The 115343-nt window shown below is 40.9% G+C and carries 98 protein-coding genes and 8 pseudogenes (1 of these 106 only partly in view); 51 read left to right on the top strand and 55 right to left on the bottom strand.

The window, feature by feature from the left end:
* The first annotated feature begins 453 nt into the window (after window positions 1-453).
* The 4 genes from drmD to ACX27_RS21895 are packed head-to-tail and all read left to right on the top strand — an operon-like array spanning window position 454 to window position 8409.
* Window positions 454-3675 carry a DISARM system SNF2-like helicase DrmD gene (gene drmD, locus ACX27_RS21910; RefSeq protein WP_062295500.1) on the top strand — a complete coding sequence of 1074 codons (3222 nt, stop codon included), beginning with the start codon at window positions 454-456 and terminating at the stop codon, window positions 3673-3675.
* A 13-nt stretch (window positions 3676-3688) separates the two neighbouring features.
* Window positions 3689-7645, top strand: coding sequence for an Eco57I restriction-modification methylase domain-containing protein (locus ACX27_RS21905; RefSeq protein ID WP_062295498.1), 3957 nt, complete (start codon window positions 3689-3691; stop codon window positions 7643-7645).
* 29 nt (window positions 7646-7674) lie between these two features.
* The gene (locus tag ACX27_RS21900) at window positions 7675-7956 is read left to right on the top strand and encodes a DUF2281 domain-containing protein (RefSeq protein ID WP_062295496.1); all 282 of its coding nucleotides are present in this window, start codon (window positions 7675-7677) and stop codon (window positions 7954-7956) included.
* Window positions 7957-7959: 3 nt separating this feature from the next.
* A complete protein-coding gene (locus ACX27_RS21895; RefSeq protein WP_062295494.1) occupies window positions 7960-8409 on the top strand; it encodes a type II toxin-antitoxin system VapC family toxin in 450 nt (149 codons plus the stop codon).
* A 63-nt stretch (window positions 8410-8472) separates the two neighbouring features.
* Here ACX27_RS21895 and ACX27_RS34185 read toward each other — a convergent pair whose 3' ends face one another.
* The 3 genes from ACX27_RS34185 to ACX27_RS21885 all read right to left on the bottom strand — a co-directional run bounded on the left by ACX27_RS34185 (window position 8473) and on the right by ACX27_RS21885 (window position 9894).
* Entirely contained in the window at window positions 8473-8958 is a 486-nt protein-coding gene (locus ACX27_RS34185; protein WP_235526317.1) for an ImmA/IrrE family metallo-endopeptidase, read from the bottom strand.
* A 239-nt stretch (window positions 8959-9197) separates the two neighbouring features.
* Window positions 9198-9569, bottom strand: a complete 372-nt coding sequence (locus ACX27_RS34180; protein WP_235526316.1) for a HigA family addiction module antitoxin — start codon at window positions 9567-9569, stop codon at window positions 9198-9200.
* A gap of 25 nt (window positions 9570-9594) precedes the next feature.
* Entirely contained in the window at window positions 9595-9894 is a 300-nt protein-coding gene (locus ACX27_RS21885; RefSeq protein ID WP_062298497.1) for a type II toxin-antitoxin system RelE/ParE family toxin, read from the bottom strand.
* Between the two features lie 334 nt (window positions 9895-10228).
* Between ACX27_RS21885 and drmA the strand changes: the two are divergent.
* From drmA to ACX27_RS21870, 3 genes and pseudogenes are all read left to right on the top strand, one after another.
* A pseudogene (drmA, locus tag ACX27_RS21880) lies at window positions 10229-13757 on the top strand (DISARM system helicase DrmA).
* A complete protein-coding gene (gene drmB, locus ACX27_RS21875) occupies window positions 13754-15619 on the top strand; it encodes a DUF1998 domain-containing protein (RefSeq protein ID WP_062295492.1) in 1866 nt (621 codons plus the stop codon). The pseudogene drmA and the gene drmB overlap by 4 nt, the downstream one beginning before the upstream one ends.
* Before the next feature lie 6 nt (window positions 15620-15625).
* On the top strand, window positions 15626-16192 hold the full coding sequence (locus ACX27_RS21870; protein WP_235526313.1) for a hypothetical protein: 567 nt from the start codon (window positions 15626-15628) through the stop codon (window positions 16190-16192).
* Window positions 16193-16278: 86 nt separating this feature from the next.
* On the opposite strand, the gene ACX27_RS21865 is transcribed toward ACX27_RS21870, so the two are convergent.
* Window positions 16279-17103 carry a transposase family protein gene (locus ACX27_RS21865; RefSeq protein ID WP_335337729.1) on the bottom strand — a complete coding sequence of 275 codons (825 nt, stop codon included), beginning with the start codon at window positions 17101-17103 and terminating at the stop codon, window positions 16279-16281.
* A gap of 151 nt (window positions 17104-17254) precedes the next feature.
* Here ACX27_RS21865 and ACX27_RS21860 point away from each other — a divergent pair, with 151 nt between their 5' ends.
* The gene (locus ACX27_RS21860) at window positions 17255-17563 is read left to right on the top strand and encodes a phospholipase D-like domain-containing protein (RefSeq protein WP_235526312.1); all 309 of its coding nucleotides are present in this window, start codon (window positions 17255-17257) and stop codon (window positions 17561-17563) included.
* 43 nt (window positions 17564-17606) lie between these two features.
* Here ACX27_RS21860 and ACX27_RS21855 read toward each other — a convergent pair whose 3' ends face one another.
* Together ACX27_RS21855 and ACX27_RS34965 are read right to left on the bottom strand one after the other, a co-directional pair.
* Window positions 17607-17867, bottom strand: a complete 261-nt coding sequence (locus ACX27_RS21855) for a helix-turn-helix domain-containing protein (protein ID WP_062295487.1) — start codon at window positions 17865-17867, stop codon at window positions 17607-17609.
* 91 nt (window positions 17868-17958) lie between these two features.
* Window positions 17959-18090: a hypothetical protein gene (locus ACX27_RS34965; protein WP_256364354.1), complete on the bottom strand. Its 132-nt coding sequence runs from the start codon at window positions 18088-18090 to the stop codon at window positions 17959-17961.
* Here ACX27_RS34965 and ACX27_RS21850 point away from each other — a divergent pair.
* Window positions 18089-18391 carry a hypothetical protein gene (locus ACX27_RS21850; protein ID WP_062295485.1) on the top strand — a complete coding sequence of 101 codons (303 nt, stop codon included), beginning with the start codon at window positions 18089-18091 and terminating at the stop codon, window positions 18389-18391. The genes ACX27_RS34965 and ACX27_RS21850 overlap by 2 nt on opposite strands.
* Before the next feature lie 146 nt (window positions 18392-18537).
* On the opposite strand, the gene ACX27_RS21845 is transcribed toward ACX27_RS21850, so the two are convergent.
* From ACX27_RS21845 to acsF, 7 genes are all read right to left on the bottom strand, one after another.
* On the bottom strand, window positions 18538-21030 hold the full coding sequence (locus ACX27_RS21845) for a S8 family peptidase (RefSeq protein WP_062295483.1): 2493 nt from the start codon (window positions 21028-21030) through the stop codon (window positions 18538-18540).
* Between the two features lie 48 nt (window positions 21031-21078).
* Entirely contained in the window at window positions 21079-21747 is a 669-nt protein-coding gene (locus ACX27_RS32990; protein ID WP_335337840.1) for an AAA family ATPase, read from the bottom strand.
* 10 nt (window positions 21748-21757) lie between these two features.
* Window positions 21758-21979, bottom strand: coding sequence for a hypothetical protein (locus ACX27_RS32985; RefSeq protein WP_200929837.1), 222 nt, complete (start codon window positions 21977-21979; stop codon window positions 21758-21760).
* A gap of 325 nt (window positions 21980-22304) precedes the next feature.
* Window positions 22305-22817, bottom strand: a complete 513-nt coding sequence (locus ACX27_RS21835; protein ID WP_062295481.1) for a TniQ family protein — start codon at window positions 22815-22817, stop codon at window positions 22305-22307.
* A complete protein-coding gene (locus ACX27_RS21830) occupies window positions 22810-23664 on the bottom strand; it encodes an AAA family ATPase (RefSeq protein WP_062295479.1) in 855 nt (284 codons plus the stop codon). Before ACX27_RS21830 ends, ACX27_RS21835 begins: the two co-directional genes overlap by 8 nt.
* A gap of 173 nt (window positions 23665-23837) precedes the next feature.
* Window positions 23838-25535 (bottom strand): Mu transposase C-terminal domain-containing protein, encoded by a 1698-nt coding sequence (locus ACX27_RS21825; protein WP_235526311.1) that lies wholly within the window; start codon window positions 25533-25535, stop codon window positions 23838-23840.
* A gap of 728 nt (window positions 25536-26263) precedes the next feature.
* Complete coding sequence (acsF, locus tag ACX27_RS21820; protein WP_062295477.1) at window positions 26264-27319, bottom strand: magnesium-protoporphyrin IX monomethyl ester (oxidative) cyclase; 1056 nt, start codon at window positions 27317-27319, stop codon at window positions 26264-26266.
* 265 nt (window positions 27320-27584) lie between these two features.
* On the opposite strand from acsF, the gene hemF reads away from it, so the two are divergent.
* The 4 genes from hemF (at window position 27585) to ACX27_RS21800 (ending at window position 32030) form a co-directional block, all read left to right on the top strand.
* On the top strand, window positions 27585-28628 hold the full coding sequence (hemF, locus tag ACX27_RS21815; RefSeq protein WP_062298495.1) for an oxygen-dependent coproporphyrinogen oxidase: 1044 nt from the start codon (window positions 27585-27587) through the stop codon (window positions 28626-28628).
* Window positions 28629-28745: 117 nt separating this feature from the next.
* Window positions 28746-29495 carry a biliverdin-producing heme oxygenase gene (locus tag ACX27_RS21810; protein WP_062295475.1) on the top strand — a complete coding sequence of 250 codons (750 nt, stop codon included), beginning with the start codon at window positions 28746-28748 and terminating at the stop codon, window positions 29493-29495.
* Window positions 29496-29584: 89 nt separating this feature from the next.
* Window positions 29585-30982, top strand: coding sequence for an oxygen-independent coproporphyrinogen III oxidase (hemN, locus tag ACX27_RS21805; protein ID WP_062295473.1), 1398 nt, complete (start codon window positions 29585-29587; stop codon window positions 30980-30982).
* 223 nt (window positions 30983-31205) lie between these two features.
* Entirely contained in the window at window positions 31206-32030 is an 825-nt protein-coding gene (locus tag ACX27_RS21800) for an acyl-CoA desaturase (protein ID WP_062295471.1), read from the top strand.
* A gap of 234 nt (window positions 32031-32264) precedes the next feature.
* On the opposite strand, the gene ACX27_RS21795 is transcribed toward ACX27_RS21800, so the two are convergent.
* From ACX27_RS21795 to ACX27_RS21780, 4 genes are all read right to left on the bottom strand, one after another.
* Window positions 32265-33215 carry an RpoD/SigA family RNA polymerase sigma factor gene (locus ACX27_RS21795; protein ID WP_062295469.1) on the bottom strand — a complete coding sequence of 317 codons (951 nt, stop codon included), beginning with the start codon at window positions 33213-33215 and terminating at the stop codon, window positions 32265-32267.
* A gap of 361 nt (window positions 33216-33576) precedes the next feature.
* Window positions 33577-33906 (bottom strand): ribulose bisphosphate carboxylase small subunit, encoded by a 330-nt coding sequence (locus tag ACX27_RS21790; protein ID WP_062295467.1) that lies wholly within the window; start codon window positions 33904-33906, stop codon window positions 33577-33579.
* 46 nt (window positions 33907-33952) lie between these two features.
* The gene (rcbX, locus tag ACX27_RS21785) at window positions 33953-34360 is read right to left on the bottom strand and encodes a RuBisCO chaperone RbcX (protein WP_062295465.1); all 408 of its coding nucleotides are present in this window, start codon (window positions 34358-34360) and stop codon (window positions 33953-33955) included.
* Window positions 34361-34452: 92 nt separating this feature from the next.
* On the bottom strand, window positions 34453-35883 hold the full coding sequence (locus ACX27_RS21780) for a form I ribulose bisphosphate carboxylase large subunit (protein ID WP_062295463.1): 1431 nt from the start codon (window positions 35881-35883) through the stop codon (window positions 34453-34455).
* An 845-nt stretch (window positions 35884-36728) separates the two neighbouring features.
* Between ACX27_RS21780 and ACX27_RS21775 the strand changes: the two genes are divergently transcribed.
* Complete coding sequence (locus ACX27_RS21775) at window positions 36729-37829, top strand: ligand-binding sensor domain-containing protein (protein ID WP_062295461.1); 1101 nt, start codon at window positions 36729-36731, stop codon at window positions 37827-37829.
* 85 nt (window positions 37830-37914) lie between these two features.
* The gene (panB, locus tag ACX27_RS21770) at window positions 37915-38685 is read left to right on the top strand and encodes a 3-methyl-2-oxobutanoate hydroxymethyltransferase (protein ID WP_062295460.1); all 771 of its coding nucleotides are present in this window, start codon (window positions 37915-37917) and stop codon (window positions 38683-38685) included.
* A gap of 67 nt (window positions 38686-38752) precedes the next feature.
* On the opposite strand, the gene lepB is transcribed toward panB, so the two are convergent.
* From lepB to metH, 3 genes are all read right to left on the bottom strand, one after another.
* Window positions 38753-39325 (bottom strand): signal peptidase I, encoded by a 573-nt coding sequence (gene lepB / locus ACX27_RS21765; protein WP_062295458.1) that lies wholly within the window; start codon window positions 39323-39325, stop codon window positions 38753-38755.
* A gap of 134 nt (window positions 39326-39459) precedes the next feature.
* Window positions 39460-39888, bottom strand: coding sequence for a hypothetical protein (locus ACX27_RS31920; RefSeq protein ID WP_144427505.1), 429 nt, complete (start codon window positions 39886-39888; stop codon window positions 39460-39462).
* A gap of 302 nt (window positions 39889-40190) precedes the next feature.
* Window positions 40191-43727, bottom strand: a complete 3537-nt coding sequence (metH, locus tag ACX27_RS21755; protein WP_062295454.1) for a methionine synthase — start codon at window positions 43725-43727, stop codon at window positions 40191-40193.
* 338 nt (window positions 43728-44065) lie between these two features.
* On the opposite strand from metH, the gene ACX27_RS21750 reads away from it, so the two are divergent.
* The 4 genes and pseudogenes from ACX27_RS21750 to moaA all read left to right on the top strand — a co-directional run bounded on the left by ACX27_RS21750 (window position 44066) and on the right by moaA (window position 46896).
* Complete coding sequence (locus tag ACX27_RS21750; protein ID WP_200929836.1) at window positions 44066-44713, top strand: hypothetical protein; 648 nt, start codon at window positions 44066-44068, stop codon at window positions 44711-44713.
* A 141-nt stretch (window positions 44714-44854) separates the two neighbouring features.
* Window positions 44855-45151: a DUF488 domain-containing protein gene (locus tag ACX27_RS21745; RefSeq protein WP_235526310.1), complete on the top strand. Its 297-nt coding sequence runs from the start codon at window positions 44855-44857 to the stop codon at window positions 45149-45151.
* A gap of 310 nt (window positions 45152-45461) precedes the next feature.
* Window positions 45462-45805 (top strand): annotated as a pseudogene (locus ACX27_RS21740) (hypothetical protein).
* Window positions 45806-45909: 104 nt separating this feature from the next.
* A complete protein-coding gene (gene moaA / locus ACX27_RS21735) occupies window positions 45910-46896 on the top strand; it encodes a GTP 3',8-cyclase MoaA (protein ID WP_062298494.1) in 987 nt (328 codons plus the stop codon).
* Window positions 46897-46974: 78 nt separating this feature from the next.
* On the opposite strand, the gene rpsD is transcribed toward moaA, so the two are convergent.
* On the bottom strand, window positions 46975-47583 hold the full coding sequence (rpsD, locus tag ACX27_RS21730; RefSeq protein WP_062295452.1) for a 30S ribosomal protein S4: 609 nt from the start codon (window positions 47581-47583) through the stop codon (window positions 46975-46977).
* A 199-nt stretch (window positions 47584-47782) separates the two neighbouring features.
* Here rpsD and ACX27_RS21725 point away from each other — a divergent pair, with 199 nt between their 5' ends.
* On the top strand, window positions 47783-48361 hold the full coding sequence (locus ACX27_RS21725; protein WP_062295450.1) for a hypothetical protein: 579 nt from the start codon (window positions 47783-47785) through the stop codon (window positions 48359-48361).
* Between the two features lie 298 nt (window positions 48362-48659).
* Here ACX27_RS21725 and hetR read toward each other — a convergent pair whose 3' ends face one another.
* The 5 genes from hetR to ACX27_RS32535 all read right to left on the bottom strand — a co-directional run bounded on the left by hetR (window position 48660) and on the right by ACX27_RS32535 (window position 56987).
* A complete protein-coding gene (gene hetR, locus ACX27_RS21720) occupies window positions 48660-49559 on the bottom strand; it encodes a heterocyst differentiation master regulator HetR (protein ID WP_062295448.1) in 900 nt (299 codons plus the stop codon).
* A 1513-nt stretch (window positions 49560-51072) separates the two neighbouring features.
* Entirely contained in the window at window positions 51073-53259 is a 2187-nt protein-coding gene (locus tag ACX27_RS21715; protein WP_062295447.1) for a DMT family transporter, read from the bottom strand.
* A gap of 686 nt (window positions 53260-53945) precedes the next feature.
* Complete coding sequence (locus ACX27_RS21710) at window positions 53946-55286, bottom strand: inorganic phosphate transporter (protein ID WP_062295445.1); 1341 nt, start codon at window positions 55284-55286, stop codon at window positions 53946-53948.
* 263 nt (window positions 55287-55549) lie between these two features.
* Window positions 55550-56596, bottom strand: coding sequence for a zinc-dependent dehydrogenase (locus ACX27_RS21705; protein WP_062298492.1), 1047 nt, complete (start codon window positions 56594-56596; stop codon window positions 55550-55552).
* A 214-nt stretch (window positions 56597-56810) separates the two neighbouring features.
* The gene (locus ACX27_RS32535) at window positions 56811-56987 is read right to left on the bottom strand and encodes a hypothetical protein (RefSeq protein WP_158507410.1); all 177 of its coding nucleotides are present in this window, start codon (window positions 56985-56987) and stop codon (window positions 56811-56813) included.
* Window positions 56988-57281: 294 nt separating this feature from the next.
* On the opposite strand from ACX27_RS32535, the gene ACX27_RS21700 reads away from it, so the two are divergent.
* Window positions 57282-57764: a protein tyrosine phosphatase family protein gene (locus tag ACX27_RS21700; RefSeq protein WP_062298490.1), complete on the top strand. Its 483-nt coding sequence runs from the start codon at window positions 57282-57284 to the stop codon at window positions 57762-57764.
* A 134-nt stretch (window positions 57765-57898) separates the two neighbouring features.
* Here ACX27_RS21700 and ACX27_RS31125 read toward each other — a convergent pair whose 3' ends face one another.
* Window positions 57899-58102: a hypothetical protein gene (locus ACX27_RS31125; RefSeq protein ID WP_083468796.1), complete on the bottom strand. Its 204-nt coding sequence runs from the start codon at window positions 58100-58102 to the stop codon at window positions 57899-57901.
* A 218-nt stretch (window positions 58103-58320) separates the two neighbouring features.
* Between ACX27_RS31125 and ACX27_RS21695 the strand changes: the two genes are divergently transcribed.
* The 4 genes from ACX27_RS21695 to clpB all read left to right on the top strand — a co-directional run bounded on the left by ACX27_RS21695 (window position 58321) and on the right by clpB (window position 63060).
* Window positions 58321-58890 (top strand): HMA2 domain-containing protein, encoded by a 570-nt coding sequence (locus ACX27_RS21695; RefSeq protein WP_144427504.1) that lies wholly within the window; start codon window positions 58321-58323, stop codon window positions 58888-58890.
* A gap of 170 nt (window positions 58891-59060) precedes the next feature.
* On the top strand, window positions 59061-59243 hold the full coding sequence (locus tag ACX27_RS21690) for a hypothetical protein (protein WP_062295442.1): 183 nt from the start codon (window positions 59061-59063) through the stop codon (window positions 59241-59243).
* 279 nt (window positions 59244-59522) lie between these two features.
* On the top strand, window positions 59523-59957 hold the full coding sequence (gloA, locus tag ACX27_RS21685; RefSeq protein WP_062295439.1) for a lactoylglutathione lyase: 435 nt from the start codon (window positions 59523-59525) through the stop codon (window positions 59955-59957).
* A 460-nt stretch (window positions 59958-60417) separates the two neighbouring features.
* The gene (clpB, locus tag ACX27_RS21675) at window positions 60418-63060 is read left to right on the top strand and encodes an ATP-dependent chaperone ClpB (protein ID WP_062295435.1); all 2643 of its coding nucleotides are present in this window, start codon (window positions 60418-60420) and stop codon (window positions 63058-63060) included.
* A gap of 129 nt (window positions 63061-63189) precedes the next feature.
* On the opposite strand, the gene ACX27_RS21670 is transcribed toward clpB, so the two are convergent.
* Complete coding sequence (locus ACX27_RS21670; RefSeq protein WP_062295433.1) at window positions 63190-63378, bottom strand: hypothetical protein; 189 nt, start codon at window positions 63376-63378, stop codon at window positions 63190-63192.
* A 431-nt stretch (window positions 63379-63809) separates the two neighbouring features.
* Window positions 63810-64979 carry a cysteine desulfurase family protein gene (locus ACX27_RS21665; protein ID WP_062295431.1) on the bottom strand — a complete coding sequence of 390 codons (1170 nt, stop codon included), beginning with the start codon at window positions 64977-64979 and terminating at the stop codon, window positions 63810-63812.
* 215 nt (window positions 64980-65194) lie between these two features.
* Here ACX27_RS21665 and ACX27_RS21660 point away from each other — a divergent pair.
* The 4 genes and pseudogenes from ACX27_RS21660 to ACX27_RS21645 all read left to right on the top strand — a co-directional run bounded on the left by ACX27_RS21660 (window position 65195) and on the right by ACX27_RS21645 (window position 69422).
* Window positions 65195-66824: pseudogene (locus tag ACX27_RS21660) on the top strand (DUF655 domain-containing protein).
* A gap of 294 nt (window positions 66825-67118) precedes the next feature.
* Window positions 67119-67364, top strand: coding sequence for a ChaB family protein (locus ACX27_RS21655; protein WP_062295430.1), 246 nt, complete (start codon window positions 67119-67121; stop codon window positions 67362-67364).
* Between the two features lie 171 nt (window positions 67365-67535).
* Window positions 67536-68735, top strand: a complete 1200-nt coding sequence (locus tag ACX27_RS21650; RefSeq protein ID WP_062295428.1) for an NAD(P)/FAD-dependent oxidoreductase — start codon at window positions 67536-67538, stop codon at window positions 68733-68735.
* A gap of 36 nt (window positions 68736-68771) precedes the next feature.
* A complete protein-coding gene (locus ACX27_RS21645; RefSeq protein ID WP_062295426.1) occupies window positions 68772-69422 on the top strand; it encodes an HAD-IA family hydrolase in 651 nt (216 codons plus the stop codon).
* Window positions 69423-69494: 72 nt separating this feature from the next.
* Here ACX27_RS21645 and ACX27_RS21640 read toward each other — a convergent pair whose 3' ends face one another.
* The 4 genes from ACX27_RS21640 to folK all read right to left on the bottom strand — a co-directional run bounded on the left by ACX27_RS21640 (window position 69495) and on the right by folK (window position 71405).
* Window positions 69495-69854, bottom strand: coding sequence for a hypothetical protein (locus ACX27_RS21640; protein ID WP_062295424.1), 360 nt, complete (start codon window positions 69852-69854; stop codon window positions 69495-69497).
* Entirely contained in the window at window positions 69835-70287 is a 453-nt protein-coding gene (locus ACX27_RS21635; protein WP_418006363.1) for a DUF5674 family protein, read from the bottom strand. The genes ACX27_RS21640 and ACX27_RS21635 overlap by 20 nt, the downstream gene beginning before the upstream one ends.
* 6 nt (window positions 70288-70293) lie before the next feature.
* Window positions 70294-70839 (bottom strand): NUDIX hydrolase, encoded by a 546-nt coding sequence (locus ACX27_RS21630; protein ID WP_062295422.1) that lies wholly within the window; start codon window positions 70837-70839, stop codon window positions 70294-70296.
* A gap of 89 nt (window positions 70840-70928) precedes the next feature.
* Window positions 70929-71405 carry a 2-amino-4-hydroxy-6-hydroxymethyldihydropteridine diphosphokinase gene (folK, locus tag ACX27_RS21625; protein ID WP_062298487.1) on the bottom strand — a complete coding sequence of 159 codons (477 nt, stop codon included), beginning with the start codon at window positions 71403-71405 and terminating at the stop codon, window positions 70929-70931.
* A 367-nt stretch (window positions 71406-71772) separates the two neighbouring features.
* Here folK and ACX27_RS21620 point away from each other — a divergent pair, with 367 nt between their 5' ends.
* Both ACX27_RS21620 and ACX27_RS21615 read left to right on the top strand, forming a co-directional pair.
* Window positions 71773-74148: a transglycosylase domain-containing protein gene (locus tag ACX27_RS21620; protein WP_062295420.1), complete on the top strand. Its 2376-nt coding sequence runs from the start codon at window positions 71773-71775 to the stop codon at window positions 74146-74148.
* A 10-nt stretch (window positions 74149-74158) separates the two neighbouring features.
* Window positions 74159-74755 carry a hypothetical protein gene (locus tag ACX27_RS21615; RefSeq protein ID WP_062295417.1) on the top strand — a complete coding sequence of 199 codons (597 nt, stop codon included), beginning with the start codon at window positions 74159-74161 and terminating at the stop codon, window positions 74753-74755.
* A 41-nt stretch (window positions 74756-74796) separates the two neighbouring features.
* Here the strand turns inward: ACX27_RS21615 and ACX27_RS21610 are convergent, their stop codons facing one another.
* The 6 genes and pseudogenes from ACX27_RS21610 to ACX27_RS21585 form a co-directional block, all read right to left on the bottom strand.
* The gene (locus ACX27_RS21610) at window positions 74797-75189 is read right to left on the bottom strand and encodes a hypothetical protein (RefSeq protein WP_062295416.1); all 393 of its coding nucleotides are present in this window, start codon (window positions 75187-75189) and stop codon (window positions 74797-74799) included.
* A gap of 94 nt (window positions 75190-75283) precedes the next feature.
* Window positions 75284-75688: a hypothetical protein gene (locus ACX27_RS21605; protein WP_062295414.1), complete on the bottom strand. Its 405-nt coding sequence runs from the start codon at window positions 75686-75688 to the stop codon at window positions 75284-75286.
* A 19-nt stretch (window positions 75689-75707) separates the two neighbouring features.
* On the bottom strand, window positions 75708-76043 hold the full coding sequence (locus ACX27_RS21600; RefSeq protein WP_144427503.1) for a hypothetical protein: 336 nt from the start codon (window positions 76041-76043) through the stop codon (window positions 75708-75710).
* A 296-nt stretch (window positions 76044-76339) separates the two neighbouring features.
* Complete coding sequence (locus ACX27_RS21595; RefSeq protein WP_062295410.1) at window positions 76340-76699, bottom strand: hypothetical protein; 360 nt, start codon at window positions 76697-76699, stop codon at window positions 76340-76342.
* Window positions 76700-77065: 366 nt separating this feature from the next.
* A pseudogene (locus ACX27_RS21590) lies at window positions 77066-77657 on the bottom strand (Crp/Fnr family transcriptional regulator).
* Window positions 77658-77875: 218 nt separating this feature from the next.
* Entirely contained in the window at window positions 77876-79483 is a 1608-nt protein-coding gene (locus ACX27_RS21585; RefSeq protein ID WP_062295407.1) for a 2-isopropylmalate synthase, read from the bottom strand.
* 85 nt (window positions 79484-79568) lie between these two features.
* Here ACX27_RS21585 and ACX27_RS21580 point away from each other — a divergent pair, with 85 nt between their 5' ends.
* Window positions 79569-80240 carry a GntR family transcriptional regulator gene (locus ACX27_RS21580; protein ID WP_062295405.1) on the top strand — a complete coding sequence of 224 codons (672 nt, stop codon included), beginning with the start codon at window positions 79569-79571 and terminating at the stop codon, window positions 80238-80240.
* A 198-nt stretch (window positions 80241-80438) separates the two neighbouring features.
* On the opposite strand, the gene ACX27_RS21575 is transcribed toward ACX27_RS21580, so the two are convergent.
* Window positions 80439-80639 (bottom strand): hypothetical protein, encoded by a 201-nt coding sequence (locus tag ACX27_RS21575; protein ID WP_062295403.1) that lies wholly within the window; start codon window positions 80637-80639, stop codon window positions 80439-80441.
* Between the two features lie 239 nt (window positions 80640-80878).
* On the opposite strand from ACX27_RS21575, the pseudogene ACX27_RS21570 reads away from it, so the two are divergent.
* Together ACX27_RS21570 and ACX27_RS34170 are read left to right on the top strand one after the other, a co-directional pair.
* Window positions 80879-81286: pseudogene (locus ACX27_RS21570) on the top strand (GNAT family N-acetyltransferase).
* Window positions 81287-81289: 3 nt separating this feature from the next.
* Entirely contained in the window at window positions 81290-81433 is a 144-nt protein-coding gene (locus tag ACX27_RS34170) for a GNAT family N-acetyltransferase (RefSeq protein WP_235526309.1), read from the top strand.
* Between the two features lie 14 nt (window positions 81434-81447).
* On the opposite strand, the gene ACX27_RS21565 is transcribed toward ACX27_RS34170, so the two are convergent.
* Both ACX27_RS21565 and ACX27_RS21560 read right to left on the bottom strand, forming a co-directional pair.
* A complete protein-coding gene (locus tag ACX27_RS21565) occupies window positions 81448-81864 on the bottom strand; it encodes a secondary thiamine-phosphate synthase enzyme YjbQ (RefSeq protein ID WP_062295401.1) in 417 nt (138 codons plus the stop codon).
* 2 nt (window positions 81865-81866) lie between these two features.
* A complete protein-coding gene (locus tag ACX27_RS21560) occupies window positions 81867-82403 on the bottom strand; it encodes a nucleotidyltransferase family protein (RefSeq protein ID WP_062295400.1) in 537 nt (178 codons plus the stop codon).
* A 1045-nt stretch (window positions 82404-83448) separates the two neighbouring features.
* Between ACX27_RS21560 and ACX27_RS21550 the strand changes: the two genes are divergently transcribed.
* The 10 genes and pseudogenes from ACX27_RS21550 (at window position 83449) to ACX27_RS21505 (ending at window position 93246) form a co-directional block, all read left to right on the top strand.
* The gene (locus ACX27_RS21550; protein ID WP_062295396.1) at window positions 83449-84060 is read left to right on the top strand and encodes a hypothetical protein; all 612 of its coding nucleotides are present in this window, start codon (window positions 83449-83451) and stop codon (window positions 84058-84060) included.
* A 4-nt stretch (window positions 84061-84064) separates the two neighbouring features.
* Window positions 84065-84443 (top strand): annotated as a pseudogene (locus tag ACX27_RS21545) (hypothetical protein).
* Entirely contained in the window at window positions 84391-87138 is a 2748-nt protein-coding gene (locus tag ACX27_RS21540) for a hypothetical protein (RefSeq protein ID WP_062295394.1), read from the top strand. The pseudogene ACX27_RS21545 and the gene ACX27_RS21540 overlap by 53 nt, the downstream one beginning before the upstream one ends.
* Window positions 87139-87259: 121 nt before the next feature.
* Window positions 87260-88036, top strand: coding sequence for a hypothetical protein (locus tag ACX27_RS21535; protein ID WP_062298485.1), 777 nt, complete (start codon window positions 87260-87262; stop codon window positions 88034-88036).
* Window positions 88037-88065: 29 nt separating this feature from the next.
* Window positions 88066-89109: a hypothetical protein gene (locus tag ACX27_RS21530; protein ID WP_062295392.1), complete on the top strand. Its 1044-nt coding sequence runs from the start codon at window positions 88066-88068 to the stop codon at window positions 89107-89109.
* A gap of 45 nt (window positions 89110-89154) precedes the next feature.
* Complete coding sequence (locus ACX27_RS21525; RefSeq protein ID WP_062295390.1) at window positions 89155-89520, top strand: four helix bundle protein; 366 nt, start codon at window positions 89155-89157, stop codon at window positions 89518-89520.
* Between the two features lie 26 nt (window positions 89521-89546).
* Window positions 89547-90374, top strand: a complete 828-nt coding sequence (locus ACX27_RS21520; RefSeq protein ID WP_062295388.1) for a hypothetical protein — start codon at window positions 89547-89549, stop codon at window positions 90372-90374.
* A 9-nt stretch (window positions 90375-90383) separates the two neighbouring features.
* The gene (locus tag ACX27_RS21515) at window positions 90384-91064 is read left to right on the top strand and encodes a hypothetical protein (protein ID WP_062295386.1); all 681 of its coding nucleotides are present in this window, start codon (window positions 90384-90386) and stop codon (window positions 91062-91064) included.
* Between the two features lie 24 nt (window positions 91065-91088).
* Window positions 91089-92663: a TrbI/VirB10 family protein gene (locus tag ACX27_RS21510; RefSeq protein ID WP_062295384.1), complete on the top strand. Its 1575-nt coding sequence runs from the start codon at window positions 91089-91091 to the stop codon at window positions 92661-92663.
* 27 nt (window positions 92664-92690) lie between these two features.
* Window positions 92691-93246: pseudogene (locus tag ACX27_RS21505) on the top strand (hypothetical protein).
* A gap of 74 nt (window positions 93247-93320) precedes the next feature.
* On the opposite strand, the gene ACX27_RS21500 reads toward ACX27_RS21505, so the two are convergent.
* From ACX27_RS21500 to ACX27_RS21485, 4 genes are all read right to left on the bottom strand, one after another.
* Complete coding sequence (locus ACX27_RS21500) at window positions 93321-94814, bottom strand: energy transducer TonB (protein WP_062295382.1); 1494 nt, start codon at window positions 94812-94814, stop codon at window positions 93321-93323.
* Between the two features lie 267 nt (window positions 94815-95081).
* Entirely contained in the window at window positions 95082-95774 is a 693-nt protein-coding gene (locus ACX27_RS21495) for an N-acetylmannosamine-6-phosphate 2-epimerase (protein WP_062295380.1), read from the bottom strand.
* A 32-nt stretch (window positions 95775-95806) separates the two neighbouring features.
* On the bottom strand, window positions 95807-96037 hold the full coding sequence (locus tag ACX27_RS21490) for a hypothetical protein (protein ID WP_062295378.1): 231 nt from the start codon (window positions 96035-96037) through the stop codon (window positions 95807-95809).
* 209 nt (window positions 96038-96246) lie between these two features.
* Entirely contained in the window at window positions 96247-98238 is a 1992-nt protein-coding gene (locus tag ACX27_RS21485; RefSeq protein ID WP_062295376.1) for a GAF domain-containing sensor histidine kinase, read from the bottom strand.
* A gap of 136 nt (window positions 98239-98374) precedes the next feature.
* On the opposite strand from ACX27_RS21485, the gene cobN reads away from it, so the two are divergent.
* Window positions 98375-102214, top strand: a complete 3840-nt coding sequence (gene cobN, locus ACX27_RS21480) for a cobaltochelatase subunit CobN (RefSeq protein WP_062295374.1) — start codon at window positions 98375-98377, stop codon at window positions 102212-102214.
* Between the two features lie 9 nt (window positions 102215-102223).
* Window positions 102224-103381 (top strand): peptidoglycan-binding domain-containing protein, encoded by a 1158-nt coding sequence (locus ACX27_RS21475; RefSeq protein WP_062295372.1) that lies wholly within the window; start codon window positions 102224-102226, stop codon window positions 103379-103381.
* Between the two features lie 170 nt (window positions 103382-103551).
* Here the strand turns inward: ACX27_RS21475 and ACX27_RS21470 are convergent, their stop codons facing one another.
* Window positions 103552-104007: a Fur family transcriptional regulator gene (locus ACX27_RS21470; RefSeq protein WP_062295370.1), complete on the bottom strand. Its 456-nt coding sequence runs from the start codon at window positions 104005-104007 to the stop codon at window positions 103552-103554.
* A 362-nt stretch (window positions 104008-104369) separates the two neighbouring features.
* A complete protein-coding gene (gene sigC / locus ACX27_RS21465; RefSeq protein ID WP_062295368.1) occupies window positions 104370-105620 on the bottom strand; it encodes an RNA polymerase sigma factor SigC in 1251 nt (416 codons plus the stop codon).
* Between the two features lie 517 nt (window positions 105621-106137).
* Between sigC and ACX27_RS34960 the strand changes: the two genes are divergently transcribed.
* Window positions 106138-106263: a hypothetical protein gene (locus ACX27_RS34960; protein WP_256364352.1), complete on the top strand. Its 126-nt coding sequence runs from the start codon at window positions 106138-106140 to the stop codon at window positions 106261-106263.
* A gap of 16 nt (window positions 106264-106279) precedes the next feature.
* Here the strand turns inward: ACX27_RS34960 and ACX27_RS21460 are convergent, their stop codons facing one another.
* The 7 genes and pseudogenes from ACX27_RS21460 to ACX27_RS21435 all read right to left on the bottom strand — a co-directional run bounded on the left by ACX27_RS21460 (window position 106280) and on the right by ACX27_RS21435 (window position 110603).
* Window positions 106280-106537, bottom strand: a complete 258-nt coding sequence (locus ACX27_RS21460) for a type II toxin-antitoxin system RelE family toxin (protein WP_062295366.1) — start codon at window positions 106535-106537, stop codon at window positions 106280-106282.
* On the bottom strand, window positions 106515-106736 hold the full coding sequence (locus ACX27_RS21455; protein WP_062295364.1) for a hypothetical protein: 222 nt from the start codon (window positions 106734-106736) through the stop codon (window positions 106515-106517). The genes ACX27_RS21460 and ACX27_RS21455 overlap by 23 nt, the downstream gene beginning before the upstream one ends.
* Window positions 106737-106828: 92 nt before the next feature.
* A complete protein-coding gene (locus ACX27_RS21450; RefSeq protein WP_062295361.1) occupies window positions 106829-107449 on the bottom strand; it encodes a hypothetical protein in 621 nt (206 codons plus the stop codon).
* 23 nt (window positions 107450-107472) lie between these two features.
* Entirely contained in the window at window positions 107473-108429 is a 957-nt protein-coding gene (locus ACX27_RS21445; RefSeq protein ID WP_062298483.1) for an NAD(P)H-dependent glycerol-3-phosphate dehydrogenase, read from the bottom strand.
* 46 nt (window positions 108430-108475) lie between these two features.
* Window positions 108476-109382: pseudogene (gene lipA / locus ACX27_RS21440) on the bottom strand (lipoyl synthase).
* Between the two features lie 402 nt (window positions 109383-109784).
* Complete coding sequence (locus ACX27_RS34955; protein ID WP_256364351.1) at window positions 109785-109916, bottom strand: hypothetical protein; 132 nt, start codon at window positions 109914-109916, stop codon at window positions 109785-109787.
* A gap of 264 nt (window positions 109917-110180) precedes the next feature.
* Window positions 110181-110603: a hypothetical protein gene (locus ACX27_RS21435; RefSeq protein WP_062295359.1), complete on the bottom strand. Its 423-nt coding sequence runs from the start codon at window positions 110601-110603 to the stop codon at window positions 110181-110183.
* Between the two features lie 546 nt (window positions 110604-111149).
* Between ACX27_RS21435 and ACX27_RS21430 the strand changes: the two genes are divergently transcribed.
* The 4 genes from ACX27_RS21430 to ACX27_RS21415 form a co-directional block, all read left to right on the top strand.
* On the top strand, window positions 111150-111362 hold the full coding sequence (locus tag ACX27_RS21430; RefSeq protein ID WP_062295357.1) for a hypothetical protein: 213 nt from the start codon (window positions 111150-111152) through the stop codon (window positions 111360-111362).
* A 719-nt stretch (window positions 111363-112081) separates the two neighbouring features.
* Entirely contained in the window at window positions 112082-112879 is a 798-nt protein-coding gene (locus ACX27_RS21425; RefSeq protein ID WP_062295355.1) for a WecB/TagA/CpsF family glycosyltransferase, read from the top strand.
* Window positions 112880-113208: 329 nt separating this feature from the next.
* Window positions 113209-114720, top strand: a complete 1512-nt coding sequence (locus tag ACX27_RS21420) for a lipopolysaccharide biosynthesis protein (RefSeq protein ID WP_062295353.1) — start codon at window positions 113209-113211, stop codon at window positions 114718-114720.
* A gap of 35 nt (window positions 114721-114755) precedes the next feature.
* Window positions 114756-115343: the beginning of a Coenzyme F420 hydrogenase/dehydrogenase, beta subunit C-terminal domain gene (locus ACX27_RS21415; protein ID WP_062295351.1), read on the top strand. The gene runs 834 nt beyond the window's last position; 588 of the gene's 1422 nt are visible here — the first part of the coding sequence; it begins with the start codon at window positions 114756-114758; its stop codon lies off the right edge, out of view.

Raw genomic sequence — 115343 nt, 5'->3', positions numbered from 1 at the left:
TATATAGACGGTGCAACGCGATCGCATCTTCTCATCAAATCTAACCACCACAATCACATATAAGCTAGACTAACTTAGTTGAAATTAATACCAATTCTCAGTATTCATACTAATGCACTTTTAAACGAGCATTGCTAGATTTTAAACAGGAATATTAGTATATATTTTCACTGAAAAACCATAATTATGTATGTTTTTGATAGGTGGAATATATCAATATTTCGACTAAATAAACTCAAATGACTTAAATAAATCAAAAAATCTGTCCATGAATTAAGTATCAAAAAACAACAGTATTTTTAACAAACGAATTTATAAGTATATTTAAATACCTTTTTCAATACTAAATTCTTATACCCAATTCAAATCTGCGGATTTGCTACTGTAGGCGATCAATCGCTTCACAGGTAATTTCCCATGCAAAAAATAACTTCTCTGTAGTTGGTGTAGGGAATGAATGTTGTAAATGGTCAAATTGTGCGGGTGCGATCGCGGCAGTATCTTGTAGAAGATGTAGTGGCTAAACCTTCTGTAAAGGAAGACACTTTAGTTTGCCTCTCATGTCTAGAAGATGATGCGTTAGGAGAACAGTTAGAAGTTCTCTGGGAAAGGGAAGTCGATGCGAAAGTCATAGGTAAAACTTCCTGGGAATCTATAGTAAACCGAGGTTTTGATAATCCTCGTTTATTCTCCGCTTATCTCCACACTCTGCGCTGGAACTGCGTTACCTCAACTGACCCGAAACTTTTTCAAGCACCCTACAGAGCAGGTATTGAAGTCAAAGCTTACCAACTTGAACCGCTACGTAAGGCTTTATTAATGCCGAGAGTTGGTTTGTTTATTGCTGATGATGTTGGTTTGGGGAAAACCATTGAAGCAGGGCTGATTTTAAGAGAAATGTTGATGCGGCAAAAAGTTCGCCGTGTCGTGATTTCCTGCCCGCCGTCGGTTGTACGGCAATGGCAAGAAGAAATGGAAAGCCGCTTTGGGCTAACTTTTGTGATTTTTGACCGTGAGTTCGTAGCTAGTCGTCGTCAAGAACGGGGTTATGGGATTAATCCTTGGACAACTCACAGCCGTTTCATTATTTCTCATGCTTTGTTACGTGATGAAACCTATGCTGCTCCTTTGCGTGATTGGTTGGGAGATTTTGCAGGCGGCTCAATGCTGATTCTGGATGAAGCACACAACGCAGCCCCAGCTAGTGGTGCAAAGTACGCCGTAGATTCTCAGTTAACACGCACTGTCCGTGACATAGCCCCCAGGTTTGAACATAAGCTGTTCCTTTCTGCTACACCTCATAATGGACATTCCAATAGTTTTGCAGCTTTGTTAGAAATCCTTGACCCGCAAAGGTTTTGTCGAGGTGTACCTGTGCGCGATCGCAAGCTGTTAGATACGGTAATGGTGCGGCGATTAAAGCAAGATTTACGGGAAATTGGCGAAGAGTTTCCTGAACGGCGGGTGATTCCTATCGTTATTGATAACCTTCCAGAAGATGCACCGGAATTGAAGCTGTCGCGGTTGCTGCAAGAATACCGCAGTCTAAGGGAAGAAAGGCTGAAAGAAGCATCAAAGTCAACGCAGAATGCGGCGATGCTAGTAATCACTTCGTTGCAAAAGCGTCTGCTGTCTTCCATTGAAGCTTTTGCACGTACTTTAAAAGTTCATCGGGCGGCTATTGAGAAACAATCTGTTAACCGTTCTGGAAACGCCATCGATAATTTACCATTGCTGTTAGAATCCCCCGGTGCTGACGATGAACGGGCTGAACTAGCAGAAGAAGAAGTACAAGCAGAAGAAGATACTCAGGTAACGGTTGCGACCGGACAGGCTGCAAGCTTTGGGTTAGGCAGTCGGGAATCGGAAATTTTAGAAGAGATGACCGATGTAGCGAACCAAGCTAGATATCAAGCAGACCCACGAGTTGAAAAGTTGGTGGCATGGATTAAACAAAACCTCTGTCCTGAGTTGGGTAAACCTAATGCGGCTTGGTTAGAGAAGCGAGTCATTATATTTACTGAATATACAGATACAAAACGCTACTTACAGCAAAAGCTTCAAGAAGCGATCGCTCTCTCAGATAGAGAACGCGATCGCATTGATGTATTTCATGGCGGTATTGGTGAAGAACGCCGGGAAGCTATCAAAAATGCTTTTAATGCTGACCCATCGCGTCACCCCCTCCGCATTCTCATAGCCACGGATGCAGCAAGGGAAGGGGTAAACCTGCAAAACAATTGTGCTGACCTATTCCATTTTGATGTGCCTTGGAACCCGTCGAGGATGGAACAGCGCAACGGGCGTATTGACAGGAAATTACAGCGATCGCCTATTGTTCACTGCTACTACTTTGTTTTAGCGCAACGGACAGAGGACAAAGTATTGAAAGTGCTGGTGAAGAAGACCGAAACAATTCAAAAAGAATTGGGAGTTCTGTCGCCAGTTGTGCAGAAGAATTTATCGCGGTTGCTGGAAGGTGGTATTCGCCACAATCAGGTAAATAGTATAACTGCATCCATTCAACAAGCTGATTTACCCAACTTATCAGTCATTAACGAGGAACTGGAAGAAAATCGACTACGGAAGGAAGAATTAACCAAAGAATTATCGCAGTTACAGGAGATGCTAAAAACATCGCGGGATTGGTTGGGACTGAGTGATGAACACTTCCGCAATGCTATTTCCGCATCATTGGAAATTCTTGGTGCAACTCCCCTCACCCCAGTTGATAGTCAAGAAGCTTGTGAAGACTCGGCTACTGCACGCTGGACGCTTCCACCCCTTGACCAACGCGCAGACCCCACATGGGCGACTACACTTGATACCTTAAGATTGCCACGCCAGAAAGGACAAAAGCCTTGGGAATGGCGACGAGAAGCAGCAATTCGTCCGGTAGTATTTCGTGACCCTGGTTCATTGGATGGGGATGTAGTTCACCTGCATTTAGAACATCGGGTGGTACAGCGTCTTTTAGGGAGATTTTTAGCCCAAGGGTTTTTACATGATGAGTTAACCCGCGCTTGCGTTTGTCTGACTGATGACCCAATTCCTAAAGTTCTCGCCTTGGGACGGTTATCGGTTTACGGACAGGGTGCGTCACGGCTGCATGACGAAGTAATTGCGATCGCGGCGGAATGGTCAGACCCAGCCGCGAGGGGACGCAAGAAGCTACAACCGTTAAACGAAGGTGAGAAAGACAACGTACTGGCTTTATTGGAAGATTCTTTAGCTTCTCCTCGTTTGCAAAAAGCATCTCAGACGGTTAAGGAACTGCTGAAACAGAATGCTACTCAAGATATTGCTGATTTGATTCCCCATTTAGAACGCCGTGCCAATACTTTGGCGCAAAGGGCTGAGAAAAAGTTAACCGAACGGGGCAAAAAAGAAGCTGTGGAGATGAAAAAAATTCTCGAACAGCAGCAGCAGCGTATTAGCCAACGTAAGCAGGAAATTGAACAAACCAAAACTATCCAGCTATCAATTCCGTTTGCAGAGTTCCCAGTCGAGGAAAAACGGCAGTTAGAAGCAGACCGTCGCCACTGGGAGAAGCGACTGAAAGCACTTGCTGAAGAAATTAATACTGAACCTGCCCGAATTGAGGCTTCCTACGAAGTGAGGGCGGTGCGAGTTGAACCTGTGGGATTGATTTATTTGTGGCCAGTTTCGGGTTGAGGGGGTGAGGAGTATGGTTAAGGATAGAGAAATTCAAGCGCATAAGGAATGGTTGGGCTTTCTTCAGCCAGTGGGGTTGGTAGTATCGCCAACGGCGTTAAATAATGCCCAAATGTCGGTAAATCGCAACGTTGTTGAGTTACAGCAACGGTTAAGCGAAGTAGTAAGCCGAGATTCCGCCGAGGACAGCAGCAACAACACCTGCGTAATTTCCGATTTTCCCACCTTCACAGTTGAAATTCTGGGTTGGCAACCGACAGATTTAGTCGAGAGTCCAGAGGATTTGGCGATATCGCTACCAGAATACGGTGAAACCTTACAAACAACCTATGCCGTACCTGACCCAGATAATGGTGGTTGCTTGATGCTGATACAGGTCATTTCCCTTGGTAGTGAGTTTGATAGGGTCAGAGAAGATATCAAATCTACAGGATGGCACGCCACGCCCCAAGCGAAGTTTGAGCGACTGTTACGGGAGAAGGAAATTCCTGTAGGTATTTTGTGTAATGGTACAGAATTACGTTTGGTATATGCCCCACGCGGTGAATCTTCTGGACACCTGACCTTTCCGGTACAAGCGATGTGCGAGGTATCGGGACGGTTGATTTTGGGTGCAATGCAGATGTTGTTGGAAGAACAGCGAGTGTTCAATGCGCCAACAGACCGCCGTTTAGTAGCCTTGCTGCAAAATAGCCGCAAGTACCAAAACGAAGTTTCTACCAAGTTATCAGAACAGGTACTTGATGCGCTGTGGGAATTACTGCGTGGTTTTCAAGCTGCGAATGACCATGCTAAAGGACTCTTGCTTGATGACATTGCCCAAAACGACCCTCAGCATATTTACGGTGGATTAATTACAGTATTGCTGCGGTTGGTGTTTCTGCTGTATGCAGAAGATGAAGGTTTAATGCCGCAGGGTTCGATTTACACGCGCAACTATTCCGTAACTGGACTTTATGAGAGATTACGTGAGGATGCGGGTAACTATCCTGACACGATGGAACAGCGTTATGGTGCTTGGGCTTGGTTACTCAGTCTTTTTCGCTTAGTTTATGATGGCGGCTGTCATGCTGATTTATATTTGCCAGCGCGTCACGGACAGCTTTTTGACCCGGATGAGTACGCATTTTTAGAAGGTCGTTCTCGCCATACTACCTATAAAGAATGGGAGTTGATTGAACCGCCACGCATTTCTGATGGAGTCATTCACAAAGTATTGCAGGGGTTACTCGTTCTTGATGGTGAACGTTTGTCATACCGTTCTCTAGATGTGGAACAAATCGGTTCTGTATACGAGGCGGTGATGGGTTATGAGGTCAAAAAAGCTACTACATCATCTATTGGCGTATGGAGTAAACCCAAGGGTGCGAAAACCTCTGTCACTGTGGTTGTTAGCGTCGATGAAGTTTTAAGCACCAAAGCCAATGACAGAGCGAAGTATTTAAAAGAAGTAGCAGGTTGTGAAATCTCCGGTAAATCACTGACCGAGTTAAAGCAAGCGAAAACCGCCGAGGATTTAATTGCAGCTTTAGGACGGAAGATATCGCCGCAAACTCCCGCTTTACTGGCTGTTGGTTCATTGTATTTGCAACCAGGGGAAGAACGGCGGCGCAGTGGTTCTCATTATACGCCCCGTGCGTTGACAGAACCGATAGTTAAAGAAACCCTCAGACCTGTTTTGGAAGCGTTGGGTGAACGTCCCACACCAGAGCAAATTTTGGCTTTGAAGGTATGTGATTTAGCAGTAGGGTCAGGCGCGTTCTTGGTGGAAGCTTGTCGTCAGTTAGCAGAAAAATTAGTGGAAGCATGGAATCAACATGGCATGATTTCAGAAGTTCCATCAGATGAAGAACCGTTACTTTATGCGCGGCGTTTGGTGGCGCAGCGTTGTTTGTATGGGGTGGATAAAAACCCGTTTGCGGTGAATTTGGCGAAGTTATCTTTGTGGTTGGTAACTTTAGCCAAGAAGCATCCTTTTACATTTTTAGACCATGCGTTGAAATGTGGTGATTCGTTGGTAGGTTTAACCCGCGACCAACTTGTTAAGTTTAACTGGGAAAAAGACACTACCTATGATGATAAAGAATTGCCTTTATTTAATGAGCAACTAAATAAGGTTAAGTTTAACCGTGATGAAATTCAAAGTTTAGGCGATGAGAATTACGATGCGAAGCGTGATTTTTATCAAGCAACAGAGGAATTATTACATGATGCTCGTCTTAAAGGTGATTTAGTGATTGCTTCTTTCTTTGCTGCGGAAAAAGATAAAGCGAGGAAAGAGGAGCGAGACGGATTATTTCAGAAGTATTTTAAATGGCGGCGAAATCCAGATGAGAGCGCAGAGGTTTTAAGTATTAGTAGAAATTTGCGCCAAGCAGATAAATCTGTGCAACCGTTTAACTGGGAGATTGAATTTCCAGAAGTATTTGATAGAGAAAATCCAGGGTTTGATGCAATTGTTGGTAATCCACCATTTGCGGGTAAGAATACAGCGATAAATGCCCATACAGATAGATATATGGACTGGTTGAAAGTGGTTAACCCAGAATCACATGGTAATTCTGATTTAGTTGCTCACTTTTATCGCAGGGCATTTGCGCTTTTAAGAAAATCAGGTTGTTTTGGTTTGATTGCGACTAATACTATTGCTCAAGGTGACACTCGTAGCACTGGATTGAGATATATATGTGAGAATGGCGGTACTATTTACAATACTCAAAAGCGGTTAAAGTGGCCAGGTTTAGCCGCCGTTGTTGTGAGTGTGGTTAATGTTATTAAAGGCGATTATCAAGGTGTAAAGTTATTAGATGGGCGCAAAGTAGATTTAATTTCTGCATTTTTATTTAAGTCAGGTGGTAATAACAACCCTGCTGTGTTATTAGCGAATGCTGATAAAAGTTTTATTGGTAGCTATGTATTGGGGATGGGTTTTACATTTGATGATTCCAACCCTGAAGCTACATCTATTGCAGAAATGCACCGTTTGATTGAACGAAATTCTAAAAACCAAGAGCGAATTTTTCCTTATATCGGTGGGGAAGATGTTAACTCTAGTCCGAGTCATGAACATCATCGTTATGTGATTAATTTTGGTGAAATGAGTGAGGCCGAGGCTAGAGAATATCCTGATTTGATGCAGATTGTAGAAGAAAAAGTTAAAGAAAAGCGCGGTAAACATTCAACTGCTGCTTGGTGGCAATTTGAACGGCTAAGAAAAGAATTGTTTAAAGCGATCGCACCTCTCGAACGGGTGTTAGTTCTTTCTCTGCACTCGCAATATTTATCATTTGCATTTTTACCAGCAAACAGTGTCTTTTCGCATGGGTTAGGCGTTTTTGCAGATCAAAGATATTCATTCTTCGGCATAGTTCAATCCTGCATCCATGAAATTTGGGTTCGCTTTTTTGGTTCATCATTGGAAGACCGACTACGCTACACTCCCTCCGACTGCTTTGAAACCTTCCCCTTCCCCGAAAACTGGGAAACCAACCCTACCCTAGAAACCATAGGCAAAGAATACTACGAATACCGCGCCGCCTTAATGGTTCGCAACAACCAAGGACTCACCGACACCTACAACCGCTTCCACGACCCCGACGAATACGACCCCGAAATCCTCAAACTCCGCGAACTCCACACCGCAATGGATAAAGCCGTCCTCGACGCTTACGGCTGGTCAGATATCCCCACCGACTGCGATTTTATTCTCGACTATGAGGAAGAGGAGGACACAGAAAACAGCAGTGGACGACAAAAGAAAAAACCCTGGCGTTATCGTTGGCGCGAAGAAATCCACGATGAAGTTTTAGCACGCTTGCTTGATTTAAATCAAAAACGCGCCGAGGCAGAAATTTTAGGCGGTAAAGGTGCTGAGAAAGGGAAGGGTAAAGGTAGGAAATCTACAAAAGAAAGTAAAAATAGTAAAAATAAAAATGATACGGTCATTATTCCAGGAATGAACGTAAATTAGATTCAGTAGGCACAGACCAAGGTGAAAAAATGACTATTAAGGAACAAATTACACAAGAATTAGAAAAATTACCTGAACCAATTTTGCAGGAAATTTTAAATTATGTTCAATTCTTGCAAGCAAAGTATAACAAGCAAAATCAAGTTGAAGCTACTAATAATACTGCCATAAAGTCAACAGGTGCATCTCTTTTAAAGCATTTAGAAACTATTGGTGATTGGCAAGGCGATGATTTACAAGAATGCTTAGAAGAAGTGATTTCAAGTCGTGGAGAAGCTAAATTCAATTACAAATTTAACCCTTTTGACTAATGTATGTACTTACTTGATACTAATCACTGTAGTCTTGCTATTTTAGGCAATACTGAAATTTTGACTCACCTTGCGGAATTAGAAACCAGTTTTATTGCAACCTGTGTAATTGTGCAGGGAGAGTTAATAGATATGGCAGAACGTTCTCAAAAACGTGAGAGTAATTTAATCCTTGTAAAAAACTTTCTACAAGGTATATATATCTATAATATTGACCAAGAAACAGCAAATATTTACGGTCAAATAAAATCTGATTTATTTAAGCAATTTGCGCCAAAAGAAAAAACCAAGCGGAGAAAAACGAAAATTACTGATTTAGGTTTTGGTAAAAACGATTTGTGGATTGCTGCAATTGCTTTACAACATAATTTAACTCTTGTCTCAGCCGATAGTGATTTTAAACGTATCCAAGAAATCAAAACATTATCGCTTGAATCTTGGTTGACAAGTTAACATCAACCCAGAAATGTATGCAATTATAAACTCCTTAAGCTGTCATTTAAAATCCCTGTCGGTCTAACTATCAATACAATTCTGGAAAAAGGGGCTAACTTTTACTAGTAACACTCTTAAATTTTTATGAGGAACTAATTTGTCATATTGCAAGCGACCAAGAATTATGCCTGGATGCCTGCTTTGAGTCTGAGCAAATTCTTCGATACCTTTACGAGAAAAGACTTTTTTGCTCCTGAGAATAAAATCTTGATATGGCTGAGGATGTATTAACCATTCAGCAGCTTTCTGATTCGCTTCTATTTCCTCCTCGTTCTCTTCTAAAGCGTCTAAATTGTCTAAGTAGCTGCCTTTATGCCCTAAAACTATATGTGCTAATTCATGCAGGAGAGTAAACCAAAATGAGTCAATTCGGTCATATCTTAGTGTCAGTGCAATAACTGGGTTACTCTCTAAATAAAAAGCTGCACCATCTAAATAGGTTTTACTCAAATGCGGGACAATTACCAAATGTACACCCAAATCTCCTAGTAATTTAGGAATTAGCACAATATTTTCTACTTTTTCGGCACAAGCAAGAATTTCTGATATGGCATTTTCTAATTTTGTGCGGTCAAAGCTTCTAATTTTCTGTTGTTTAGCTAGATTCTCAACTCGTTTTAGCCAAGCTATGCGAGAAATATCTTCTGGTCTTCTATGTTCTGAACAACGAAAATTAACACTTAACTTAGGTATTTCATCTAAGGAATGTATGGAGAAAAAAATTACATATTTGCTGTTCTAGACTATCAATAGAATCTGTTTTTTTTTATCCACCCATTTTTGATTATTTCAGACATGGGAAGAATTGTATATAATTGACTTTTACGAGTTATACTTTGCTCCTTTTCCTCCTGCTTTTTTTCTTTTACCGCTAGATGAAGCCGATATTTTGCTTCTAAGTTTGTCCAAAACTCAGCAGAAGTACCCAAAGCTTGCGACAATTCAATTGCGGTTTCTGGTGTAATTTGCTTGGTTCCCCGAATAATTTCGTTGATAGTTTGAACTGGACGACCAATAATTTCAGCTAAATCTTTTTGCGTCCAGCCACGCGCTTCTAATTCTCGACTTAAAATTTTTCCAGGTGTTGGTACTCTTGCTGGTGTTAAATTCTGGCTCATATTCTTATCTCCCCTGCTGTATCGGTTAGTGGTAATCCTCAATATCGAGAATGGTCAGGTAATTACCCTGTTCATCTTTATCCACTGTCAAAATCAAGCGCCACTGGTCATTTAAACGTAAGGAACGCTCTCCTGCTTTCCCTCGTTTTCCTTGCAGTTTCTCAAATCGCAATCCCTTTTGAGCATATAAGTCTCGTTCGTCTACAGCAGCATCAATAATTGCCATTACCTCAAAAAAGTCATCAACCACACCTGGGTATTTATGAGCATCTTTTTCTTCTGTATAAAGTGCTTCGAGTTTCTTTTTCTTAAAGATAAAACGCAAAGCTCCCCCCAAGTAAATGCAGTGGATTCTGCATTATATTATGATTCGATTCAGTCTTGGGGTGAATCACTGATATTTAAATTATAAATCTTAATGAGACAAGAGTTTTAAGCTGTTTGTAAAAGTTTGTCAGTTAATGATGAAATTTAATTAAAAGCTGCTCTGTCAAAGGTTTTGGCGTTTTTATTTAATGGAACACTTTGCTTGAGTCTAATTCCTATATAGGACAATTGTACTATTAAGCGTGATTAAGGTCAAGCTTTTGATTTCTTTATGAATATGTACGGACAATAGTTATTTTTATCTGTTATACAAGAGTTAAAAACTATACATGATGATATCAGCCACTCCTAGCGAAGTGCGATCGCGCCTCATCGAAGCCTTACAACTTGACCTTATAGGCCCCACCCCTGATGATATTGACCACGCAGAAGAAATTCTCGACCAAGCACCATCAAAGTGGTATCTTACAGGTTTTCTTGTTCCGCATGGCGCACCCATCGAACAGCGTGGAGATGATACGGCTGATGATGATTTAGACCAATTACAAAGGGGTAGCGCGGGTGAAGATGAAACTGTCCCAGACAAGCCATTCGCCAAGAAAGCTTTTTTCCCTTCATCGATGGGTTTAAGTTTTCTGGTTGCTGAAAACGCCAGTCAACTTAATCTCACAGTGCAATGGGGTGATTACTTCCCAATAAAAGATAATACTGCTGCACAATCTCAAGATGATTCTGGTGCGGAAGAAATTGTCTCACCCCTAGAACTAGAAACTACAAACCCCCAAGAGGAAGCAAATAACAATTTATCTGGATGCTGGAAGCGGATTCCACGCCAAGCCAAAATCACTGTACCTCTAATGGGCGATCGCAATCCCGAACAATTAGAACTGGGTTTAGGTTTAAGTAGTCCTAAACAATTAAAATTACAGCTTCATCAAAACCCAAAAACTATTCTTATAGCTGATAGCAACGGTTTACAACTTGTCGTCTCCATCCGTCCTGTAACATCCAAAGAACTTGTCCCGGCTGGAACTCGTTCTGTTTCTGTATTTCTTGTCAATAATCGCCTCTCCACCTCAGATAAACAGCGCGATATTAGCTATATTTTTCAAACCAGTTTAATCATCCATACCCCAGAACCATTAGTAGCCCGTCCCAACTTACGCGGACGAGATAATCATGATTGGGATGAAAACGTCGCAGATTTACAATACCGCGATGATTATGAATATGCAGTAGGTCATAACGTTAGTGCGATCGCACTTACCAATCCTGATGGTAGCTGTCAGGAAATACGTACAGCATGGATACCTACGGCTGATGTGGAAAAGGTCATCGCCACCCAAGTAAAAGATGTGGAATTGGGAATGGAAGCCTTAGCCAACGCACCCACACCAGCAGCATTACAAAATATGCTGAGTCCAATGGTAGATGCTTACGCTGATTGGATTCAAGAACAACACACAAAATGTCCCACCGAACCCAAGCGGTTAAATGTCGCCCTAGATTTACTCCGCCGTGCGGAAATTTCTAACAAGCGCATCAACGCAGGTATCCAAGCCTTAAATGACCCACAAATATTTGAGGCTTTCTGCATCGCTAATCGCGCCATTGCTACAGCTATTCGCCAACGTAATACTCATGGTAAAAGCACTACTCCTGAAACAGAAGCACCACCAAAATGGCGACCCTTCCAGTTAGCCTTTTTACTGATGAACTTGGTAGGCATAGCTTACCCCGAAAATGGCGATCGCGAATTAGTCGATTTGCTATTCTTCCCCACAGGTGGCGGTAAAACCGAAGCCTACTTAGGACTCGCAGCCTTCACCCTCGTCCTACGGCGACTGCGTTATCCTGGTGTCAAATCGGCTGGTTTAAGCGTCCTCATGCGCTATACCCTGCGTCTTTTGACCCTCGACCAACTCGGAAGGGCGGCGGCGATGATTTGCGCCTTAGAACTGGAACGTCAAAAAAACCCGCAGAAGTTGGGAACTTGGCCGTTTGAAATTGGGCTATGGGTAGGACAAGCCGCAACACCCAACCGTATGGGTAAGAAAGGAGATAACGACGAAAACAGTGCTAGAGAACGTACTCGTGCTTTTGTTGGAGATAACGGGCGTAACCCATCCCCTATTCCTTTAGAAAATTGTCCTTGGTGTGGGACAAAATTTGATCGCAACTCATTCCAATTATGGCCGACTACTGATCAACCAATTAATTTACAAGTATTTTGCGCTAACCGTCGTTGTAATTTCCGTGGTGATAATCCTTTACCAATAGTCGCAGTAGACGAGCCAATATACCGCCGCTTACCTTGTTTTATTATCTCTACAGTAGATAAATTCGCCAGCCTGCCTTGGGTGGGAGAAACAGGCGCATTATTTGGACGAGTAGACCGCTACGACAATGATGGTTTTTACGGCCCCACTCAACCAAATCGAGGTAGACCCCTTGGCGGTTATTTACCACCACCAGATTTGATTATCCAAGACGAATTACATTTAATTTCCGGCCCCTTAGGAACAATGGTAGGTCTATACGAAACCGCTATTGATGCTTTGTGTAGCCAAGAAATAGAGGGTAAAAAAAATTCGTCCAAAAATCGTGGCTTCCACTGCGACAGTCCGCCGCGCCAGCAAACAAATTCAAGCTTTATTTGGGCGCAGTGAAGTTGATATATTTCCGCCACCAGGGCCAGATAGACGCGATTCATTCTTTGCTAAAACCGTCCCTGCTACAGTAAAGAACGCCCGTACCTATGTAGGAATTGCTGCTCAAGGACGCAGCTTAAAAGTAGTACTATTGCGTAGCTATTTAGCATTATTAGGCGCAGCCCAAAAGCAATGGCTAGAACAAGGGGGTAAGAAAAACTCTGAGAACCCAGCCGACCCTTACATGACGCTGTTAGGTTACTTTAACTCCCTACGTGAACTAGGTGGTAGTCGGCGCATTGTTGAGGATGAAGTTAAATCTCGTCTATTGCGTTACAGCCAGCGTCAGCGAGTTGGTGAAACTTCAGGGTTATTTGCTGACCGGAAAATTGATGATGAACCAGAAGAATTAACCTCCCGTGTCAGCACTAGCGAAGTTGCAGATACTAAGCGGCGAATGGAATTAACCTTTGAGCAAGACGACAAGGTTGATGTAGTTTTAGCAACAAATATGATTTCCGTAGGTTTGGATATAACTCGCTTGGGTTTAATGGTAGTTCTCGGTCAACCCAAAACAGCCGCCGAATATATCCAAGCTACCAGCCGTGTAGGACGGAATGAGGAAAGACCGGGTTTAGTAGTGACGTTATTGAACATTCATCGTCCACGCGATCGCTCTCATTATGAACGCTTTTTTGCTTGGCATTCAACATTTTACCGAGCAGTAGAAGCTACCAGCGTTACACCCTTTTCTCCCCGCGCTATTGACCGAGGTATTGCCGCCATTACTGTTGCTTTGGCACGTCTAGGACATCCAGGGATGACAGCGCCAACTCGCGCTTTCGATATTACTCAACATCGCCAAGAATTAGAGTTTGTTGTTGAAACCATTGCACAACGCGCAGAGGTTTGTAAAAACGACGAGGATGATGCAGAAGAAACACGTCACAAAGTCAAAGGACGAGTAAAAAACTTACTAGATACATGGGAAAGCATTGCTAATAGCGATGGAAAAATTAGCCTCCAATATCAGCGTGAAGTAGGCGAAGCACCACCACTAATATTTGATCCCCTCGACCCCGAATTAGAGAATCAACCACTAGAAGCACGAAGCTTTAAAGCCCAGCGAAGTTTGCGCGATGTCGAACCAACAGTCAATCTGTGGGTGATTAACCCTTACGGAAATGAGGTAGAAGAGAAAGGAAAATGAACAAATCTCACAAAAAAATTCCCCCAGCCGGACAAGTGCGCCAAAGCCAAATTCTTTCTACCTTTGGGCCTGGGGCGATGGTAGACTTACCTGAACATTCCATATTAGTTGCTGGGTTGAATCATTGGCGTGGTGACAGAAGGTGCATCTTTGAAGACCGATTAGCAACTAGAGTTGCTGAAATTTTAGAAGTCTCCAATATTAAGCTGTATGCACCACCAGTTGACGAACAAGACCCTAAAGCCCCCCGCACCGGAATTAATGCTTTTATGTTTCCCATTTGGTTTTTAGCCCAAGTTAAAGAAACTTGGTACGATACCAAAACTAAAAAAACATTCCGCACTCGCCCTCTGTTACCGTGGGGTAATTTGGTTAGTGGTAAATATCTGAGTGCCGAGAAAAAACCTGTACCAGTAGTACCTGTACGCTTTGTACAAGCCTGCGTTAAAGGTCATATTAGCGATATTGACTGGTATCGTTTTGCCCATAATGACCCTGAAAATAAGTGTCGAGGTCAGCTATGGTTAGACGAAGGTGGTTCTGGTAACGACTTCGCTGAGATTTATGTGCGTTGCGAAGCCTGTAAAAAACGCCGTCCCCTTGCTGATGCAACAGTTCGCAACGGTAAAGTCTTAGGCCCATGTCAGGGACATCGCCCTTGGCTTGGTTCTTTTGCCCAAGAACCTTACTGTATTCGTGAATCCACAGGTCTACCAGAATACAATCGTTTATTAGTTAGGTCTGCCAGTAACGCCTATTTTTCGCAAACTCTCAGTGTTATTTCCCTCCCTGATTCAGACGCAGCTTTACAAAAAGCAGTAAATTCAGTCTACGAAGATTTCCTTAAAAACATAACAACACTTGAACAACTTACTCTTGTTAAGAGTCTAATGTCCAAGGTAGCCACAAATTTAGAAGGATATAGCAATGAAGTTGTTTGGCAAGAAATTCAAAGGCGACAAAGTGGACAAGGTAAACCAAATAAAGGTATTAAGCAAGTAGAAATAGAGACATTGCTTTCCAGCCCCGTCGAAGTTGGGGAAGATGTACCAGACGGTGATTTTTATGCTAGGTCACGTAGTTTGGGTAATTTACAGCCTGTTTTTTCTTCCTGTATTGAACGAATTGTTTTAGTCCATCGTTTACGTGAAGTAATTGCCCAGGTAGGTTTTACTCGCTTTGAAGCGGAAATGCCAGATATTGATGGAGACCTTGATATTAGCGTCAGGCGTGCTGCACTAGATATTGAAACTACTTGGGTTCCTGCAATTGAGAATAAAGGCGAGGGTGTATTTATTGCTTTCCGTAAGGAAGCTATTGAAAATTGGTTAAAGCGAGAAGCGGTTAAAAAGCGGGGGAGAGAATTATCAAGAGGATTCGATATTTGGTGTGCGCGTAAAGGTATCGACCAGGAAAAAGAAAAAGTTAAGTTTCCTGCCTTGCCGTATATTATGCTGCATTCTCTATCACACTTATTAATTATGGCTGTATCGTTAGAATGCGGTTATGCGGCTAGTTCCATCCGCGAACGCATATATGCTGGTGAATCTGGTTATGGCATTCTTTTATACACTGGTTCAACTGGTTCAGAAGGGACTTTAGGCGGACTGGTAGAAGTTGGCAAACGCATTGAACACCATTTGGAAGTAGCACTAGAGCAAGGGAGATTATGCTCCAATGACCCAGTATGCGCTCAACATCGCCCAGATAATGAGCAAGAGGAGCGTTTTCTGCACGGTTCTGCTTGTCACGGATGCTTGCTAATTGCAGAGACATCCTGTGAACGCCGCAATGAGTTTCTTGACCGTGCCTTGGTTGTTTCTACAGTTGAAGGTTTAGGAGCAGAGTTCTTCCCTGAATAAAAACCAATGGCTTTTTTGCAACTGAGCCGCCCAACTTTACTAAAACTAGCCGCAGCACTAGAAAACGGCAGACTATACCCTCCTTTTCTAGTATCGGCAATCATTAACTACGTACCTGCGACCTTAAGCCAAACAGTAGTTGATGAACTTAATCACCTTACTTGTGAAGGCGTAAAATGTAGTCACATTGCTTATACTCTACGCTTATTGGCAGCAGAAAGGAGTGCATCTCAACAAATACGCGATCGCATTGAGTTAGTATGGACAGGCCCAGAGGTGACTGGTTCTCAAAGCCGTGATACTAGCGTCGTTGTCCGCGAACTATTTAGTAAAGCGAAAAAAAGTGTTCTCATCTCCAGCTTTGCCATTGATAAAGGTGAGAAAGCAAAAAAATTATTCCAGGTACTTGCGGAACGCATGGATGCTAACCCAGAACTATATGTACAAATGTTTCTTAACATCCAACGTCCACATTACAGTGAAGTAGCAGAGTCAGTAGACTTGTCCGGAAACTCCAAAGCCAGACTGTTCAAAGCTTTGGGGCAAAACTTTGATATTTGCGTAAAAACGTAATAATCAGGATTTGAGATAGTTACTGTTAGTTTAGAGGCATAAAAGTTAACTTCTCCTTTTTTAAATTTTCTGATTATTAGTAGTAGCTAATTTGGCAGGATTAAGCTACCAATTCTCAGCCTGACTAACCTGCAAACTGTTAAAATAATCTGCTCATACGTCTCAAGCTTTAAGCGAAATCTTTGTGAGGCTATCCGGAATATTTTAAGCAATCGAATCAAATGTTCAATGAATATACGATTGCTAGACAAAGCCTTATTTTCATCTCTTTGCTGTTGAGTTAATTCTTGTTTTGGCTTTCTTTTGTGAGGAGTAGTAATGTTTTCGCCACCTTGAAAAGCCTTGTCACCTGAAAAAGGTTGAGACTTATCAAACTTTTTCTGAGATTTACGAAACAAATTTATATCTGCTGTTGGCCCAGGAACGCCGACTTCTAATTCCACAATATCCTTACCTTCTGGTATACCAATCATTAAACTTTTTAATGTATGTTGCCTTTTCTTACCAGAAAAATATTTTTGTTGTTCTTTTTGGTCGGAATCCCTATATATTTGCTGTTCTAAGCTATCCACTAATAGCCGAAAATTGGTTAATACTTCCTGAACCAAGAGTAATTCGCTTTCATTATTTGAGACTTGTTCTAATAAACTAGCTGGTAAAACATCTCGCAGTATTGGTATCCAATAATGAAAAGTATCGTTGGCTTCCGTTTTGGAAACCCCAAACAACATTCCTAATACTTGAAATGTCGGCATCTGCCTTAAATAAAATAAGCATAAACAAACTTGTTCTTGGATTGATAACAATTCTTTACGACCTCCACCAGCTGCATTAATTCTTATTTTTTGGCTTTGGAGTTTTGTTTTAATTTCTTGCTGACGCTTTATCGCGCAATTAAACAGTTTTTGCAACTGTTCATAACTAATCCCTAAAATTTGTTTTGTTCGGCGGGGATATTTCTGGATATAATCAAAAACCATAACTAATATCGAAAAATGGTAGACGCTCAATTTAACGTTTTACCATTTTTCTTTTCCTAAGTTAATATTTCGGACAAGTCTAGTGTTATTGAGAGAATTTGCACACACATTTCGCCGCGATATCTGGACAGGGGAGAGATTACCAGAAGTTTTTTATGATTCGCGATCGCTAGCAGTGGATGTTAAGCAAAAATCATCTCTGCACGCCAAGTGCATTGTTGTAGATGAGGAATCTGTGCTAATTACATCAGCTAATTTTACAGAAGCCGCCCAGGAACGCAATATTGAAGCAGGTGTTTTGCTCACTGACTCAGCTACAGCCCAAGCGTTGCGCTTGCAGTTTGACAGTTTGGTGTCTCACAAAATCCTGCGTCCTATTCCTGGGATTTGATTGTTTATGCGCTCGCCTACAATGAAGCGTAAGCCCATCCCACTTAAACTAGATCAGCCTGAGAAACAACATTCCCTTCACCTTCATCTGGCAGATATTCCAATAGTTCCCCTGGTTGACAATTCAACGCCTTGCAAATGCCATTCAATCGTTCCGGTGCTAATCTTGGCATTTCATCAACCTTACGCAATCTATAAATTGAGTTTTCAGTTATACCAAGTATCATAGCTAAATCCTTATTTTTAACCCGCTTTCGCGCCATCACTTCATTTAATTTCCAGCGAATCACTTGATTCTCAGACATAGACTACATCACCAGTTTAGTCGCTGCTAGATGTAGATTTATCTACTCGTCAGTATTCTATTTAACAAGTAGATATATAAAACTTACAGTGTTATATATCTACACTTGACGCAAATCTACGTGTCGCGTAGATTAAATTATAGACAAAAACAAATGCGATCGCCCTCCGGGAAGAGACTGCGATCGCATTTTGTACAACCCCATTCACGAGGTTATTCATCATGATTGTACAAGATGGATTTGATAACCACACCTTGACTCAACTAGAGTTTGAGGATTACATTGAGCAGCTAGGTGAGGTAATAGCAGCAGAAATCGAAATCGATTCAGTAGCAGATGTGTTTGGACTGTTGTATCGAGTTTGGAATGGTTCTAAGCTACTTGGTACTTTTTACCAAAATCTGCAAGAAAAATGGATAGCACAACCCTGTAATAGCGATATCAGAACCAGTTGTGACACTCCAGAAGCAGCACAGCAAATCATTGTTGCTGTGAATGGCTTACCTATAGCAGACGTAGCGTAAAACCTATTATTTTTTCTATCATCAACTAGAGACGTGATCAACTCTGTAAACACGTCTCTTTTGTACTATCATAACAAAAAATACGTATTTATATGTTAGTTAAATGTTTTAAATTATATTAGGATTATCACTTACTAAATGAAATATCAAGTAATTATAGGTATAGCTCCAACTTTTGTTGCAATAGGGGTATAAATATCTACTTCAGCTTTATTTATTACTCGGATAGAGACAATAAGAGTATATCTAGCAATGTTATTCCATCCTTCTATTCTTGAATTGTGTTTCCACCAGCCACCAACAGGATATATGGCTATAGCATCCCTTTCGGCTAAGGCTGCCGCAGTACCCCTCCAAATATCGGAATGGATTGAACCACTGCGATCCCAGCTTTTAGCCCCTAGAAACCATCCATCATCCTTATCATCCGTGCTGTTTTGAACTAAATTTTCTGCCTTCTCTTTTTCTATCTGATTAATGCGTTGCTTAAATTCAGCCAGAGTTTCTAATGAACGCTTTATCTTAAATCTTAAGCCATGTGAGGCGTAAGAGTGCCTCTGTCGCTGTCCTCGTTCCCCAGGATTAGGTTCTATAAAATACGATAGTGTTAATCGTAACTCTACTTCCGCTCCACCCAACTCTTTTAGCTTTTCCATTGGTAAAGGAAGTGCATGAAAGTTCATTTTGTTTGTTTTTGCTGGTTTATTGCCAACTTTCCAAAAAGGCTGTAACTGATCTTCAAAAATCATTGTTAAGTCGCTTTTGCTGCTGAAAAGAGCCTTTTCTAGATTTGGAACACCATAACCATATCGACGCAATAATATATGTATTTTTTTGCTTTGCGAAGCATTTTCTGGTAAGTTACTGAGCATCGTGGGAGTCCACTCCGCAGAATGAACTATTAAAGCACGAACCGTTTCAGCCCAATATTCGGGATGTTCAGCCCAAATACGCGCCGACATATAGCTACAGAAAGCGGCGGCGGCACTTGTATCCCCGAAAAGGGTAAATTGCCGTACATTCGACTTATAATAAGTCGTTAGAAGTCGTAATTCATCCGGATCAGCCGCAGGAGAATGAGCATTTTCAGTTGCTAGATTGCCTCCTTCAAATGTTACATCTGGTCGAGTAGGCCAAGTGTTGTCCCATAAAAGAGAAGTCCTACTATTAGGAGAAATATCACCAGATGGAGCAATAGCTTCCCACCCAGCATACTTTGTGTCAACTATGTTGACTTTATCGGTGTAAGCCCCAACAATAAGTGCATTCCAGGCTTGAGAAGGATCTTCTGCTGGGCTGACATCATTAGTATCAGGATAATCGCCACGCATAATAGGCTTACGGATATTGCCAACGGGAATAACCATAAGTCGCTTAAATTCAAAACATATTTGATCTACTGCTGCTGACCAAGTAGAAGGAATCCCTGTGTTGTCAAATCCTTCACTCGTAACTGGCATACAAAATACACGCTGACGTGTAGGATTTTTAATTTCTACCTGAGAAACAGCATCTATAGTTATTGCTCCATAAAGTCTAGGATCGTTTTGTCCTGTGTTTGGAAGTATTTTGACAGATTCTAATTTGTAAGTGAGATCAATTCTCTGTCGCGTTTTTAAAGTTTTGTAAAGGTCGCCATATAAAATGATACCTGCCATAGCAGTACCATGCCCACATTTCTCTCCCTGATTATCTTCAAATCCCCAGCTTGGATTGTATGTAAACAAATCTTCACGAGCAAGAACTAGCTCAATCAAACGATGAGAGCGAGTAACACCTTGATCTAACAAACAAACAGCAAGATTTATATCTGACGACAAATTAGTGCGTTCTGAGAGATCCTCCACCCAACTTACCTGTTCTTGCATATCCATATCGGGATCGAAGAACATACTTGGTGAATCTTTAGCAAGACGCAGTTCGGCAATTAGACCATTATTTCTGATGATTCGTGATAAGGTTTCTACGTTTGTTAATGCTAGAACTACTTCTCTTTCAAGAAACCTAAGAACTTCTCTCGTTGTACGAATCTGAAGCACTTTGGTGATCTCGGAGAAAAAATCTGCACAACCGTGCCGTAGCCAAACTTCCCACCAAACTTTTTGATGTTCGTTAGCTGGAAATAATATAGGGTTATCCGTAAACAGGTCACGTGCTGTACCTAAGCTAATACTATCAAGGCTTGCTATTAAAGATTCATTTTGTGGTTTACCTGATTTGGTATCCTTATCTCGGTAAGCTTTTATTTTTGAAGAAAAAAACTCTGATGCCTTGTCTGGTACAAATACTGCTGCTAAAGCGGTTTCTTTGGCCTGATCAGACGAGTGGACAGTAAGTAGCTCAATACCCTTGCTTTTATGTTCCAAGCTCTCAACAACTCTCAGTTCACTTTTTGGTAGCTGGAAATCCAAATAAAAGCCAGGTTCTCCTGCGGCAAGCTCTGGCTCTCGTAATTCTTTCTGTAGCCTGTATTCTTCCATAGCCTGCCCAAAAGCTTCTAGTAGCTGTTGTGCATGATCTTCTCGATTTCGTTGTGGTGCAGGTCTTTCTGTTATCTTCCGCTTAGGTCGTCTGTAATATTCACTAACTCCTTGTTTTGTAAAATAAAAATTCGGAAGATTTCTTTCGTTGTCAGGCATTTGGTTTAGAAGTTAATTTATACACATATTTACCCAAATATAGCCCAACTATTTAAAAACAATGTTTTTACGTTCTAAAATAGCTGAAATTAGATTTTCTTCAGATATTGATTTCTGATCAGAAATTACGGCTGCTTTAGCAGCGTCATCCGCTGCTTTCACCAATTCTGCTTGGCTCAGTCCATCTGCGACTTTAAGAATATGCTGCCAATCTTGCCATTTAATATTAAAAGAGCATAAGCGTGTCGTCAACAACTTGCGAACCATTTCTGGATTTGGTAGCTCATATTCAATAAGGTCATCAAACCGTCGAAAAAGAGCCTTATCTAATAATTTGGGATGATTAGTCGCAGCAACGATGAGACTTTGGCTATCATCGTTCTCCAAAAACTGCAAACATGAGTTTAAAACCCGACGAATCTCTCCAACGTCATTAGCTGTAGCTCGTTGTGAGCCAATTGCATCAAACTCGTCGAAAAAATAAACTCCCCGTGTTATTGCCATCGCATCAAATACAAGCTTAAGTTGATTAGCTGTGTCTCCCATGTATTTCGTAATTAGTCCAGTGTAAGCAACAGTAAACAGAGGAAGCTTGAGTTCTCCAGCAAGAGCAATAGCAGTCATCGACTTACCTGAACCTGGTGGGCCAACCAGAAGTATTTTGCGCCGAGGTTTAAGATTATACTCAGCCAAACGATGTCGCTGAGTTTGTTCTATAATGATGCGTTCAAGTCTTTTTTTTTAAAGCTATGGGAAGAACCATATCAATCAACCTTGTATCTGAATATTGAACTGATACAAGGTTGACTAATTCTCCCTTGGGTTGAACGAGCGGTATGGGCGAGGTTTTATGCTCAGTCAAGAATTTACGCTCTTTTGCTTTGTCAACGAGGTTTTGAATGTCCTGAGCGACTTTGGTGTGTCCTTGCCTTGCTTCATGTGCAGCCATTTGAAGAGCAACAGAAAAAAAAAATGCTGCTCCTCACCTTCTAGATAACTCTTCAAAAGCGCAATAACATGACGGGCTGTTGACATAAGGTTTTGAGTCTGGACAAGTCTCCCAGGTTTTAGTGAAGCTCGACATCTAAAGTTTATTATTTTACAGGCTAACTATGGTAGACAATAAATATTTATTATAGGATATTCTCTAATACTTATGTACTATCAATAAACACAAAAGATTTGTCTCCCTTCTTTCAAAGTGGGAAAGCACAATACCTATAAGAAAATTGCGATCGCAAAGCACTTTGTAGAAATCGCTTCACTCCCAGTATCTAATTACGCCTTTGCCTTTTAGCCATCTTTGCAAAGGACAGCGAACAATGAGGACATTCACCTTCTACCCAGTCTGCGGGAATAGGGAAAGGAGTTTCACAGTTAATACACTTTGTTAGCAAACGTAAATTGTGGCGAACACATTTTTGTTGCTCCTTATATTGCCACTCAATTCGATGATAAGGCTCTTCTGCATAGCAAGCAGCACATAATTTAATTGGTCGAGGCTTCAACGTCATCCCCGTGGGTGGTAACATCTCAGTTAATCTATCGGCATTAACTGCCACCACAGATGCCAAAGCTTCCAACTCCTGTTGAGTAGGACGTGGGTTAAAGTACAGTTTTTCCCATCGCCCTGTAACAGCACCAAGATCAGCAATTTTTCCTAAAGAATATGCTGAAGGTAGGCTATTAGCTTTAAATCTACGCAAACGCCCCAAATAATGGCTAATGCTCTCTCCTTCGTATGGCTCAACATAGCCTAATTTTGGGCGAATTTCATCTTCATTCATTCCTATTTCTGTTTTCGAGAGGAATATATTTTGTACCATAACGACTAGCAATTTTTTCTAGTATGCTTTCATCAACCTTGCTAAAACCATTTTTGAGAGAATGTAAAACTGCCTTAGTCAGTATCTTGACTAAAATTCCCATTCGCCCACCTGTACTACCCGCTAAAATTTCAAAAATATTCCCCTCAGATAAATTAGATGATTCTGGAAGAGATATAATATCCAATTCAATTGTACTTAATGTCTTTTTAAAATCATCATATTCCAAGCGTTCAAACTCATACAGTGTTGGAAAATTAGTTAGCAAATCACAATCTTGCAAAATATCATCTAACTCCTTGCCTCCAACTAAAACAATAGGAACATGACATTCTTCAAAAAGTTGCTTTAAGTCTAAAAGTGCTTCTTTTTGAAGATTATCAGCATTATCTATAATTACCAGTTCCAGTCCAAATAGTTCAAGACTACCAGCTAATCTTGGACGTAAATCCTGCCTTTTACCTGTCGGCGCAGCATGGTTAATATCCTTCAGAATTTGTGAAAATAGACGCTTAGAACTTGATGCTGACCAAGCTTTTACATAGGAAACTCGTTTTTTATCCTCATCACGATAATGCAGTGCTGCTCTGCTTTTTCCCACGTTTCTTGGCCCAATAATTCGACCACATTGCTTTAAAATCCGCAGTTCATCTAACCATCTGAAGCATTCAGATGCCCGATCAGTGGTGATAAAACAAGTCCTGAAAATCTCTTCAATATCAATAGTTTTAGCAATTTGAGCCTTGAGGCTTAAATGTGGGGCTAGAGCTTCAACAATAGGTTGGGTTGCAAGTTGCGATCGCGCCATAATTTACCAAATATTTTTCAAATTTTTTTTGCCGGTTAGAGACAACTAACTTATGTCTCTGCTCTTGTTGAGTGTCAGTAGTTTGTGATGAAATATTTTCCTGCGGTTGTAGCTCAATCTTCTCAAGCTTGATTTCTTCCCTAGAAACTCTTTCTGGTAAAACTTCCTGACGGTCATCTTTTTTTAGAAGAACTTGCAGCTCTACTTTTGCGTAGTTCAACAACATTCGAGTTTTTCTTAGATGTAGAACGGAGGCGCTTTTGTTCTGAGCGTCTTTTTTCCTTCTTGTCTTCTTTCCGTTTCCCTACAAGTTCATTGCGTTTACCTAATGCTAATAAAGCGTCATAGTTAAAGTGTTCTTTTCGCGCTTTACTTCGCTCTTTATTCAGGGCTTTTAATTCTTCTAAACTCAAATCATGGGTGTCCATGTTTATGGCATGAGCATAACCCAAAAATTCTTCTAAATTATCATCACTTTCGCAACTGTAGACATATACAGTCAGAATATGGTCGGGGTCATACCTCAGTGTTACATATTCACCTTTATATGCCTTGAGTGATTCTCCTCGATAAATTAAGTTTTCAAACTGTATAGATCCATGTGCTTGAACAACCCGTTGCGCTTCTTTCATCAAACAGATGTCTAATTCTCGCTCATCCAAAGGTTCAGGTAGTTTTCTTCCCATTCCCTTGACCCATCTTTCAAATCTTGTGTCGCGGGGATCTTTGGGATAAGGTTCATGGTTATAAATATCACAAAAGAAACCAGCCAAAACCTTGTCTATATCCTGTATAGTCAAACAAGCTTCTTTTTCTGCATTTTCAGGACGTTCCTGAACATTAGATCCTGTGTAACCGGGTAAATCTTTCAGGACTTGAGTATTAATTGTTTTAAAAATTCGTTCTACAATACCACCTTGGTTTGGGCGATCGCGCAATTCGCATTGAAATCCGAGTTTCTTGCCAATGGCTTTGAGATGTTTAGAGCGAAAATCTTTGCCGCCATCCGTGAAAAAGTATTGAAAAGGAGGGCCATAACCCCAAGGTTTACTCAGTTCATAGTCATTGGGATACTGCTTGGGTAATATAGAATGTCTTAAAGCAAGAGCCACCTCAGCAGAACCAGGTTGTTTTATCCATAAGTGGAAGCCTAAAACATAACTGGAGAAAGTATCAACAACAGTAGTTAACCAAGGTCGTTCCGGTAACAACACACCGTTATTATCAACTATCCGAATATCCAGTTCTGTATGGTCACATTGAATAATTTGGTTGCTAAACTCTGCTTTTAGTTGCTTGCCGTCTCGTGTTTCCACTGTCAGCCAAGATCCTGAACCTGGATTTCTAATTTTTTTCTTCCGTTGTTGTTGTTCAATTAACGGATTTAAAATTCGATAAACAGTAGCTGGATGAGGATAGTCTCCTTGTTCAAGCCCAAGGTCAACAATCGCGTGCCGCTTTACTTCACGAACTACAGATGCTGGCGATATTGGATGTTTTTCTTTCAGGCTATTTTCGTAAATTGTTTTTATATATTGTTGCCAGTATTCGCTAACTCGATGTTTTCCCTTGTCGGAGCGTTGTACTCCGGCTGTCTCATTTAATCTGTCTTCGTTGTATTCTTTGAGAAGACGCTCCACCTGGCGAGTAGAAATACTAAGAGTTTCTGCAACTGCCTGTTTTCTCTGAGACTTAATCTGTCGATTCGGTGATTCAGCAAGCCATTGGATGAGATTAAATTTGAGTTTCTGGCTATCTGAGGATTCCAGAATAATGTGTAATGGATCGACCACAAAATTACTTTCACCAAGCAAAATAGCTTCCGTAACTTGTGTCAATTCTCCAGTTAATCCAAATTCTTTGTCTGGCATTTAAGTGAGGAGAATGTAGTTATTGATAGTATCAATGTACCATTGAATTAAGAAAATGCGACATTGAATTTGCAAGGTAACAAAATTTAGACCAACGGCGTTAATTTGCGAACATTAGTGTTTGCGACATTCAATATGCGAATTTAGGAATGTTATATTTTTAGTGAAAAATGTTCTGAAAGCTTTATAAAATAAGCGTTTTAGATGATAAAAACGCTCATGTCGTTATTTGCAAATTGCGACATATAACGTGCGAATGTACAAATTATTTGTCCGTGGCGACACATTATTTGTCAATCTCTTTCTAGAGATGATTTTTTTAATTGGCGTTGCTGATTAAGGGAATGAATTTTGTTTCGCGCAAAGGCTCGAAAAGTCAATCTTTAATTTTGCTTCAACATCTCAATTCATCCCGCATTTATTCAACGCCTTTGAATTGAAGTCGCATTGATCTGACCATACAAAGTGTCGGAATTCTCCCGAACGAAGTGCGCCTTTTAACCCTCTTAATGGAAATCAAATAAGTAGGTTGTCGTGAATATTTATCGTCAGGATAAGGCAGGAGGCAGGAGGGAAGAGGTTGTTAGCTTAGTTAATCTTTTGTAACATAGTTAGGTTTTTTCTCACCGACTTACTTATTAAGTTGGGTGACAATCGCCGCAGAAGCCCGCAAATTTAACTAACCAGAAATATGCAAGCAAGCGATCGCCCCCAATACTAATGCAAGACTAACGCACGGTTTCTCGCAAAGCCTCAGCATCAATGGGTTTGATGAGATAAAGCAAGAGTAAATTCCAAATAATCGACGCTATTAAAGGTAGTTTACGCATCAGCTTGATAAGTTTGGGCTGAGAACTACGTTCAATTTCTGCAATTTGTAAGTTGTAACCTGCACAGTTTTGTAAGCGGGGGAAAAATTGGGGATGTTCAGTATTTAACATTACAGGAAAAGCCCGTCCAGCCGTTTCATTGGTGTTGTAAACCACTTGGCGGTCAAACTCTGTCGCATCTAGTCCTAAAGTTTTGTAAAAACCAGACCGTTCATGAACTGTCATTGTATGGGTAGCAAATACCGACAGCAAGAAAAAGCGACTCCAAAGTTGAGCTTTCCAGTTGTTCCACAGTTGGGGTTGAGAACGTAACAGCGCCTTAAATATATCTCCGTGGCGATTTTCGTCCTGACACCAACTTTCAAAATAGCGGAAGATTGGGTAAAACTGGTTTTCCGGGTGCTGTTGTAGATGTCTGTAAATGATGATGTAACGCCAATAGCCGATTTTTTCTGATAGGTAGACGGTGTAGAGTACCCACTCAATGGGGAAAAACGTATAGGTGCGGGTTTTCGTCACCATTGCTAAATCTAGGGAGAGTTTAAAATCCCCCATTGCTTTGTTGAGAAAACCAGCGTGGCGGGCTTCATCTCGCGCCATGAGTTGAAACATCTCTGCTAGTAAGGGACTGCGATTTTTCAGCTGGCGCGACAACTCCTTGAACAGCAAAAAGCCGGAAAATTCGGAAATACACGAGCGTTCTAAATAATCGATAAACGCCTGTCTCGCTTCACCTTCAATATGTTCCCAAGACTGTTCAAATGCTTCATCCCGAACAAAGTGGTGGCGGTTATAGTCGGCTCGCATCTCGGCTAACATCGCCTGCAATTCTGTATCTTGACCAGACAAATCTAAATTGGCAGCTTTTTCAAAATCTGTTGTATAAAAGCGGGGAGTGAGGACGGTTTCTTTGTTGGGGGTTTTAATTCCTGGCTTGGGCAGAGTATTAACCATAAGTAATGCGGTAATCAAGTAAATAATTTCATAACTATCAAGTTATGATAAGTGAGATTCTTTGGCTAGACCTCTTTACAATCCTTCAGTAAAGTCGGAAATCACCAGACTCTAGATACTGTAGATTACTAGACAAAAGCCTTATAGGGCAGGGGTTGGGATAGTTTATTAAGTTTTGAAACTTCTGGGTTGCAAATTTAATTTATAGCTATAGAGTTATTAAGTAATGATAATTTTACCGACCCGAAATTTGAGAGGTTTTACCATGCGCCGTCATTCCGATCATTCTCTGCAAGAATCTTCAAATCACACAACATTGCTCGCATCACCGAATAACACCATACCCAAGGATTCACGGCAGCGGGTGTTGCGATTCATGCAAAACATCCAGGATGAGATTTGCACAGGTTTAGAGCAAATTGACGGAGAAGCACGCTTTCAACAAGATTACTGGGAGCGAGAAGAAGGTGGGGAAGGACGTACCCGCGTGATTCGAGAAGGACAGGTGTTTGAGCAGGGTGGTGTGAATTTTTCCGCAGTTTGGGGAAAAAGCTTACCAGCTTCAATTCTGGCGCAACGTCCAGAAGCAGCAGGGCATGAATTTTTTGCCACAGGAACTTCAATGGTGTTGCATCCTCGTAATCCCTTTGTGCCAACAGTACATCTTAACTATCGCTACTTTGAAGCTGGCCCAATTTGGTGGTTTGGTGGTGGCGCAGATTTAACGCCATATTATGCTTTTGCTGAGGATGCTGTTCACTTTCATCAGACATTTAAAAATGCCTGTGATTCCCACCATCCAGAATATTACCCAACTTTTAAGCGTTGGTGCGATGAATACTTTTATTTACGCCATCGTCAAGAACAGCGCGGGATTGGGGGGATTTTCTTTGATTATCAAGATGCTAGTGGTAAGCTTTACGTCGGTTCTCAAACAGATACTCCAGCCGCTATTTACAGCCAAAAAGTCGGAAATGTCGAGCGGAATTGGGAAGATATCTTTGCGTTTGTGCAGTCTTGTGGTGAAGCTTTTTTACCTGCTTACTTGCCTATTGTCAAACGGCGACAAGGAATAGAGTATAGCGATCGCCAGCGTAATTTTCAACTGTACCGTCGGGGTCGTTATGTCGAGTTTAATTTAGTTTACGACCGAGGCACAGTGTTTGGACTACAAACCAAGGGCAGAACCGAATCTATCCTTATGTCATTACCACCGTTAGCACGCTGGGAATATTGCTATGAACCGGAAGCAGGAACCCCAGAAGCGGAACTGACGGAAATTTTTCTTCAGCCTAGAGATTGGGTGTAAGAAAGGCAAAAGTAAAAAGATTCTTTTCTTTTGCCTTTTAACTTTTACCTTTTTACTTCTCTTCCCAATACCAAAAAGATAATTAAAACTTTTTAATAATTGAATGAGGTATTCGCTATGAGTAGCCATTTAGATGCACGTTTACGGGAAGGAACAAAACATTCCCATACCTTGGCGGAAAATACTGCGTTTATGAAATGTTTCCTGAAAGGGATTGTCGAAAAGAGCTTTTTTAGGAAATTATTGGCGGATCTTTACTTTGTCTATTCTGTTTTAGAGGCAGAATTACAACGATATCAAAATCATCCAATTGTGGGGTTGATTTATTTTCCGGAATTAAATCGCCAAGCCAATTTAGAGAAAGATTTAGCATATTATTACGGTGAAAACTGGCAAAAGGAAATTAAACCTTCTCCGTCTGGACAAGTTTATGTAAATCGGCTGAGAGAAATTGCCAACACACAACCTGAGTTATTAATTGCTCATGCTTACACTCGCTATATGGGAGATTTGTCTGGTGGACAAGCACTGCGAAATATTGCTCGTTCTGCAATGAATTTACCACCAGATCAAGGAACTGCAATGCACGAATTTGAGCAAATTCCAACTGCAGAAGCCAAACGAGCATTTAAAGAACAATACCGTCAAGCATTGAATTCTTTGGCAATAGATGAAGTCATGATTCAGAAAATTGTAGACGAGGCTAACTATGCTTTTGCACTTAATCGGGATGTCGTTCATGAACTAGAAGCAGATGTGAAAGCTGTTGTTGGTGAGCATGTTTTTGATTTGATGACTCGCCAAGATAAACCAGGTAGCACAGAAAATCGCGCTGAACAAAATAAGGTACTTAATTACAGTATTTGAAGTGCTGCAAAATGTACAGATCCCCGACTTCTTGAAGAAGTTAGGGAACTAACAACCTGTAAACAGATGATTTGAAATTGCGAATTTTTATGAACGTCTTATCGCAAAATGTGAAATTCGATGCTGACTTGCTGAGAAAATATGATCAGCCTTTACCGCGCTACACTAGTTATCCTCCCGCTACAGAGTTAACAGAGGATTTTGAACAAGCTGATTTTAAAGCAGCGATCGCAGTTGGCAATTACAAGAAAACACCTCTATCTTTGTACTGTCATATTCCTTTTTGTGAAAGTGCTTGTTATTTCTGCGGTTGTAATACTGTTATTACTCCCAATAAAATACTTGCTGAACCTTATTTGAATTATTTGATTCGGGATATTCAGCGAGTAGCTTCTTTAATTCATCATGAACGGAATGTTCAACAATTGCATTGGGGTGGCGGTACTCCTAACTATTTATCGCTACGTCAAGTTGAGGCTTTATGGTATGCGCTCAATCATTGTTTTGATTTTGATGATGATGCAGAAATTTCTATTGAAGTTAATCCGCGATTTTTAGATAGAGATTACCTGTTTGCTTTAAAAGATTTAGGTTTTAATCGCATTAGTTTTGGCATTCAAGATTTTAATTTGCAAGTACAACAAGCTGTTAACCGCATTCAGCCGGAAGAAATGCTGTTTCAGGTAATGGATTGGGTGCGCGATGCTGGCTTTAAGAGTGTGAATGTTGATTTAATTTATGGCTTACCTTATCAAACTTTAGAGACTTTTAAAAGCACAGTTAACAAGACAATTCAACTCAACCCAGACCGAATTGCAGTGTTTAACTTTGCTTATGTACCTTGGTTAAAACCAATTCAACGCTTAATTCCGCAAGAAGCTTTGCCATTAGCTGAAGAAAAATTGCGAATTTTGCAGATGTCGATTGAAGAATTAAGCAACAATGGCTATGTTTTTATTGGGATGGATCATTTTGCTAAACCGAATGATGAATTAGCGATCGCTCAACAAAAAGGGCAACTACATCGAAACTTCCAAGGCTATACCACCAAACCGGAATCTGATTTATTAGCATTTGGGATGAGTTCAATTAGTATGCTGCATGATGTGTATGTGCAGAATCATAAACGACTCAAAAATTACTATCAAGCAATTAATAGTGATGAATTGCCCATTGAAAAAGGAGTGAAACTTAATCAAGATGATATTGTGCGGCGCACAATCATTATGGAATTAATGTGTCAATTCCAGCTTTCACCAGACAGAATAGAAGAAAAATATCATCTACACTTTGATAGTGATTTTGCTGAGTATTTCCAAAGAGAGCAATTACAACTGCGGTTATTAGAAGCAGATGGTTTGATTAAACTTTCTCCTAATCAAATTGAAGTGACACCAAGCGGCAGATTACTTATTCGCAATATTGCGGCTGTCTTTGATGTCTATCTGCGGGAACGAGCAAACCTTGTTTATTCTAAAGCGATTTGAAGAATGAGAAATTGGGTGTGAAAAAGTCAAAAGTCAAAAACATATTTAATTTCTAATTTTGACTTTTAAATTGTAAGCTAATCGTCATTTAAATTGCACCATGTTTATGGTAACAAAACCTTCAAATCCTCTCCCTTGCACCCCGCCTCCTGCCTCTTTGCGGCCTCAATGTGCAAATTAAATGTTTAACAGCTTATGAGGAGTGTTTGTGAAATTTAATTCCATGAGAACTTGGTCAGATAATCCCCAATCGTTGCGTCTTGATTGGCTAACTGTGGCATTTTTTGCGATAATTCATGCTCTGGCACTGTTAGCACCGTGGTTTTTTTCTTGGTCGGCGTTGGGTGTGATGTTGTTGCTGCATTGGCTATTTGGTAGTATTGGAGTTTGCCTTGGCTATCACCGAATGTTGAGCCATCGTAGCTTGCGTGTGCCTAAGTGGTTAGAATATGCGATCGCAATTTTGGGGGCGCTATCTTTGCAAGGCGGGCCAATATTCTGGGTAGCGGGACACCGGCTACATCATGCTCACACAGAAGACGAATACAAAGATCCCTACTCTGCCCGCAGAGGTTTTTGGTGGAGTCATATTTTATGGATTTTCTACCCCAACAAAGAGTTCTTTGATTATGACTGCTACCAAAGATATGCAACTGATTTAGCGCGAGATGCTTTTTACCGTTGGCTCAATCGCTACTTTTTACTATTACAAATTCCAGTCGCTTTGTTGTTGTATGCCCTTGGCGGATGGTCATTTGTCATTTATGGTGTGTTTTTGAGATGTGTAATTCTTTGGCATACAACTTGGTTTATCAACTCAGTAACCCATTTATGGGGATATCGCACATTTGAGTGTAATGATAATTCGCGTAATCTCTGGTGGGCGGCGATTCTCACCTATGGCGAGGGATGGCACAACAATCACCATGCCTATCCTCATGTAGCGAGATGTGGTTGGCGCTGGTGGGAAATTGATATGACTTGGTGGGCAATTAAATTATTGAAAAACCTGCGTTTGGCACAAGATGTTAACTTGCCACCAAAATAGAGCTTTATCGATACAAATACAACTGTAGGGGTGAACGGCCGTTCACCCCTACAATTTTGTTTTCTTGATTTTCAAGATAGTTACTAAGCCAAAATTGGTTTTGAGTCTTAACTGAACCTTATAAAGCCAAAATGGGTAACATTCTCAAAAACTGAGTATCCTTTTTCTTACTTAGCAACGCTACTTGCTTCAAGTCGGCAAAGCCGCCCAACGCAGTGGCTCCTCAGCACGCGATCAAGAAGATAGATATTGTCCCATTTCTGGTTGTTGACGACGCAGAACATTCATGGCTTGCTGCTGAATTTGACGAACACGTTCGCGGCTGACATTGAGCTTTTCGCCAATCTGTGCCAAACTCCGTTCTTGATTATCTAGCAGTCCAAAACGCAGAATTAATACTTCACGTTGTACAGGTTTCAGCGATGATAACCAGTTATCCAAGTCTTGACGCAGCATTTCTTGGGTAATTTGGTCGTTGGGGGAGACACCATCATCACTTAAAAGTTCACTGAGTTCTGTGTCTTGGTTATCGCCAACTTTTAAATCTAAAGAAATTGTCGAACTAGCAGCACTGAGATATTCTCGAATTTGGCTGGGTTCGATGTCCAATTTTTGAGCAATTTCTGCGACTGAAGGACGACGACCGAGAGTTTGAAACAGTTCACGCTGGACTTTTTTGATTTGATTGAGTTTTTCGTTAACGTGAATTGGTAGCCTAACAGTACGGGATTTTTCAGCGATCGCTCTGGTGATAGCTTGGCTAATCCACCAGTAAGCGTAGGTTGACAATTTATAACCACGATTGGGGTCGAATTTTTCTATCCCTCGCTGTAAACCAATTGCACCTTCTTGAATCAAATCCAATAACTCTAGGTTGCGACGCTGATATTTTTTGGCGATAGAAACCACTAGTCGGAGGTTTGCTGTCACCATTTTTTGCTTTGCTCGTTGACCAATCTGGAGGATTTGAGTGATTTCAGATTCGTTTTTATTGACAAAATTAGCTAATTCTGCTAATGTTGGTTCCCTATCTAATTGTTCACTCAGCTTTTGTTTCTGCTCCTCAATGGCAATCATTTGCTGTACTTGCCTGCCATAAGTGATTTCTTGGTCTGAGGTGAGTAGAGGAAACTGGCCAATCTCTCGTAAATAAACGCGTACCATGTCAGGACTTAGGCTGGACATACAACTTTCAAACTGTGCTTATTTGATAATTTCAGACGAATCTAAAAGTATAAATCAAATAGGCTCAGAAAAAATGCCAATTCGCACGAGCCATTTTGTGCTGCGATCGCTCCTGTGGTACTCCAAAAACCCAAAATTCTCGTCGTGTAAGGGTTTCAAATACATACAACCCAAGACTCCTACACCCTGACACTCTTCTCCAAACCCTTGATTTTGCGTATTACTGCGTAAGTCTTATCTACTTCTACTGCACTCAACCGAGACACGCTGTATAAAAAAAAGAGAGGCTGTTATTTCACCTCTCTTTTTTAAATTTCATCAACTCAGGTATCAGGACTTTTATCCTTTACCTGTAACTTTTTCAATATCTGTTGGGTTTGTGAACAATGAAGCTGAGGATTTGGCACTGCTTGATGTTGTCGAAACCTACAACACGAATGTAGTGGGTAGGATATTGAGAACGGCAAGCTTGAACTTCGCCTAATACTTCGCGGGTGGATTTAGCGCCGAACAAAGGCAACTTCCACATTGTCCAGTAAAATTCTGTGGGTTCAGAGGTTTCGTTGAACTCGATCGCGGGGATGTAACCTTGATTCAGAATGTACTGAATTTGCTTCTCAATTTGAGCATCGCTCAGAGGGGGAAGATAAGACAGGGTTTCGTAGCGGCGCTCTTTTGGTAGGGTTTGCATAGCTAAATAATAAAGGTTTGCTATTGAGTGACTACTTGCATATTTCCTAACTGGCTAAGTTATCCCAGTCAGGATCGGAAAATTGCTGTTGTTCTGATTCAGGACTGGGGTTAGTTAAACTCAGCTGCGTGATGCGTTCTAAGTGCTGGCGACGCTGTTCCATATTGGCTTGCTTAATACCAGTGCGAACCATTTCTGGTAAGAACTCTGCCACTTCTTCGGCTATATGTTCTCTCACTGTCATAATTCGCTGTGCTAAGTCAGGTTTGTGTTGGAAAAGTTGTTCAATATAAGCTTCTCCATCCTGAACTTTTCCGGCGGAAAAGTTATGCAGCCAAACAGCTAACGGTGGATTCGTTTCGCCTAGCTGTGCCAGTACAATCCTTAGCGCCTGATAAGTTAGGTAGCTTTGGAGAGTTTTGGCTGTATCTTTCGCAATTTGCTTGAGATTCATGCTTGACCCAGCCCAAATTTAAGTTAAAAGTAAAAAGTAATAAGTAAAAAGATTTTCTTTTACCTTTTAACTTTTTACCTTTTACTTGATGATCAGACGGTATCCATTGCCTCAAACTCGAACTTGATTTCTTTCCACAGTTCGCAAGCAGCAGCTAGTTCAGGAGACCACTTAGCAGCTTCACGAATAACATCGTTACCTTCACGCGCCAAGTTGCGGCCTTCGTTACGAGCTTGGATACACGCTTCCAAAGCTACACGGTTAGCGGTTGCACCAGGAGCATTACCCCAGGGGTGTCCGAGTGTACCACCACCGAATTGTAGTACGGAGTCATCACCAAAGATTTCTACCAATGCGGGCATGTGCCATACGTGGATACCACCGGAAGCAACTGCCATTACACCAGGCAGAGAAGCCCAATCTTGGGTAAAGTAGATACCGCGAGATTTGTCTTGTTCAACGTAGTTTTCCCGCAACAGGTCAACGAAGCCCATTGTGATACCACGTTCACCTTCTAATTTACCTACTACGGTACCGGTGTGGATGTGATCACCACCAGATAAACGTAGGGCTTTAGCCAATACACGGAAGTGAATACCGTGGTTCTTTTGACGGTCGATTACAGCGTGCATCGCGCGGTGGATGTGCAGCAATAGACCGTTGTCACGACACCAACGCGCCAAGGTGGTGTTAGCTGTGAAACCTGCTGTGAGGTAGTCGTGCATGATGATGGGCATATTGAGTTCTTTAGCGTACTCAGCCCGTTTCAACATTTCTTCGCAGGTAGGCGCGGTAACGTTGAGGTAGTGACCTTTAATTTCGCCTGTTTCGGCTTGAGACTTGTGGATAGCATCAGCTACGAACAAGAAGCGATCGCGCCATCTTTGGAATGGTGCAGAGTTGATGTTTTCGTCGTCTTTTGTAAAGTCCAAACCGCCGCGCAAACACTCGTATACTGCACGACCGTAGTTCTTAGCAGACAAACCTAATTTGGGTTTGATTGTACATCCCAACAGAGGACGACCGTATTTGTTTAACTTGTCGCGCTCAACTTGGATACCGTGGGGAGGGCCTTGGAAGGTCTTGATGTAAGCTACAGGGAAGCGAATGTCTTCTAAACGCAATGCCCGCAACGCTTTAAAACCAAATACGTTACCTACAATAGAGGTTAAAACGTTGGTGATGGAGCCTTCTTCAAAGAGATCCAGAGGATAGGCAATGTAGGCAATAAACTGGTTGTCTTCGCCAGGAACTGGTTCGATATCGTAGCAACGACCTTTGTAACGATCTAGATCGGTTAATAAGTCTGTCCATACGGTTGTCCAAGTACCAGTAGAAGACTCAGCCGCTACAGCCGCAGCTGCTTCTTCAAAGGGAACTCCAGGCTGGGGTGTAACACGGAACGCCGCCAGAAGATCCGTATCTTTAGGTGTGTAATCAGGTGTGTAATAAGTTAGTCTGTAATCTTGAACCCCGGCTTTATACCCAGCTTTTGACTGAGTCTTCGTTTGAGCGTAAGACATATCTATCCTTCCAAGATGTCACTCTTTTTACTTATCAAATCACGTTTTGTACAACTTCCTCTCACCATTTTTTTCACCCTCATCAGTAGAGGAGAAAGTTAGGCACAGTTGGTTGTTAGAGGTCGTCTTTGCCAAAGGGTAGCAGTTTTTCTTTAATTAACACTTGGTTTCTCACCAGTGCTGTTCACGCTCAGAAGTGCATATCCTGGCGCTTGCGCCCTTGTTGGATGAAAAAAATTTCTTTTATCTATTCTTCTTGACTCGCTAAACCTTTGTAGCCTCCGTAAAAACTCTCTACTTTGCAGAAAGCATGAGGTTATTCTCTTTTACATCCGTTGAATTATGGAAATGCGCGTTCTCGCTTACATTTCCGCATCCGCACTCCTGCTGTGTTTCCAACTTGTAGAAAGCAAACCAGAAGAGATTTTGCGGGATGCTGATTTAGTCGAGTAGTCAGCGAAAGACAAAATTGCACACAACGTAATTTGTAACTTGTCTCACAATATATCAATAAATTGCATAAGTTATTCTTTGAAAATTTTTAACTTATATATTTAAATTTGTTATTACATAAAGATTTAAACATTTTGTTAAAACTAATTTACAAACGTAGCTTCTAACTGTATGGAAATGTGAAAGCTATAGTCGGGAGTGGTGAGTTGCAAAAAGGTACAACTGACTATTGACCCTTGACGATTACTCAGTAATTTCTGGGAAAAATGTTGGAAGACGATTTAAACAATATCAACAACGGGAACACTGAGTTTAACCGCCTGCCAATTTAGGTAATGGCTAAACTTACTGTCTTTTGAGGAAATGTCACCGTGGTATTGTTTCGCAAGCGTATGAGTTTTTTGACGACTTCGATTTTGCTGGGGTTGATGACTTTGCCAAACATTGGCCTGGTACTGATGACAAATCCAGTCAAGGCGCAAACCAATAGTGAAAATCCATCAACTCTCACTCCAGATGTTCCGCGATCGCAAGTGACTCCTTCTTACCCAGCTTCAGCACCTCCGCCACAAGTCCAACCTTTACCAGACGAGAGAAATCTGGAAGAAAGGTCAATAGAAACAGATTACCGTGTCAGTAACTTACTGAAAGACTTTAAAGGAAATTTGTGGGTGGGTTATTGGCGGGGATTATCGCGGATTGACCCCAAGACAGGTAAGATATTAGCGCGGGTAAATTTACCGAATGTGGCGATCGGTGCTTTAGCTCAAGACAAAGTGGGGCGTTTATGGGTGGGAACTTATGAAGGACTGATGCGAGTTGACCCCCGGACGAATGAAATTACAGCACAGAATTTATTTTTACCTTCCAAGCGGGTTTTGTCGATGTTAGTTGACAAGCGCGGCTACTTGTGGGTGGGAACTGATAGCGGTTTAGCTTTAATTAGTCCCGACCAAGGCTTAATTATGACGACAGTGAAAAATTTACCTGGAGTCAGTGCCAACACCTTAACTTTAGATGCAGAAGGTCAACTGTGGGTGGGGACTTTGGATGGTTTGGTCAGGGTAAACACTACCAACGCTTATATTATGAAGCGAATTGATAGTTTACCCGGTACAACAGTGCAAACCTTAGCTATTAGTCCAGAAGGGTTAATTTGGGCGGGAATGGCTAACAATTTGTTAGTAATTGACCCAAAAACAGATAAAGTATTGCGGTCTGTAACGCCATTGCGGGGACGGAATGTGACAGCAATCAAATTTGCCCAAGATGGTAGTGTTTGGGTGGGGACGAACAATGGTTTGTTACGATTAAATCCACATACAGGCGCACTTTTAGATCAAGTTGCAGGTCTTCCTTCTAGTCGAGTGCTTGCGCTTGTACCAGATATTAGTAATAAATTATGGATCGGCACTAGTGAAGGTTTAGCTTGGTTAATGCCCAAAATGAATGGAGCAAAACCCCATCTTGCTTTCAGCCGTGCAGTTAAGTAATAGGTACTATGAGTTATGAGTTAAAAATTTCTTTACTCATAACTCAGCACTCAGCACTCAGCACTCAGCACTCAGCACTTAAAAAATGCCAGTTACTAGCCAGCAATTAATTCAATGGAAACAACAGGGACGTATTATCGCAGCGTTAACTGCTTGGGATTATGCGATCGCCCAACTGATCGACGCGGCTGGTGTAGACTTAATTTTGGTCGGAGACTCGATGGCGGTGGTGTTAGGTTATGAAACTACACTCCCCATTACCCTAGAGGAAATGCTATTTCATGCTAAGGCGGTGCGTCGGGGTGTCAAACGCGCTTTAGTGGTGGTTGATTTGCCATTCTTGACTTATCAAGAAAGTATTACTCAAGCTATGCACTCAGCCGGCAGAATTTTAAAAGAAACTGGGGCGCAAGCAGTCAAGCTAGAAGGTGGCTACCCAGCGATGGTAGAAACAATTGCGCGTTTAGTCCAAGCGGGAATCCCGGTGATGGGTCATGTTGGGTTGACACCGCAATCAGTTCATCAACTAGGTTTGCGCCAACAAGGCAAGACGGAAGAACAGGCAGAAAGAATTTTAAATGAAGCGATCGCTTTAGAACAAGCGGGTGTATTCTCGATTGTGTTAGAGCATATTCCCGCAGATTTGGCAAGGCAGATCACAGAAAAACTTAGCATTCCCACAATTGGGATTGGTGCTGGTTCCTACTGCGATGGTCAAGTGTTAGTTACTTCAGACGTTCTTGGTCTTTCAGCCAAGCAACCACCATTTGCCAAAACTTACACCAACCTGCGGGAAACAATTACTCAAGCTGTACAGAATTACGCTGTCGAGGTGCGGGAACGGAAATTTCCGTAATTTTTGTAAAGTGCTGAGTGCTGAGTATAAATTCAGTGTTTTTAAAGGCTTGAGGAATCAGCCAGCCCTAAATAAATCCAATGCGGTGTAAAGGCCAAAAGCGAAATACGGCGCGACCGATGATATTTTGTCTGGGGAGAAAGCCCCAATAACGGGAGTCATTACTGTCGTTGCGGTTGTCTCCCATAACAAACAATTCATCTGGTGGAACTTGAACAGGTGGGAATGGCTGATTTGCTGGTTCAGCGATGTAATCTTCTGGCAAAGCTTGACCATTAAGATAAACTTTACCACCAGCGACTTTAATAATTTCCCCTGGTGTGGCAATTACCCGTTTAATAAAAGCTTGGTCTTTGGGATAGCCGCGTTTTTGTAATTCTTCGGGGGCTTGAAAAACTACGATATCCCCAGTGGCGGGAGGTTGAAAATGGTAGGAAATTTTTTCTACCACCAAGCGATCGCCTTCATATAAAGTTGGCACCATAGAATCAGAAGGGATGTAGCGAGGTTCCGCCACAAAAGTTCTGATTAATACTGCCAATAATAAAGCGATCGCTACTAAAGTTAAATTTTCTCGCCAACCACGCCATGTTTTTGATGAGGTATTAGCTGCTTTTGTATCAGTTTCCTGGGGAATCATAGAATTTTTTAGCCAGTGCAAACAGTAGAATAAATGCCTTCTGCTATATTATTTACCAGATAAACAAGAATACCCATCACAACTACCTCATCTCCTCAAACAAATTCAATGATGGCTAATGATGGGCAGAAAAACTATTGCCACGGTGAAGAAGGTAGTTGGGCAATTGACTGCACAGCACAGCCTTCTAAAAATATAGGGATACGTCCACAATTAGGACATTTCATCACATCATCTTGTTGAGTATCAGGTTTATTTTTTGGTTTTGGTTTAGAATTTTGTGGTGTGAGAAAAATCACATCAATAGATAACGGGGTCGAACAATTACGACATTCACAAATTATTAATTGTCCTGCATCACTCGTTTGATAGACTTTTAGGTGTTGTGTGGGATAAAATTTTTCTGGTTTTTCTTCTCTTTCTGAGCTATCGTATCTTTCTGATCTTTCGTACCTTTCTGACCTGTCGGATCTTTCGTATCTTTCTGACCTTTCGGATCTTTCGTACCTTTCTGATCTTTCAGGTTTTTCTGGTTTTGATTGTTCTTCAAGCTTTTCAGACATCGGTTTGACCATGTTTCCTTACAGAGCATTCAGTTGAATTGTGAGGTACTGTTAGTGCAGCATTAACATTTAAGAGACACTGCTGTGACTTCCGATTCAGAATGCAACTACACACTTTTAGCACGCCATACTAAATACTACAACCCCAGATTCTACTCATCAGCAGAATAAAGATGTCAGAGAAAAAAGGTCAGAACTGATGTACAAAGCTTGTCTGTGGAAAATGGGTGTAAGGGTTTAGGGGTGTAGGGTTGAAAGGGTTGTGAACCCCTACACCCTCATATCCCTACACCCTTAATTACTTATGCACTAAAGTACTTCGCTACTGGGTGGTAGGTAATAATTGCCGTTGTGGACTGTTCGGGATAAAGCTGTTCACTTTCATCCATATACAGATTAATTCTGCCAGTCTCTAACAACTCCAATTGCTTGTACTGATCCTGAATGTTAGGACAAGCTGGATAGCCGAAACTATAGCGCGAACCGCGATAGCGTTGGGCTAAAACATCCCGAATATTATCAGGTTCCTCAGCAGCAAAACCTAACTCCTGGCGAATTCTGGCGTGTGTCCACTCCGCTAAAGCCTCAGCCATCTGCACTGCAAAACCGTGGAAGTAGAGATAATCGGTGTATTGATTATCTGCAAACAGCTTTTGGGCGTATTCTGTGGCAATGTCACCCACAGTCACCGCCTGCATCGGGAAAACATCAATAATTTCCGACTCCTTGGGTGCAAAGAAATCTGCAATACACAACCGTCTTAAAGACTTTTGCCGGGGAAACTCAAAACTCGTTCTTACCTCTGCGCCTCCGTGGTTTGTTTCATACACATACAACGTATTCCCCTCAGCCTGACAAGGAAAATACCCGTAAATTACTTGAGGATGTAACAAATTCTCCTCAATAATGCGCTGCTTCCAACTTTCTAAAATTGGGTAAACTTTTGCATCTAAGAAAGTCTGATACTCTTCTTTTGATTGTTCCTTTGGCTTACGGAATTGCCATTGTCCCGCAATTAAAGCTTGCAAATCCAAATACCAGAATAATTCTTCTAAAGGAATATCCGTAGGTTGTAGTAACTTGCTTCCCCAGAATGGCGGCGTGGGACGTTCAATATCTACCGCGACGGCTTCAGAACGGCGGGTGTCGACTTCAGTGCTGAGTGCTAAGTTTTGAGTTCTGAGTTTTGAGTTCTGAGTTTTGAGTTCTGAGTTTTGAGTAGTTTCTGGTTCATCAATGACTTCATCCAGAAATCCTTGCAAGTCATTCCAATTACCAGTAGCTTTGGCTGGCATTAATTTATCCATGAAATGCAAGTCAGAGAAAGCATCTTTGCCATAAACTACTTTACCTTTGTAAGCGTTTTGGCAATCATTATGCACAAACTTGGGAGTTAACGCCGCGCCACCTAAAATTACCGGGACAGTAATTCCCTTTTCATTGAATACTTCCAAGTTTTCTTTCATAAAGGCGGTGGACTTAACCAGCAAGCCACTCATAGCAATACAATCAGCTTTGTGTTGATTGTAAGCCTCGATGATGTTTTCTACTGGCTGCTTAATTCCCAGGTTAATTACCTTGTAGCCGTTGTTAGAAAGAATAATGTCTACTAGGTTTTTACCAATGTCGTGGACATCACCTTTAACTGTGGCAATAATTACCTTGCCTTTGGCATTATTCCCCGCCTCGGATTTTTCCATGAAGGGTTCTAAGTAAGCTACCGCCGCTTTCATGGTTTCGGCTGACTGTAAGACAAAGGGTAGCTGCATCTGCCCGGAACCAAACAATTCACCAACTACTTTCATGCCATCTAACAAGAAAGTATTGATAATATCCAGTGGTTTGTAAGTTTCTAAGGCTTTGCTTAGGTGCTTTTCTAAACCGATGCGTTCGCCGTCGATGATGTGGCGTTTGAGAATTTCTTCAATGGGGAGGGTTTCATCAACGCCTTTGTCGCGTTTGGCGCTGACTCCGGTAAATAATGTGGTAAGCTCTCCTAGAGGGTCATAAACGCAGACATCACCCTCAAATTTCCGTTCGTCGTAAATCAACTGACGACAAACTTCTTGATGCCGTGGGTCTATTTTAGACAGTGGTAAAATTTTGCTGGCACTAACAATTGCAGCATCCATACCCACCGCCATTGCTTCATGTAGAAACACGGAGTTAAGAACAATACGCGCGGCGGCGGAAAGTCCAAAGGAAATATTAGACACACCTAAAATTACATGACATCCCGGTAATTCTTGGCGAATACGGCGAATGGCTGCAATGGTGGCTTTACCGTTTTCTCTATCTTCTTCAATTCCAGTAGAAATTGGTAGGGCTAAGGTATCAAAGAAAATTTCTGTGGGTGGGATGCCATATTCTACAGCTTGGCGGTAGGCACGTTGAGCAATTTGGAATTTTTTCTCCGCAGTCCGCGCCATGCCTTCTTCATCAATGGTACCAATGACTACACCCGCACCGTACTTTTTCGCTAATTCCAGCACTTTGATAAAGCGCGGTTCTCCGTCTTCGTAGTTGGTGGAGTTCAGCAAACACTTACCACCAGCTACCTTTAATCCCGCCTCCATTTTTTCCCATTCGGTGGAGTCGAGCATTAAGGGTAAGGTAACATTATTCACGATACGCGACACGAGTTCGTGCATATCTCGCACGCCGTCACGCCCCACATAATCGACGTTGACATCTAAAATATGTGCGCCTTCTTTGACTTGCGCCCTCGCCATTGAAACTAGTCCATCCCAGTCTTCGGCGTTGAGTAAATCGCGGCATTTTTTAGAACCACTGGCGTTGAGACGTTCACCGACAATTAAGAACGAATTGTCTTGGGTATAAGGCTGAGTTGTATATATTGATGCTGCCGCTGGTTCGAGGCTGGGCTGTCGCACTTTTGGCTTTAATTCTTTGGCGATTTCTGCCAATTGTTGAATGTGTTCTGGACGTGTCCCACAGCAACCCCCAATCACTTGGACACCCAAATCTTCAACAAAGTGCATCAACGCCATACGTAATTCTGTCGGTGTCAAGCGGTAGTGTGCTTGACCGCCTATGTTCTCCGGTAAACCCGCGTTAGGAATACAAGAAACCACAAACGGCGAATGTTCTGCCAAATACTTAATGTGTGGTTTCATCAAGTCTGGGCCTGTGGCACAGTTTAAACCGAGAACATCGATATTATATGGTTCCAAAATGGTCAGGACAGCACTGATTTCTGTACCTACCAGCATTGTCCCCATGCTTTCCATTGTCACTGATACCATTAACGGGATGCGATCGCCTCTCTTCACAAAGGTTTCTTCTATCCCGTTCAGCGCAGCTTTGATTTGCAACACATCTTGGCAAGTCTCAACCAACAATAAATCTACTCCACCATCCATTAGGGCTTCCGCTTGTTCTGCAAAAGCCGCCTTCATAGTGTCAAAGTCAATATGTCCCAAGGTGGGGAGTTTGGTTGTGGGGCCGATGGAACCTGCAACGAAGCGGGGTTTTTCGGGCGTGGAAAACTCCGCCGCCACACGCTTGGCGAGTTCGGCGGCGGTTTTACTAAGGTAGTAAGCTTGATCTGCCAAGTCATACTCTGCCAGTACAATCGAGGTACTGCCAAAACTATCGGTTTCAATCACATCAGCACCCGCTACGAGAAAGTCACGATGCACTTTGGCGACAGCTTCGGGTTTGGTGTGGACTAGATATTCGTTACAACCTTCATATTGTGCGCCGCCGAAATCTTCAGCAGTCAGGTTTTGGGTTTGCAAGTTAGTCCCCATCGCTCCGTCAAAAACAATCACCGGGCTATCAGGACTACGCAAGCGTTCAAGGAAAGGATGAGTCATATTTTCCCAGAAGAAATGAGGAAATGTAGTGAGTATTGTAATACTCGACTTAATTTATTATTTTCCATAATTGGCTGTGTTGTGACATGATGTCATGGAAAAAGTTTGATATATACTAAAGCTGCAAATGTATCTGTATTGTGGCTGTATATAATTCACTAGTTTTTATAAAGCTTGTTATATGGAAAGAAGAAAAATTTTGATTGCCACCAAGACATACCCTTCAATCAGCACAAAATATCAAGAAACGGTCTGTACAGCAGGAGTGTTATTAGATGATGAAGAAAAGCCTCTTCAATGGATTCGCATTTATCCTATTCGTTTTCGTCAATTAGATTTTGATAAACGTTATCCAAGATGGTCTATATATCAGTGCTAAAATAGAAAGGAATGATAAAGATTATCGAGAAGAAAGTTTTCGTATAGATGATTCTTCCATAGAAATAATACGCAAAATTGATACTCGTAAAAATTGGGAAGAGCGAAAAGAGTTTGTTTTACCACTGCAATTTAAGTCTATTCGACATATTAAAGACCAAGAAAAATCTCTTGGTCTTATTAAACCACAAACTATAAAAAAATACTTTTGCAAGGAGACAGAAAGAGAATGGAACCCAAAACAGCAATCAATATTGTATCAACTAGATTTATTTGAACCTTCAGTACAATTAGAGAAGATTCCTTATAACTTTGGTTACGAATTTATTTCTCAAGATGGAGATAAGCACCGTTTGACTATCAGTGATTGGGAAATTATGGAGCTTTATAGAAAATGTAGAGATCAATCAAAAGCAACAAGTGTGGAAAATAAAGAAAAGGATGCTTTAGAAAAAGTCCGTCAAAAATTAGAATATGATTTCTTAAAGAAAAAAGATTTATACTTTATTGTCGGTAACTTAAAAAACCATAAAAATAGCTTTATGATTATTGGGATATTTTATCCACCATTAATAAATAATTTAAATATTCAAACTGAATTATTCTAATAAGTAAGTAAAAAATGATGATTAAAGACTTGGAAAGCATAAAGTGTATTTTTACCTTTGGATATGGTAATCGCAAAGATTATGCTGAATTCTTGGAATATTTAAAAAAAATTTAATGTTGAATATGTTGTTGATGTGAGAATGGTTCCTCGTGCTTGGAGTCGAAAATGGTACAGCGAACAAATTAAAATATTATGTGAATCAAATAATATTGAATATATTTCTAAAACTGCTTTAGGTAATACTTCTGGTAAGGAAAATTGGATTCCTGTTAATCAGGAAGAAGCTGACCAAGCTTTACATGAAATTGCACAACTGGCTCAAAAAGGTAATATTCTACTGTTGTGTGCTGAAATGAACCCCAATTGCTGTCACCGAAAAGAAGTCGCTCATTGTTTGGAAAACTTGGCATCATTACCTGTGAAGCATTTGGAGTAGGATTTAGGCACAAAAGAGACAAGGATGGCATGGGAAACACAGGAGAGAAATGTTTGCAAGTCATTTAGGATTGCGATATTGTTTGCGATCGCTCATAATCTCGACTTACACGCCAACGCTTATATCCCCGACTTCTCAAAAAAGTCGGGGATCTGATTAATCATGAAGGATGTATGACAAGACGTTATTCCCAGTTGTTAGGAAAACCCAATAAACGTTATGTTGGTGAGGTTGCGAGATTAAAATAGCTGTAGCAAGCAATCAACAACACTTGTATGAGTTCTCACGCCTTGTTTAAGGATTACAGATAATGCGACCGATCAAAAGACCCATCAAACCAGCGACTTACATATCCTTTCTCTACATCTACCAAACGACTTGGGGACCGCTGGTGATATCTGTTTAATCCGGGAATCTATAGCAAATGAAAGTACAACCAAGTTTATTGGTCATAAAGTCCGGCTGGTAGTACCGAAAAGATTAGAACGCGATCGCGTGGCGAATTTTCCGGTAATCAAGGTTGCTGGTAACGTTGGTGAAGGACACCCCAAAGAACACCCTTATGAATGGGAAGTTTATGAAGGTATTGATCCAGAAATTGCGATCGCCGCTTTAAAACCTTGGGGCTTCAAGTTAATTGATCAACCAGAGTAACTCTCATTGCTTCAAGGGATGTCTTAAGGACTACTGCTTTTCATCCTCAAGTGCTACTGCGTTACACTTGGGGTCTAATCGGCAAAGTTGGTAAATTTCTGACAATGAACCAGGTAGACTATCTCCGCATTAGTTTAATTGATCGCTGTAATTTTCGCTGTCAATACTGTATGCCGGAGGGTGCAGAACTAGAATATGCCCTCAAGCAACAACTACTCTCTGACGCGGAACTACTGACTTTGATTCAAGAGGTGTTTATCCCTGTTGGTTTTACACGATTTCGTTTAACTGGAGGGGAACCTCTACTGCGTCCTGGTGTAGTAGATTTAGTCAAGGCGATCGCATCATTCAGCGAAACCCAAGACTTATCAATGACAACCAACGGGTTTTTACTTTCACCCATCGCCAAAAATCTTTATGAAGCAGGTTTACGCCGAATAAATATTAGTTTAGATTCCCTTGATCCCGATATCTTTGATCAAATTATCGGCAATCATGGGCGTTCTCGCTGGCAACAAGTCTGGGATGGTATTCAAGCCGCCTACAAAGTGGGATTCAACCCTCTGAAGCTGAATGTAGTGGTGATCCCCGGTGTCAACGACCACGAAATTCTCGATTTAGCTGCCCTCACCATTGACAAACAGTGGCACGTCCGATTTATTGAATTTATGCCGATTGGTAATTGGCAATTATTTGGCGATCGCGGTTGGGTTTCTTCTACGGATTTACGCCAACGCATTCGTAAACAATGGGGATTGACAGAATCACAAATTCGTGGTAATGGGCCTGCTGATGTTTTTCAAATTCCGGGCGCAAAAGGCACACTGGGATTTATTAGCCAGATGTCAGAATGTTTTTGCGATCGTTGTAACCGGATGCGATTCAGCGCCGATGGTTGGTTAAGACCCTGCTTATTAAATGAAACTGGTCAATTAGATTTAAAAACTGCTCTGCGTTCTGGTGTCAGCATCCACCAGTTACGAGAACAGGTAAGACACTTATTAGCTATCAAGCCAGAAATTAACTTTAAAGGCCGCGACTCCGGTACTACTGGCACATACAGCCGTACTATGTCACAAATTGGAGGATAAAACTTTGTTGAGTAATGAGTTCTGAGATTTGAGGCTGTTTAATTACTCAGCACTCAGCACTCAGCACTCAGCACTTCCTTACGCTTGTCGTGAATAGTATTCCACAACCAGCAGTTCGTTAACTTGTAAAGCCACCCACTCGCGTTCAATGACACCGTTAACTTTACCAGTCAGCTTGTTTTTGTCAAATTCCAAATGGCTGGGAAGGTTAGCCAAACCGGGATATTGTAAGTTAGTTTCTACCAACTTCCGTGATTGTGCTTTATCCCGAACAGCAATTACCTCACCAGGGCGGCACTGATAGCTGGGAATATTAACTACACGACCATTGACTGTGACATGACCGTGATTTACCAGCTGACGCGCTGCTGGAATTGTGGGAGCCATACCCAAGCGGAAAACGGTATTATCTAAGCGCATTTCTAGCAATTGCAATAACACCTGTCCGGTAGAACCAGTAACACGTCTGGCTTTACGGACATAGCGGAGCAGTTGCTTTTCTGTCAGACCGTAGTTACAACGGAGTTTTTGCTTTTCTTCGAGACGGACAGCATATTCAGAACGCTTTTTGCGGTTCTGACCATGTTGACCGGGCGGATAGGCGCGTCTTGCGCTTTTACGAGTTAATCCTGGTAATTCGCCTAAGCGACGTACAATTCTGAGGCGTGGCCCTCTGTATCGGGACATGAGTTTCCTTAATTTAATCCTGTTTAAACTTTACCCAGACATACTATTATAAATATCTGTAAATGAAAAATGCCAAAAATCCAAAATTTAATCATCAAAAATTTATAAATATCAGAATTTAAGAGCCAAGCACCAGAATTGAGAATGTCAAGCAGAGTTGGCTTACATTTGAGTTAGCATAACTGAGGGTTTTGGAACAATGGCAATGGAAACACAAAAAGTGAGTAAAGCAAGAAAGCCTCAAGGTCAGTCTATTTCTGGGATACTCAACACCCAAAACATTCGCTGGGCGACACCCGTTTTGGCTATAGCAGGAATGTTGATATCTAGTCTTCCCAGCCCAGCACTGATATTATTTGCTGATGACCACGAGAGTTACCGTGCTTGTGCGGCGCAACTTCTAAAAGCAGGTGTTACACAAGCAGCCGCAGCCCAAGGTTGTGCTACAGCAATACGTCCCAGAGATTTATCTGCTTGTGTGGCGACTATTAAACAAAGAACAAAAATTAGCCCAACCGATGCTTTAGCTTACTGTTCGAGGGCGCGTCGTCCTAAAGAATTAGCTAGTTGTGTTGTTGGAGTCAGTCTCAATACCAAAGAAGAAATTAACTCTGCCGTTTTAAATTATTGTGGTCGTAGTTTATTACCTATCACTTTTGCGGACTGTGTGGTTGGTTTGCGTAGGGAAATTCCTTTGACACCAATGCAGGCGTTAGATACTTGTATTGACGCTAGTGAAACTGCTAATGGGCTAACTCTTTCACCCACAACGCCCTAAACTTAATATTACTTACTTAATTATTTGGTCAACTGTCTCTAGTGACTCACCTTTTAACTTTAACTACAGACCGTTGACTAAAAAATAACCCTGTCTATTTATAGAAGCTAATAAAATACTGAATCATCCAATTTATAAGTGTGGATGGCAACGGAAGCATCCTGCCATTCGAGACAAAAAGCTAACAATGTCTCTAAATTTTGCAGCAGGAGCCTACCCGTCGTAATGATTGTACATGTAATTTGAGATTTCCCGGTTGTTGAGTGTTAGGATGCTTACTTTTTATGAGCCGGAAGTGTTAATCTTCTTTTCTACCAAAAACCATCTGTAAAATCATGGGAATACCACCACTTTGGTGATATTTATCTGCCCAAGCGCGGATAACTTCATCAAGTTCCTCCATTGCTTGATCCCACTTTTCTGGAGGAATATCCAGTTCTTCTAAAGCACGCATGGAATTTGGTCGTTTTTCCGCCCAGTTTCTCATCATCCGAAAATACCGAGCTGTATCTTCTAGCATGATATAGGTACGTTCTTGATCATCTGCTGGTGCGTAAAAAGGACGAGTTAGTGCATAGAAGGGCATTCCCCAAGGTGAATCAATTCTTGTCACTGTACCTGAATAAAGTAGGCGGCGCTTGATGTGTTCTGCCAAGGCTTCACTCAAGGGCATTTGATGTTCAGGCGGGAGGACTTCTTGCGATCGCTTATGCAAAAATTCAATTAGTTCGAGAAATTCAAACGAACTAACTAATTGCGCGTCTGGCAAGTTACCAGGCAATTTTTGCTCAATTTGTTTTTTCTCTTCACTTGTCAGACTAGTTCCTGGCACGCGGGATCGCCCTGGTTGCCAAGGGTATTTTTCCATCCAGACGTAGGGCAGTTGAATTAAATAGCGCGGTTCTTGAGAACCCAGCATTTTTAGCAACTTGCCTTCTGTCAGAGCTTGTCTGACTTCTTCAACAATAATTTTGACCCTTTTTGGCTCCAGGTGGTGCAAATGACCTGTCATTCTCAGGTTTTGTCCCTGTTCAAGATAGGTCATATAAATTGCACACTTAGCTGCCGTAGCTGCTGCATCTAAGAATGCTCCATGCCTGTGCCCACTCGTCCGCATAGCACTAAAAGCCAGATAAAGCATGATCTGATCCATTGCACTAGGGCCAAGTTGTTTGATCAGATCTATGTCGTTACTCATATTTACAGACAGTTAAATAGCACGTTTACAGATTTATAGTCAGAGGGAAGTAAGTAGTATACACCCAAACTTTAGGCGATATTGTTACTTGAGACTTTCTAGGATGCTGTGACTTTCAGGTTACTAGCAGTCGAAATTGCCAATGGCTCCGAATTATATAGCAAATCACTACTAAAAAGAAGTTTAGTTGACTTGGCTATTGTCATCCTTTCCTGACAGACTCACAAATAACCATAAAATTCCTCTACTTGTCATACCAATTACAAAACCATCTATTTTTCCGATTTAATCTATAAAGATTGTCTTCGTTAGCCAGAATGTTGCATCCTAATATTAGTTCACAAACAGAGAAATGCTTCCTGATTGTGGCAACACCTAACTAGCCGATGGACTTGATGGTATGCACCTTTCCCAAGAATGAGTGCTTTCTTTGGGATTGTAGAGAATTCTGGTTACTCGTCGATTTCCTATTAGTGATGAGTAATCTGAGAGTCAATCATCTACTGAACTTGAATCAAATTACAGGTTTAGTAGATAGTAGTAGACTACCATAATGCTCACAGCTTTCGGCGAATTTCTGGCATCTTTAGGTAGTTAGTACTTAGAGAAATCTAATTCCTCAAATCAGGTAGATAATTCCCAGTCCGAAATACCGTTTATTGCCTTTAATCATGATATTCGATTCTGTCAGCTTTTGTATCAAGTTTATGTAAATTAATTCAATCTTAATATTATATTAAGACTCTCTAGTTTCTAGTTTACATACTAGTAATTATTAAGGATTCCTGATATTTCAATCAATATAAAAAAGCCGCTTTTACTGCCTGTAGTATCTGATAATTTTGTTGCTTATTTTGACGCTAAAACCTATGTTTTGAGGTAGGGAGCAGCAACGAATATGTTTCAATATTCTCAGTATTAGAATTGCAAATTACGTACAGGAATAGCAGCTTTATTATTTCTTTTGTACTAAATATTTGGGTGTTAACCAGGAGAAAAGTTAGTCAAAATGCTGTTGGACGTTGATATTCATAAAATATACAGGTATCTGATGTCGTAATGCAATTACCAGATTTTATATTGTTTGACTTTTAGACTGATACCAAGGGTAATGTTGCTGTTGGTGAAAGACTGACCATTAATATCATGTCCGATCAAAGACTTATCATGAAGGAACCGCAGGGGGCAGGGGACAGGGGGAGAAAGACTTTTCAGGTTTTTGCACAGATGAGGAAATTATTACTAATTAGGCGGACATGATATGAGATTACAATTTCCCAAATCATTATTGATTAACCGGACATGAGCTAAAAAAGTGTTGGTATGCAGAATTTTTGGGAATTGGATAAGACTATTGGTATTAGATTGATTACTAAGTTTGTTGTGGTGCATTGACAATTATTAAAACAAAATAAAAAATTGAAAAGTTAAAAATCAAAGTTGAGATAATCAAAAGTTTATTTAACATTCGACTTTTAACTTTCCTCACTGCCACACAGCTACTTTGCGGCATTTAAGTTTCAGCACTTGACGATTTAACTTGATGACGCATTTTCTCAAAGCTAAAAGCCGCTGCACCAAAAGTGACAAATAACACGCCAAAAATCTGAATTATTTCTAAATTTTCTTGAATCAACAACCCGGCAAACACTACGGTTAATATCGGTACGCCTGCGCCAATAATTGCCGATCGCAAGGCTCCGAGTTTACCAATACCAACATTGTTAAGAACGTAGCTTAACAGTGTCAGCACGCCCAAAATAAAAGCACTTAAAATAATCTCCAATAACTTAGAACCATCAATTGCTAGGCTCCAATCTGTTGGTAGAGGTAACATCAAACCAATAAAGCTCAAAACAAACATGGTGGTGAAACTTATTAAAGTAAAAGACACAGGATGCAGTTTAGCGGCGCAGACGCGGGTGAGAATGACATAGCAGGCAAAAGCGATGCCACCAAAAATTGCCGCACCACTACCCATAGAAAAATCGCTGATCCCAGCAATTGCTGCACCACCTAAAACTAATAATTCACCCAAGAAAATTGCACTAATCGCAGCCCCACGCACGCCACTGGGTTTATCGCGGAATAACAGCCAAGACAACAAACCGCTAATACCGGGATAGATAAAGAATAGTGCGATCGCCATACCCGTTGTTACTTGACCAATAGCCAGGTAAATCAGCACCTGAGATAAAAACAAAAAGCAACCACTAGCAATTGATAGTTGCAACACTCTCTGGGCTTTCACCTTAGTTGCTGAAGGTTTACCTTGAAATGATTCCATTAAGTTTTTGATATCTTGCCAAACTTGGGGGTGCATCATCGGGGCTAACAGCAACGTGAGCGGTACCACAATCGCCAAGCGCAGCAATAAAATTAAGAAAATATTCCCCAAAGTCGGTAATAACAACCGTTCTATAGCCAAGCTTCCCACCACCGCAGAACTTTGGTGGAACATCATTTTCACAGCGACGTTATACAGTGAAGACACCACTGTAGACAAGACAACTAGCAAAAACCCAATCTGCACTGGCGATAAACTTTGAGGTTTGCTAGGTCTTCGGGATCTACGTGCTGGTGCAGGCGGTGGAGAGATTGGCTCATTTTCCACTAAATCTGCACTGAGAACAGAAACTGGCTCACTAGCTTTGCTAGAAGGAGGTTGTATTTGCGTTTCTGGCAGATCAAAACGGAGTACAGCGTTTTGTTCACTGGCTTCAACATTGCTAGATGCAGATTCCGCAACATCTTTGTTCGGTAAAACAATTGGTTCCGGTGGTTTTTCTTTGGGGGGAAAGTCTTTGGGAGCGATGGAAATTGGCTGAGTGAAGCTTTCTTTAACTGGCGGAACAATTACGGCTGGAGATGTTTCTGATGAGGTAGCAGTCGTTTGGTTGTCATTCGATTTATTGGTGACTTCTGATAACAGAGGGTAATTTACCGACTGCGGCTCCTCTGGTTGTAAAACTGTGGCTGAAGATACCGTAAAAGAACTGGCAGGCGATCGCTCGTTTGATTGTAAAACTGTAGGTGGCGATGCTTTCACAGCACTCTCCAGCTTTGGCTCATCTGGTTGTAAAACCGTTGGTGGAGATGGCTTTGTGGGTTGGGTAGTTTCTTTAATAGCTTTAGTTAATTCCCCGCGCAGGTGATTAACTAATTCCTCCACAATCGTTTCGCCTTGCTGTTGTTGGCTTTGCATCCGCGCCAACTGCTGAGACAAATTACCTTGATAATTTTTCAGTTCTTGTTGCAGCGAATTAAAAGTAATAGTCAGAGTATCATCCAAACTGCCTAGCATTTGTTTAATCTGCTCATTACTTTCTGCCGATTTTAGTACTGCTTGTTCATCAGCACCACTCATTTTCAGTTCGTTAGCTAAATTCTTCAGCGATGATTGCAGTTGAGAAGAAATGTGTTTGGCTAAAACTTCTGCTAACTGCCGAATTAACACCTGCTGTTCGGTAATTTGTCGCACTTGCTGTAAGTGTTCTTTTTCCTCTAGCAGTTTTTGAATGTCATCGTACAGTCGTTCTTTGTCCGCTTGTAACCGTTTTATTTCATCTTGCAATGATCTCAGCACATTTTGTTGGAGATTTTCTAAATCCTCCACAACAGCCCAGAGTGCTGTTTCTGCTGATCTCGATAGTTCGCCTCTAACTCGCGGGCTGTCTGGCCGTTTTTCAATTCGCCCCATTAGCTTCTAACCTCTAACACCTTGAAGATAAAGCTGCTTCCCGTAAATTTGCTTGGCGCTCATACTAAATTTCAGTATTTTGTCAGATAGACCAAAAAATTTAACAAGATTTGCACGTATCAAAGTAATTTTGTCACGCTGAACACAGCTTGGCAAAGTATCTAGTCGTGGGCTGTACAGCTTCACATAGTTTGTGCCACGTATCAGCCAGAAAATTCAATCCTTTAAAAGTGAGATTTTAAAATATAAAATCTATCACTCAATATAAGTACTTGTTATTTTGATAGCAACAGTAAATTTTAAATACTTGCAAATAAATGCTTGGAAATGATTCAGGTGGTAACTTTGTAAAAGTTAGATGTAAATCATTCTAAAATGTAACTTTAGCAACAGTTTACATTTATCTGAGAGCTTAATTTGTTTTCCTTGGGAATTTTTAAGTATTATTCTTTCCTCAAATATATTTGAGCTACTTCTAGTATTTCAAATCAGTTGGTAATCGGCATCAGGATAATTTAAATATTTATTTTGCAATTTTTACTCCTAGTCTTTTTTGAATTAATCATTCATCAACAACTTGCCTCAGTAAATCCAAAACAGTTGGGCAGCTTTTCTTGAGCGTAGCCGTTAGCGCAGCATCTCCGATAAGAGAAGGGCGAAGCCAAACCACCACTCCTTACTGTGAGTTAGTGCCAAACTAACCGCGCAATACTAAAGATACTTGCACTGAGAACCGCACTCAAAGGCACTGTAATTAACCATGCAGCAGCGATCCCTTGCAGAGTTTGAAATTTAATCGAGTTTAGGCTTTGCACCATACCGATCCCCACTACACCCCCAACCAGTGCGTGAGATGTCGAAACAGGTAAACCCAAGCGAGATGCTAAAAGAATGGTAGTGGCGGTAGCCAGTTCGGCACAAAATCCACTACTAGGTTGCAAAGCAATAATGTTTTCTCCAATGGTAGCAATGACGTTTTTCCCCCAAATCGCTAAACCTGTAACGATCCCTGCACCACCGACAACCAAAATCCACAAGGGGATATCAATACCATTTATTGGTACTTTACCAGTTGCGTTGATATAAACGATCGCCGCTAAAGGTGCGATCGCATTTCCCACATCGTTAGAACCATGTGCAAAAGCAACAAAGCAAGCACTGAGTAGTTGGTAACGACCAAATAAGCGTTCGGTAGGAGTGCTGAGTGCTGAGTGCTGAGTGCTGAGTGCTGAGTGTTGAGTTATGGATTCTTCTGGGTTTTCCCTTACACCCTTACACCCTTTCACCCCTACACCCTTGCATTCCTCAGCTTCTAGTTGTCGCCAACTAATTACAGTCAACCCCACTGCTGCTAATGCACCTGTGAATAAGGGAATGTCGTATGCAGGGATGTTAATTCCTACTTGTGCAGTTAAGAAATTAGTTAAAGGTTGCGTTAGCGAAGGTAGGACAATTACGCCAAACACGCCCAACAAAGCCGAACTCAGCCAAGGAATCCATTCTCTTAGCTGTGCAACTTGATTTGGTTGATTTAAAATCCAGCGTTGAATTTGGCTGTAAAACAAAGCTGCAATACTACCGCTAATTATCGGTGTGACTAGCCAACCAATGGTAATCATCCCAATTGATGACCAATCAATTGCACCTATACCCATAGCCACAGCACTAAAGCCTGCGATCGCACCAACGACCGCGTGAGAAGATGATACAGGTAAACCTTTGGCAGTAGCAATTTGCAACCATACACCGCAAGATATTAATACAGTCATCATCCCTGTTACTAATAATTGGGGTGTGGCAGCAAATAAACTAGGATTGGCAACCTTTGTTGCCAAAGTTTCTGATACTTCATGCCCAAACAAAACAGCGCCAGTAAACTCTAAAACTCCAGCAATGATGATGGCTTGTTTGAGAGTCACAGCTTTGGAACCAACAGAAGTCCCCATTGCATTGGCAACATCGTTAGCACCCAGATTAAAGGCGACATAAAAAGCGAGGATGGCAACTATCACTAAGGTCATGGGCATAAGTTGGGGTAGATGGAGATTGGTGGAAAGTAAGAAGTAGGAAAGTAGAGAATAAATTTTCATACTTCACGCAATGTGCAACTTATTTTTGAAACCCCTCTCCAAACCTCTCCCCGAAGCGGAGAGAGGATTTGAGTCTTGCTTCCCTTTCCTCGTAGAGAAGGGGTTGGGGGTTAAAGTTGCACACGTCCTTACTTCATACTTCACACTTCAATTGACAATTAGCTATAAGTATTTTCTACGAGTTAGCTTCTTTGCCCGGATCAAGGATAGATTAATATTTTGTATGTATCAGGAGAAGGGGCGATCGCTTGTTCTACGGCTGCTGATAAATCTTTGAGAGGGTAGCGATCGCTAATTAAGGCTGGAATATCAATCCGCCGATTAAATACAATATCAGCCGAAAGCGACTGAAGACGGTAAGAAGAACTGTAACTTCCCATCAAATCAATTTCTCGGCGGTAAAGAATATTCGGATTGATAGGAATTTCTAATTCATCGGGAAATTCAGCGAAAAACAGTATTTTCCCCCCTTTACGGGTGCAGTCTAGTGCTTGAAAGAATGCTTTTTCACTAGGTACAGCCAGCAAGGTCACATCCACACCTAGTCCATTTGTGAGGGCGTGAATTTTCGTGGGTAAATCGGGATCACGGGCATCAAAAGCTGCTTCTGCACCCACATTTAAGGCTTTTTCGATTCTAGATGGTAGTAAATCAGTAGCGATCGCTTTTGCGCCAAAATACTTCACCAACATCACAAACATCAAACCAATTGGCCCGGCTCCGGTGACTAATACAGTTTGTCCAGGTGCAATTTGGGCTTTTTTCACAGCTTTGAGACAGCAATTCGTTGGTTCAACAAAACTTGCTTCTTCAAAACTAATATCATCGGGTATGGAAATTAACCCACCATTCTGCACAATGTGTCCTGGTACTTTTACATATTCTGCAAAACCACCACCACTAGCGTTAAACCCTGCTGTGGTAGAAATATTTTTGTAGACATTGCACATCGAGAAATTATCATTTAAACAATAAGCGCAACGCATACATGGGATGTGGTGCATCACCGCTACCCTTTGTCCCACTTGCCAACCTCTAACTTCCGAACCCACGGCGGCAATTTTTCCCGCAGTTTCATGTCCAAATATGCGTGGCGGTTCATAAAGAGGATAACGAATTTTTTTAATATCTGACTGACACAGCCCCACAACTTGCACCTGCACCAGCACCTCATCTGGTTCTAGGGTTGGAACTGGGATTTCTTCGTAAGAAAGTTGATTTACGCCTCTAAATACCTGTGCTTTCACCTTGATTTTTTCACCGCTCAACAATCTTAGATGTAACATTTGCGGTCAACGTTGAGCTATAAACTTTCGGAATTACCGAATTCATGTTTAATTACAAAATCCGGCGTTGCATAAATGCGGGATGAAATCATAAAATTCCACTTTTAAAACTCTTGCTCTTTGCGTCTTTGCGTGAGACAAAAATCATCCCCGTAATCAGTAACGCCCAAAATCTCTATTCGTAAAAGCCTAGTTCTTCGCTTTCTGCAATTAATTCGTCTAATAACTGCCACCGCTTGCGATCTCGCTGAAGAGTTAAAGGAGGCAGGAGGCAGAAGGCAAGAGGTTTTGCATCCTGCGAGAAAGCTAACACAACAGAAAGGTATTCCGACTGCTCCTGAACAATAGCCACTTTTCGTTGGGGGTCTTCAACCCTTCCTCCGAGTCACAGCAGAGTTAGGGGTCGGTTTTCCTTCTGCTTCAAAGATAAAAACAACTAAACCTAACAGGAATATCAATTATTTGTTTTAAACACCAGTAAATCGATAGACTAACCGTATATTATGAGAAGAGCAATAAAATTATCAAAACAAAAAGACAAATTTAGCGTTAATCAGCCGATTAATGGCATTTTTGTCAGATTTCGCTGTGCATTTTTGAATAGCTGCTCACAGCATCTTTGCGATTCAAGTTAGAAGGAGTGAATGTGAATAACGCCATATTAATCAACGACAGCTTAACAACAACAGGACAAATCTCAGTAAAACAGCTAGAGCAAGCTATCCCAGAAGGTTATAAGTCCGTGTTAAATTTGCGATCGCCTGATGAATTAGGATTTTTTCAGGATGAGCAAAAACTTGCTGAAAAATTGGGACTATATTATGTCAACTTACCCGTGAAGCTAGAAGCACTGAATGAAGAATTGATTACCCAAACCCTAAAAACGCTAGAACAGCTACCTAAACCAGTTCTCATCCACTGTGCTGCCGGGATGCGTTCAACAGGAATTGCGCTGTTAAGTATAGCCATTAAAGAGGGACTAAACGCAGAGCAAACCTTAGCTAAAGCCAAAAGTTTAGGCTTTGGCTTTTTAGAAGACTTTAATGGTTTTAGTGTGAGTCCGAGGCTGAAGCAATTATTTGTTAACTATGTAAATAAACACGCCAAGATAGCGGTACTTGCTCGCTAAATTTTATTACTCCGAAAACATTGAAACTTATAAGTCTCAATGTTGTTGAGATCCCCGACTTCTTGGAGAAGTCGGGGATCTTTTGGTTCACGCATAATTTAGGAATACTCTAGAATAACAATTTTTAAATAATTTTAGTCATCAGGAAACTGCCAACAAGATATATATTCAACATCTTGGCTCCCACATTTTTGGCATACAGCATTGTACAAAGAATCAATCCATTCATACTGACAACTGCGACAATGACAGAAGATGTTATTGCGGTTAGCCATTGTAATACCTTGATGCCATTCATTGAATTCAGCAGAATTGGAAAATGGGAAAGCTTCTGACATTGATTTATACCTTTAACTTAAATTGTTTCATTTTAGCTAAGTAAACTGAGCCGTAAGTCTAGATTTATTTCATACCTTTGATAGTTGCTGATACTCTTCTGTAGATAGAGTTGTTGTCAACATGACACACTTATGATATTTGATGTTATGTCTAATTGATTGAAATAATTACAAAAGATATAAATAAAAATATTTTTTTGTTAAGCCCCCATTTGGATATGAATTATAAAAAATTATTTAGTTTACGCCAAAATAAGCAAGGTAAAAATCTAGCTAATCAGAAAACTTCATCTCAACAAATTGCATATAGCATTGCTCACGCAATTTCTGGAAGAATCCGCTTTCGGGTGCCTCGACTTTCTAAAGATGCAGAATATGCCAATAAATTAAAGGTAGCTATAGAATCCCAAATTAAGAATGCAAAAGTGAGAATTAACCCTACAGCTTCATCTATTGTAATTAATTATCCATCAGGGTTAATGCCAGATGAACAAATGCAATCGCAGCTAGTTCATCTAATACAAACTGCCCCAAATATCGTATTACCAACCAAAGTCAGCACTAAAGTAATTGTTACAACTATTTTTGAGGCTTTAACTAACTTAATCGATAGTTTACGTAACGCCAACAAAGCACGTAACGCTATTCAGCATCAAGAAATTAGAAAAGACCGTTGGGAACGATTACTTTCGACTGGAGAAAGAATAATTAAAGGACTTAAATCTGCTATAATGTTTATTCTACCTGGCAATCAGTGGCGATCGCAGTCAGTATTAAATTCTGCTTAATTCTCTACGCTTGATAATTTAACATACATCAAAAACAATTCCCTGATATTTTTCCCAACACGTAATGTCTTGGTCGGTTTTTACTCTACCAGCCGGATTGTTTTTAGTCAGAATGTAAGTTAGTAGTGCAGTATATAGCACTTTTATCTAGCTAAATTAAGAGGCAAAATATGTTTCCTTTTTGGGGTTACGGCTGTTATAGTGGCGAACCAGTTTCGCACAAAGCTCATTTAGAACGTAAACTCAAGTTCCTAACTTGGATGCGAGATGATTTAGAATCTAAGCTATCTGGTATTAATGCTGCCATTGATACCATTCGCCAACAAATAGAACGCGAAGATAGAGCAGCTTAAAGTTCTATTTTTGAGTAGTCAAGAGTTATAGCTAAATCTTAAAACTCTTTGTTCTGTTTGTTTTTGCATAACGCACCACCTTTTGGGACGGTGCGTTAAGTATTTCAAACAATATTTGGAAAAAAAGCAAATAATCACTAAATATCGCAAAAATTTGCATAAAATAATTGCTGTAGAGTCTCTCTCAAAATGTATCTACAGAATTGAGGCTTCATCCTCATTTATCAGTCCCTTGTAGAATGTTGGCAGACATCAATAACCTGAGAGTCAAAATTCATTATGCGCTTACTACATACAATGCTGCGGGTAGGAAACCTAGAAGAATCATTAAAATTCTACTGTGATCTCCTAGGTATGAAATTACTACGACAAAAAGATTATCCAGGCGGAGAATTTACCTTGGCTTTTGTTGGCTATGGTGATGAAAGTGACAATGCAGTTATTGAATTAACCTATAACTGGGGAGTAGAAAAGTACGAATTAGGTAATGCTTACGGTCACATCGCTTTGGGAGTGGATGACATTTATGCTACTTGTGAAGCCATTAAAAATCGTGGTGGGAAGGTAGTGCGGGAACCAGGGCCAATGAAACATGGTTCGACAGTCATTGCTTTTGTGGAAGATCCCGACGGATACAAAATTGAACTAATTCAATTGGTTACTCAAGGATCAGCCGCCAAGCAAACATCACAAGAACAACTCGTATCGCAATAATTTTTGATTAGGATTAGGGTGTAAGGTGCAAAATCAAGTCAAAAGTCAGATAACTTTTGACTTCTCCGTAGGGATGCAGGTATTAAAAACCCTTACACCCCTTTTTCACAGAAAACCTGTGTGCGGAAGCCCTGACCTGTATACCCCCAAACCCTTCCCGAAAATAAATTACGCCAAACTTGCAACCACAGATACACGCGGATTTCAACTCAATAGTGCTTGGATAATGATTTGGGGAGAGAATACTGTAAAAGTATGAAGTGTGAATGTTTATTCTTGTTGGTAGCAAGTCTCTCTGGTTCTAAATCTTTTAATATTGATTATTCCTCTCCCCTAGCCTCTAGCTCTATTTCATCCTACGCTACTAACAGGGGATGCAGCGATCGCATCTCATAATAAGTCCTCTACCTTTTCCCAACTCCAATTTCTTAAATAAAATCCGCAATTCAACTTCGTAACGATGCAGCCTACAGATCCCAATAAATTTACAGATAAAGCCTGGGAAGCGATTGTTAAATCTCAGGATATAGTTCGTGCTTATAAACAACAACAATTAGACGTTGAACATTTAATTATTGCCCTTTTAGAAGAACCCACTAGTTTAGCGATTCGCATTTTAGCACGGGCGGAAATCGACCCCATCCGTTTGCAACAGCAACTCGAAGCTTATACTCAACGTCAGCCCAAAGTTGCCAATAATGACCAACTTTACCTCGGTCGCACTTTAGATGTGCTGCTTGACCGCGCCGAGGAAGCCAGAGTCAAAATGAAAGATACCTACATTTCTGTAGAACATATTCTCTTGGGTTTTGCAGAAGATGAACGTATTGGGCGGCGGATACTCAAAGGTTTTAATGCGGATAGTAGTACTTTAGAAACGGCAATTAAAGCGGTGCGTGGTAGCCAAAAAGTGACAGACCAAAATCCAGAGTCTCGCTACGAAGCACTGCAAAAATTTGGTCGGGACTTAACAGAACAAGCCAAAGCGGGAAAACTCGACCCCGTTATTGGGCGGGATGATGAAATTCGCCGTGTGATTCAAGTCTTATCTCGCCGGAGTAAAAATAACCCAGTTTTAATTGGTGAACCAGGTGTAGGGAAAACTGCGATCGCAGAAGCTTTGGCGCAGCGTATCATTAATGGTGATGTCCCAGAATCGCTGAAAAATCGGCAATTAATTTCTTTAGATATCGGTAGTTTAATCGCTGGGGCAAAATATCGGGGTGAATTTGAAGACCGCCTGAAAGCCGTCCTCAAGGAAGTTATCGAGTCTAACGGACAAATTGTCCTGTTTATTGATGAACTGCACACCGTTGTTGGTACTGGTTCCAACCAACAAGGGGCGATGGATGCAGGGAATTTACTCAAACCGATGCTGGCGCGGGGTGAACTGCGGTGTATTGGCGCAACAACTTTAGATGAATATCGCAAATACATTGAAAAAGACGCAGCCTTAGAACGCCGTTTTCAACAAGTATTTGTTGACCAACCCAGCGTAGAAAATACTATCTCGATTTTGCGGGGTTTGAAAGAACGTTACGAAGTTCACCACAACGTCAAAATTTCCGACTCAGCCCTAGTGGCGGCGGCTACTTTGTCAGCGCGTTATATTTCTGACCGCTTCTTACCTGACAAAGCCATTGACTTAGTAGATGAAGCCGCAGCACAGTTAAAAATGGAGATTACCTCCAAGCCTTCAGAATTGGAAGCCATTGACCGCCGCTTGATGCAGCTAGAAATGGAAAAACTCTCACTCGCTGGTGAAGAAAAGGTTCCTACCCAAACGCGGGAACGTTTGCAGCGCATTGAACAGGAAATTGACACCTTAAAGTTCAAACAGCAAGAATTTAACGAACAATGGCAAGGTGAAAAGCAACTGTTAGAAGCCATCAGTGCTTTAAAGAAAGAAGAAGAATCTTTGCGGTTACAAATTGATCAAGCTGAACGGGCTTACGATTTGAATAAAGCTGCCCAATTGAAGTATGGCAAATTGGAGGGTGTGCAGCGCGATCGCGAAGCTAAAGAAACCAAACTTTTAGAATTACAAAGCCAAGGTTCGACTTTGTTGCGCGAACAAGTCACTGAGGCCGATATCGCTGAAATCGTCGCCAAGTGGACAGGTATCCCCGTCAACCGTCTGCTAGAGTCAGAACGGCAAAAACTACTGCAACTCGAAAGCCATTTACACGAACGGGTCATTGGTCAACATGAAGCCGTCGAAGCCGTCGCCGCCGCCATTCGTCTCGCCCGCGCCGGGATGAAAGACCCCAGTCGTCCCATCGGTTCATTTTTATTTATGGGGCCGACTGGCGTAGGTAAAACAGAACTTGCCCGTGCTTTAGCGCAGTTTCTCTTTGATTCTGAAGATGCTTTGGTACGCCTTGATATGTCCGAGTATATGGAAAAACACTCGGTAGCGCGGTTAGTTGGTGCGCCTCCTGGGTATGTGGGTTACGAAGAAGGTGGTCAACTTTCCGAGGCTGTGCGCCGCCATCCTTACTCAGTTGTGCTGCTGGATGAAGTAGAAAAAGCCCATCCTGATGTATTTAATATTCTGTTGCAGGTACTTGATGATGGTAGAATTACTGATTCTCAAGGCAGAACAGTAGATTTTCGTAATACCGTGATTGTCATGACCAGTAACATTGGTAGCGAACACATTTTAGATGTGTCTGGCGATGATACTAAATATGACATGATGCGGGAACGAGTCACAGATGCACTGCGATCGCACTTCCGCCCCGAATTTCTCAACCGTGTAGATGATATCATTCTCTTCCATACCCTCAGCCGTTCCGAAATGCGCCACATCATCCGCATTCAACTCAAGCGCGTTGAGAACTTGTTGAAAGAACAGAAAATATCCTTTGAAATCACTCAAGAAGCTTGTGATTACTTAGTAGAAATGGGCTATGATCCAGTTTATGGTGCACGTCCCTTAAAACGAGCCATTCGTAGAGAAGTTGAAAACCCCATCGCTACAAAGATATTAGAAAATACCTTCATTGGCGGTGATACTATCCTCATTGATAAAGCCGAAGAAAAATTGATTTTTCGTAAAAAATCTACTGTGAAAGTATCAGTCCCACAGGCAATTACATAACACCTGCTATATATTCTTCTAATTAAAAGGAGCCAGAAAATTATTCTGACTCCTTCGTTTTTCGTATTTCGTGAGTATATTGAATATGTTTAGCATTTCCAGTTTTACCTGATGCCGATGTGAATTAATTTATTCTCTACTTGGCATTTCAGCTTCCTGAATTGCCTGCTCTAGAAAAATTTTGGCATCCTCAATTTGCCCAGCTTCGATGCAACCATGAATAATTTTGCACCATTCAATTAAAACTGCCAGCTTTTTTGTGTGAGTTTCAGGAATCAATGATTTTGAAATCGTGGAGTAAAGGCGCAAGTTCTGCATTTGAATACCTCCTTAAAAATTTACCCATATCTCCATATTTCCCAAATCCTTCTCTTTATTTACTTACACTTAAGATAGATATATTAAAATACTTAAGGCTTTTTTAAGTATTGCAATGATCCCATTCCGCAGTGCGATCGCTTGTCATTTTATTTTAATGAATGTATAAATATATACAGTATCACTTGTAAACCGACTGTAAAACACCAGCATTCCACCTCAGAACAAGAACATTCTCATTTCAAATCACATCCCTGCGTCTGTGCGTGAGATAAAATCATGAAATTTAATTGTCATTTTCTAATCTTCGAGTAATCGCTTCAATTCATTTAGATTCTGAGCAATGAGGATAGAATGTTAAATTGCCTGTTGACGTGAATGAGAGAATCTATCTGCGATCGCTCTGTGTTGAACAAGAAGTTTAATTAATATCAGCGTGTGGCTAATGTAAAATCTGCGGTGAGTCGTTGTAAAATTTGCTTCAACACAATCGCTGTCCAATCAATATCGGCTTCTGTGGTATCTCGTCCTAATGTCATCCGAATACCTCCCAGGGCAGCTTTTTGGGAATAACCCATTGCTAAAAGTATTGGGCTGGGGCTGAGTTTACCGCTATGACAAGCAGCACCAGCACTAATACCAATACCCGCTAAGTTTAATTGTCGTACCAAGGTTTTACCGCTAAGTTTTTCACCGTCGGCGTATTCCAGACAGAAACTAACATGATGGGGTAAACGATGGATGCGATCGCCTGTGGGAATTAAACCGGGGACATCTGCTAATAACGCAAACAAGCGATCGCGCAAATTAATTAACCTTGGTGTTTCGGTTGCTAGTTCTTTGGCGGCTAATTCGGCGGCGACACCAAACCCAGCAATTATCGGTACAGCTTGCGTCCCAGAACGCATTCCCATTTCTTGCCCACCACCAGTTAACAGAGGCATAATTTTTACCCCAGGACGAATATACAATGCCCCGACACCTTGCGGCCCGTAGATTTTATGGCTGGAAATGCTAAGTAAATCAACTGGTATTGTCTGCACATCCAGGGGTAAACGTCCCGCAACTTGCACTGCATCTGTATGGAAAATTGCACCATGCGATCGCGCTATTTTACCCAACTCGCTAATTGGCTGAACTGTCCCGACTTCACTTTGTCCGTAAATTATTGACACCAAAACAGTGTTATGTCGCAATGCAGCTTGTAAATCTAAGGGATTAACTCTTCCTAGCTTATCCACGCTCAAGCGTGTAACTTCCCAACCCCACATTTCTAGCATTCGCACCGTTTCGGAAATGGCGGAATGTTCCACACTAGAAATAATGAGATGTTGCGGTACAGCATACAACCTCGCTACACCCAAAATTGCCAAATTATCAGCTTCTGTACCGCCAGCCGTAAAAATAATTGATTCTGAATCAATAGCGTTAATTAAATCTGCAACTTGAACTCTAGCTTGTTCCAGAACTATCGCCGCCCTTTGTCCCCACTCATGCAAGCTAGAAGGATTACCCCACTGTTGAGTGAGGATTGCTTGCATCGCTGCGATCGCTTCTGGGCGAGTAGGAGTAGTAGCACTGTAATCTAAGTATATTTGCATATCACAACATTTGAGCAGAAAGACAAGGGCAATGGGCTACTCACTATTTTCACCATACAAAGCTGTCTGGTTAAATCTTGAGAAAATGTGAATTAATGTGCATCAATAGGAAGATTTTTTAACTGCCGATCAAGCTATTTACCTCTTTAAATTGGCGTACTGCATTTTGGGAACAATAACTATGTTCACTACCAATTTACTTTTAGCAGATTACCGTGCCAATTTTTCGTAGATCAAGGTATTTTTGGCTATTTACCTTAATATTTCTTACCACAGCTTGTCAACAGGCTAAAACATCTCATCAGGGTTTATCACCTTTACCACAAGATCCATTGATTCAAGTTTATTTAAATCAGTCTGAATCTTCAGAATATCGTGAATCTTACCGTCAGCAAACACGACTAGGTGATGACTTAGAAAAAATCATTGTTGATACTATTTCTCAAGCGAAATCTACAGTAGATGTAGCAGTCCAAGAATTACGTTTACCCAAAGTTTCCCAAGCATTAGTAGACAGGCAAAAAGCCGGGGTGAAAGTGAGAGTAATTTTAGAAAATACTTATAGCCGCCCTTGGAGTAGCTTTACAGCAGCAGAAGTTAAAAAACTAACCACTAGAGAACGAGAAAGATATAACGAATTTCATAAATTTATTGATTTAAATCAAGATAACAAACTTAGCCCAGAAGAAATTAATCAAAGAGACGCTATAGTAATTTTACAAAATGCCAAAGCTCCTGTAATCGATGATCAAGCTGATGGTTCCGCAGGTAGTAATTTAATGCACCACAAATTTTTGATTGTGGATAATCGCATTGTAATTGTAACTTCGGCTAACCTCACTCTCAGTGACACTTCAGGCGATTTCAGCAATCCTAGCAGTTTAGGTAATGCTAATAATTTACTCAAAATTGATAGTCCAGAATTAGCAAATGTGTTTACCCAAGAGTTTAATATTATGTGGGGTGATGGCCCTGGAGGTAAAACAGACAGCAGATTTGGCATTAAAAAACCACTGCGTCCTCCCCAACAAATAACTGTGGGTGATAGTAAAATTACAGTCCAATTTTCTCCGGCTTCTCCTACTCAACCTTGGAGTCAAACTAGTAATGGGTTAATTGGGGAAAATTTGAATGCTGCTAGTAAATCAATATATTTGGCATTATTTGTCTTTTCTGAACAGCAACTTGCGAATGTTTTAGAACAACGTCATCAGCAAAATGTAGATGTTCGCGCTTTAATTGATGCTCAATTTGCTTTTCGTTATTACAGCGAAGCCTTAGATATGCTGGGAGTGGCTTTGAGTAATAAATGTAAGTATGAAACTGACAATAAACCTTGGTCAAAACCAATTAATAGTGTGGGTGTACCTGTATTAGCCAAAGGTGATTTACTTCATCATAAATTCTCAATTATTGATAATCAAATAGTCATCACAGGTTCGCATAATTGGTCAGACGCAGCTAACAATGGCAACGATGAAACATTGATAGTGATTGATAATCCTACAGTTGCGGCTCATTATGTGCGAGAATTTGCCCGTCTTTATGCCAAAGCGCAAATTAGTTTACCATCAGAAATTCAAGCAAAAATTCAAGCAGAAACAAAAAAAATGTCCGACAATATCTGTGCCAACTTCCAGTCAAAATTACATCACCCAAAAAATCAATCTCAACACAGCTAGTCTAGAAGAATTAACTACTCTTCCTGGTGTGGGTAAAAAGTTAGCCCAAAAGATAATCATTGCGCGTCAACAACAAAAATTTACATCACTCCAAGATTTAGAGCGTATTCCAGGTATAAGTGCCAAGATGCTAGATAAATGGCGCGATTATGTGAGCCTGTAATGTATATAAATCTGGTTTGATATGTGAATAAAAGAGACAAGGTAGACAAGGGATAAATATTTGTAATTCATTTAAAACTGCTATGGGAATCTACTTGTGTAGATAGGGGGTGGAGAGTAGGAAAGAAGCCTTTACAACACAAAAAAGTCATAGTGTAGCGATCGCTTGTTGATGCAAAATAAATATTTCTGTTGACCTATTTATATTTGTTATCTATTTCTACTGAAAGTCAGAGGAAGTTTCATAACTAAATTTTCTAGGATTGACCTAGGTTAAAGTTACTGGAGTTAGTGTATGCCTTACAACAAAATAGAAGAATTACCCCAAGATATTCAAGATAAACTTCCTCAACACGCTCAACAAATTTTCTTTGCTGCTTTCAACGCTTCCCAACGTGATGGATTAAGTGAAGAAGGTGCTACTAACGTTGCTTGGAATAGTGTACGAAACGAATACGAACAAAGTCAAAATGGCGAATGGCACAGAAAAGCTGAAGATACCGCCGTACACAATAAAGCAGTGACTTCTGGTGGTAATTAACTCAGAAGAATGGGTGTGAGGGTATGAGGGTATAGGGGTGTATGTATCTAAAACCCTGACAACCCCTACACCCTTTCATCCAATCTCCAGAGGAAATCTTTGTGAGTAAGTCCTAAAATCATTACACTGAGAGGTAGATGGACGACTGGGATTAACCATCCCATACAAATGATGACTCAACCAACTCAGAGAATTTTAATCCTTGGTGGAGGCTTTGGTGGTCTCTACACAGCGTTGCGCTTAAGCCAGTTACCTTGGGAATCGCAGCAAAAACCCGAAATTGTACTGGTAGATCAAAGCGATCGCTTTCTATTTTCCCCCTTACTCTACGAATTGCTTACAGGTGAATTGCAAACTTGGGAAATTGCGCCTCCCTTTGCCGAACTTCTCCAAGGTACAGGTGTACGTTTTTACCAAGCAGTAGTCTCAGGCATTGACACCGACCAGCAACGAGTACAATTACAAGACGGGCCAGAAATTGCGTATGATCGCTTAGTGCTGGCTTTAGGCGGAGAAACACCACTTGATATGGTTCCCGGTGCTACATCCTACGCCTTACCTTTCCGTACCATTAATGATGCTTACCGCCTAGAACAACGGCTACAAATTTTAGAAGAATCCGAGGCTGATAAAATCCGCATTGCCATTGTGGGTGCTGGTTATAGTGGTGTTGAATTAGCTTGTAAATTAGCCGACAGACTGGGTGAAAAAGCACGTTTACGGTTAATTGAAATCACTGACCAAATTTTACGCACCTCCCCAGAGTTTAACCGCGAAGCCGCCAAGAAAGCATTAGAAGCAAGGGGTGTATTTACTGATTTAGAAACCAAAGTCGAATCAATTGGTGCAGATACCATTTCACTGGAATATAAAAATCAGATTGATACCATTCCTGTAGATTTAGTGATTTGGACTGTAGGTACACAAGTCGCACCTGTGGTGAAAAACTTACCTTTTAAACAAAACCAACGTCATCAAATTACTACCACACCCACCCTACAAGTGCTTGACCACCCAGAAATTTTCGCCTTGGGAGATTTAGCCGACTGTCGAGATGCGGAAGAACAACAAATTCCCGCCACAGCCCAAGCAGCTTTTCAACAAGCTGATTATACTGCGTGGAATATTTGGGCTTCTTTGAGCGATCGCCCATTGTTACCCTTCCGTTATCAAAAACTCGGCGAAATGCTGGCACTTGGTACAGATAACGCCACTCTCACGGGTTTAGGCGTGAAACTCGACGGTTCTTTAGGCTATGTGGCGCGTCGTCTTGCTTATTTATATCGAATGCCGACTTTAGAACATCAACTCAAAGTTGGCTTTAACTGGCTAGTCCGTCCTATTATAGAGACACTTTCTCAGTCAATCTAAATTTCAACTTCTAAATACATAATCACAAACAATTTGATGGAAAGACCGAAAGTTATTTTTCTAGATGCTGTCGGCACAATATTTGGTGTCAAAGGCAGTGTAGGCGAAGTATATAGTCAGATAGCCAAAGAATTTGGTGTGGAAGTTTCTGCACCCAGATTAAATCAAGCATTTATCCAAAGTTTTAAAGCTGCACCACCACCGATATTTTTAGATGCAGAACCAGCCGACATACCCCAACGCGAGTTTGACTGGTGGCGAGTAATTGCCCTCAACACCTTTGAGACGGCTGGTGTTCTCCAGCAATTTTCTGACTTTTCGGCTTTTTTTAGCGAACTTTACATTCATTTCGGCACGGCTGAACCTTGGTTTATCTATGCTGATGTAGTGCCATCTTTAATGAATTGGCGACGTTTGGGAATTGAACTGGGGATTATTTCTAACTTTGATTCTCGAATTTATTCTGTGTTGCAAAGTCTGGGAATTAGTGACTACTTTACTTCGGTGACAATTTCCACTCAAGCATGTGCGGCTAAACCCGATCCCCAAATTTTTACCGTTGCTTTAGAAAAACATGATTGTTCGCCGTCAGCAGCATGGCACATTGGCGACAGCATTGTGGAAGATTATCAAGGGGCGAAGGCTGTTGGGATGCGGGGGATTTGGATAAATCGGGATAAAAAATAGAATGTCTGCTAGAGAGAGATGGATTTTTTCTGATTTAATCAGGAAGAACTTCAAGTTTTTCTCAATTAATTATTATGTTCTGGATTCAGACAACAATCCTGACATATCTAATACTCGCGCTGACCAAGTGTGAGATTGTTCGCCAATTTTTCTAAGTTCGCTATCATCCGACCAAATACAATCAAAAGCTAATTGCCATCGCGCTAGTTGCACTTGAATGTTAACTATTTCTTCCGCATATTCTGGTTCAATTTCTGCTGCTGTCCATTCAATAAACCACATAGTTTCATCAACTACACTTTCAACAGCTTCTCGATAAAAAGTGTGACAAAATGTTCCAATCCTAGCTAAATTTGCAGCTATGTGTCCCAAGCGAGTAGAGGTATTTTCACTTTGAAATCTGGCTTTCTTTTCATCTAAATTCTGGTTCATATCCCCCAATCAATTCCTGAATAATTGTTTGCACACGTTCTCGAATTACTGGGTCTTGAATTAACATTGAGCGATTATTTTGACTGGGGCGAATGTTGATAATTGACTCAAAAGCTATTGTTTGGTTAAAGGGAATCCAATCAGCACCCCAAATATCTCGCTGTCTGCTACCATCTTCCAGCAATGCTGCTTCACAGTAAGCGTGTTGTTCTTCTCCTCCTGCCAAAATCCCTTTTTCAATATCTACTGCAACTTTAATGTAAACTTGTAAAGTTTGCAGCATTTGTTCAACTTGCTCTCTTGTTGCTCTTTCCCGAATGATCAATACCAACTGTCTACTCTCACCCTTATAACTTATAGTAATGAATCTCAAAGCAAAAGCGATCGCTCTGAGTCTGGTAGAATCAGCGAGCGATCGCTTTTGATTATCCAACAACAACTACAAAAAAGGACGTGCTAAGAAAAAGCTGGCGATTGATTTTGCATCGACTGGTTCGCCTTGTAAAATTGCGGCTTCCAGTTCTTCTGGTGTCATCAGGACTGTTTCAATGTCTTCATCTTCGTCTTGGGTTGGCGGCTTTTCTAGCTTTTCTAAATCTTGGGCGAGAAAAGCATAAATAATTTCATCGGAATATCCAGGTGCAAGGAAAAATTCACCAAGTTTGCGCCATTTTTGGGCGCTATAGCCTGTTTCTTCTTCGATTTCCCGCCTGATTGTTGCTTGGGGATCTTCGTTGTATTCTAAAGTGCCTGCGGGAAATTCTAAGATTCTGCCTTGAATGGCAAAGCGATACTGACGCACAAGTACCAGTTTTCCTTCATTGGTGACAGGTACAGCCAACGCCCCGCCGGGATGACGAATGCACTCCCATTCCCCTTCTGATTTGTTGGGTAAACGCAAACGATTCACTTCAAAATCAAATTTGCGTCCTTTGTGAAATAGGCGTTGCTTTAATAATTGTGGTAATTCTCTACCTAATGGCATAGTGATGTTTTTATCTTTTCAAAATCAACGAACAAACAATGTTTGTCGTTTGTGGGATCAGGATTTTGCTTAATTTATGGGTAGTGACTTTAATTGCTCTTCAGTAAATGTACATCAGAACAGTCTACATCTTTTACCAACTGTTTGATCTTGTATCCGGAAACTGGCTCAATCCAATCTGGCGCAATTTCGGCTAAGGGAACTAAAACAAATGCTCGTTCTCGCATTCGCGGATGGGGGATTTGCAAATTTGGCGTGTCTAGAATTACTTGAGCGTACAACAATAAGTCTAAATCGAGCGATCGCGGCCCCCAACGTTCTTGCCTGACTCGCCCAAATTGCTGTTCTGTGGCTAACAAAGTTTCTAGTAATACCTGCGGTGTCATGCCTACTTGCATGATCATACAGCCATTAATGTAATCTGGCTGCGGCGGCCCTACTGCTTTAGTTCTATACCAACTGGATGTTGCTATTAATTGCATTTTTGGTACTGTACTTAACTGGGCGATCGCTGCTGCTAATATTTGCTGAGAATCACCTAGATTACTTCCTAGTGCTACCGCTATCCTTACACCTTGCTTACTACTAGGAAATTCTTGCCCATGATCATCAGGATGATTTGCTATCTTTTGCTCCCCGTTGAGACCGGATACTTTTAACAATTTTTCTTTTAAGAATTAAATAAAATTACAGATTGAATCTTGACAAAATTCGACTATTAAACACCAGAATAATATTTTATGTAGCAATGAATTCAGTTAATTATTTATAGGATAATATACTAACACGAACACAGTTAATTAAACCCTAAAATCTCTTTTAGGCGGTTAACCTGTGTTTACTTGGAACAAGGAACTAACGTGGGGAATCTCACCTCCTGGTTCAAGCAACAACCAACAAAGTTTGAGTGACTCTGACAAGGAGGAACCGCGATTGTCGCCTGGGAATCAATATAAAAATGAGGAATCCACCGACGAGAGCTTAAGCCCAACCAAGGTGGGAAAAGCCAGCCAACTATTTGGCCGGGTGGCTCATATTTCCTCTGGGATAGTAACCATATTTACCAGTAAGGAAAAGCCATTTTATCGTCGTTTATGGTTTTGGGCAGTACTCACTGTCGGTAGTGGTGTGGTGGGTGCGAAATATATCGTTACCTCCATAGATAAAACTCTGCCAGATAAAGCCGAATTGCAAGCTGTGGTTCGGGAGCAAACCTTAACCATCAAAGCTGCTGATGGAGCTATTCTCCAACAACAAGGAGAAGCTACCAGAGAACAACTTAAAATCGAACAAATTCCCGATATTTTAAAAAAAGCTTTTATTGCCTCAGAAGATCGCAGATTTACAGAACACAATGGTGTTGATCCCCAAGGTATCGCCAGAGCAGGTTTAAATAACTTGCGATCGCAAAATGTGGTAGAAGGTGGTAGTACCATCACCCAACAATTAGCCCGGATTTTATTCTTAAAACAAGAAAAAACCATCTGGCGGAAACTCAAAGAAGTTCGCCTCGCCCAGAAAATTGAGGAAGAATTGACGAAAGACCAAATTTTAGAGCGTTACTTGAATTTGGTTTACTTAGGTTCCGGGGCTTATGGTGTAGCTGATGCTGCTTGGGTATACTTCAGCAAACCAGTAGACCAACTAACTTTAGCCGAAGCAGCCACCATTGCTGGTTTAGCCCCCGCACCGAGTTTATATTCTCCAGCCCAAAATCCAGAAGCAGCTAAACAAAGACGCAATCTGGTATTACAACGGATGCGGGAAGATGGCGTTATTACCACCGCCGAAAGTCAAGCAGCTACTCAAGAACCGTTAGTGGTCAAAACTAGCTTGCCCAAACGGCTAGAAGTAGAGTCACCATATTTTACCAGTTACGTCCAGCAAGAATTACCCAAATATGTTTCAGCAGATGTGCTGGCGGCTGGAGGTTTAACCGTAGAAACCAGCTTAGAACCAAAATGGCAACAAGCTGCTGAAGCCGCAGTTACAAAAGTATTAAAAAATCAAGGGCGCTGGGAAAACTTCAAGCAAGCCGCTTTAGTGGCCGTTGACCCCCGCAGTGGCGAAATTAAAGCAATGGTAGGCGGTAAAGACTTTGGTACAAACCAATTTAATCGCGTTACCCAAGCCAAACGTCAACCAGGCTCAACATTTAAGGGATTTGTCTACGCTGCGGCGATCGCTACCGGCAAAAGCCCTTACGATACTTATTTAGATGCGCCCTTTGTCGTCGATGGCTACGAACCCAAAAACTATAGCGAAAAATTCCGGGGCATGATGAACATGAGAGATGCTCTCACGCGCTCCGTGAATATAGTTGCATTGAAAGTGTTACTAGATGTGGGATTTGAGCCAACCATTAAATTAGCCCACAATATGGGCATCAAATCAAAACTGAATCCCCATTATTCTTTAGCCCTTGGTTCTAATGAAGTCAACCTTCTAGAATTGACCAGTGCCTACGGTAGCTTTGCCACCCAGGGCTTACACGTAGAACCCCACGGTATTCGGCGCATTCTGAACCGCCAAGGCCAAGTTATCTGGTCAGCCGACTTTAAATCACAGCGGGCTTTGGATGCTGACAGTGCTGCCATCATGACTTGGATGCTGCGTAACGTGGTTGTTGAAGGTACAGGTGCAGCAGCCCAACTCGATAATCGACCTGTCGCTGGCAAAACTGGTACTTCTGACGAAGCAAGAGATTTGTGGTTTATTGGCTACATTCCGCAAATTGTGACAGGAGTTTGGCTAGGTAACGATAATAACCGTCCTACCTATGGCGCAAGTAGTAGTGCTGCCTACACTTGGCATGAATTTATGGAAAAAGTGACAGAGGGAATGCCAGTCGAAAAATTCCCCGAAAGACCAAAATTAGAAGGTCGCAAAGGCACAATTAAAGCCGAACCAATTAAACCAAAGAAAGTCCGCAACAGTTCCAGTAAAAATAATGAAGAGGTAAATTCCAGCGACTCTGATGATAGCAGTTCATCTCGCAGAAGACGCAGACGTAGTTACCAGCAGCAAGAAGATAATACAGAAACACCCAGAAGACGGCGGCGATATCAAGCCCAAGAAGACAGCAGTGATACACCCAGAAGACGGCGACGCTCTGGTAGTGTCGAAAATGAGTCTAGGGCCACAGCCACAGAACCATCTGGTTCTGGCAGAAGATCCAGGCAAACAGAATCAGGTTCTGCTGCACCGCGTAGGTCTCAACCTGCTTCAACTAGTAATAGTTCTGGTTCTGGTGGAACATCAACACCAAATTGGCGCGATAGACTAAGACCAAAGTCTTCTTCACAATAGTTAACTGTTCATGACTGCTGAGTTACCATCAATTGCGGCATCAGAGTTTGTCGCCACGTTAGCACAAGCTGGTCAAAATAGCGATCGCCCATCAGCTAAAGTAGTAGTTGATGCTTTATTGCAAGCTGAAAAAACCGCTAAACAGCAACGCATTAGCTATAATTTTGATTCTCTTGTCGGCACATGGCGACTTTGTTTTGCCACTGGAACACGCAAAGTTAGACAGCGTGGCGGCATTATTTTAGGCAGAGGTTTTTATTGGCCTAAATTTACGCCAACTGATATTTCTTTTAGTAAAACAACACCAATCACAGGAGAAATTAGCAATCAGGTAAAACTAGGGTCTGCGTTGTTAAAGCTCACAGGCCCAGTTAAATATTTAGGCAAAAAAAACCTTTTGGCATTTGATTTTACTCATATCCAAATTAGTTTATTTGGTCGTATTGTCTATAACAAACCTCTAGGCAAAAACAAATCACAAAAAACAGATTTTGACAATCAACCCATAGCTAAATTGCCATTTTTTGCCTTTTTTTTAGTCACAGATAATTTTATCGCTGCCCGTGGTCGCGGAGGTGGATTAGCATTGTGGGTCAAAGAAAAATAAGTTTATAATTTTCAATTTCCCTCGTCTCCCTTGTCCCCCTATCAATAACAGCTACCTATTCCAGCGATTGTCATAGCGATATTTTTGTCATGTCCGTAATGATTACCACGGTCATGACGATCATTGTCGCGCCTGCGATAATTATCATTGTTGCGTCTGCGATAATTGTCATTGTCGCGTCTGCCATACTCTTGATTTCTGTTAAAATCACGTCGCTGATTAGGTAATTGACGACGATTTAATACTCGTCCTCGATTATTTTGTTGACGACTAGTTTGATTGATAATTTGAATAATTGTATTGTTATTTCCATTAATAGCAGCAGTTTGGCTGGCTCCTTGATCACTGTTAACCTCTGCTAGTGTAGGTGAGGAAACCAGCCCAAAAGTTGCTACTGCTGTTAAAAAACCAAAAACAAATTTTTGCTTCCTCATCGTTGCCACACCTTAAATACAATAATTAAAATCAAAACTTATATAAATTTCTCTCAAACCCCTTCTCCATAGGAGAAGGGGAGAATTAAAGATTTCAACGACGGTAATTGCGATTTCTCAGGAAAGATGGATCATAAGCTGGGTTGTAAACATCCACCTGTACACCAACGGGAACCTTAATAGTCGGCCCATTTATCCCAGTACCGTTACCTCTACCGCCATTGATGCGTTGTCTGCTAGTACGTTGTTGGTTTGCGCGTCCACTCCCGGTGTAGACTTGAGTACCAACTTGTGTAATTGCATTTCCTGAACATCGACCTTGATTTTGCAAATCAACATTATTACTTTGTCGGGAAGGCTGTCGAGAACCACGAACAGCAACTTGAACAGAAACATCTGTCATGACACATTGAGCAGCCGCAGGATGAGTCATAGCAGGTAATATCGGTAGTAAAGCACTGCTCGATAACCATCCAAGTAATACAAGTTTGGATTTCATAGTCAACATTTGGTAATTACTATCGACATACAGTTGTAGAAGTAGTGGTTTGAGAAACGCTTCTACCTGAGTAACTTGTTTGGCGCTTGGTATAGCTAGAAGTGTAGCGACGACAGGGTGCTTGGCGATAATACCGACGTAGACGACGACGAGCAGAAGACTCTGATTGAGTATAGTAACTATCTGTAATTTGATCCCTGTCTTCGTCAGAAGTGATTTTGACCCCTTCATCAGAATCAACGATTGTTGTACCGTCATCAGTACGAATCTCAATTCTGGATGCGCTGGCTGCACCTGGTAAAACGATTAGTGCTAAAAAAACCGCTAAGGGTAAAGATTGTTTGGCTATCATCATGAAATTTCTCCATAAATGATGGAGTCAAAAGCTTTTTGACATTGAGAATTGATTCAAAAAGCTAATATATTGCTGATTGCTAATTGCTTGCGATCGCAGATGCAAAAAAAATTGAATAATTAGTCTATAACTCCCAAGTCTATTTAGGAATTGGGAGTTTCAGAGATCATTGATAAAGTAAATATTGTGTATTAGCGTGTCAAGACTCATAGTTTTACATTATGAACTACTAGTAGTTCGCCACATCAACTTGACACACCCCACAAAGATTTGATTTTTACTTTATAAATAACCGCTTAGTAATCAGAATATCTCCGGTTGCGGTCACGACGAATGGAGTTTCTTTGTGTGTTAATTATTCTAGAGCGTTGCTCTATGCTGTTGCGGTAATTCACAGCGCCCGCAGATTGACCAGTAAATTGGGCATTGTCTTGATTTACACGTCCACCAGAACGTCTTCCTCTAATACGTTGACGGCTGTTTTGGATGTTTATTTGATCAGCTCTTTGATAAATATAGTTTTCATCACCTACAGCCGCGGCATTTTGATTAATTACCTGAGTGCTGGTTTGATTAGTATCAGCATAAGCTGGTAAAGAAGCTAATCCTAAAGCTGCAATCGAGAAGATGCTGACCAGATAACGTTTTTGTAACATCACGCTTACCTCAATTTGTTAATTTTGAGTGCTTTGCTAGAAACAATTCCTGCACAAAAACTGTGCAGAACTGCGCTTAAGTTTCTTAGCTTATGATTTTATATCTTACATGAAGAGTTCCTTGCAAATTTAGAATAATTTCGCTTTTTTTTATTCCTATATACTTATATAAGTCATGAAGAATTATCGGGGGAATCAATCTAGCAGTGTATAAAAATCTCTGTTACCCAGTCTTACACTTAAAAGCTTAAGTATATCAAAAGACTAAAAACTAAAGTAATTACAGATGCTATACACAAGGCTCTAGGTTTCTTTATCCCCCAAAATTATCAGCTAATAAATAAATATTTTTGCGTGTTACTACCATTAAATTTCATAGTACCAAATGTCTTCTTCTTTTATGACAATGCGATGGAGAGAGAGACGATCAATCAAACCTTCATCCTCAAATTGTCCTAAAATTCGAGTGATAGTTACACGGGTAGAACCAAGCATTTCTGCTAGGTCTTCGTGAGTTAAGCGCATATCTATTAAACGCCCTTGTTCAACCTGTGAACCAAATTTTTTAGATAACCATGCTAATAATTTAATCAGCATAGTATCAACTTTTTTTATAGCTACGAATGACCATCAATTCTTCAGCTTGCTGGATATGTGCTAATAGTGTTTCTTGGGCTTGATACCAATCTTCTATAGGCAAGATTTTAACTTCTACCTTGGTTAAGCACTCCATCTGATAAGGTTCCATTTTTGACAAGGCTCTCCCAACGGTATCTCCAGGCCCCCATAACCCTAAAGCAACTGTTGTACCATCTTCTAAATAAGTATGAGTACGTACAAAACCTTTTTCAATTTGCCAAACTACATTTTGATGATCTGGCAAAAATGAGCGCCTAGTAAAATGCTGCTTGGCGTTTTTAGCAGGTGTGGTAGATAAGCTTGAGTGTAAAGACACCATGACCTATAGTACTAATATTCGATATATTAACCGTAGTATACATAATAGATCAAGCTAAATGAATACAAAAATTTTCTTTCAAGATTGGGTGTGGGGGTGAAAAAGTATAGGGCTTTAAGGCAGGGAGCAGGAGCGGAGGGGAAAGATTCTTGCCCTTGCTCCCTGCCCCCTGCTCCCCTGCTAGTTCTACACGGCAATTTTGTACTATATAGACATTGCTACTCGCTTACCTGAGCGGGAATTTTTTGAGTTTGCAAATAACGATAAAGGCGGTTTAAAGCATTTAGATGGGCATAAGCTGCGGCTACGACAATATCTGTGTCGGATGCTTGTCCGGAAAAGATTCTATCTTGATATGCCAAGCGGATTGTGACTGTTCCCAAGGCATCAATTCCGCCAGTGACTGACTGTACAGAAAACTCAATTAATTGATTGGGAATTTGGACTAAGTGGTTTATTGCTTGGTAAACTGCATCTACTGGCCCTGTGCCGACACTAGCATCTGTAAGGATTTTGCCATCGGGGGTGACAACTGTAATGGTTGCGGTTGGACAAGTACAGTCACCGCAAATTACTTGGACGTGTTCGAGTTGAAAACCGCTTTCTACTTGATTTTGGGTTTCATCCCGCACAAGTGCTTCTATATCCCAATCAGAGATTTCTTTTTTCTTGTCTGCAACTTCTTTAAAACGGTTAAAGGCTTTGTTTAAGTCGGCTTCACTCAGTTCAAATCCCAATTCTTTCAGCCTTGTACGGAAAGCATTTCGTCCTGAGTGTTTGCCTAAAACTATGCGATTTTCTGGTAAGCCAATGGATGCTGCTTCCATAATTTCGTAGGTTTGGCGATGCTTGATAATGCCATCTTGATGAATGCCTGATTCATGGGCGAAAGCATTTGCACCCACGATCGCCTTATTCGGCTGAATCAGCATTCCAGTTAATTGGGAAACTAAGGTAGAAGTTTTGTAAATCTTCTGGGTTTTGATGTTGGTAAGGGGTGCATCAGAATTCACAGAACGGCCAAAGTAAGGATTGAAGTAGTGTTTCCGCACTTGCAAGGCCATGACAATTTCTTCTAATGCAGCATTTCCAGCACGTTCACCAATACCGTTAATTGTGCATTCTACTTGACGTACGCCATGTTCTATAGCCGCTAAGGCATTGGCAGTTGCCAAACCCAAATCATTTTGAGTGTGGATAGAGAGAATTACTCTGTCAATATGCGGCACATTTTCCCGAATTCCCTGAATCAAAATTCCGATTTCTTTGGGTGTGCAGTAACCAACGGTATCAGGAATATTGATTGTGGTTGCACCTGCGGCGATCGCAGTTTCTAAGACCTGATACAAAAATTCTGGATCTGTGCGACTAGCATCCATTGGCGAAAATTCAACATCATCAACAAAGGATTTGGCATAAGCCACCATTTCTTGAGCGATCGCCAACACTTCATTACGGGACTTTTTCAACTGATATTGCAGATGAATATCCGATGTTGAAATCATAGTGTGAATGCGTGGATGGGCGGCAGGTTTTAAAGCTTCGGCGGCGGCTTGAATATCTTTGCGGGTGGCTCTGGCTAAACTGCAAATGATTGGCCCTTCTGCTTTTCCGACTTGTTCAGCAATGGTTTTGACGGCTTGAAAATCTCCCGGACTAGAGACAGCAAAACCAGCTTCTATGACATCTACTCCCAGGAGAGCTAGTTGATGAGCGATCGCTAATTTCTCTTCTGCATTGAGGGTTGCACCAGGGGATTGTTCGCCATCCCGCAAGGTGGTGTCGAAGATAATAACTCGGTCTGTTGCTTGAGATGCAATGCTCATAACTAGTCTCCCGTTTGGTTAAGGGAATTATTTGTAACTTTGGATATTGTATACAATCTTTCTAAAATTGTATACAATATAAAATATGAATTTAAATGATTTAGCTGCCAATGTGCTGCAACAACAACGCAGCACCCCCGATTTAATTGCCGATGCTTTGCGGGAAGCAATTTTACGCGGCATTTTTCAAGAAGGACAATCTCTCCGACAAGATGAAATCGCCACACAATTTGGCGTGAGTCGCATTCCTGTGCGGGAAGCCTTGCGTCAATTAGAAGCAGAAGGTTTGGTAACACTGCATCTTAATCGTGGTGCGATGGTATCGGTACTCACAGCCAATGAAGCGCAAGAAATTTGTGAGATTCGCAGTGCGTTGGAAGTCCAAGCCATACAGTTAGCGATACCAAAATTCAGCACAGCAGATTTAGAAAAAGCAGCGTTAATTCTCGAAACCACTAATCAAACTACCGATGCAGGTTTGTTGGCGCAACTTAACTGGGAATTCCACGCCGCACTTTACACCAGCGCAGAACGTCCGCGACTATTAGCAATGATCAAAAATCTGCATATAAATTGCGATCGCTATGTGCGTATGCAAATGGCACAAATGGACTACCAAGAACGTTCTCAAAAAGAACACTATCAACTTTTAGATGCTTGCAAACAACGAGATACAAAAACTGCCGTGCGGCTACTAAAACGCCATATCGATACCGCTGGTGAACAGTTAGTTATGTATTTGTTGCAAAAATCGTGAAAGTGATAGTGTCTCTTAATAAAGTTATGCAATATTCCAGTAATAATGCAGATATTAATTTGTTGTAACTTTCTTCATAGCAACAAGTATCTGCACGAAGTATAGATTTTTTTAGGAAAACTGCACAACTAATGATTGTTTATTATTACTAGCAAACGAGAACAATTAATAAATTTATTGTGGAATCCAGACTGTTATTTATTTCAAGAGTCTGGTTACTCTAACATCATATTCAGTACCTTTTGGATGTTCAGTTCTGGCCTGAACTCTTGCCATACCATCCGCTTTTTCTATTGACTCAGCACTAATCTCGTATCTTGACGTTCCGCATTGATAGGCACTGTTGGCTTGATCGGCATATTCCTTAATATCAACCAACACCTCAAAAGTATGAACCATTGGAACCCCCTAGTGCAAATCGCACAGTGTGGAAATTAATATCCAGTATAGGAATATCAATAAGTATATGCTTGTTCAACAATACAATTCTTTATCAAAACTATTAGGCAAGTTATCCTGAGAGTTAATACTGATAACAAACTAATAGCTGTTCTGCTCAAAATTGGTTAGCAAAGTAATATTAATATGATTGGTTAACAAATGTTTCAAAAATAATATATAGTTAACAAATAATAAAAATGAATTACGAATTTACCTCATTCCCAAATCTAGAAACAGAACGTCTAGTTCTACGCCAGGAAACCTCTGAAGATGCCTTAGCAGTCTTGAGGGTGTTTTCTGACCCAGCAGTGACTAAATTTCATGATCTAGATACTTTCACAAAAATTGAGGAAGCGATAGCCCTCATTGAACGACGAATAGAACGCTTTCACAGTGGGCGTGTTATCCGTTGGGGAATTACTATAAAGCCAGATAATAACTTGATTGGTTCTTGTGGCTTTATGTAGAACCAACTATCAGATAGTGCTGAAGTTGGATATGAACTTGCCAGTACTTTTTGGAGGCAAGGGATTATGACTGAGGCATTAAAATCAATTTTAAAATTTGGTTTTCACGAGATAAAGGTAAAGTTTGTAGTTGCCTAAGTCATGCTAGAAAATGTCGCTTCTAAAAAACTGTTAGAGAAATTGGGTTTTCAAAGTCAAGGGGTGATGAAACAGCATGACTTTTGGAATGGTCAGTATCATGATTTAGAAAAATTCATCCTGACACATTCCGGCAAATCTGTTTAAAAATCGGTACAAAATTACTCGCCGTAGACTGTCACCATAATTTGACGTTGGCGGGGTTTGATATCACATTCCAAATGAAAAATTTGCTGCCAAGTACCCAAAACTAACCTACCATTCTGCACAGGAACGGTGAAGGAAGGGCCTAGCCAAGTCGCTTGTAGGTGCGAATGTCCATTACCATCGTGCCAGGTTTTTTCATGTCCATAATCACGGCTGGGGGGAATGAGTTTGTTGAGGATGGCTGGTAAATCTTGTTGTAGTCCTGGTTCAAATTCAATCGCACCAATAGCAGCCGTACTGCCAATATTAAATACATTCACCATCCCAGCCCGAATACCAGATTTTTTAACGATTTGATGGACTTTCTCAGTCAAATCGTGCATTTCGCCATGACCTTTGGTGGCGATCGCAATTTGTTCTTGATAAACCATAATTATGCCAATCTCAGATGGGGACACTTAGAGAGAAACGTTGCTGCTTTGTTATCAGCATCTGGGTTGTGAATATGGGCTGGTGTTGGTCGAATAATGCCAGAAAACAAGTCATCTAGTCCGTAAGGTGTCAAAAACTCCCATTCACCTTGGCTATTTAACCTCACACCAACAGCAGTGGCGGTGTGTAACCAATCTTGTATCCCATCCTCCGTACTAGTATAAGTACGCTTACCAGTCCGCCACCGCGCAAAACTAGCCTGATTTTTAACATCAAACTTATAGTTAGGGAATTTCTCTGTAAGACTGGTTTTGGCTGCTAATTCCTGAGAACGATCGCCGATTTCATCAAAAAAGGCAATATCAAAGTCATTGATGACTAAGGCACAGTTTTCGCCAAATACTACCCGCCAAACGCTGTTGCGGACTGCGCCTCCAGCTAACCACCAGTTAGGTAAGTTGACTTGGGCGATCGCTGGTAATACAGTCCCGATCGGTGTGTCAGTTAAAATTGCTTGTAAACGAGCATTCGTAGTCATCGGAAACTTATAGAATTCTTCGCTAGAATGTGAAGATATTATGAGTTATCTTCGACACCAAGAAAACTCTTATCTAGATTTTTTGATAATTTTCATAATTACTCAACTAAACCTACTGTTATTTGCGGAAAAGTAACGTTTACTTCAGTAGTTTACTGGGTGAAATTAAAACCCTATCTTGCCCATTCACCGTACATTTCCCGATTACAACTGTGCTAGGCATCAGTGTAGGCTTGAGTTGCCCAATGCAGCTAATTGGCTGTTTAGTTCCATTTATAGCAAATTGTTTATTCTTTTTATGTAAAAAAAATATTACTGATTGTGCTAGACTTGACAAAATTACTGATAAATTACAGTTCTTTCACAAAAACGTGCCAATGCTCCAGATCAACCTCAAGAAAATTGCGGGTAATCACGTAGAGCAAAGCTCATTTACTGCTAATTATCACCAGTATTATAAGCGATCGCTCGTTGATGAAAAAGCTCTAAAATCACGTTTCAGTCCTAAGCATAATCACAGATTAACGCTACAGTGGTTATCTGCCTGTAGGAATACAAGCTGAGGCGATCGCTGTGTAAAAAATATCCCTGATTTCAGCAAACAACATCTATTATCCTGATTGACAACTGTTGCACAATTACACTAGCTTTCTATTTCAGTACACATAGTGAGTTACAAACTGCAATCAATAGAGTATCAATCATAAATTGTTTAACTGTATAGCATTTATCCAGGCGAAAATATCACATTTAAGTAAATTTTTCAGGAGTAAAAAGTTTTGATGAAATCAACGAACTCTGCAATAAATAAAATTAAAGAAGAGAATTATCTGCCAAAACAAAAACTTAAAAAAATCTAAAGTATTTTAGCTTTTACTCAATGTTAAGAACTGGTTAACTGGTTCTTAATAATTAATAAGAGCCTGGATATATATCATAATTTTGGTACATAATTTTTCTTAGATGAATCATCATTTGTGATAAATTAACATGGTTTTCCATCAACAACAACTAACTTTTTTTAAATAACTAAGGAAATTCACAAATGTTTAGACAGGGTTATCGAGCAGACAACATTCGCAAAATTGGCAATCAGAATACTGGAAATAAATTGCCTAATATCAAAGAAAAATTGAAATTTTGGCGGATTACCTTTTTAGAGTCAATGCCATTTTTGCTGGCTTGCACTGTATTTTTGAGTGTGATCAGCTTACACAGCCCTGTACTGCTTTTTTGTTTATTAATTGGTAGTTTAATTGTTATATCGATACAACAAATTGGGCAATTGGTCAATTTACCCAGCCGTTGGCGGATTGCATTACAAATCTTGGTACCAATAGTAATTTTAAGCTTATTTTGGTTAGATTACTTGGCTGCCCCAGCCCAAGCCCAATTTTTTGGCAAAGCCGAAAGATTTTTCAAAACTAATCTTACACAAGGTGCTAATACTAATAGTGCTGGTACAGAAACAGCCGTTAGTTTAATATTCAACGTCCTGAGAGGAATTTACCTGCTTTATATTGCAGTTTCGTTAATTGGGGTAATTAATGCGGTGCGGAAAGATGAAGACTGGCAAAGTATTGCTAGAACCCCATTGTTAGTTGTTTTGGCTGTCACAATTGCCGATGTCATGACAGGCTTCGTGATTGGTAATTAATGGTATGTCTGAAGAACGAGAGCAAGATTTTCGACCAGTCAACCAGATTTTAGGCGCACAACCATCATTAGGGCCAATTCCTGCCGATCAAATTTTTCCTTGGTTAGTAATTGCCCTAACTTCCTACTTTATTATCAATGGCGTTTTTGGTGGCTTATTCACCGATGAATTTCAAAAATGGTTGTGGACATTTTTAATTGCTGGTTGGGGAATCGCAACTTGGTGGATCTTATCTGGTGGTAGGAGTTGGCGTTTTTTTAAGCAAATTTATCGGAGTTCCCACTTGGACTAGAGGCTTTGCTCGTTATCAAAGCTTGCTGGAAATTAATCATGAAGCAAAAAATCGGAAAAAAGAGCATCGGCACCCCAGGAAACGAAAGTAGATTAACGCCATTTGAAGACGCTTTACACCTAGCAACAATGCTCCGCATTGCAGTGGATGGACGTGATCTTGGCGCTTATATTTTAGCGAAAGGCACGCAAAGAGATAGATTTTGCTTTGTCTTTGGCTTTGAATGTAAAGGCATCCATACTACATTAAGAAGTGAACAAATAAATACTATATTTAATAATATTGAATCTGGTCTAAAAGATATCCCGGAAGGTGAAAGAATGACCTTACATATAGGGTCTTTTAGTTCCGATAAACAGCGTCAACAAGAACTAGCAGATTTAATTAAAAGTACGCCATCAAATGATATTAAATATTTAATTATGGCAGAAAGAGCCAGAATTAGAGAGTTGACTAACTCTGGCATTCGCAAACCGAAATTTTTACGTATTTACGTCACTTATACCGTAGAACCAAATTCTACTAATGCCGATGATTGGATTGAAAAACTCTTGGCTAGAGCAGAATCTTGGTGGCTGAAATTTAAAGGCGAACTGGAAGAAATCGAAAATCAACGCATTGAAACTGTGATTACCGAGGCTTATAAACAAGGTTTTTGCCGTTGGGAACAGTTGTTATCTAACAAAATGGGATTAGATATTAAGCCTTTAAGTGCAGAAGAACTTTGGGAAGAAGTTTGGTTGAGATTTAACGATACAACCCCCATAGAAATTCCGCAATTACTTACATTAGATGAAACAGGATTACACGAACAAGTTAACTCTGAGTTAGCAAGTAGCAAATTGTTGGTCGAGAATATCCACAGTACAACTTTACTGATGGAATCGACTGTACCTCGTGCCGATCGCCGTTGGGTATATATCAACAATCACTATGTCGGCGCAATGACCTTTTTAGAAAAGCCCGGTGGTTGGCCGAATAAATTTTCGCAACTACGGTACTTATGGGAATTATTAGCGAGAGAAAGCGTAGTTGATACAGAAATCTTTTGCCAATTAACCGCCGCCAATCCCGCTATAGTCAAGACCACATTACAACGAGTGTTGAAACAGTCAAATGTTTCAGCACTTTTGGCACAGGAAAAAAGTAAAACAATTGATGTCAATGCCCAATTAAAATTAAAAAAATCGGTCGCAGCCCAAGAACAATTGTATGAAGGAGCCGTACCGATTCATACAGGAATTGCCATTTTTGTGCATCGTCCCACCCAAGTAAAATTAGATGAAGCCGTCAGATATATTGAAAACTGTTTTCAACGGCCAGCGCAGGTAATTCGAGAAACAGAATATGCTTGGAAAGTTTGGTTACAATCTCTGCCGATAGTTTGGGAAGGTTTGTTAGTTAAACCCTTTAACCGTAGACAGTTGTATTTAACCAGTGAAGTACCGGGATTAATGCCGTTAGTCATGACCAAAGCCGGCGATAAATATGGCTTTGAGTTAATTGCTGAAGAAGGTGGCACACCCATACATTTAGATATGTTTCACCAACACAAAAACCTGGCGTTGTTTGCTACTACCCGCGCCGGAAAATCGGTGTTGGTATCGGGAATTTTAACTCAGGCTTTAGCTCATAATATTCCCGTCGTCGCCCTAGATTTCCCCAAACCAGATGGCTCATCGACCTTTACCGACTACACCGAGTTTATGGAAGGGAATGGGGCATACTTTGATATTTCCAAACAATCGAATAACTTATTTGAACAACCGGATTTGCGATCGCTTTCTCCCGAAGAACAACGCGATCGCCTCCTGGATTATGTCGCCTTTCTCGAATCAGCCTTAATGACAATGGTCTTAGGCTCATCAAGCGAAAATCAACTCCTCTCGCAAACTGTACGTTCTCTCCTTAACCTCGCATTAGGAGCCTTTTTTGCCGATGAAGGTATTCAAGAACGCTATCGCCTCGCCATCAATGGCGGATTTGGTAGCCCAGAATGGCAAAAAACTCCGACTTTACAAGATTTTCTTTATTTCTGTTCACCAGAACATCTGCGTCTCGATTCTGTGAGTGGTCGAGTCGAAGATGCACTTAGTCAAATTCAACTGCGCTTGCGGTTTTGGCTATCTAGCCGCGTCGGACAAGCCATTTCTGCGCCATCCAGCTTTCCCACCGATGCCCAATTATTGGTTTTTGCCTTGCGAAACCTAGCTGATAACGAAGATGCAGCCGTCCTTTCCCTAAGCGCCTATTCCGCCGCCTTGCGCCGTGCTTTAAGCAGTCCAGCTTCTATCTTCTTTATTGATGAAGCGCCAATTTTGTTTGAATTTGACCAAATCGCTGACTTAGTAGGCAGAATTTGCGCCAACGGTGCCAAAGCCGGGATTCGCGTTATCTTATCAGCCCAAGACCCCGATACAATTGCTAAATCTAAAGCCTCATCCAAAATTCTGCAAAACTTATCCACCAGACTCATCGGACGGATTCAACCAGTTGCTGTTGATAGTTTCATCAATATTTTGAAATATCCCCGCGATATTATTGCCCGTAATGCTTCTGAAAGCTTTTTCCCGCGCAAAGAAGGAGTTTACAGCCAATGGTTATTAGATGATAACGGCATTTATACATTTTGCCGCTACTATCCAGGTTACGAACAATTAGCGGTAGTTGCTAATAACCCCCATGAGCAAACTGCTCGTAGAAAAGCCATGCAGCAACACAGTGATAAATACGAAGCAGTTTCTATCTTTGCCCGTCAATTATTAGCGTCTTTACGAGGTGGATAAGCTGTTAAGCATATAAGAAAACATATTGAGATAGCAGGGGCAGAGAGCAGAAAGTAAGGGAGAAAATTTGCCAATTTTAATTATCTTAAATTCAATTCCTCACACAATTTCAGGTAAATTTATGCGGAAAACAACTTTATTTACATTAGTCTTTTCTAGCTTATTAATTTTGCCAGCGATGGCACAGCTCGGCAAAGTTTGGACTGATTTTCAATATTATTCTGTAGATTTACAAAACTATCTCAGAAGCAATGTCAATGAAACTTTTAGACCATTAGATATTAGAACTCAAGGTGCGCTGAGTAATTATAGTGGTGAATTGAATCTACCTGATCCAGTATCAGCCGGGAGACAAGTACGCAACGATATTATTATTAACTCCATTTCAGGAAGATATGAAAATAATTCCGCAGTTAATGGCGCAGGCGTGAGTAATGAAGTTAATCGCATAGTTACTCGCGGGGCTGTAGTTGGGGTTCTGGGTCGAGAGGGACAAATACGCGTAAAAACTAAATTAGAAGATACCGAAAGAAGTATTGAAACTATTGCCCAGACTATTGAAGATGCTGATAGTTTTCTTGACAAAATTAAAGACCAGGTATGTCAGATAGCAAATACAGGTGGTATGGCAAATGTTGCTAACCAAACTTTATGTCAATCGAGTATACAACAAGAGACAACTGTTAAAATCCTCCAAGAACAATCCAAAATCGTTGCCGAAAATCTTGCTCAAACCATTCAAACAAATCAGTCAATACAATACTCAAATTTAAATTTAGCAAATATTTCTCAGCAAATTGAAGAAGCAAACCGCGCTCGGCGAGTTGATTCAGCTACAGAAGCAGCAAGACTTTTACGGACTGCTTCGCAAACAGACTTATTTGGACGCGAACCGTAATTATTAATCATCAAACAATGTGATTTAAAATGCAGCTTTATCTTGCACAAGTTTTTCCCGGCATTACAGATACTCTAGAAAATGGAGCAACAACAGCTAAAAGTATCGCTGAAAGCTGGGATAATCAATGGGTGAATTTATTACAAAATGACACTAGTAATAACTTATATGGAGCTATCACCAATTTAGGTGTATTTTTTGCTGTTGGGACATTGTTATTTTTCATGGTGCAATGGCTGAAAGATGTCATTTACAGTGAATATTCCCGCCCGATATCTGGGTTAATTTGGCCGTTTGTGGTGGTAGTTTTATTAAGTAACCCTGGCAATGGTAGTGTACTTTCTAACCTAACTTTGGGTGTGAGGAATTTTATTAATACGGTAAATCAACAAGTAGTCACCACCGCCGATGCTGAACAAACTTATCAGCAAGCCATCAGCATGAGTGTGGCGGAAGAAGTTGCAGGTTCGTTACTGCGTCCTTGTCAAGCACTCACTGGTCAACAACAAACTGACTGTTTAAATAAAGCCACTGAACAAATTGATGACCTCTGGCAAGAATATAGAAATAGATATGGTAATAGAACTTGGATAGATAGATTAGAAAATCAAGTTAATCAAATTAAATTCGGTACAGGAATTATCACTGATGCAGCATTTAACGCGCTGTTAGGTAATACGGGACAAACAACTATTAAAAACTTTTTAATTTCATTACAATATGCTTTTCAAAATTTGCTAGAAGCTACGATGTTGCTGATAGCAGCTTTAGGCCCCATAGCAGTCGGGGCTTCATTATTACCTGTTGCTGGTAAGCCAATCTTTGCGTGGATTACAGGCTTTTTAGCAGCGGGAATTGCCAAAATTTCTTTTAATATTGTGGCTGCATTAACATCCGCAGTGATTATTAATGGCCCCGGACAAGATATTAACGCCAGTCCGGATTTAATGTGGTTTATTATCTTTTTGGGAATTTTAGCGCCGTTGTTATCTTTATTTTTAGCTGCGGCTGGAGGGTTTGCAGTTTTCAGCGCGATTAATAATACTGAAACTTTAGTGAGGAATAGAATTTAGCCTTGTGTTTAGAATTCAGAAGTCATAAGTCAGGAGTCAGAATAAATGAGACAACCAGCTAAAACATTTCAAGATTTATTAGTTTGGCAGAAAGCACATCAATTTGTTTTATCAATATATAAGTTAACGAGAGATTTTCCGAAATCAGAAATGTATGTACTTACTTCTCAGTTTAAACGAGCAGCCATTTCTATTGCTGCAAATATAGCTGAAGGTTTTAAGAAGAAGAGCAAAGTTGATAAAGTAAGATTTATGAATATTGCTCAAGGTTCTTTAGAAGAATGCCGCTACTATTTAATTCTGACAAATGATTTGGAATATGCTAGTACTTCAGCATTAACGCTACAACTTGAAGAAGTTAGTAGACTGCTAACAAGTTATGCTAACTCTATTCTGAATTCTGACTCCTGACTTCTGACTCCTTAGAAGGTGATCGTATGGTCAATCTACTTAAAAAAAGACAATCCAAACAAACAGGAAGTGTATTGACAACTTTTGCGATCGCCACTTTCAGTTTGCAAATTTTAGTGTTAATTTTATTTATTATTCAAGGTTTAAACATCCGGCAACTGAGTCTGAGAAAACCACCCAACTTTGTACAGATGATTGATGGTAAGACACCCACGGTCACTGATGAGTTAGCACGAGACACGGAAAGCATCAGCCTGTTTGTCAGTAAAACCATGACCGCGATGTTTAACTGGTCAGGAAACTTACCACCCCAAAATATTGAAGAAGTCGCCAAACCTAAACCAGACCCAGGAATTCAAGTGCGAACGCTCAAAGGTGGGAACAGAAACGTCACCACTAGTACTTGGATAGCGAGTTTTGCAATTTCCGAAGACTTTCGTAAAGGTTTGTTAAGTGCGATCGCTGAACTTACACCCCCAGAAGTTTTTGCTAACAACTCCAGCCAAAACATCACCGCCCAATTAGTCATCAAGCGCCTTTATCCGCCCCAAAAAATTGCGCCTGGTAAATGGCGAGTCGGAATGGTAGCGGACTTAGTACAAACCAAACGTTCCGATAATCGCCGCAAAGTTACAGCATTTAATAAAGATTTATTAGTCCGTGCAGTTGATTATTTTCCCTACCCCTTGAGTGAAAACAGCACAGATTTACAAAAAGCTATATACAGTACGCGCACAGATAAATTAGAAATTTATGAAATTCGGAACTTATGTTTAATAGATGAATATAATTCCCCAGATGACCAAACCAAGCAATGTCTCAATAATAAATCAAACAGTAATTTTCTCAGATAAATATTATTCATGCAAATACTCAAAACCGAAAATAAAAAAAGCAACATTCTCCCTTTATTTGCCGTCGCTACTTTTGGGTTAAATATATTTGCCTTACTACTATTAATGTTTCATGGGTCAATGTTACAAGCTCTGAAACAACAATTAACACCACAAAGTTTAGTACAACTGATAGATGGTCAAGCCATCACAGTAGATCCTAAACCCAGCTTTGAAAGATATCCCGAAACCATTCGGCGGTTTGTGGGTGAAACCATGAGTTTAATGCTCACTTGGTCAGATCAACAACCACCGCAAACAGCTTGGGATATTAGTTCTCAGATGGTATCCAATAACATTAAACAAAAATTACTCTTAGAAATAACAAGTTTAAAATCTGGCTCACAATTTCAAACTATTAATAAAGGTAGTGAATATGTATTAGTGATTGATAGTATTTCCCAACCTACCAAAATCACAGAAGGAACCTGGAAAGTAGAAATGTATGCTCACCAATTAAGCTTTACTAATTATGACAAATTAGGAGTATCCAGTTCTTTTAATAAACAAATTTTCGTCCAGGTTGTTGATGAATCCTTAACATCATTACCAGACAAACCGCTATCTTGGCATTTAGCTGCTTACCGTCTTGGCGAAGCACGGCTACAAATTTACAATATATGTGACATAAAAGACAAAAATTGTTCTTAAACATTATCACCAAAGCCATATACTATGACTTCTTATTCCATTTCTTCAGAAATTCACCCCCAAGGGCTAACAAATCGCACTCATTCCGATTCGCAAAAACACGCAGAATCTTCCGATTGGGAATCAAAAATTGCCAGATTGGTAGGTTTTGAAGAAGAATCAAAAACTGTGAATGTCGAAGCCACCGAAGAGCTAGACATTCCCGAAGCTTTAATCGAAGAACCACAAGAAGTTAAAACCACCCAACCCCTATCATCAAATCCTTTTGCTAAATTAACTTTAGTCGGCTCTGCCACCTTAGTAGTAGTTTTGTTAGCTGGTGGCTTTTTATCCCAAATTATGAGCGGTGGTGGTCAAAAATCAGCGACTCGGCCTGTTTCCGTTCCCACTCCAGCCGCAACCAATACAGCACCCCGCCAGCAAGACTTAGAACAACAAATCGAAGATTTAAAAACCAAATTAGCCCTAGCCGAACAAGCCGATGATGTCGCCGCATCCCAACAAAGCCTGAGAAATCCAGTTAGGTTGGTTTCATCAGTAGATAGTAGACCTAACCGTACAGCCATCAGAAATGTCCGGCCAGCAGTCCAAGCACCAGCCCAGGTAGTGTATGTTCCACGTCAAGTTAATCCACCACTAGCAAGACCTGCTGTTGTGCCACCCGTTATCCCGGAAACTCGCTCAGTACCAGACTTACCACCACCACAAGCAGTTGTGACAACTCCACCTGCGCCACCAGATCCGCTGCAAGAATGGTCAAAGTTGGCTAAATTAGGCAGTTATGGTCAAGTTTCCACAACTGGAACATCGGGAGTGAATATCAGTCAAGTTCCCCCAGTTGATAATAATAGAGTGACATCACCAGAAGTAACACCACCCGAAACCCAACCACAACCTCAAACAAATCCTGGACTTGGTACAACTCAAACTCAAGGGCCGAAGACAGTAGCAGTTGGTACTAGTACTAAAGCCGTAGTTGCTACAGCGATTTTTGGCGAAACTACCAGAACCAGAGGTAATGACAAAGATGATGATGAAGATAAAAATGTCTTTGTCATTCAATTAAAACAACCTTTAAAATCTATCGATGGTCAAGTTGCAATTCCGGCAAAAACTGAGTTATTAGCTGAAATTAAATCTCTGTCTGAGCAAGGTTTGTTGCAGTTGAACGTAACCAAAATTGTCTCCCAAAAGGACGGTGTTTTGACAGAAACAACCTTGCCTAAAAATGCGATTATTATTCGTGGTGTGAAAGGCAGACCTTTAATCGCAAATAAATTTCCTAATGCTAGTGGCTCGATTGCAAGTATGGATTTAGGGTTATTTGTATTGGGCGGTATTGGTAAAGCCGCAGAGTTATTTAACCGTACAGAGGCTCAAGTAGTCACAACAACTGCTACAGGTACGATTGTGAGTAACACTAATCCCAGACGTAACATTTTAGCTGGGGTATTAGAAGGTGGTTTTAACTCTGTAATTCCCCAAATTTCTCAACGTAATCAGCAAGCAATTGCCCAATTAACTCAACAAACTAACGTGTGGTTTATCGCGGCGGGTAAAGAAGTGGAAGTCTATGTCAATCAGCAGTTACAGTTTTAATTTTGACTTAGTTTAGCGATCGCAGTCATGAAAAATGCCAAATTTCCTCCTTTCTTCTCTCTGGCCTCCTTAATTGTTTCCATCGGGGTAATATTATTAGCTGGCCGAGCCATAGCCCAGAATAGCGTTTTGCGTTCTATGCTTTCTTGTCAAGCACAAGGTTTAAGTGGTGTAGAACCAACTATTACCGTATCCTATGTGCAAGGTACAAATTTAAGCTTTTTACCGGCTGGTGAAACAATTAAAAAAGTCTGGTTAAATGATCCATCACAAGTAACCATAGACTTTGATGGGCCAGTTTGTACCCAGTTCGGACAAAATCAAAATTTTAATTCTGGAGATTGTAAAAACTCCGCCGCCAACGTCATTCAACTGCGACGCATTCCCAAATTAAAAAATTCCCGGACTTCCCAACACAGATAAAACACTGTTAACCATCATTACTGAAGCACAAGGCAAAAGTAAGCTTTATACATTTCGAGTGCTGTACACAGATTCTGACCCTGGGTATCATACCTTGGCAATTTATGGTGATGAAGCCACCACCGATAATAAATCGCCTTGTCTCAGATATCCACGCTAAAACAGCAAGTTAATGATATGGAGGCCAGACACTGGTCAAAATCTAGCCTCTAGCCCCTAACCTCTTTCTTCCTACTATGGTTTAGGCTCCGCAGGCGCAGACTCAGATGATGGTCGAGAACGGCGCAGCGCATTTCTCAACCTACTAGCACTATCGGATGTAGTTGCAGAATCTGGACGACGGCGGCGACGCAATCTTGGGGCGTTATTTTCACCACTGGATGTTGTTGCTTGACTCGGACGTGATGCTGGTGCAGCAGTGTTGGTACGTGGGCGTAATCGACGGCGTAACGGAGTACTTTCAGATGTAGCTGCTGCTTCTGTGATTGTTCTTCTTTCTGGAGGAACATCAACAATAGTTCCAGAAGTTAAACGTCGCCTACGTCTGGGAGTTTCGCTAGTTGTACTTTGATTAGCAGTGGCTGTTGGTTGATTTCTTTGTTCGGCTTCTCTAGCTTGTCTTTGTCGCTTACGTTCTTGGGCTTCTCGATATCTCCGGGAGCCACGAATCGCATAGTCGGTAGAAATTGATACGCCTTGTCTACCACTTTCACTTGGCTTCAATTTCCAATCACGGGCTTGTCTTAGATGGGCTTCATCTAACTCCCTATTACCACTAGAACGAGTTAATCTAACGTTAGTTACATTCCCTTTGGCATCAGTATCAACGGCAACTTCTACCTTGCCTTCAATACCTCTGCGTCTGGCTTGTTCGGGATACTTATTATCGCACTGACGACAGGCGGCACGGCCATTACCGCTACTACGATTAGCTGGTGCTGCAATTTTAGCTGGCCTTGGTGCTACCGCTACAGGATCACTAGTACCAGTGCCAGTACCAGTACCGATGCCAGTGCCAGTACCTGTGCCTGTGCCACTACCATTACCGTTACCAATTCCAGTGCCTGTACCAGTGCCACTTCCAGTACCTGTGCCTGTGCCTGTGCCACTACCATTACCGTTACCGATGCCAGTACCTGTACCACTGCCACTACCAACACCTACACCTATACCACTACCACTCCCAGTTAAAATTCCCGTACCACCACTCGATCCTGAACTGCCACCGTTATTAGTACTGGTTGATTCAGACGTAGCACTAGAACCAGAACCACCACCAGTGCCTGGAGATGTCTGATTAGTTTTGACAGTGGTTGAAGGTTTACCTGATTGGATAGTTTGTCTGGGTTGCTGTTGAACAGGCTGAATTTGAGGCTTTTCAACAAATTTTTGGACTGGAGCAATTGCTACTGACTGTTGTTGAGGAATAACAGGCGACCTTTCAGGAATTCGAGTTTCAGGCTGAGATACAACTTGCTGAGGTGGTTCCTTTTTTTCTTCTATCAGAGCTTTTTCTATTTCTGGTTCTGGAGTAGCTGGAGCATCTACGATCGCTAATTCTATCGGTTCTTTATCATCAGCGGGTAATCTTGTCAAAAAGTTGCCTATCCCAGAACCCAGCAATGCAACATGCAACGCCAGAGAACCCACCAAACTGTAACCCAGAACAAACTTCAGAGCTTGAGCTTCTTTAGAACGTTGCTCAATAGCAATGCTGGAAAAGCTCATAGTTATTGCCACCTATTATCACTAAACTCTGTCATCTTATAACGACCCTTTACAAATATCAAGCTGGAAATTAGACTTTTCTAGAGAATAAGGGAATAAAACAGGAATCTGTTTCCTGCTCCCAATTCTCTGTTATCCGTTAATTAAGATTAAGATACTTTTGAGAAAAAGTTTCATTTGAATCAGAAAAATAAACCTGCCCTAAAGTGTTAAGAGCAGGCCAAGGAATTTGTATCAGGAATTCCGTGGGATAGTATTCTTCAACAATTATTCTCCGTTTTGCATGATCCGTTGATAATTCTTTACTTGCAAATCTATGCCGGTGATTGCAGTACCAACGACAACAGCATAAGCACCTAAATTTAAAGCGTGACGTGCCATTTGCGGTGAAGAAATTCCACCTTCACAAATTACCGGAATCTTTAACTCCTCTAGCATTTGCGTTAGCAGTTCCCAACTAGGCGGAGAATCATTATTAGTCTTGGGAGTATAGCCATAAAGAGTTGTCGCCACTATATCTGCACCAGCACCAGCAGCAGCTTTGGCGGCTTCAATTGTATCAACATCAGCAATCACTGGTTTGTCTAATTCCTGATGTATGTGGCTGATGATCTCTGCGACTGTCTCACCACCAGGACGATGCCTAGTTGTAGCATCGATCGCAATTATATCGGCTCCAGCCACAGCTACAGCCACAGCATGATGAAACTGGGGTGTAATGTATACATCATATTTAGGAATGACTTGTTTCCATAACCCAATAATCGGTACTTGCACTCGCTCTCTTACCGCACGGATATGAGTTGGAGTATCTATGCGTACCCCAACAGCACCATTATTAACCGCAGCCTGCGCCATTGCAGCAATAATAGTTGGTTCATATAGCGGTGAATCAACAGGCGCTTGGCAAGATACAATCAGTCCGTTTTTTAAGGTATGAATTAAGTGGTCATTGGTCATTAGAGATAGAACTACTGTATATACAATCTCAATTATTCAAGTTGCTGTCTGAGAGATGGAGACATAATCATTAGCCCTCTGACAACTTCTTCAGGCGTAGCTGTGCCATCAACTACTTTTGGCATAATTTTCATCAATTCTAAAGCTAAATGGGTAGGAATCCCCCTAGCTTCTAATCGCCTCAATTCTAAAATATCAATGCCTGCGGCCAATCCATCTAAATATTCTTCTACACTTACACCTAAGTCTTCAATTTCTGCCATAGTATGATTTTTATTTGTGTTTGACTTTTATATTCACATTGATTACATATAGCAACCCTAAATAATTCCAAATCTATCTCTCTCTTGTCTCCCTTATAACAGAAGGCAGGAGGCAGGAGGAAAAAAAGTCTTACTATTCCTGGCATTCAAGCTTTTAAATTGTCTCTGTGGTTGATCTCGAATAGGATTACTATAGTTATCTCACGATGCTATGACTCAGCACTGAGAACTTTCGTGGACTGTGGAGGTATCCAGACAGTAAAGATAGAGCCGATACCCACAGTCGATTCTACTTCAATTCGACCACGATGCAGTTCGACAAGTTGTTTAGTTAAAGCTAAACCAAGTCCGGTACCTTCATAACGGCGACGATAAGGTGTATCTAGCTGCTGAAATTTCTCAAACATTAATGGTAATTGCTCTTCTGAAATCCCAATTCCTGTATCTTCAACTTGAAAAACAGCAGTATTATCTTCTACCCAAATTCTGAGGGTGACACTACCACCTTCTGGTGTAAATTTAATGGCATTGGTTAACAAATTCCATAAAATCTGTTCGATACGCTCGGCATCAGCACTAAAGATATCGCGTCGGGGATCAATTTGTAAATCGAGTTTGAGCGTAACTTGTTGGTTATTAGCTTTATCAATTAAGGCGGAAATAGCACTTTCTGCTATCTTTGCTAAAGAGAACTCATTAATATTTAAAACTGTTTTCCCAGCCTCGATTTGTGATAAATCCAGGATGTCATTAATCATTTCTAATAAATGTTCGCCACTGTCGTGGATGGTTTGCAAATAATCGCGCTGTCGTTGACTCAATTCCCCTATCGGCCAACGTAACAAAGTAGAAGACATCCCAATTACATAAGTTAACGGTGTTAGTAATTCATGGCTAATGGTGGCAAGAAATTCGTTACGTAAACGGCTTGCAGCTTCAGCGGCTAATAAAGCATCTCGTAAAGCCATTGTGCGCTCTAATACCCGTTGTTCGAGAGTTTGTTTTTCTTGAGTGAGCGATCGCATTAACTCTGATTGATGAATAGCGATCGCTAATTGTTCAGCAATGGAAGAAAGTAAATTGCGCTCATTTTCATTCCACTGGCGCGGAATATCACACTGATGAGCAATTAACAGTCCCCAAAGTTTTTCCTCAAACATAATTGGGGCTGCTAACTTTGCCCTAACACGATTAGCGCGGAGAAAATTCAACAAACACTCTTCCAACGCATAAGTTTTTTCCACATCTTCTACTACTAAGGTAAAACCTTGGCGATACTTATCCCAACAAGGAGAATGGCGAGTAAAGCAATTTGTCTCTTGGGAATGTAACACTGAAGGAATCTCATCCGTCGCCTTGACTTCATAAACGATACAACCACCATACTTTTGCCAGTCTGGGATGAGGGTTGGAGCAGGACTTTGCCCATTGTCTGTGGAGTTTTGGGTATTGACCCTTGACCCTGCAAATTTATATATTACTAACCTGTCTAACTTCAAAAACTCGCGCACTTGGGCGATCGCAGTTGCCATAATCACTGGCAAATCTAAACTTTTGCGAATCTGAGTCGTAACTTGATTTAACAATCGCTCTTGGGAAATTTGTTTTTGTAAAGCAATTTCAATCGCTTGACAAAAATTTCCAGACGGACTTGTATTCAGAGATTCTGCTACCGCCTGATTCTTTTGAGGTAGCAGATATTCTAATAACAACAGCGTGAATTGACTTTGGAGGGTAGCATCATTAGGACGGAGAATTTGACTGTAGTAGTCAAGATTTTGATAAGTCTCGGAATCATTAGCAAACAAACCCTTCAAGTTGCTAACAAAGGAGGCGATCGCCTCTGAATTAAACGTCAGCCGAGTGCTGAGGAGCCACTGCGTTGCGGAGGTTCCCTCCGTTGTAGCAAGTGGCGTTGCTGAGTGCTGAGTGCTGAGTGAGGAGTGGGGATTTTCTTGTGCTTGCTGCTCCTCCTGCGTCAAAATGCCTAGTAATAGCGCACTAAACTGCTCTGAAACCACCAAAGTGAATCTTTGACTTTGCCATTCTTCAGATATGACAATTCTTGCCAGCACAGCTTCTGTTAGCACTAGCATAGAAGTCTCCACAGATTGAGCCATTTGCTGTAATAATTCCCCAAGTTGATTAAATACAACTAAAGGCAAATTTTGAGAAAAGCTCAAATCAGGTGAACTAAGCATTTTCAAAGTCTAGTGAGAAGGGTTGAAGAACCAGTTTATGGGAGAGCGTAAGCTCTGGTTTAGCAACTGGCTGTGCTAGGCTGAAATGTTCTTTAATCGTGTTCTAACCAACAGTTTAAGACGGTAAGGCGGGATCATGCACCGAATAAATGCTAAATCAGTCGGATGGAATCAGTCAGAAAGTTTAATGTTTTTAGAACAAACTCCCGCACCGTTTGTATTTATTACGGCTGCGGATACTGACATTCAAACTTTGGCAGCAGCAGTTACCAAATTACCGACAAATTTTCCTGCATTAAGAGTCGCTAACTTATTGCAGTTACAACAACAAATCACTATTGATACATACAGCGAGCAAGTTTTGGAACTCGCCAAGGTAATTATTTTACGTCTTTTAGGCGGACGTGCATATTGGGGTTACGGTTTAGAAGTGGTGCAGGAAATTGTACAACGTAACGGTACAACCTTAATTGTAATGCCAGGGGATGACGCGCTTGACCCAGAATTAGTTGCTCAATCTACTGTACCTGTAGAGATTGTTAACCAAGTATGGCAATACTTCAATGAAGGCGGTGTTAATAATTTTGCTAATGCTTTGCAATTTATTGCTGACACTTGTTTAGAAACATCCTTTCAACCCCTACCGCCGCAGATTGTTCCTCGTGTGGGTTTGTATGAGTGGGGAGATGAGGGGGATAAGGAAGATGAGGGAGACAGGGGGGACAAGGGGGACAAGGGGGAAGAAAATCAATTATTCTCGATTCCCGATTCCCCCAAAGTGGGTATTTTGTTCTACCGCGCTCATTATTTGGCGGGAAATACTCAGGTGATTGATGCTTTGTGTGCAGCTTTAGCGCACACAAACTTACAACCAGTGCCAGTGTTTGTTTCTTCGTTACGTGACCCCAGTGTACAAGATGAATTGAGTGAAATTTTTCAACCAAAAGATGCTGAACAAATTGCCATCTTGTTGAATACTACTAGTTTTTCTCTGGCGCGTTTAGACACAGAAGCACCCGAAACAGAGATTTGGCAAAAATTAGATGTGCCAGTTTTACAAGTAATTCTCAGTGGTGGTTCGGTGGAGCAGTGGGAGTCGCTGTCCCAAGGTTTGTCTCCCCGTGATATTGCGATGAATGTGGCACTACCAGAGGTAGACGGCAGAATTATTAGCCGTGCGGTATCTTTTAAAGCTTTGCAAACACGCAATTCCGACTTAGAAACAGATGTCATCGTTTATGAACCAGTGAGCGATCGCATTGATTTTGTCGCTCAACTCGCTGCTAACTGGGTACGCCTCAGAGCTAAACCACCCCAAGAACGGCGCATTGCCCTAATTTTGGCTAACTACCCGAATCGTGATGGTCGCCTTGCCAATGGTGTTGGCTTAGATACCCCAGCTAGTTGCGTAGAAATTCTCAATGCCCTACAAATTGATGGGTATGCAGTAGATAATTTACCCAAAGATGGTAACGAATTAATCCAACGCCTTACAGATGGCGTAACCAATGACCCCGAAGCCAGAGAATTGCGCCCAATTCAGCAAAGCCTCTCAATTGAAGCATATCAGGAATATTTCGCCTCATTACCAGAATCAGTTAAACAAGGTATTAATGAACGTTGGGGAGTCGGAAGTGGGGAAAATATACCGATTCCCGGAATTCAACTCGGCAACATTTTCGTAGGTATTCAACCAGCGCGGGGTTATGATATTGACCCTAGTTTGAATTATCACGCCCCAGATTTAGAACCAACCCACACTTATTTAGCTTTTTATTACTGGGTAAGGGAATGCTTTGGTGCGGATGCTGTGGTACATCTGGGCAAACATGGCAACCTCGAATGGCTACCAGGGAAAAGCTTGGCTTTATCCAGCGATTGTTATCCCGAAGTTGCTCTTGGTGCTATGCCTCACCTCTACCCGTTTATTGTCAACGATCCGGGTGAAGGTTCCCAAGCCAAACGCCGCGCCCAAGCTGTAATTATCGACCACCTCACACCACCAATGACTCGTGCAGAATTGTATGGAGCATTGCAACAGTTAGAAAACTTAATTGATGAATTTTACGAAGCCGAAAGTCTCGACCCCTCAAGATTACCAGCCATCCGCGATCGCATCCGCGAATTAGTAATCAAAGAAAACCTCCACCTCGACTTAGGACTAGAAAACAAAGAAGCCATCTTCAACTTTGAACTATCAATATTAAACTCATTAGATGGCTATCTATGCGAACTCAAAGAAGCCCAAATCCGTGACGGCTTGCATATATTTGGGCAATGTCCCCAAGATAAACAACTACGCGACTTAATAGTTGCGATCGCCCGTATTCCCAACCGCCATTCCATCGGCATCACCCGCGCCCTGTCCCAAGCCTGGGGATTAGATATAGACCCCCTCACCGACGAATTTAGCGCCTTATTCACCCTCCCTTTATCTCACTCCGCGCCTCCACACCTCTGCGCGAAACTTAACTCCTGTCGCACCATCGGCGATGTAGTCGAACTCCTAGAACAACAAGCAGCCGAACTAGTAGAACAACTTCCCAGCCTCCCCCCTTCCCCCCTCTCCACAACCCTAGATTGGATAAAAGCAAAACTCCTCCCCGCCCTTCAACAAACCCCCGCAGAAATCACCAACTTACTACATGGACTTGATGGCGGATACGTCCCCAGTGGTGCTTCCGGCGCACCCACACGCGGCAGACCGGAAGTTTTACCTACGGGGAAAAACTTTTACTCAGTAGATATCCGCGCCTTACCCACCGAAACAGCCTGGGATGTCGGCAGAAAAGCCGCAGAAAACTTAATCGAAACTTATACACAAGAGCATGGTGAGTATCCTAAAACACTGGGCTTATCTTTGTGGGGAACAGCAACCATGCGGACTGGTGGTGATGACATTGCCGAAGCTTTAGCCTTGTTGGGTGTGCGTCCTGTGTGGGACGGTGCAGCGCGGCGAGTCATCGATTTTGAAATTTTACCCTTGTCAATTTTGGGTCGTCCGCGTGTCGATGTTACCTTAAGAATTTCTGGATTTTTCCGTGATGCGTTCCCCAATCTGATTGACTTATTTGAACAAGCAGTCACAGCAGTTGCCGCTTTAGATGAATCTCCAGAAGAAAATCCCTTAGCAGTGCAAGTGCAGCAAGATACAGAGTATTGGATGACACAAGGATTACCAGAATCAGAGGCAAACTTGCGATCGCGCTATCGCATTTTCGGTTCTCAACCCGGTGCTTACGGTGCAGGACTCCAAGGTTTAATTGAATCGCAAAATTGGACTGATGACCAAGATTTAGCCCGCGCCTACATCAACTGGAGTTGTTACGCTTACAGCAGCATTACTACCAATCAAGAAAAGGGCAAACTCACCGGAATTGCAGCACCTGAAGTATTTCAGCAACGTTTACAACAAATGCAAATTGTCCTGCACAACCAAGACAACCGCGAACATGATTTGCTCGATTCTGATGATTACTATCAATTTCAAGGTGGTTTAACGGTTGCTGCCCGTTCTTTGCAAGGCAAGAGTCCGCAAATTTATTTCGGTGATCATTCTATTCCCGCTAATCCCCGCATCCGCAAACTTCAAGCAGAAATTGCGCGGGTATATCGTTCTCGTGTCATTAATCCTAAGTGGATTGCCGGAGTCATGCGCCACGGTTATAAAGGTGCTTTTGAAATGTCAGCAACTGTTGATTTTTTATTCGCCTATGATGCCACGACCAAATGCGTAGAAGACTATATGTATCAAGGGATAGCGGAGTCTTATTTATTTGATACTACCGTTTCCGAATTTATTCAGTACAATAATCCTCATGCGTTGCGTGATATTGCTGAAAGATTACTTGAAGCACACCAGCGTGGTTTATGGGAAAATATCGACATACTGACACTAGAAAATTTAAGAAATTTAGTACATCAAGCAGAAGCAGCAATCGAAGAAAAATATATTCCAGACAAATCAACGGTGTAGGAATCTACTATGGACAACCTTGCATATTTGCACCTCGCTTTCGCCTATGAAGACTGTGAATCCAGTGATTTGGTGTTGCTGAGTGATTTATTAAACAAAGCTTCAGCCCCAGACTGGAGTAAACTTTCTGGTAAGGCTTGGAAGTATATGTTACCTCTGGCACTTACCTTGTCTATTCTCGGTAGTATCAATGGTGTCTTGGCTCTAGAAAGAGGAGATCAAGGCCCTTCTGTGAGAAGTCTGCAACAAAAACTCCAACAAGCAGGCTTTTATCAAGCGCCCATAACGCAAGTTTACGATTTCCCTACAGAAGAAGCTGTTCGACGCTTCCAAAAAGCTGCGGGTTTACCTGTTGATGGCGTGATGGGAGCAAGTGCGATACAAAAACTAGACAACTGGCGTAAGTCATCTGCAACTAACCAAGCTAAAAAACCAACGGTTGTGCGTACAACTCAAACCACAAAAGTTGCGGCTGCTAGTACATCTAGTACATCAGTAAACAAAACCACCACCCAAGCTACCAAACGTAGCAATTCTCAATATCTCATGAGAGGTGATGAAGGGGAACAAGTGAGAGTTCTGCAAGAAAAATTGCGGGTAGCAGGTTACTACTACGGCAATGCTACAGGTATATTTGGCCCAATTACCGAAGAATCGGTGAAGAGGTTCCAAGAAGCCTATAAACTAAATGTTGATGGGATTGTTGGCCCAGCAACCCTCAGCAAACTGCCAGGGAGCGGTGTAGGTTATGGTGAAGATGCTCCCCCAAGAAGAGTCGCTGATAAAGATAATCTTCGCATGGGCGATCGCGGTGAAGCCGTGAGAATGCTGCAAGAACAATTAATTAAAGCAGGATATTTACAGGGAGAACCAAACGGTTACTTTGGTTCTTACACTTCCGAGGCTGTACGCCGCTTCCAAGCTGATAATTACTTAGCCGCAAGTGGAATTGCTGGCCCTACCACCAGAGCTAGGTTATACAGTAAGGTGAGTAATGCACCCAAGAGTGACTTTAGTGTTTTAGAAATTCAACGACGGCTACGAGATAAGGGCTTTTATAAAGGAAAGCTAAATGGTGTTATGGCAGAAGACACAAGAAAAGCCATTAAACAAGCCCAAGAATTTTACGGTGTCAGTCTCAGTGATATTAGAAGCGGACGTTTTTAACATCCGCTTTGGCTTGTCGATGTGAATCCCCAATAGGTTGCTTCCCTCCGATAACTCTGCCAATTTCAGATTTTTTTGGTCTATCACCCATTGAGTCTTAGATTGGCTAATTTATCAATCCAAAATCCAAAATTTAAAATCCAAAATTCTTTGGTTATCCTGCCCCAATGCTACAGCGGCATTAATGCTCTTTGGCACTTGGGGCATACTGCATGAATGGTCATTTGACAGTCGAGTAAATGAAACCCTTCTTTTTGAGCAGTTTTCGCACCAATTTTTAAAATCGAATCGTTTTTAAACTCAATTGTACTGTTGCACCGGACACAAATTAAATGATGGTGATGGTGAGGGTAAGGTTGGTTGATTTCGTAATGTTTATGACCTTCACCTAATTCTAATTCCCGCAAAATTCCCATCCGTGCCATCAGTTTCAACGTCCGGTAGATAGTTGAAAGGCTGATGCCTTCGCCATCGGTTTCTAATCGATGGTAAAGATCCTCGGCACTGAGGTGTTCACCTTGTGGTAACTCTTGAAAAATGTGTAAAATTGTTTCGCGTTGGGGAGTTAAACGCCAGCCTCTTTCATTTAACTCTGCTTTGAGTGAAGTAGTTGTGTAGACAGTCATACTAATTTTTCTCAACAAAGCCTATTAGTTGAGAATATAACAAATGTTCGGAGCAATTTGCAACAAACAATGCTTATTGACAATATTTGTTAAGTTCCCATAAATAATCCGTAAAGTTCTCAAATCCCCAATTGAGCAGCGAGCCCATTCTCTAGGACAATTCGGCAGCAATGTATGGCAGCATAGCCAAGACTAGCTGCAAAAGTTTTTCATAAACTAGCGAATTTTCAGCACTAAAACCCAAATCAACTGTGCTAAAACGGAAGAATCCAACGTCAACAATCTATGGAAGTGTAAAGGATGAAGGATAAAACTTCATCTTCATACCTTACACTTCACACACTTTACACTTCATACATCAATTAGCTCAGAGACTCTAAATAGTCGCGGATCAGGTTACGGCGTTTGGGTTGGCGCAGTTTTTGCAAGGCTTTCGATTCAATTTGGCGTACTCGTTCCCGTGATAAATCCAGGGCGCGGCCAATTTCGGCTAAAGAATAAGGATGACCATCAGCTAAACCAAACCGCATCAGAATTACATCTCGTTCGCGGCTAGTTAAATCAGCTAAGAGATTTTGCAAGTCTCTTTGTAAAGATTCTCGCATTAACATTTCTTCAGGAGTCACGCTATCTGTTTCTAGCAGTTCTCCTAACTCAGTATCTTTATCTTTACCAACTTTGGTTTCTAAAGAAACAGAACGCGGCACTCTTAACAATACTTCTCTAACTTGAGATGGTGTCATTTCTAATTCAATTGCCAAATCTTCTAAAGTCGGAGTCCGACCTTTTTCTTGAGCAATTTTACGTTGCGCTTTTTTAATTTTGTTTAATTTTTCTGTAATATGAACTGGGAGGCGAATTGTGCGACTAGAAGTTGCGATCGCTCTTGTAATCCCTTGCCGAATCCACCAGTAAGCATAAGTACTAAAGCGATAACCTTTAGTGGGGTCAAATTTTTCTACGGCTCTTTCTAAACCAAGAGTTCCTTCTTGGACTAAATCTAATAATTCCAAACCACGATTTTGGTATTTCTTGGCAACAGAAACCACAAGACGCAAGTTGGCCTTGATCATGTGTTCTTTAGATTGCAGTCCTTGAGATTGAATTTGCTCCAATTCTTCGACTGTGATTTTGGCAATTTCAGCCCAACGGCGTTTACCTTCTGACAAAATCGGCTTGAGATCCGACACTTGCACACCAGCAGTATTAGCCCATCTTTCTAAAGAAGGACGGTGGCCAAGTTCCGATGCTAAACGCTCTTGAACTTCAATTAATCGCAAATAAGGCTCAACTAAAGCATCACCTTGCTTGACAGCATTGGCAAGTACTGTCCGCATCCGTAGATAACGTTGAACTTTTTGAGCTTCTGAAACTTCTTCATCACGCCCCAACAACCGGACTCGTCCAATTTCCTGAAGATATAGACGTACCAGGTCTGTACTGCGGCGATTAGTATTTGCGCCAAAACTAGCAGGATCAACAGAAACTATCTCCAAATCGTGAAGCTCTTCGACCGATAAATCACCGTCGTCAACCGTGATATCTGGGTCTAAAACCTGGCGGGACTTTTGGGAATTGTAGGCGGCATCCGGGTAAAAAGATGTTGCTGGCATATCGTCTCAATGGCTCCAGGTAACAATAGATTACGGTGAGTCAGCGCGGCAGGAGGAAGTATCTCCGTAGGCGACTGCGTTCCCCGAAGGGTCAGCTAATCAAAATCAACTGTTGCTATTGTTCCCGTGATTCACGATGAAATAACACGGTAGAGGATTCCAATACAATTTTTTTTCAAAAACTGCACTAGTGTTTCCAACATTAATGCCGAAATCCTTCGGCCGTTGAACATTTGATTGAACCAATAGCTATTCAAATCTACAGATAAGCTTTAAATTCTGAGCTACCTAATCAGCATTTAACGTAATAAGTATTAAATGTTACTTTTTTAACTGGTATAAACATCTGTCAGTAAATTTATGTTTAACATTGGGTTAGTCATATCTACATGGTTATCAAAGTAATTTCCTGACGATTTAGTATTTTCTGTCTAAGGATTTTTCGGGAAATTGTGAAGTAAAACAAAGGCAGAGTTTAGACAGGCAAAGTAGGCAACCGAGGAAAAAGTAATGATGAATGGCCTTTTATACCATTCAAGTTGCTACACCAATTTTGGGCGATCGCACCCTGGACATTATTCTTATATTTAATGTAGCCGCCTCAACTCGCTACCAAACTCGGTTGAGTATTATCTGTAATTGATAGCTGAAACCATCGTCTAATTCAGCAGAGCTTCATACTCGTCATGATTACCAATCCAGAACCAATAATAATCGTCACCCTTCTTCAAAGCTAATGCGCGATAACCACCACTAATACGCGCAGACCACAGATTCTTGTCTACTTTTTTGAAGTGTAAAGAAGGATGCACAGGATTTTCTTGCCAAAGTTGATATGCTTTTCTTGCTTGTTCCTTCACTTCTGGAGCTAATTTTGCATACGCTTGCCAAAAGTCAGGGGTTGTGAAGGACTTCATCAAGATCCCTCACTCTGTTAGCCATAATATCCTCCTCTGCTTTAGCAATCAGCTTGTCCAACTTTCCTGACACTACATCTGTTTCAATTTGCTGATCCCACATCTCATCCAAATACTCTTGTAGCCACACAGAGAGTTGACGGATATCACTTTCAGGTAATTGTTTGATGGCTGCTTCAATGTCTCGCAAGGTAGCCATAAGAAAAACTCATACTTTAGGTTGAATTTATGGTATCATAGTTATACAGAATTTTTAGGTAGAGTTTTTACTGCCCATTGCGCTGTGGTTTATCAACGTGAACCTGGCTCCACGAACTTTGAAATTGATTTGAAGTTACTTTTAAAAAAATTTCTTTCAGCAATCTTTACTTCTTGTCCACGATCAGTAACTAATTCCTCGCAAGTAAGAAAGTTAACTATCCTAGCAGCAAGTATTTTGAAGGAAGAATAATCACCTTCAGGATAAGCAAACCAACTAATTCCTTGTCTTTCCCACATTGTTCGGCGAAGCACTTGAAACCCTTCACGAAACCTTTCAATGGTTTCGGTAATCGAATTATTAAGTGTATACTGACATGACAATTTTAGAAGCAAAGCTTCCAGATCCCCTTCAAGCTTGAGTAATTCACCAAGAAGTTCCTGTTCGTGCTGCAACCAAGCTTGATATGCTTCATTATTGCTTTCATCTGGCTTTCTTGATAGATGAAGATTCCAAGTTTTTGCAATTGCAAACCATTTTCCATAAATTAATTGGAAAGTATGCACCGCCTCAAGTACACTCTCGCGGCGCTTCTGGCGAAGATTCCATGCTACGCTGATACGTGTACCAAACTGCCATGCAAGCAAAAGACCTATAAGTGTAGGAATAAAACCAATAAGAGCCTTAATCAGCTCTTGATTTACAGTATCCATAAAGCGAAGACAAGAGAATACGTTCAAATATTTCCATCATCTGAGATTTTTAGATTAAAGTGAAACTCTGGCTTAATATCCCGTAGCATCAATTCATCAAGTGCTTGTTGGGGAGTCACTTCACCCTGTAGTAAGCGATAAACTTGCTCAGTAATTGGCATATAAATATTTTGCTGCTTGGCTAATTGCATTAGAACTTGGCAAGTGTTAACTCCCTCGGCGGTTCCTGGCAAATTAGCAAGGATATTTGTCAGGGTTTGACCAATAGCCATTTGATAGCCTACTTGGTAGTTACGGCTCAAAGGACTATTGCAGGTGGCTAACAAATCTCCCAGACCTGACAAACCATAAAAAGTTTCCGTTTTCGCACCTAAAAAATTGCCGATGCGAACCATTTCTGTGAGTCCACGGGTGACTAAAGCCGCTTTGGCATTGGTTCCTAATTGTAAGCCATCGCAGACACCAGCTGCGATCGCCATCACATTCTTGAGTGTTCCCCCTAATTCCACACCCAGGGGGTCGGGATTTGTATAAACTCGGAAACGCGGTGCAGAAAATATTAACTGCACTTTTTCCGCCGCAGTGGTGATGTTGCTGGCCACTACCGTTGCAGCTGGTAATGATTTTTGAATTTCTGCTGATAAATTTGGGCCAGATAATACAACTACTGGATGATTAGGAAATGCAGCTTGCCAAATTTGCGTCGGCGTAGCAGTCGTTTGTGGTTCTAAGCCTTTGGTTGCTGTGACAAAAATTGTTTCTGGTGAAAGGGGACAAGATTGTACTTGCAAAGCAACATCTCTTACCCCTTTCATCGAGATAGCAGATAGCACTATGTGAACATCTTGGAGAACAGCTTCTAGTGTTTCTGTGCCATGACGCGACCATAGTTTAACTTTGTGACCATTGGCCGCTGCTAGATTTGCTAAAGCTGTACCCCAAGCGCCTGCACCTAAAATTGCAATGGTAGTTTCTTGCACCACTTTTATCAGTTATCAGTTATCAGTTATCAAGTCTACTCCGTGTTTACTGATGACTGATAACTGAGTTATCAGCACTCAGCATTCGTCGAGGATAACGTTCCATTAATTCCCGGACTTGTTCTGCATGGTATGAGCTTCTGGTTAAGGGAGAAGAAACGACTTGTAAAAATCCGAGTTCTTCTCCAAAAGCTTGCCATGCGGCGAATTGTTCTGGAGTAATGAACGCATTGACTTGCAAATGTTTTTGACTAGGTTGGAGATATTGCCCAATTGTCAAAATATCACAATCCACTGCGCGTAAGTCTTGCATAACTTGGCGAATTTCGCTATCGGTTTCGCCAAGTCCTACCATGATTCCAGATTTAGTGTAGACCCAAGGTGCTATTTGCCGCGATCGCTGCAATAATTCCAGTGTGCGATCGTAATTTCCTTGGGGGCGCACCCGACGATACAGGCGAGGCACAGTTTCTGTATTATGGTTAACTACTTCTGGATTAGCTTGTAAAATTATTGCCAAAGCATTCCAGTTACCACATAAATCAGGAATTAATACCTCAATTGTGGTGTGAGGTGATACATTCCGCACCGCCGTAATACACTCCACAAACTGCGAAGCACCACCATCAGGTAAATCATCTCGGTTAACAGAAGTAATCACCACATGATTCAGCCTCATACGGCGGACGGCTTCGGCTAATCTGGCTGGTTCTGTAGGGTCTAAAGGTTTTGGTTTTTTCTCAAAATCAATGTCACAGTAAGGACAAGCACGGGTACAAGCTGGCCCCATAATTAAAAAAAGTTGCAGTACCGGCATTGAAGCACTCACCAATATTGGGACAGGATGCTTCCTCGCAAACTGTATTTAGTGCTAAATCCCGCAAAATTTCTTTAACGTTACCAACGCGCTCCCATTGAGGCGCTTTAACTCGCAACCAGTCTGGCTTTGTCATAAGTATGTTAAATCAACAGTTTCCGCCTAATATGTCTCTAAAATGCTCATTTAATGCTCAAAACAGCAATATTCGGCATTTAAGTTTTACTTTTGAGCATTATTCTGCACCCAAATCAAAAGTTTAATAAATACTCAAAACATCTCAACAGTGAACACCAAGCCTACTAGAAGCTAGAGCAAGTCAAGTCGTGAGGGTCTAACTATTTTAATCCCATCTCACAGTGAAAAAAAGACTTATTAATAAAAAAAGCGAGCATTTTTACTTTCTCAGGACTTACGCAAACTTATGAAGAAACTAACAGCAAAGGACATAAAGAAAACGAAGTTACTAGAGTTTTAGAAAGTTATTGCATAAGTTCTATTTATTTAAATTTTTTTAAATCACTGCTCAATTATCTTTTCAATTGGCACTGAAAACAAAGCTTAACAAAATCCCAGTCACCTTATCGATTGGAGGAATGTTGTACTCTGCTAGAGCAATCGTGATGGTTTGAGATTCTAATTTGAGAAACTTCCAGCGATCGCGTGACATAATTGCACCGTAAATTATAGGTATTAAGGGTTTATTGATAATTTCTGTTAAAAATTGACTAGCAGTTATAGATTGAGTATCCTGGAAAAATCAAAAGGTTTAATTACCGTAGTCCCAAAATCTTTTTTAAAATTTTTGGGTGTAAAGTCACTGTAAGGCATAAATTAATTCTTAATATGCTTTGTTGTATTTCTATGTTAAAACTTGAGGGCTTTGCCTCTTAACACAGACAAAGCCTCGGCATAATTAACAAATAACCACAACTTAGAACGTTACATTATATTTATCAGCAAGTTCAGATAGTTTTTCATACTGCTGAATAGCGGCTTCTGTGATTAACTGTTTCGCTTCTTCTGGCGTTGTGCCATTTGCAGGAATTAAATACTTCACATAAAGGGCGATAAAATCAGCCATAATTGCCGAACCAATCAAACCATGACTATCAGCTTCTTGACCAGCCATTGTTGCAACTAAACTTGCTTTGATTGGGTCTGGTTTCTCTTTAATAAACTGATCAATTAGTTGCCAAATATACTCGTTTGGTATGAGATTTGCTAACTTGGTTTGGTCAGGAGTAAATTCTATACCTGCGGCTTTTGACTGCTCTAAAACACACCATTCTGTAAATTCTTGTAGTGCTGTTTCGGGAAGTTTGGGAAGATATTTGTGTAGTTCTAAATCAGACACAAGCTTACCTTATAGATTTCAGGTTTGTTGAAGTGTAATAAGGCAAGACTAACCCACTACTTCTATTGGTTTTAGTATGTTATGCTACGACTGTAGAATAATATAGTAGACGAATAAACTTAGGTATGCTAGATACAGCCTATTTAAGCTGAGAAACATCTAAAATCCAAAATCAGCCCTAAACAAAGGTCTTTCATCGCCATTTGTCATTTGTATTCTAAAGAGCAATGCGGTTCAGTTAAGCATTTCTCTCTTGTCTCTGCATTGCGCCAGTGAGAAATTTTGCTAACCCACCTAACGCACTGGCTTCTCTTTGATTTGTTACAGCGTTTTACAGTAAAAGTAGATCAGGAATAAAGGCGGGGCTGTACCTCACGGACAAATGACAGCCTAAACCTTAGTCACTTCTGGTTTAATTTGCCTTAGCTTCTACGCAAGTCCGGTGAAGAAAGGCTTTCAAGGATCTGTTAGATTGAGATAGACAATTGATAAATATATGTATTACAATAAGACTACAATCCAAATTAAGTATTGAGCAAATCTTTTATGCGCTTAAAAAGATGGGAATCTCCCCGCCGAGAAGGGAGAAACGATAAAGGTAAAGGCGGTTCAGCAAGAAAGCGACAACTTAAAAAACAAAGGCAGATGCTGAGACAACGCTTAAAAGAAAATAACCAATCAGACAACAAAAATAATAATAAAAAAGGGGGAGATTTTTTCTCCCCTCTTTTTTTGGCTAATTCTTTTAATTGGAGCTAATAAGATATTATGAACCCCCCACAAATTAATAAGAATATAGGTGGTTCTTGATTGAATACTTGTTCCACTTAAATTGATTAGGGCGATCAGTCAGAGAAATTTGCTCACACCGATTTAATATTTTCGTGGATTAATATACTAACTTAGTGTTGACTTGACCTTTGAGAATTTAGGTTAAATTACATAGCAGAAGGCAGTGAGGAAAAGTCTTACTATGCCTGGAGTTAAAGTTTTCAAATTGTCCTAACATATCTGACTACTGCTATACCTTATGAGAATTATTTTTGATAAAAAAAAAAATTATAAATCTATACTGATATGTCTATTAATTCAAATATATATGCTTTTATTAACTCCTCTTTTAGGGAGATGACAAGTGAAAATTTTTCTGAAAATAGATACATCTACGTAAGAGTAATCAAGTAGTAATGTAATGTTTGGATGAACTAATCCCGGAAAAAACATAAAGTAAATATAAAGTTTGCAATCTTACTGTAATAAACTTTCGTTAAACAAGTAAGCTAATTTACGGTTATGATTGTTTTGAATAAGATTCAGCAAACAGTAAAATTGCTGAAAAACTGTGAAAAATAAATGTGTGTTCTTGTAAGAATGCTACAAGCTCAGAAAAAGTCAAGATTCATCTAATTGGCTTATTTAGACATAAAGGTTGCTCTAGGTAATCTGTTGCTATTTATCTTTGACACAAGGAGTGAGCTATGGTAGCAGAAGTTTTACTACCTACTCAAAAAGTGCTTGATTTCCCTATTACTGCCTTACGCTTTGAGGATCAAATACAAACAATTATAGAATGGGCGATCGCTCACCAAAGTAGAACTGTATATGTAGCGAATGTACACATGCTCATAGAAGCGCATTGGAATCCTGAGTTTGCCAAAATATTGAAAAATTCAGATATGGTAACACCTGATGGTATGCCATTAGTCTGGATGATGCGCCGAATGGGATCTCCTTACCAAGATCGTGTAGCAGGTATGGATATTTTTGTGGAAACATGTCAATACGCCCAAACCCATAATTTAAGTGTTTTCTTTGTTGGTTCGCAAACTGAAATTCTGGGGAGAATGCAGGCCAGGTTAGAACAAGAATTTCCCCAACTAAAAATAGCTGGAATGGAACCCCTACCCTTCCGCCCACTAACAGAAACTGAAGATGAAGTTTTAATCAATAAAATTAATTCCAGTGGGGCTGGTGTAGTTTGGGTATCTTTGGGTTGTCCAAAACAAGAAAAATGGATAGCGCAACATAAAGGTAAAATTCGCGCAGTCATGATCGGAGTAGGCGGCGTTTTCCCTGTGTATGCTGGCATTCACAAGCGTGCGCCACGTATGATGCGAGACTTAGGTCTAGAATGGCTATATCGCTGGCTTCAAGAACCGCGACGACTATGGCGGCGCTACACAACAACAATTCCTGTATTCATCTGGCTGGCGGCTAAACAGTTATTGTTATCTAGTCGTATTGCTGGGGTTTTCCTAAAAACTACAGTGGAATAAACAGCATTTGGTCAATTTGAGTTTAGATGGTTGTTCAAAACTCATACTATAGACTAACAATATTGAATTCAAAATAGCGTTCAATTGCACTGAGCAAATTTTGAATATGACTGCATACTTATCTTGATTCCTAGTGAAAATTTCTCATATTGAGAGACCACCTGTCCTCAGTGTGAGTATCAATATAAATCTGGGAGCAAGTTTTCACAGTCCTAAATCAAGGATTTATTAATTATCAATCAAGATAAGATGCTTGCCTGTTCAAATAGCCAGTTGCAGTGAAAAAATTATAATAGATATTTTTATACCATGCGTAGGTAAAGCCTGTAATGGAACCACCAAATCAAACATCAAATTTACGGCATAAAGCAGTTAAAGGTGTACTGTGGTCTGCAATTGAAAGTTGGGGAAAACAGGCTGTTTCCTTTGGGGTGTTTTTCTTACTAGCCCGATTACTAGGGCCACAAGCATTCGGGTTAGTGGCTTTATCTGGGATATTTTTAAACTTTTTACAAATTTTTGTAGATCAAGGATTTTCCACAGCAATTGTTCAGCGCCACGACTTAGAACCAGAGCATTTAGATACTGCTTTTTGGACTAACTTAGGAGTGAGCATATTACTTGCTACTTTGAGTGTTGCCTGTTCTGGTTTAGTTGCCTTCTTCTTTAAGGAGCCTAAAATTGTACCAATTATTTGCTGGCTATCTTTAAACTTTGTACTTAATGGTCTTAGCAGTGTACAACAAGCCCTTCTACAACGCTCCCTGGCTTTCAAAAGTTTAGCTATACGTTCCTTGATAGCTGTGGTAGTTGGTGGTATTGTCGGCATAATTTTAGCATTTTTAGGTTTTGGTGTTTGGAGTTTAGTTGGTCAGTATTTAGCTAATAGTGTGGCTCAGGTCATCGCTTTATGGTGGGTTAGCGATTGGCGACCTAGATTTAGATTTTCCCAAAAGCACTTCAAAGAATTATTTGCATTTGGGATTAATGTAACAGGTATTAATCTACTGAATTTTGTGAATCAAAACTCTGATAATTTGCTAATCGGTTATTTCCTCGATTCTGTTGCTCTTGGTTATTACTCGGTGGCTTATCGAATTTTTATGATAGTCACTCAGTTAATGATTTCCGTGATTCAAAAAATAGCAATGCCTGTCTTTTCTCGCTTGCAACAAGAACCAGAAAAGATGCGAAAAGCATTTTATAACGCAATTAGTTTTACTAGTCTTTTGGCGTTTCCAGTCTTTATAGGTATTTCAATTTTATCACCTGATTTAATAGTGACTGTTTTTGGAGAAAAGTGGAAAACGAGTGTACCAGTCTTGCAGCTACTAACTCTAGTTGGCCCCTTGTATGCTGGTTTTTATTACAATGGTACAGTCATTATGGCTATGGGCAAACCTAGTTGGAATTTAGCACTGTATTGTATTCAGGCAATTGGAAACTTTACTTGCTTTTTGATAGCAGTTCGTTGGGGAATAGTAGCAGTAGCAGCATCTTATGTTTTTCGTGCTTATATTATGTCTCCCATACCCATATTTGTATTGAAAAAATTAATTAACATTAAATTAACAACTTACTTGCAGCAATATTTCACTCCATTAGTGGCAACTCTAGCAATGGTCGCTGGTATTTTAGGGATTAAAAGTTTGTTTAATTTAAGTATCAGAAATTTATTCGGTTTCCCAGATATAGTTAATTCTTACGCTTTACTTGCCCTTTGTATAGTAGGTGGGTTTTTGATATATACAGGAACTATTACACTAATTGCACCGCAACATTTACAACAGATAAGAAATCTCCTGAGTTCATTATTTCCGAAGATGAGTTTAAAAAAATAAATGGTTGTTGATTAGCCAAGAGGAGAATTTAATTAATGTTAGGCAGTACATCAAAAAATCAAGAAATATCCAAACTATTAGAAACTGTAGTAGACGGTGGTTATTGTATAGGTTGTGGTGCTTGTGCTGCTGTAGTTGATTCTCCAATTAAGATGAAACTAGATGAGTATGGCAAGCTGTGTGCCACTCTTAGTGAGCCAGTAGTTCAAACCTCTCATCAGATTTCGTTGGGAAAAGTTTGTCCTTTTTCAAATGAAGGATTAAATGAAGATCAGATTGCGGAGGAAATATTCGGCAAAGATTGTCAATATCACAACCAAATTGGCTACTATCTGACAACCTATGCAGGTTTTGTCAGCGAAAGTGATTTCCGTAAACTTGGTAGTTCAGGTGGTATGGGTAATTGGATTGTTACTCAACTTCTGAGTGAGGGATTAGTTGATGGAGTTATTCATGTTAAGCCTTGTACTCCTTCGCCAACAGATCCCAGATTATTCAAATACCAAATATCTAAAACTATAGAAGAGGTACGTAACGGAGCAAAATCACGATATTACCCAATTGAAATCTCGGAAGTTATACAAATGCTGCGAGAGCAGCCTGGGCGTTATGTAATAGTTGGT

The organism is Nostoc piscinale CENA21 (genome assembly GCF_001298445.1).
GTDB classification, from domain to species: Bacteria; Cyanobacteriota; Cyanobacteriia; order Cyanobacteriales; family Nostocaceae; genus Nostoc_B; species Nostoc_B piscinale_A.
This window is presented reverse-complemented; position numbering and strand designations above follow the sequence as displayed.

Coding starts and splice junctions, on each gene's coding strand:
- drmD (WP_062295500.1), top strand. CDS start 454: ATGAATGTTGTAAATGGTCAAATTGTGCGGGTGCGATCGCGGCAGTAT.
- ACX27_RS21905 (WP_062295498.1), top strand. CDS start 3,689: ATGGTTAAGGATAGAGAAATTCAAGCGCATAAGGAATGGTTGGGCTTT.
- ACX27_RS21900 (WP_062295496.1), top strand. CDS start 7,675: ATGACTATTAAGGAACAAATTACACAAGAATTAGAAAAATTACCTGAA.
- ACX27_RS21895 (WP_062295494.1), top strand. CDS start 7,960: ATGTACTTACTTGATACTAATCACTGTAGTCTTGCTATTTTAGGCAAT.
- ACX27_RS34180 (WP_235526316.1), bottom strand. CDS start 9,569: ATGAGCCAGAATTTAACACCAGCAAGAGTACCAACACCTGGAAAAATT.
- drmB (WP_062295492.1), top strand. CDS start 13,754: ATGAACAAATCTCACAAAAAAATTCCCCCAGCCGGACAAGTGCGCCAA.
- ACX27_RS21870 (WP_235526313.1), top strand. CDS start 15,626: ATGGCTTTTTTGCAACTGAGCCGCCCAACTTTACTAAAACTAGCCGCA.
- ACX27_RS21855 (WP_062295487.1), bottom strand. CDS start 17,867: ATGTCTGAGAATCAAGTGATTCGCTGGAAATTAAATGAAGTGATGGCG.
- ACX27_RS21850 (WP_062295485.1), top strand. CDS start 18,089: ATGATTGTACAAGATGGATTTGATAACCACACCTTGACTCAACTAGAG.
- ACX27_RS34965 (WP_256364354.1), bottom strand. CDS start 18,090: ATGATGAATAACCTCGTGAATGGGGTTGTACAAAATGCGATCGCAGTC.
- ACX27_RS21845 (WP_062295483.1), bottom strand. CDS start 21,030: ATGCCTGACAACGAAAGAAATCTTCCGAATTTTTATTTTACAAAACAA.
- ACX27_RS32985 (WP_200929837.1), bottom strand. CDS start 21,979: ATGGCTGCACATGAAGCAAGGCAAGGACACACCAAAGTCGCTCAGGAC.
- ACX27_RS21835 (WP_062295481.1), bottom strand. CDS start 22,817: ATGAATGAAGATGAAATTCGCCCAAAATTAGGCTATGTTGAGCCATAC.
- ACX27_RS21830 (WP_062295479.1), bottom strand. CDS start 23,664: ATGGCGCGATCGCAACTTGCAACCCAACCTATTGTTGAAGCTCTAGCC.
- ACX27_RS21825 (WP_235526311.1), bottom strand. CDS start 25,535: ATGCCAGACAAAGAATTTGGATTAACTGGAGAATTGACACAAGTTACG.
- acsF (WP_062295477.1), bottom strand. CDS start 27,319: ATGGTTAATACTCTGCCCAAGCCAGGAATTAAAACCCCCAACAAAGAA.
- hemF (WP_062298495.1), top strand. CDS start 27,585: ATGCGCCGTCATTCCGATCATTCTCTGCAAGAATCTTCAAATCACACA.
- ACX27_RS21810 (WP_062295475.1), top strand. CDS start 28,746: ATGAGTAGCCATTTAGATGCACGTTTACGGGAAGGAACAAAACATTCC.
- hemN (WP_062295473.1), top strand. CDS start 29,585: ATGAACGTCTTATCGCAAAATGTGAAATTCGATGCTGACTTGCTGAGA.
- ACX27_RS21800 (WP_062295471.1), top strand. CDS start 31,206: ATGAGAACTTGGTCAGATAATCCCCAATCGTTGCGTCTTGATTGGCTA.
- ACX27_RS21795 (WP_062295469.1), bottom strand. CDS start 33,215: ATGTCCAGCCTAAGTCCTGACATGGTACGCGTTTATTTACGAGAGATT.
- ACX27_RS21790 (WP_062295467.1), bottom strand. CDS start 33,906: ATGCAAACCCTACCAAAAGAGCGCCGCTACGAAACCCTGTCTTATCTT.
- rcbX (WP_062295465.1), bottom strand. CDS start 34,360: ATGAATCTCAAGCAAATTGCGAAAGATACAGCCAAAACTCTCCAAAGC.
- ACX27_RS21780 (WP_062295463.1), bottom strand. CDS start 35,883: ATGTCTTACGCTCAAACGAAGACTCAGTCAAAAGCTGGGTATAAAGCC.
- ACX27_RS21775 (WP_062295461.1), top strand. CDS start 36,729: ATGAGTTTTTTGACGACTTCGATTTTGCTGGGGTTGATGACTTTGCCA.
- panB (WP_062295460.1), top strand. CDS start 37,915: ATGCCAGTTACTAGCCAGCAATTAATTCAATGGAAACAACAGGGACGT.
- lepB (WP_062295458.1), bottom strand. CDS start 39,325: ATGATTCCCCAGGAAACTGATACAAAAGCAGCTAATACCTCATCAAAA.
- ACX27_RS31920 (WP_144427505.1), bottom strand. CDS start 39,888: ATGTCTGAAAAGCTTGAAGAACAATCAAAACCAGAAAAACCTGAAAGA.
- metH (WP_062295454.1), bottom strand. CDS start 43,727: ATGACTCATCCTTTCCTTGAACGCTTGCGTAGTCCTGATAGCCCGGTG.
- ACX27_RS21745 (WP_235526310.1), top strand. CDS start 44,855: ATGGTTCCTCGTGCTTGGAGTCGAAAATGGTACAGCGAACAAATTAAA.
- moaA (WP_062298494.1), top strand. CDS start 45,910: ATGAACCAGGTAGACTATCTCCGCATTAGTTTAATTGATCGCTGTAAT.
- rpsD (WP_062295452.1), bottom strand. CDS start 47,583: ATGTCCCGATACAGAGGGCCACGCCTCAGAATTGTACGTCGCTTAGGC.
- ACX27_RS21725 (WP_062295450.1), top strand. CDS start 47,783: ATGGCAATGGAAACACAAAAAGTGAGTAAAGCAAGAAAGCCTCAAGGT.
- hetR (WP_062295448.1), bottom strand. CDS start 49,559: ATGAGTAACGACATAGATCTGATCAAACAACTTGGCCCTAGTGCAATG.
- ACX27_RS21715 (WP_062295447.1), bottom strand. CDS start 53,259: ATGGGGCGAATTGAAAAACGGCCAGACAGCCCGCGAGTTAGAGGCGAA.
- ACX27_RS21710 (WP_062295445.1), bottom strand. CDS start 55,286: ATGCCCATGACCTTAGTGATAGTTGCCATCCTCGCTTTTTATGTCGCC.
- ACX27_RS31125 (WP_083468796.1), bottom strand. CDS start 58,102: ATGTCAGAAGCTTTCCCATTTTCCAATTCTGCTGAATTCAATGAATGG.
- ACX27_RS21695 (WP_144427504.1), top strand. CDS start 58,321: ATGAATTATAAAAAATTATTTAGTTTACGCCAAAATAAGCAAGGTAAA.
- ACX27_RS21690 (WP_062295442.1), top strand. CDS start 59,061: ATGTTTCCTTTTTGGGGTTACGGCTGTTATAGTGGCGAACCAGTTTCG.
- gloA (WP_062295439.1), top strand. CDS start 59,523: ATGCGCTTACTACATACAATGCTGCGGGTAGGAAACCTAGAAGAATCA.
- clpB (WP_062295435.1), top strand. CDS start 60,418: ATGCAGCCTACAGATCCCAATAAATTTACAGATAAAGCCTGGGAAGCG.
- ACX27_RS21670 (WP_062295433.1), bottom strand. CDS start 63,378: ATGCAGAACTTGCGCCTTTACTCCACGATTTCAAAATCATTGATTCCT.
- ACX27_RS21665 (WP_062295431.1), bottom strand. CDS start 64,979: ATGCAAATATACTTAGATTACAGTGCTACTACTCCTACTCGCCCAGAA.
- ACX27_RS21655 (WP_062295430.1), top strand. CDS start 67,119: ATGCCTTACAACAAAATAGAAGAATTACCCCAAGATATTCAAGATAAA.
- ACX27_RS21650 (WP_062295428.1), top strand. CDS start 67,536: ATGACTCAACCAACTCAGAGAATTTTAATCCTTGGTGGAGGCTTTGGT.
- ACX27_RS21645 (WP_062295426.1), top strand. CDS start 68,772: ATGGAAAGACCGAAAGTTATTTTTCTAGATGCTGTCGGCACAATATTT.
- ACX27_RS21640 (WP_062295424.1), bottom strand. CDS start 69,854: ATGAACCAGAATTTAGATGAAAAGAAAGCCAGATTTCAAAGTGAAAAT.
- ACX27_RS21630 (WP_062295422.1), bottom strand. CDS start 70,839: ATGCCATTAGGTAGAGAATTACCACAATTATTAAAGCAACGCCTATTT.
- ACX27_RS21615 (WP_062295417.1), top strand. CDS start 74,159: ATGACTGCTGAGTTACCATCAATTGCGGCATCAGAGTTTGTCGCCACG.
- ACX27_RS21610 (WP_062295416.1), bottom strand. CDS start 75,189: ATGAGGAAGCAAAAATTTGTTTTTGGTTTTTTAACAGCAGTAGCAACT.
- ACX27_RS21605 (WP_062295414.1), bottom strand. CDS start 75,688: ATGAAATCCAAACTTGTATTACTTGGATGGTTATCGAGCAGTGCTTTA.
- ACX27_RS21600 (WP_144427503.1), bottom strand. CDS start 76,043: ATGATGATAGCCAAACAATCTTTACCCTTAGCGGTTTTTTTAGCACTA.
- ACX27_RS21595 (WP_062295410.1), bottom strand. CDS start 76,699: ATGTTACAAAAACGTTATCTGGTCAGCATCTTCTCGATTGCAGCTTTA.
- ACX27_RS21585 (WP_062295407.1), bottom strand. CDS start 79,483: ATGAGCATTGCATCTCAAGCAACAGACCGAGTTATTATCTTCGACACC.
- ACX27_RS21580 (WP_062295405.1), top strand. CDS start 79,569: ATGAATTTAAATGATTTAGCTGCCAATGTGCTGCAACAACAACGCAGC.
- ACX27_RS21575 (WP_062295403.1), bottom strand. CDS start 80,639: ATGGTTCATACTTTTGAGGTGTTGGTTGATATTAAGGAATATGCCGAT.
- ACX27_RS34170 (WP_235526309.1), top strand. CDS start 81,290: ATGCTAGAAAATGTCGCTTCTAAAAAACTGTTAGAGAAATTGGGTTTT.
- ACX27_RS21565 (WP_062295401.1), bottom strand. CDS start 81,864: ATGGTTTATCAAGAACAAATTGCGATCGCCACCAAAGGTCATGGCGAA.
- ACX27_RS21560 (WP_062295400.1), bottom strand. CDS start 82,403: ATGACTACGAATGCTCGTTTACAAGCAATTTTAACTGACACACCGATC.
- ACX27_RS21550 (WP_062295396.1), top strand. CDS start 83,449: ATGTTTAGACAGGGTTATCGAGCAGACAACATTCGCAAAATTGGCAAT.
- ACX27_RS21540 (WP_062295394.1), top strand. CDS start 84,391: ATGAAGCAAAAAATCGGAAAAAAGAGCATCGGCACCCCAGGAAACGAA.
- ACX27_RS21535 (WP_062298485.1), top strand. CDS start 87,260: ATGCGGAAAACAACTTTATTTACATTAGTCTTTTCTAGCTTATTAATT.
- ACX27_RS21530 (WP_062295392.1), top strand. CDS start 88,066: ATGCAGCTTTATCTTGCACAAGTTTTTCCCGGCATTACAGATACTCTA.
- ACX27_RS21525 (WP_062295390.1), top strand. CDS start 89,155: ATGAGACAACCAGCTAAAACATTTCAAGATTTATTAGTTTGGCAGAAA.
- ACX27_RS21520 (WP_062295388.1), top strand. CDS start 89,547: ATGGTCAATCTACTTAAAAAAAGACAATCCAAACAAACAGGAAGTGTA.
- ACX27_RS21515 (WP_062295386.1), top strand. CDS start 90,384: ATGCAAATACTCAAAACCGAAAATAAAAAAAGCAACATTCTCCCTTTA.
- ACX27_RS21510 (WP_062295384.1), top strand. CDS start 91,089: ATGACTTCTTATTCCATTTCTTCAGAAATTCACCCCCAAGGGCTAACA.
- ACX27_RS21500 (WP_062295382.1), bottom strand. CDS start 94,814: ATGAGCTTTTCCAGCATTGCTATTGAGCAACGTTCTAAAGAAGCTCAA.
- ACX27_RS21495 (WP_062295380.1), bottom strand. CDS start 95,774: ATGACCAATGACCACTTAATTCATACCTTAAAAAACGGACTGATTGTA.
- ACX27_RS21490 (WP_062295378.1), bottom strand. CDS start 96,037: ATGGCAGAAATTGAAGACTTAGGTGTAAGTGTAGAAGAATATTTAGAT.
- ACX27_RS21485 (WP_062295376.1), bottom strand. CDS start 98,238: ATGCTTAGTTCACCTGATTTGAGCTTTTCTCAAAATTTGCCTTTAGTT.
- cobN (WP_062295374.1), top strand. CDS start 98,375: ATGCACCGAATAAATGCTAAATCAGTCGGATGGAATCAGTCAGAAAGT.
- ACX27_RS21475 (WP_062295372.1), top strand. CDS start 102,224: ATGGACAACCTTGCATATTTGCACCTCGCTTTCGCCTATGAAGACTGT.
- ACX27_RS21470 (WP_062295370.1), bottom strand. CDS start 104,007: ATGACTGTCTACACAACTACTTCACTCAAAGCAGAGTTAAATGAAAGA.
- sigC (WP_062295368.1), bottom strand. CDS start 105,620: ATGCCAGCAACATCTTTTTACCCGGATGCCGCCTACAATTCCCAAAAG.
- ACX27_RS34960 (WP_256364352.1), top strand. CDS start 106,138: ATGGCCTTTTATACCATTCAAGTTGCTACACCAATTTTGGGCGATCGC.
- ACX27_RS21460 (WP_062295366.1), bottom strand. CDS start 106,537: ATGAAGTCCTTCACAACCCCTGACTTTTGGCAAGCGTATGCAAAATTA.
- ACX27_RS21455 (WP_062295364.1), bottom strand. CDS start 106,736: ATGGCTACCTTGCGAGACATTGAAGCAGCCATCAAACAATTACCTGAA.
- ACX27_RS21450 (WP_062295361.1), bottom strand. CDS start 107,449: ATGGATACTGTAAATCAAGAGCTGATTAAGGCTCTTATTGGTTTTATT.
- ACX27_RS34955 (WP_256364351.1), bottom strand. CDS start 109,916: ATGTCACGCGATCGCTGGAAGTTTCTCAAATTAGAATCTCAAACCATC.
- ACX27_RS21430 (WP_062295357.1), top strand. CDS start 111,150: ATGCGCTTAAAAAGATGGGAATCTCCCCGCCGAGAAGGGAGAAACGAT.
- ACX27_RS21425 (WP_062295355.1), top strand. CDS start 112,082: ATGGTAGCAGAAGTTTTACTACCTACTCAAAAAGTGCTTGATTTCCCT.
- ACX27_RS21420 (WP_062295353.1), top strand. CDS start 113,209: ATGGAACCACCAAATCAAACATCAAATTTACGGCATAAAGCAGTTAAA.